The organism is Lysinibacillus capsici (genome assembly GCF_020217405.1).
Taxonomy (GTDB): domain Bacteria; phylum Bacillota; class Bacilli; order Bacillales_A; family Planococcaceae; genus Lysinibacillus; species Lysinibacillus capsici.
In genome coordinates, this window is sequence record NZ_CP084108.1 from 3,921,664 (window position 1) to 4,037,006 (window position 115,343).

Annotated in this window: 108 protein-coding genes, 16 tRNA genes, 3 rRNA genes, 1 riboswitch and 1 other annotated feature (2 of these 129 only partly in view); of the genes, 39 read left to right on the forward strand and 88 right to left on the reverse strand. The window is 37.9% G+C overall.

Going from position 1 to position 115,343, the window contains the following annotated elements; translation table 11 throughout:
• Positions 1-2,130 carry the 5' portion of an ATP-binding protein gene (locus tag LCP48_RS19420; protein WP_225340464.1) on the reverse strand. 759 nt of this gene lie to the left of the window's left edge, so 2,130 of the gene's 2,889 nt are visible here — the first part of the coding sequence; the start codon lies at positions 2,128-2,130; the stop codon falls past the left edge of the window.
• Between the two features lie 4 nt (positions 2,131-2,134).
• On the reverse strand, positions 2,135-3,349 hold the full coding sequence (locus LCP48_RS19425; protein WP_202342638.1) for a metallophosphoesterase family protein: 1,215 nt from the start codon (positions 3,347-3,349) through the stop codon (positions 2,135-2,137).
• Between the two features lie 259 nt (positions 3,350-3,608).
• Between LCP48_RS19425 and LCP48_RS19430 the strand changes: the two genes are divergently transcribed.
• Complete coding sequence (locus LCP48_RS19430) at positions 3,609-3,794, forward strand: YhzD family protein (RefSeq protein WP_004230778.1); 186 nt, start codon at positions 3,609-3,611, stop codon at positions 3,792-3,794.
• Between the two features lie 52 nt (positions 3,795-3,846).
• Here LCP48_RS19430 and LCP48_RS19435 read toward each other — a convergent pair whose 3' ends face one another.
• Positions 3,847-4,629: an enoyl-CoA hydratase gene (locus tag LCP48_RS19435; RefSeq protein ID WP_004230780.1), complete on the reverse strand. Its 783-nt coding sequence runs from the start codon at positions 4,627-4,629 to the stop codon at positions 3,847-3,849.
• A 138-nt stretch (positions 4,630-4,767) separates the two neighbouring features.
• On the opposite strand from LCP48_RS19435, the gene trhO reads away from it, so the two are divergent.
• Positions 4,768-5,739, forward strand: a complete 972-nt coding sequence (gene trhO / locus LCP48_RS19440) for an oxygen-dependent tRNA uridine(34) hydroxylase TrhO (RefSeq protein ID WP_216486857.1) — start codon at positions 4,768-4,770, stop codon at positions 5,737-5,739.
• 134 nt (positions 5,740-5,873) lie between these two features.
• Here the strand turns inward: trhO and LCP48_RS19445 are convergent, their stop codons facing one another.
• Positions 5,874-7,523 carry an FAD-binding dehydrogenase gene (locus LCP48_RS19445; protein WP_202342636.1) on the reverse strand — a complete coding sequence of 550 codons (1,650 nt, stop codon included), beginning with the start codon at positions 7,521-7,523 and terminating at the stop codon, positions 5,874-5,876.
• 395 nt (positions 7,524-7,918) lie between these two features.
• Positions 7,919-8,160 (forward strand) — a binding site (T-box leader).
• 159 nt (positions 8,161-8,319) lie between these two features.
• Here LCP48_RS19445 and serA point away from each other — a divergent pair.
• The 3 genes from serA to LCP48_RS19460 all read left to right on the forward strand — a co-directional run bounded on the left by serA (position 8,320) and on the right by LCP48_RS19460 (position 11,446).
• A complete protein-coding gene (gene serA / locus LCP48_RS19450; RefSeq protein ID WP_009373435.1) occupies positions 8,320-9,933 on the forward strand; it encodes a phosphoglycerate dehydrogenase in 1,614 nt (537 codons plus the stop codon).
• 96 nt (positions 9,934-10,029) lie between these two features.
• Positions 10,030-10,533: an RNA polymerase sigma factor gene (locus LCP48_RS19455; protein WP_225340465.1), complete on the forward strand. Its 504-nt coding sequence runs from the start codon at positions 10,030-10,032 to the stop codon at positions 10,531-10,533.
• Positions 10,523-11,446: a hypothetical protein gene (locus LCP48_RS19460; protein WP_225340466.1), complete on the forward strand. Its 924-nt coding sequence runs from the start codon at positions 10,523-10,525 to the stop codon at positions 11,444-11,446. Before LCP48_RS19455 ends, LCP48_RS19460 begins: the two co-directional genes overlap by 11 nt.
• A 43-nt stretch (positions 11,447-11,489) precedes the next feature.
• Here the strand turns inward: LCP48_RS19460 and LCP48_RS19465 are convergent, their stop codons facing one another.
• The 5 genes from LCP48_RS19465 to LCP48_RS19485 form a co-directional block, all read right to left on the reverse strand.
• The gene (locus LCP48_RS19465; protein ID WP_004230791.1) at positions 11,490-12,278 is read right to left on the reverse strand and encodes an HAD family hydrolase; all 789 of its coding nucleotides are present in this window, start codon (positions 12,276-12,278) and stop codon (positions 11,490-11,492) included.
• 132 nt (positions 12,279-12,410) lie between these two features.
• Positions 12,411-12,659 (reverse strand): DUF3006 domain-containing protein, encoded by a 249-nt coding sequence (locus LCP48_RS19470; RefSeq protein ID WP_004230793.1) that lies wholly within the window; start codon positions 12,657-12,659, stop codon positions 12,411-12,413.
• Positions 12,646-13,836, reverse strand: coding sequence for an MBL fold metallo-hydrolase (locus LCP48_RS19475; protein ID WP_225340467.1), 1,191 nt, complete (start codon positions 13,834-13,836; stop codon positions 12,646-12,648). The genes LCP48_RS19470 and LCP48_RS19475 overlap by 14 nt, the downstream gene beginning before the upstream one ends.
• 69 nt (positions 13,837-13,905) lie before the next feature.
• The gene (locus LCP48_RS19480; protein ID WP_004230795.1) at positions 13,906-15,252 is read right to left on the reverse strand and encodes a GntP family permease; all 1,347 of its coding nucleotides are present in this window, start codon (positions 15,250-15,252) and stop codon (positions 13,906-13,908) included.
• The gene (locus LCP48_RS19485) at positions 15,253-16,392 is read right to left on the reverse strand and encodes a glycerate kinase (RefSeq protein ID WP_004230796.1); all 1,140 of its coding nucleotides are present in this window, start codon (positions 16,390-16,392) and stop codon (positions 15,253-15,255) included. It abuts the gene before it with no gap.
• Positions 16,393-16,557: 165 nt separating this feature from the next.
• On the opposite strand from LCP48_RS19485, the gene LCP48_RS19490 reads away from it, so the two are divergent.
• The gene (locus LCP48_RS19490) at positions 16,558-17,655 is read left to right on the forward strand and encodes a CdaR family transcriptional regulator (protein WP_004230798.1); all 1,098 of its coding nucleotides are present in this window, start codon (positions 16,558-16,560) and stop codon (positions 17,653-17,655) included.
• Between the two features lie 20 nt (positions 17,656-17,675).
• Here the strand turns inward: LCP48_RS19490 and LCP48_RS19495 are convergent, their stop codons facing one another.
• The gene (locus tag LCP48_RS19495) at positions 17,676-19,181 is read right to left on the reverse strand and encodes a coproporphyrinogen III oxidase (RefSeq protein WP_004230799.1); all 1,506 of its coding nucleotides are present in this window, start codon (positions 19,179-19,181) and stop codon (positions 17,676-17,678) included.
• A gap of 165 nt (positions 19,182-19,346) precedes the next feature.
• Here LCP48_RS19495 and LCP48_RS19500 point away from each other — a divergent pair, with 165 nt between their 5' ends.
• Complete coding sequence (locus tag LCP48_RS19500; RefSeq protein ID WP_216486846.1) at positions 19,347-19,745, forward strand: hypothetical protein; 399 nt, start codon at positions 19,347-19,349, stop codon at positions 19,743-19,745.
• A 50-nt stretch (positions 19,746-19,795) separates the two neighbouring features.
• Here the strand turns inward: LCP48_RS19500 and LCP48_RS19505 are convergent, their stop codons facing one another.
• The 4 genes from LCP48_RS19505 to LCP48_RS19520 all read right to left on the reverse strand — a co-directional run bounded on the left by LCP48_RS19505 (position 19,796) and on the right by LCP48_RS19520 (position 23,136).
• The gene (locus LCP48_RS19505; RefSeq protein WP_009373417.1) at positions 19,796-20,707 is read right to left on the reverse strand and encodes a stalk domain-containing protein; all 912 of its coding nucleotides are present in this window, start codon (positions 20,705-20,707) and stop codon (positions 19,796-19,798) included.
• A 119-nt stretch (positions 20,708-20,826) separates the two neighbouring features.
• Complete coding sequence (locus tag LCP48_RS19510; protein ID WP_202342628.1) at positions 20,827-21,489, reverse strand: ribonuclease H family protein; 663 nt, start codon at positions 21,487-21,489, stop codon at positions 20,827-20,829.
• 141 nt (positions 21,490-21,630) lie between these two features.
• Positions 21,631-21,978, reverse strand: coding sequence for a YlbF family regulator (locus LCP48_RS19515; RefSeq protein WP_004230811.1), 348 nt, complete (start codon positions 21,976-21,978; stop codon positions 21,631-21,633).
• Positions 21,979-21,993: 15 nt separating this feature from the next.
• A complete protein-coding gene (locus LCP48_RS19520) occupies positions 21,994-23,136 on the reverse strand; it encodes a DUF445 domain-containing protein (RefSeq protein ID WP_009373414.1) in 1,143 nt (380 codons plus the stop codon).
• A 208-nt stretch (positions 23,137-23,344) separates the two neighbouring features.
• Here LCP48_RS19520 and LCP48_RS19525 point away from each other — a divergent pair, with 208 nt between their 5' ends.
• The 4 genes from LCP48_RS19525 to LCP48_RS19540 all read left to right on the forward strand — a co-directional run bounded on the left by LCP48_RS19525 (position 23,345) and on the right by LCP48_RS19540 (position 26,978).
• Entirely contained in the window at positions 23,345-23,548 is a 204-nt protein-coding gene (locus LCP48_RS19525; RefSeq protein WP_216485859.1) for a YheE family protein, read from the forward strand.
• 171 nt (positions 23,549-23,719) lie between these two features.
• Positions 23,720-24,136 (forward strand): hypothetical protein, encoded by a 417-nt coding sequence (locus tag LCP48_RS19530; RefSeq protein ID WP_004230814.1) that lies wholly within the window; start codon positions 23,720-23,722, stop codon positions 24,134-24,136.
• Between the two features lie 454 nt (positions 24,137-24,590).
• The gene (locus LCP48_RS19535) at positions 24,591-25,883 is read left to right on the forward strand and encodes a hemolysin family protein (protein WP_231595601.1); all 1,293 of its coding nucleotides are present in this window, start codon (positions 24,591-24,593) and stop codon (positions 25,881-25,883) included.
• A 192-nt stretch (positions 25,884-26,075) separates the two neighbouring features.
• Positions 26,076-26,978, forward strand: coding sequence for a cation diffusion facilitator family transporter (locus LCP48_RS19540; RefSeq protein WP_004230816.1), 903 nt, complete (start codon positions 26,076-26,078; stop codon positions 26,976-26,978).
• An 18-nt stretch (positions 26,979-26,996) separates the two neighbouring features.
• On the opposite strand, the gene LCP48_RS19545 is transcribed toward LCP48_RS19540, so the two are convergent.
• A complete protein-coding gene (locus LCP48_RS19545) occupies positions 26,997-27,734 on the reverse strand; it encodes an effector binding domain-containing protein (RefSeq protein ID WP_004230817.1) in 738 nt (245 codons plus the stop codon).
• A gap of 65 nt (positions 27,735-27,799) precedes the next feature.
• Positions 27,800-28,726, reverse strand: coding sequence for a helix-turn-helix transcriptional regulator (locus LCP48_RS19550; protein ID WP_004230819.1), 927 nt, complete (start codon positions 28,724-28,726; stop codon positions 27,800-27,802).
• Positions 28,727-29,275: 549 nt separating this feature from the next.
• Here LCP48_RS19550 and LCP48_RS19555 point away from each other — a divergent pair.
• The gene (locus LCP48_RS19555) at positions 29,276-30,397 is read left to right on the forward strand and encodes a response regulator (RefSeq protein ID WP_004230821.1); all 1,122 of its coding nucleotides are present in this window, start codon (positions 29,276-29,278) and stop codon (positions 30,395-30,397) included.
• Positions 30,398-30,444: 47 nt separating this feature from the next.
• On the opposite strand, the gene LCP48_RS19560 is transcribed toward LCP48_RS19555, so the two are convergent.
• Both LCP48_RS19560 and LCP48_RS19565 read right to left on the reverse strand, forming a co-directional pair.
• Positions 30,445-31,092 (reverse strand): response regulator, encoded by a 648-nt coding sequence (locus LCP48_RS19560; protein WP_004230823.1) that lies wholly within the window; start codon positions 31,090-31,092, stop codon positions 30,445-30,447.
• 12 nt (positions 31,093-31,104) lie between these two features.
• Positions 31,105-32,220, reverse strand: coding sequence for a GAF domain-containing sensor histidine kinase (locus LCP48_RS19565; RefSeq protein ID WP_004230825.1), 1,116 nt, complete (start codon positions 32,218-32,220; stop codon positions 31,105-31,107).
• Between the two features lie 187 nt (positions 32,221-32,407).
• Here LCP48_RS19565 and LCP48_RS19570 point away from each other — a divergent pair, with 187 nt between their 5' ends.
• Positions 32,408-32,833 carry a disulfide formation protein C gene (locus LCP48_RS19570; RefSeq protein ID WP_225340468.1) on the forward strand — a complete coding sequence of 142 codons (426 nt, stop codon included), beginning with the start codon at positions 32,408-32,410 and terminating at the stop codon, positions 32,831-32,833.
• Between the two features lie 54 nt (positions 32,834-32,887).
• Positions 32,888-33,727, forward strand: coding sequence for an RluA family pseudouridine synthase (locus LCP48_RS19575; RefSeq protein ID WP_225340469.1), 840 nt, complete (start codon positions 32,888-32,890; stop codon positions 33,725-33,727).
• 42 nt (positions 33,728-33,769) lie between these two features.
• Here the strand turns inward: LCP48_RS19575 and LCP48_RS19580 are convergent, their stop codons facing one another.
• The gene (locus LCP48_RS19580) at positions 33,770-34,600 is read right to left on the reverse strand and encodes an aldo/keto reductase (protein ID WP_318528157.1); all 831 of its coding nucleotides are present in this window, start codon (positions 34,598-34,600) and stop codon (positions 33,770-33,772) included.
• Between the two features lie 79 nt (positions 34,601-34,679).
• A complete protein-coding gene (locus tag LCP48_RS19585; RefSeq protein WP_004230831.1) occupies positions 34,680-34,850 on the reverse strand; it encodes a hypothetical protein in 171 nt (56 codons plus the stop codon).
• A gap of 391 nt (positions 34,851-35,241) precedes the next feature.
• On the opposite strand from LCP48_RS19585, the gene LCP48_RS19590 reads away from it, so the two are divergent.
• Positions 35,242-36,087, forward strand: a complete 846-nt coding sequence (locus LCP48_RS19590) for a VOC family protein (RefSeq protein WP_054548665.1) — start codon at positions 35,242-35,244, stop codon at positions 36,085-36,087.
• Positions 36,088-36,124: 37 nt separating this feature from the next.
• On the opposite strand, the gene trmL is transcribed toward LCP48_RS19590, so the two are convergent.
• Positions 36,125-36,598, reverse strand: a complete 474-nt coding sequence (gene trmL / locus LCP48_RS19595; RefSeq protein WP_004230835.1) for a tRNA (uridine(34)/cytosine(34)/5-carboxymethylaminomethyluridine(34)-2'-O)-methyltransferase TrmL — start codon at positions 36,596-36,598, stop codon at positions 36,125-36,127.
• Between the two features lie 184 nt (positions 36,599-36,782).
• Complete coding sequence (gene queG / locus LCP48_RS19600) at positions 36,783-37,913, reverse strand: tRNA epoxyqueuosine(34) reductase QueG (RefSeq protein ID WP_225340470.1); 1,131 nt, start codon at positions 37,911-37,913, stop codon at positions 36,783-36,785.
• A gap of 59 nt (positions 37,914-37,972) precedes the next feature.
• Here queG and LCP48_RS19605 point away from each other — a divergent pair, with 59 nt between their 5' ends.
• The 3 genes from LCP48_RS19605 to LCP48_RS19615 all read left to right on the forward strand — a co-directional run bounded on the left by LCP48_RS19605 (position 37,973) and on the right by LCP48_RS19615 (position 41,071).
• The gene (locus LCP48_RS19605; protein ID WP_103118817.1) at positions 37,973-38,662 is read left to right on the forward strand and encodes a B3/B4 domain-containing protein; all 690 of its coding nucleotides are present in this window, start codon (positions 37,973-37,975) and stop codon (positions 38,660-38,662) included.
• Between the two features lie 15 nt (positions 38,663-38,677).
• Complete coding sequence (locus LCP48_RS19610) at positions 38,678-39,187, forward strand: hypothetical protein (RefSeq protein WP_048391820.1); 510 nt, start codon at positions 38,678-38,680, stop codon at positions 39,185-39,187.
• Positions 39,188-39,484: 297 nt separating this feature from the next.
• Positions 39,485-41,071 (forward strand): catalase, encoded by a 1,587-nt coding sequence (locus LCP48_RS19615; protein ID WP_048391822.1) that lies wholly within the window; start codon positions 39,485-39,487, stop codon positions 41,069-41,071.
• A gap of 43 nt (positions 41,072-41,114) precedes the next feature.
• Here LCP48_RS19615 and LCP48_RS19620 read toward each other — a convergent pair whose 3' ends face one another.
• Both LCP48_RS19620 and LCP48_RS19625 read right to left on the reverse strand, forming a co-directional pair.
• Complete coding sequence (locus LCP48_RS19620) at positions 41,115-41,516, reverse strand: cytidine deaminase (protein WP_225341055.1); 402 nt, start codon at positions 41,514-41,516, stop codon at positions 41,115-41,117.
• 14 nt (positions 41,517-41,530) lie between these two features.
• Complete coding sequence (locus tag LCP48_RS19625; protein ID WP_048391824.1) at positions 41,531-42,436, reverse strand: S66 peptidase family protein; 906 nt, start codon at positions 42,434-42,436, stop codon at positions 41,531-41,533.
• A 121-nt stretch (positions 42,437-42,557) separates the two neighbouring features.
• Between LCP48_RS19625 and LCP48_RS19630 the strand changes: the two genes are divergently transcribed.
• Positions 42,558-43,457: a DMT family transporter gene (locus tag LCP48_RS19630; protein WP_048391826.1), complete on the forward strand. Its 900-nt coding sequence runs from the start codon at positions 42,558-42,560 to the stop codon at positions 43,455-43,457.
• A gap of 20 nt (positions 43,458-43,477) precedes the next feature.
• Here LCP48_RS19630 and nagB read toward each other — a convergent pair whose 3' ends face one another.
• A complete protein-coding gene (gene nagB, locus LCP48_RS19635) occupies positions 43,478-44,191 on the reverse strand; it encodes a glucosamine-6-phosphate deaminase (protein ID WP_048391828.1) in 714 nt (237 codons plus the stop codon).
• 186 nt (positions 44,192-44,377) lie between these two features.
• Here nagB and LCP48_RS19640 point away from each other — a divergent pair, with 186 nt between their 5' ends.
• A complete protein-coding gene (locus tag LCP48_RS19640; protein ID WP_225340471.1) occupies positions 44,378-45,124 on the forward strand; it encodes an arylamine N-acetyltransferase family protein in 747 nt (248 codons plus the stop codon).
• 38 nt (positions 45,125-45,162) lie between these two features.
• Here LCP48_RS19640 and LCP48_RS19645 read toward each other — a convergent pair whose 3' ends face one another.
• The 6 genes from LCP48_RS19645 to LCP48_RS19670 form a co-directional block, all read right to left on the reverse strand.
• Positions 45,163-46,251: an S-layer homology domain-containing protein gene (locus tag LCP48_RS19645; RefSeq protein ID WP_009373388.1), complete on the reverse strand. Its 1,089-nt coding sequence runs from the start codon at positions 46,249-46,251 to the stop codon at positions 45,163-45,165.
• 99 nt (positions 46,252-46,350) lie between these two features.
• Positions 46,351-47,040, reverse strand: a complete 690-nt coding sequence (locus LCP48_RS19650; protein ID WP_009373386.1) for an ABC transporter ATP-binding protein — start codon at positions 47,038-47,040, stop codon at positions 46,351-46,353.
• Positions 47,041-47,042: 2 nt separating this feature from the next.
• Complete coding sequence (locus tag LCP48_RS19655) at positions 47,043-48,074, reverse strand: ABC transporter permease (protein ID WP_009373384.1); 1,032 nt, start codon at positions 48,072-48,074, stop codon at positions 47,043-47,045.
• Positions 48,075-49,110: 1,036 nt separating this feature from the next.
• A complete protein-coding gene (locus tag LCP48_RS19660) occupies positions 49,111-49,632 on the reverse strand; it encodes a hypothetical protein (protein ID WP_152412424.1) in 522 nt (173 codons plus the stop codon).
• 140 nt (positions 49,633-49,772) lie between these two features.
• Positions 49,773-51,311: a M56 family metallopeptidase gene (locus LCP48_RS19665; RefSeq protein WP_004230880.1), complete on the reverse strand. Its 1,539-nt coding sequence runs from the start codon at positions 51,309-51,311 to the stop codon at positions 49,773-49,775.
• Between the two features lies 1 nt (position 51,312).
• Positions 51,313-51,681, reverse strand: a complete 369-nt coding sequence (locus tag LCP48_RS19670) for a BlaI/MecI/CopY family transcriptional regulator (RefSeq protein ID WP_004230882.1) — start codon at positions 51,679-51,681, stop codon at positions 51,313-51,315.
• Positions 51,682-52,307: 626 nt separating this feature from the next.
• On the opposite strand from LCP48_RS19670, the gene LCP48_RS19675 reads away from it, so the two are divergent.
• Together LCP48_RS19675 and LCP48_RS19680 are read left to right on the forward strand one after the other, a co-directional pair.
• Complete coding sequence (locus tag LCP48_RS19675; RefSeq protein ID WP_004230884.1) at positions 52,308-52,625, forward strand: DUF771 domain-containing protein; 318 nt, start codon at positions 52,308-52,310, stop codon at positions 52,623-52,625.
• Between the two features lie 187 nt (positions 52,626-52,812).
• Entirely contained in the window at positions 52,813-53,868 is a 1,056-nt protein-coding gene (locus tag LCP48_RS19680) for a tyrosine-type recombinase/integrase (RefSeq protein WP_004230886.1), read from the forward strand.
• A 287-nt stretch (positions 53,869-54,155) separates the two neighbouring features.
• Here LCP48_RS19680 and LCP48_RS19685 read toward each other — a convergent pair.
• The 20 genes from LCP48_RS19685 to LCP48_RS19780 all read right to left on the reverse strand — a co-directional run bounded on the left by LCP48_RS19685 (position 54,156) and on the right by LCP48_RS19780 (position 61,761).
• Positions 54,156-54,236, reverse strand: a tRNA-Leu gene (locus LCP48_RS19685).
• 47 nt (positions 54,237-54,283) lie between these two features.
• Positions 54,284-54,357, reverse strand: a tRNA-Cys gene (locus LCP48_RS19690).
• Between the two features lie 8 nt (positions 54,358-54,365).
• Positions 54,366-54,440 (reverse strand) — tRNA-Gly (locus LCP48_RS19695).
• Between the two features lie 5 nt (positions 54,441-54,445).
• Positions 54,446-54,520 (reverse strand) — tRNA-Gln (locus LCP48_RS19700).
• Between the two features lie 4 nt (positions 54,521-54,524).
• Positions 54,525-54,600: transfer RNA gene (locus LCP48_RS19705), tRNA-His, on the reverse strand.
• A 35-nt stretch (positions 54,601-54,635) separates the two neighbouring features.
• Positions 54,636-54,711, reverse strand: a tRNA-His gene (locus tag LCP48_RS19710).
• A gap of 12 nt (positions 54,712-54,723) precedes the next feature.
• Positions 54,724-54,797 (reverse strand) — tRNA-Trp (locus LCP48_RS19715).
• Positions 54,798-54,810: 13 nt separating this feature from the next.
• A tRNA-Tyr gene (locus LCP48_RS19720) sits at positions 54,811-54,894 on the reverse strand.
• 9 nt (positions 54,895-54,903) lie between these two features.
• A tRNA-Thr gene (locus LCP48_RS19725) sits at positions 54,904-54,979 on the reverse strand.
• A gap of 12 nt (positions 54,980-54,991) precedes the next feature.
• Positions 54,992-55,064: transfer RNA gene (locus LCP48_RS19730), tRNA-Phe, on the reverse strand.
• A 15-nt stretch (positions 55,065-55,079) separates the two neighbouring features.
• Positions 55,080-55,155 (reverse strand) — tRNA-Asp (locus LCP48_RS19735).
• A 3-nt stretch (positions 55,156-55,158) separates the two neighbouring features.
• Positions 55,159-55,233: transfer RNA gene (locus tag LCP48_RS19740), tRNA-Met, on the reverse strand.
• Positions 55,234-55,259: 26 nt separating this feature from the next.
• Positions 55,260-55,335, reverse strand: a tRNA-Val gene (locus tag LCP48_RS19745).
• Positions 55,336-55,350: 15 nt separating this feature from the next.
• Positions 55,351-55,425, reverse strand: a tRNA-Glu gene (locus tag LCP48_RS19750).
• Between the two features lie 24 nt (positions 55,426-55,449).
• A tRNA-Ser gene (locus LCP48_RS19755) sits at positions 55,450-55,541 on the reverse strand.
• A gap of 5 nt (positions 55,542-55,546) precedes the next feature.
• Positions 55,547-55,623, reverse strand: a tRNA-Asn gene (locus LCP48_RS19760).
• A gap of 16 nt (positions 55,624-55,639) precedes the next feature.
• Positions 55,640-55,755 (reverse strand): 5S ribosomal RNA (rrf, locus tag LCP48_RS19765).
• A gap of 112 nt (positions 55,756-55,867) precedes the next feature.
• Positions 55,868-58,795: ribosomal RNA gene (locus LCP48_RS19770) — 23S ribosomal RNA — on the reverse strand.
• Positions 58,796-58,975: 180 nt separating this feature from the next.
• Positions 58,976-60,528, reverse strand: a 16S ribosomal RNA gene (locus tag LCP48_RS19775).
• The 16S, 23S and 5S rRNA genes sit together here with 16 tRNA genes alongside, the layout of an rRNA operon.
• A 345-nt stretch (positions 60,529-60,873) precedes the next feature.
• Positions 60,874-61,761, reverse strand: coding sequence for a nucleotidyltransferase-like protein (locus tag LCP48_RS19780; RefSeq protein ID WP_004230510.1), 888 nt, complete (start codon positions 61,759-61,761; stop codon positions 60,874-60,876).
• Positions 61,762-61,910: 149 nt separating this feature from the next.
• Here LCP48_RS19780 and LCP48_RS19785 point away from each other — a divergent pair, with 149 nt between their 5' ends.
• Positions 61,911-62,264 (forward strand): YgzB family protein, encoded by a 354-nt coding sequence (locus LCP48_RS19785; RefSeq protein WP_004230509.1) that lies wholly within the window; start codon positions 61,911-61,913, stop codon positions 62,262-62,264.
• Positions 62,265-62,286: 22 nt separating this feature from the next.
• Here LCP48_RS19785 and perR read toward each other — a convergent pair whose 3' ends face one another.
• The 3 genes from perR to bcp all read right to left on the reverse strand — a co-directional run bounded on the left by perR (position 62,287) and on the right by bcp (position 64,269).
• Positions 62,287-62,730 carry a peroxide-responsive transcriptional repressor PerR gene (gene perR / locus LCP48_RS19790; RefSeq protein WP_004230508.1) on the reverse strand — a complete coding sequence of 148 codons (444 nt, stop codon included), beginning with the start codon at positions 62,728-62,730 and terminating at the stop codon, positions 62,287-62,289.
• A gap of 121 nt (positions 62,731-62,851) precedes the next feature.
• Positions 62,852-63,796, reverse strand: coding sequence for a D-2-hydroxyacid dehydrogenase (locus tag LCP48_RS19795; RefSeq protein ID WP_004230507.1), 945 nt, complete (start codon positions 63,794-63,796; stop codon positions 62,852-62,854).
• Positions 63,796-64,269, reverse strand: coding sequence for a thioredoxin-dependent thiol peroxidase (gene bcp / locus LCP48_RS19800; RefSeq protein ID WP_004230505.1), 474 nt, complete (start codon positions 64,267-64,269; stop codon positions 63,796-63,798). Before bcp ends, LCP48_RS19795 begins: the two co-directional genes overlap by 1 nt.
• A gap of 129 nt (positions 64,270-64,398) precedes the next feature.
• On the opposite strand from bcp, the gene LCP48_RS19805 reads away from it, so the two are divergent.
• Positions 64,399-65,685: a glutamate-1-semialdehyde 2,1-aminomutase gene (locus LCP48_RS19805; RefSeq protein ID WP_004230504.1), complete on the forward strand. Its 1,287-nt coding sequence runs from the start codon at positions 64,399-64,401 to the stop codon at positions 65,683-65,685.
• A gap of 135 nt (positions 65,686-65,820) precedes the next feature.
• Positions 65,821-66,909, forward strand: a complete 1,089-nt coding sequence (locus LCP48_RS19810; RefSeq protein WP_004230503.1) for an FUSC family protein — start codon at positions 65,821-65,823, stop codon at positions 66,907-66,909.
• A gap of 124 nt (positions 66,910-67,033) precedes the next feature.
• Here the strand turns inward: LCP48_RS19810 and LCP48_RS19815 are convergent, their stop codons facing one another.
• The 18 genes from LCP48_RS19815 to mutY all read right to left on the reverse strand — a co-directional run bounded on the left by LCP48_RS19815 (position 67,034) and on the right by mutY (position 86,857).
• A complete protein-coding gene (locus LCP48_RS19815; protein ID WP_004230502.1) occupies positions 67,034-68,068 on the reverse strand; it encodes a toxic anion resistance protein in 1,035 nt (344 codons plus the stop codon).
• Positions 68,069-68,090: 22 nt separating this feature from the next.
• On the reverse strand, positions 68,091-69,722 hold the full coding sequence (locus LCP48_RS19820) for a YceG family protein (RefSeq protein WP_004230501.1): 1,632 nt from the start codon (positions 69,720-69,722) through the stop codon (positions 68,091-68,093).
• Between the two features lie 95 nt (positions 69,723-69,817).
• Positions 69,818-70,633: an HAD family hydrolase gene (locus LCP48_RS19825; RefSeq protein ID WP_225340472.1), complete on the reverse strand. Its 816-nt coding sequence runs from the start codon at positions 70,631-70,633 to the stop codon at positions 69,818-69,820.
• A gap of 8 nt (positions 70,634-70,641) precedes the next feature.
• Complete coding sequence (locus tag LCP48_RS19830) at positions 70,642-71,742, reverse strand: cysteine protease StiP family protein (RefSeq protein ID WP_004230499.1); 1,101 nt, start codon at positions 71,740-71,742, stop codon at positions 70,642-70,644.
• Positions 71,739-73,097 carry a phosphoribosyltransferase family protein gene (locus tag LCP48_RS19835; RefSeq protein ID WP_225340473.1) on the reverse strand — a complete coding sequence of 453 codons (1,359 nt, stop codon included), beginning with the start codon at positions 73,095-73,097 and terminating at the stop codon, positions 71,739-71,741. Before LCP48_RS19835 ends, LCP48_RS19830 begins: the two co-directional genes overlap by 4 nt.
• Complete coding sequence (locus LCP48_RS19840) at positions 73,078-74,271, reverse strand: HpcH/HpaI aldolase/citrate lyase family protein (RefSeq protein ID WP_004230496.1); 1,194 nt, start codon at positions 74,269-74,271, stop codon at positions 73,078-73,080. Before LCP48_RS19840 ends, LCP48_RS19835 begins: the two co-directional genes overlap by 20 nt.
• 320 nt (positions 74,272-74,591) lie before the next feature.
• A complete protein-coding gene (locus tag LCP48_RS19845) occupies positions 74,592-75,167 on the reverse strand; it encodes a TerD family protein (protein ID WP_004230495.1) in 576 nt (191 codons plus the stop codon).
• Positions 75,168-75,201: 34 nt separating this feature from the next.
• Positions 75,202-75,783, reverse strand: a complete 582-nt coding sequence (locus LCP48_RS19850; protein ID WP_004230494.1) for a TerD family protein — start codon at positions 75,781-75,783, stop codon at positions 75,202-75,204.
• Positions 75,784-75,813: 30 nt separating this feature from the next.
• Positions 75,814-76,431, reverse strand: a complete 618-nt coding sequence (locus LCP48_RS19855; RefSeq protein WP_004230493.1) for a TerD family protein — start codon at positions 76,429-76,431, stop codon at positions 75,814-75,816.
• Between the two features lie 277 nt (positions 76,432-76,708).
• Positions 76,709-77,605 (reverse strand): nickel transporter permease, encoded by an 897-nt coding sequence (nikC, locus tag LCP48_RS19860; RefSeq protein ID WP_009371536.1) that lies wholly within the window; start codon positions 77,603-77,605, stop codon positions 76,709-76,711.
• A 12-nt stretch (positions 77,606-77,617) separates the two neighbouring features.
• Complete coding sequence (locus LCP48_RS19865; RefSeq protein ID WP_004230491.1) at positions 77,618-78,622, reverse strand: ABC transporter permease; 1,005 nt, start codon at positions 78,620-78,622, stop codon at positions 77,618-77,620.
• Positions 78,623-78,847: 225 nt separating this feature from the next.
• Positions 78,848-80,464: an ABC transporter substrate-binding protein gene (locus LCP48_RS19870; protein ID WP_009371537.1), complete on the reverse strand. Its 1,617-nt coding sequence runs from the start codon at positions 80,462-80,464 to the stop codon at positions 78,848-78,850.
• Positions 80,465-80,485: 21 nt separating this feature from the next.
• Positions 80,486-81,475 (reverse strand): ABC transporter ATP-binding protein, encoded by a 990-nt coding sequence (locus tag LCP48_RS19875; protein ID WP_009371538.1) that lies wholly within the window; start codon positions 81,473-81,475, stop codon positions 80,486-80,488.
• Positions 81,450-82,463, reverse strand: coding sequence for an ABC transporter ATP-binding protein (locus LCP48_RS19880; protein WP_009371539.1), 1,014 nt, complete (start codon positions 82,461-82,463; stop codon positions 81,450-81,452). The genes LCP48_RS19875 and LCP48_RS19880 overlap by 26 nt, the downstream gene beginning before the upstream one ends.
• Before the next feature lie 292 nt (positions 82,464-82,755).
• On the reverse strand, positions 82,756-84,501 hold the full coding sequence (locus LCP48_RS19885; RefSeq protein WP_036219259.1) for an ABC transporter ATP-binding protein: 1,746 nt from the start codon (positions 84,499-84,501) through the stop codon (positions 82,756-82,758).
• 179 nt (positions 84,502-84,680) lie between these two features.
• Positions 84,681-85,232, reverse strand: a complete 552-nt coding sequence (gene ntdP, locus LCP48_RS19890) for a nucleoside tri-diphosphate phosphatase (protein ID WP_004230486.1) — start codon at positions 85,230-85,232, stop codon at positions 84,681-84,683.
• A gap of 318 nt (positions 85,233-85,550) precedes the next feature.
• Complete coding sequence (locus LCP48_RS19895; protein WP_004230485.1) at positions 85,551-85,730, reverse strand: gamma-type small acid-soluble spore protein; 180 nt, start codon at positions 85,728-85,730, stop codon at positions 85,551-85,553.
• A gap of 77 nt (positions 85,731-85,807) precedes the next feature.
• Positions 85,808-86,857, reverse strand: coding sequence for an A/G-specific adenine glycosylase (gene mutY / locus LCP48_RS19900; protein WP_009371541.1), 1,050 nt, complete (start codon positions 86,855-86,857; stop codon positions 85,808-85,810).
• A 197-nt stretch (positions 86,858-87,054) separates the two neighbouring features.
• Here mutY and LCP48_RS19905 point away from each other — a divergent pair, with 197 nt between their 5' ends.
• Positions 87,055-88,041: a metal-dependent hydrolase gene (locus LCP48_RS19905; RefSeq protein WP_009371543.1), complete on the forward strand. Its 987-nt coding sequence runs from the start codon at positions 87,055-87,057 to the stop codon at positions 88,039-88,041.
• Between the two features lie 36 nt (positions 88,042-88,077).
• Here LCP48_RS19905 and LCP48_RS19910 read toward each other — a convergent pair whose 3' ends face one another.
• The 3 genes from LCP48_RS19910 to recX are packed head-to-tail and all read right to left on the reverse strand — an operon-like array spanning position 88,078 to position 89,477.
• Entirely contained in the window at positions 88,078-88,347 is a 270-nt protein-coding gene (locus tag LCP48_RS19910; RefSeq protein WP_009371545.1) for a YfhJ family protein, read from the reverse strand.
• Positions 88,348-88,677, reverse strand: coding sequence for a YfhH family protein (locus LCP48_RS19915; protein ID WP_036076977.1), 330 nt, complete (start codon positions 88,675-88,677; stop codon positions 88,348-88,350).
• Positions 88,674-89,477 carry a recombination regulator RecX gene (gene recX, locus LCP48_RS19920; protein WP_036219262.1) on the reverse strand — a complete coding sequence of 268 codons (804 nt, stop codon included), beginning with the start codon at positions 89,475-89,477 and terminating at the stop codon, positions 88,674-88,676. The genes LCP48_RS19915 and recX overlap by 4 nt, the downstream gene beginning before the upstream one ends.
• A gap of 205 nt (positions 89,478-89,682) precedes the next feature.
• Here recX and LCP48_RS19925 point away from each other — a divergent pair, with 205 nt between their 5' ends.
• The 3 genes from LCP48_RS19925 to rlmD all read left to right on the forward strand — a co-directional run bounded on the left by LCP48_RS19925 (position 89,683) and on the right by rlmD (position 92,900).
• The gene (locus LCP48_RS19925) at positions 89,683-90,591 is read left to right on the forward strand and encodes a TIGR01777 family oxidoreductase (protein WP_004230476.1); all 909 of its coding nucleotides are present in this window, start codon (positions 89,683-89,685) and stop codon (positions 90,589-90,591) included.
• Positions 90,592-90,658: 67 nt separating this feature from the next.
• Positions 90,659-91,483, forward strand: coding sequence for a polysaccharide deacetylase family protein (locus LCP48_RS19930; RefSeq protein ID WP_009371550.1), 825 nt, complete (start codon positions 90,659-90,661; stop codon positions 91,481-91,483).
• Positions 91,484-91,520: 37 nt separating this feature from the next.
• The gene (gene rlmD / locus LCP48_RS19935; RefSeq protein WP_004230474.1) at positions 91,521-92,900 is read left to right on the forward strand and encodes a 23S rRNA (uracil(1939)-C(5))-methyltransferase RlmD; all 1,380 of its coding nucleotides are present in this window, start codon (positions 91,521-91,523) and stop codon (positions 92,898-92,900) included.
• A 325-nt stretch (positions 92,901-93,225) separates the two neighbouring features.
• Here the strand turns inward: rlmD and LCP48_RS19940 are convergent, their stop codons facing one another.
• Positions 93,226-93,861, reverse strand: coding sequence for a hypothetical protein (locus LCP48_RS19940; protein ID WP_216487046.1), 636 nt, complete (start codon positions 93,859-93,861; stop codon positions 93,226-93,228).
• 238 nt (positions 93,862-94,099) lie between these two features.
• Positions 94,100-95,284, reverse strand: a complete 1,185-nt coding sequence (locus tag LCP48_RS19945; RefSeq protein WP_009371551.1) for an MFS transporter — start codon at positions 95,282-95,284, stop codon at positions 94,100-94,102.
• Between the two features lie 374 nt (positions 95,285-95,658).
• Between LCP48_RS19945 and LCP48_RS19950 the strand changes: the two genes are divergently transcribed.
• Positions 95,659-95,844, forward strand: coding sequence for an SE1561 family protein (locus LCP48_RS19950; RefSeq protein WP_004230471.1), 186 nt, complete (start codon positions 95,659-95,661; stop codon positions 95,842-95,844).
• A 40-nt stretch (positions 95,845-95,884) separates the two neighbouring features.
• Here the strand turns inward: LCP48_RS19950 and LCP48_RS19955 are convergent, their stop codons facing one another.
• Complete coding sequence (locus LCP48_RS19955) at positions 95,885-96,685, reverse strand: YwqG family protein (protein WP_225340474.1); 801 nt, start codon at positions 96,683-96,685, stop codon at positions 95,885-95,887.
• A gap of 189 nt (positions 96,686-96,874) precedes the next feature.
• Between LCP48_RS19955 and LCP48_RS19960 the strand changes: the two genes are divergently transcribed.
• Both LCP48_RS19960 and LCP48_RS19965 read left to right on the forward strand, forming a co-directional pair.
• A complete protein-coding gene (locus LCP48_RS19960; protein ID WP_004230469.1) occupies positions 96,875-98,413 on the forward strand; it encodes a fumarate hydratase in 1,539 nt (512 codons plus the stop codon).
• Between the two features lie 272 nt (positions 98,414-98,685).
• Entirely contained in the window at positions 98,686-100,590 is a 1,905-nt protein-coding gene (locus tag LCP48_RS19965) for a heavy metal translocating P-type ATPase (RefSeq protein ID WP_009371553.1), read from the forward strand.
• Between the two features lie 176 nt (positions 100,591-100,766).
• Here LCP48_RS19965 and LCP48_RS19970 read toward each other — a convergent pair whose 3' ends face one another.
• Together LCP48_RS19970 and LCP48_RS19975 are read right to left on the reverse strand one after the other, a co-directional pair.
• Complete coding sequence (locus LCP48_RS19970; RefSeq protein WP_004225576.1) at positions 100,767-101,684, reverse strand: YihY/virulence factor BrkB family protein; 918 nt, start codon at positions 101,682-101,684, stop codon at positions 100,767-100,769.
• 22 nt (positions 101,685-101,706) lie between these two features.
• Positions 101,707-102,033: a hypothetical protein gene (locus tag LCP48_RS19975; RefSeq protein WP_004225578.1), complete on the reverse strand. Its 327-nt coding sequence runs from the start codon at positions 102,031-102,033 to the stop codon at positions 101,707-101,709.
• 176 nt (positions 102,034-102,209) lie between these two features.
• On the opposite strand from LCP48_RS19975, the gene LCP48_RS19980 reads away from it, so the two are divergent.
• Positions 102,210-102,431 (forward strand): DUF1128 domain-containing protein, encoded by a 222-nt coding sequence (locus LCP48_RS19980; protein ID WP_004225580.1) that lies wholly within the window; start codon positions 102,210-102,212, stop codon positions 102,429-102,431.
• 66 nt (positions 102,432-102,497) lie between these two features.
• Here the strand turns inward: LCP48_RS19980 and motB are convergent, their stop codons facing one another.
• Both motB and motA read right to left on the reverse strand, forming a co-directional pair.
• Positions 102,498-103,250, reverse strand: a complete 753-nt coding sequence (motB, locus tag LCP48_RS19985; protein WP_004225581.1) for a flagellar motor protein MotB — start codon at positions 103,248-103,250, stop codon at positions 102,498-102,500.
• Entirely contained in the window at positions 103,234-104,037 is an 804-nt protein-coding gene (gene motA / locus LCP48_RS19990; RefSeq protein WP_004225583.1) for a flagellar motor stator protein MotA, read from the reverse strand. The genes motB and motA overlap by 17 nt, the downstream gene beginning before the upstream one ends.
• A 191-nt stretch (positions 104,038-104,228) precedes the next feature.
• Between motA and LCP48_RS19995 the strand changes: the two genes are divergently transcribed.
• From LCP48_RS19995 to LCP48_RS20000, 3 genes are all read left to right on the forward strand, one after another.
• On the forward strand, positions 104,229-105,470 hold the full coding sequence (locus LCP48_RS19995) for an aminopeptidase (RefSeq protein ID WP_036219266.1): 1,242 nt from the start codon (positions 104,229-104,231) through the stop codon (positions 105,468-105,470).
• 140 nt (positions 105,471-105,610) lie between these two features.
• Entirely contained in the window at positions 105,611-105,745 is a 135-nt protein-coding gene (locus LCP48_RS23385; protein WP_004225590.1) for a hypothetical protein, read from the forward strand.
• A 179-nt stretch (positions 105,746-105,924) separates the two neighbouring features.
• Positions 105,925-106,488 (forward strand): beta-class carbonic anhydrase, encoded by a 564-nt coding sequence (locus tag LCP48_RS20000; RefSeq protein WP_004225593.1) that lies wholly within the window; start codon positions 105,925-105,927, stop codon positions 106,486-106,488.
• A gap of 73 nt (positions 106,489-106,561) precedes the next feature.
• Here the strand turns inward: LCP48_RS20000 and LCP48_RS20005 are convergent, their stop codons facing one another.
• Together LCP48_RS20005 and LCP48_RS20010 are read right to left on the reverse strand one after the other, a co-directional pair.
• The gene (locus LCP48_RS20005) at positions 106,562-107,149 is read right to left on the reverse strand and encodes a GNAT family N-acetyltransferase (protein ID WP_004225594.1); all 588 of its coding nucleotides are present in this window, start codon (positions 107,147-107,149) and stop codon (positions 106,562-106,564) included.
• 147 nt (positions 107,150-107,296) lie between these two features.
• A complete protein-coding gene (locus LCP48_RS20010) occupies positions 107,297-108,121 on the reverse strand; it encodes a polyphosphate kinase 2 family protein (protein WP_004225596.1) in 825 nt (274 codons plus the stop codon).
• A 199-nt stretch (positions 108,122-108,320) separates the two neighbouring features.
• On the opposite strand from LCP48_RS20010, the gene LCP48_RS20015 reads away from it, so the two are divergent.
• Positions 108,321-109,034, forward strand: coding sequence for a hypothetical protein (locus LCP48_RS20015; protein WP_004225598.1), 714 nt, complete (start codon positions 108,321-108,323; stop codon positions 109,032-109,034).
• Between the two features lie 29 nt (positions 109,035-109,063).
• Here LCP48_RS20015 and map read toward each other — a convergent pair whose 3' ends face one another.
• Together map and thiT are read right to left on the reverse strand one after the other, a co-directional pair.
• Complete coding sequence (gene map / locus LCP48_RS20020) at positions 109,064-109,819, reverse strand: type I methionyl aminopeptidase (RefSeq protein ID WP_004225600.1); 756 nt, start codon at positions 109,817-109,819, stop codon at positions 109,064-109,066.
• 162 nt (positions 109,820-109,981) lie between these two features.
• A complete protein-coding gene (gene thiT, locus LCP48_RS20025; protein ID WP_009371558.1) occupies positions 109,982-110,542 on the reverse strand; it encodes an energy-coupled thiamine transporter ThiT in 561 nt (186 codons plus the stop codon).
• Between the two features lie 134 nt (positions 110,543-110,676).
• A riboswitch (TPP riboswitch) is annotated at positions 110,677-110,784 on the reverse strand.
• Between the two features lie 125 nt (positions 110,785-110,909).
• Here thiT and LCP48_RS20030 point away from each other — a divergent pair.
• Together LCP48_RS20030 and LCP48_RS23390 are read left to right on the forward strand one after the other, a co-directional pair.
• Complete coding sequence (locus LCP48_RS20030; protein WP_009371560.1) at positions 110,910-111,233, forward strand: magnetosome magnetite crystal formation protein family; 324 nt, start codon at positions 110,910-110,912, stop codon at positions 111,231-111,233.
• A 55-nt stretch (positions 111,234-111,288) separates the two neighbouring features.
• Positions 111,289-111,411 (forward strand): hypothetical protein, encoded by a 123-nt coding sequence (locus tag LCP48_RS23390; RefSeq protein ID WP_004225603.1) that lies wholly within the window; start codon positions 111,289-111,291, stop codon positions 111,409-111,411.
• Between the two features lie 40 nt (positions 111,412-111,451).
• Here LCP48_RS23390 and LCP48_RS20035 read toward each other — a convergent pair whose 3' ends face one another.
• The gene (locus LCP48_RS20035; protein ID WP_004225604.1) at positions 111,452-114,532 is read right to left on the reverse strand and encodes an AAA family ATPase; all 3,081 of its coding nucleotides are present in this window, start codon (positions 114,530-114,532) and stop codon (positions 111,452-111,454) included.
• Positions 114,529-115,343: the 3' portion of an exonuclease SbcCD subunit D gene (locus LCP48_RS20040; RefSeq protein ID WP_009371561.1), read on the reverse strand. 343 nt of this gene lie beyond the right edge of the window; 815 of the gene's 1,158 nt are visible here — the last part of the coding sequence; its start codon lies off the right edge, out of view — the gene reads right to left on this strand; its stop codon occupies positions 114,529-114,531. Before LCP48_RS20040 ends, LCP48_RS20035 begins: the two co-directional genes overlap by 4 nt.

A 115,343-nucleotide genomic window follows, 5' to 3' on the forward strand; every position in this document is an offset into this window, starting at 1 on the left:
TTCAAATTGCTCATGCATTTCATAATATGCCTGTTCATTTTGGATCTTTGCTTCTTTGAATAGCTCGGACATTTCAGCAGTATAACGATCCATTCTTGATTGTCCACCTTCTATTTTTATTTGGACGCTTGCTAGCTGATCTTTTGCATGCTGAGCTTGCTGCTGTTGCTGTTGTGCTTCAAGGTAGGCTGTTCGTAAATGCATATAAATTTCATGTTCATCATAGGCTCCATCTAAAACCCGCTGAAGCTGCTCATAAATGCTGTTTTTTTCTACCTGCGTTTCTTGCAACAGACTTGAGGTACTGTTTCTTTTAGCTGCTAATTCTTGTACACCACGAATACGCATAAATAATTCGGGCATTAGCGATCTGGCTATCGTTCCTTGTAAGCGATAACGCTTTAAAAAATGCTGGAGTGTTTGAGTGGCTTCTTCACTCTCCACCTCCGTTAGTTGAATTTTATATTCAAGAGAAGTATATTGCTGCTCCTTTTCTTTCTGCTGTTCATTGATGTGTAACAAGCGATCTTCATATCTTTGCTTCTTAATAAGAACTGCTTGTACTGTTAATTCCTCTTGCTCTAACTCCCGTAGGAGGATGCTGTGCTCTTTATTAGTAGGTTCATCTGCTTGCTTAACATATCGAATAAACAAAAAGGATAGCAATGATAAAACTGCTCCAATTAGGATTACAATTATGTTTTTTTCAAATACACCATAAGCAAACGACAAGAAGCCAATCAGTAGTACAAGCCAGATAAAGTCATGAGGTTTCTTCTGCTTACTTCGTTGCGATTTGGCAACACGTAATTGCTCAAGCCTCCGCTTTTGTTGAGGCCATTGTGCTAAAATATGTTCTTCCTCACTTGTTAATGACTCATGCATTAGCTGTTGCTTCTGTTTGGCTATTGCACCTAATTCTAGGTGTACTTGCTCTAGTGAACGTAGATGAAATTTTAGCTCTTCCTCCGCCTCCTCTAATTTACTTAATTGAAGCTGAAATTGTTGCTCCTGTTGGAGTGATACTGTTTCGTTCAAAAGATTTTCTTGTGCTTCTTTCTCTGTTACACCTAGTAAACGAAACTGTGCTTCAATTTCTTGTTCGAGCAAAAATAGATCATCCTGTAAATTTTGCTCTTTCACCATTAGCTGATGCCACGTTGCCTCTCTTTGCATAAGGTAAGCCATTTCATTGACCTTTTGCTCATCCACTGTTACAAGTATTTTCTCCTGTAATGTTTGATGCTGCTCCTTTAATTGCATCAATTGTTGACTTTCATGTAACAGACGATCCTTTGCTTGCTCATACCGTCTGATACCCTCTGATGGAAACTGAACATGTTGAAAATTGGTCATTGTCTGTTGCAATGTCTGTTGCTGCTTGAGAAGAGGAAGTGCTTGTTTTTGAATAGTTAATTGCTGCCATTGTTGCTGTTGCCGTTTCTGCTTACCAAATAGCTGTTCTAGCTTTTGCTCAAGTAATTGTAATTGCTGTAATTTATCCTCAAAGGTTTGAATCTTCCCCTGCTCCAGTTTAATTGTCCGCTCAAGCTGCTTTAGTTGTTCAATCTTTTGATTAATCAATGGCACTTTACCTGTTTTTTTAAACAGCTCACTAGCCTCTTTATCCATTTTCTTTTCAAGAGTGGATAAATACTGAATACCTGTTGTACCTGAGGCAAGTAGCAAATGGGTTAGCTCCTCTTCAGACATTTTTTCAATACCTTGTAGTTCATGCAGTGAAAAAGAAAAAATGGCTTCAAAGGATGCCCTAGAATAACCATATAAAAGCTTTACTAACAACTCCTCATGCCCCGTTGTTCCATCCTCTAGGTAGACAGTAACATCACCAGCAGCCTTTCCTTTCACACGTTCAACTGTACATTGACCATAAATAGGGTGTAAAAGTGTCAGCTGACCTCCATATTTCGTAGAAATTTTCGGCTCATATTTGCGCTGTATCTGCTGCCTTGTTGGGAAACCAAAAAGCATTTGTAGTATAAACTGCTGTATCGTCGTTTTTCCTGCTTCATTTAATCCATAAAAAATAGTGACACCATCATTTAACGAAATGGAGATATTTTCATGCTTACCAAAGCCATAAATTTGGATTTTCTGTATTGTCAGCATGTAATCACGCCCTTTGAATTTCTTCTGCTAATAATGTCTGTGCACGATTGGTTAAGTTCTCAATTTCCTTTTCACTAAGTGGCTCTATTAGCCTCGCGCCACCAGCATATTGGTACAAATCTTTTAGAATATCCTTCCATTCATCGCTGTCCCATTGCTCCATCAAGCTCACAACGGATTGAGTTGTTGCTGTATGCTCTAAAAATCTCGATGCCTTTTGCAACACCATTTTTTGTACCCAACACATTGGCTCAATACCTTCCTCAGCCTCTCGAATAGTCTCTAACCATGCATCTACTGTTGCATGCTCAAATAAAGCTTCCGTTTGTTCGTCAATATGTTGCAAATGAAGCTCTACTACCGCTGCGCCATACTTCTTCCTATTGGCTGTAATCGCTTCTGCACATCTCTTCAATAATTCATTGGCGTGTACCACATTCGTACAATCCACCTCTATGGTGCTATAGACGACAGCAGAAGTAGAGATAAATTCAAGCTTAGTCGATGTTTTGGATAACGTCACATCATAAAAGCCTTTCATTCCTTGTTCTTTACGATGTCGACTTTGAATATTGCCTGGATAAACAATTGGAGGGTTTTGATGTAAAAGCTGTCGTTTATGAATATGGCCAAGCGCCCAATAATGATAGTTCTTTTCAAGTAACTGTTGCTTTGTAAAAGGGGCATACACATCATGTGTCGTATTGCCTGCCTCACTGCCATGAAGCATACCAATATGAATGGCATGCTGATCATGTGCAGTTGGATAGCTTTCAATAACGGATGCCTTTAAATGACGTTCAGGATAACTAAAACCATATATATTCACTTGTTGACCCCGTATTTTTAATTGAACTACACTCGTTTCAGCTGGTAATTCATAGACATTACTTGGTAAAGCAAAACGTGTCCATGTGCCATTTAAATGATCATGATTTCCGTAGCTTACAATGACAGGGATATTGTGTTGAAAAAGCTTCTCCATTGCATCTTGAAATCTACGTTGTGCTTGCAAGCTACGATTTTCACCATCATAAATATCCCCAACAATAAGTAAAAAATCAGGTTTTTCCTGAATCGCTTTAAGGATAATTTTATCAAAAGCTTCAAAAGTGCTTGACCGTATTTTCTTTAAAATGGGTTCGGGTAGACCAAATAAGCCCTTAAATGGACTATCTAAATGTAAATCTGCCATATGGAAAAAACGAATTGCTGACATCCAATCACCTCAAATAGTAGATAATTCTCTCTTTAGTGCAAACCAAAGTAATAATATGTTGATTAATCGAAACCGAATATTTGTTCTATTTTATCATAACTCATGTTTGATGAAAAATGCTATTACAGAAAAAAACAACATCGCCTTACTTTTTCCACAATTTTCGTAATTTATCAAAAAATTCACTAGTTTTACCGTGAAGTTTATAAATCTTCTATGTATAATAGAAATATATTCAAGTAAAAAGGGTGGGGTCTTTATGGAGAATTATCGTTTTACAGCTTTTGAAAAAACAGGGGAAACATTGTTTGATGAAACTTGGACTTTTGAAAATGATGAGGCTGCTAAACTAAATGGACAACAACAAGTTGAGGAAAAAGGTGTTGCCGATAAAACTCATCGTCTTGTAAACGCTTCTGGTAAATTAATTTTATTCCATGTTTAGTGGCTAATAAAAGGCACGTAGTCAATGGTTTGCTACGCGCCTTTTATTATTTTTATTTGCCTACAAAGACAGGCGTTCTTTTCTCTACAAATGCATGAATGCCCTCGACATGATCTGTTGTTTTACGCATTGCAGACTGGCCCTCAGCCTCTAATGCTAAGATATTTTCTAGCTGTGGCATATTTTGTGCATGTAGAATTTTTTTCGTTGTAATCATGGAAGAAATCGGGGATGCAAGCATTTTCCCCACCAGCTGATCTGCCATTGCAAATACAGTGCCCTCTGGTGCAATATAATCAATTAACCCTGCATCTAATGCTTCTTTTGCTGTTAATACCTTACCCTCCCATATCATTTGTTTCGCTCTAACAGTACCTACACGCTCCTTCATGAAGAAATGACCGCCCCCATCTGGAATCAGTCCAATTCCAATGAAATTCATAGCAAGTTTACTATTTTCACAGGCTACAATAATATCTGCCCCTAGTGTTAGACTAAATCCTAAACCTGCTGATGCACCATGAACCGCTGCAATCACAATCATTGGTAGCTGATAATATGCCTTCACGATACGTGTCAGATAAACCATTGCCTCATCAATATTCAGTGGTTTGCTTTCATCTAGCATTGCTTTTATATCACCACCCGCAGAAAAGACCTTTCCTTCTCCACGAATAACAAGCACCTGAATATCTTTTTCCTGCTGTAGAGCCTCAAAGCATTCTGCAAGTTCACGCATCATGACATCATCCATTGCATTCATCGCCTGTGGACGATTCAATGTTAAGGTTGCTCGACGCTCTAATTTTTCTAATGTAATCGTTGAAAATTCCATCTCTATAACCCCCAAATATGAATAGTCATTCACTATGTATAATTCGTGTTTTTTTAGAAAACTCCTTCTCTCTAAGCAAAATTGCTCCTGTTATGCTATATTAAAGGACGAATATCGAGATAAAGGTGGTAACGTATTTTGACACAAAAAGACTATCGTGTATTACTTTATTATAAATATATTACGATTGAAGATCCTGAAGCGTTCGCAGAAGAACATTTAGCATTGTGTAAAGAGATAGGGCTTCTTGGTCGTATTTTAGTAGGTTACGAAGGTATTAACGGAACTGTATCAGGTACCATTGAGCAAACAGATGCTTACATGAACCATATGAAGGCAGATGCTCGTTTTAGTGATATTATGTGGAAAATTGATGAGGTTGAAGGGCATACCTTTAGAAAAATGCATGTACGTCCTCGTCGAGAAATTGTTCACCTCGGTTTAGAACAGGATATCAATCCGTTAGAAATCACAGGTGATTATTTAACACCTAAAGAATTTATGGAACAGATGCAAGATGACAACACAGTAATCATCGATGCCCGTAATGACTATGAATATGATCTGGGTCATTTCCGAGGTGCTGTTCGACCAGATATCGAAAACTTCCGTGACCTACCTGCTTGGATGGAGGCACATAAAGAAGAGTTTGCCGATAAAAAAATCTTAACTTATTGTACAGGTGGTATCCGCTGCGAAAAATTCTCTGGTTGGCTAAAACGCGAGGGCTATGGTCAGAGCGTAGGTCAATTACACGGCGGTATTGCTACATATGCGAAAGATCCTGAAGTAAAAGGTCAATTATGGGATGGTCAAATGTTTGTTTTTGACCGCCGTCGAAGTGTACCGATTAATCAGGTGGAACATGTCATTGTTGGGAAGGATTATTTCACTGGGGAGCCTTCTGAACGATACACAAACTGTGCAAACCCAGCGTGTCATAAGCTAATGCTTTGTGAAGAAAAACATGAGGCATTTTACATGCGAAGCTGTTCAGATGATTGTCGCCGCGCAGAATGCAACTTTTTCGTGGAGGAAAACGGTTGGACAAAGGAACAAGTTGAAGAACAAATTGCTAAGATTGCAGAGGTTCAAAAATCAAATTGTTAATCCCTTTCATAATTTAATTAAGGTAAGCATCGCTATGAGATTTCCGCTCAAAACCTCAGCATAGTAATCTTCAGCATTATCAATCCATTTAAAAAGAGCATCGTTCATCAAGACGATGCTCTTCATTATGCACTTTATCCTTGTCCTAAATAACGTCCTACCTGACGTCCACTAAATAAACAGCCACCAACAAATGTCCCTTCTAAAGCACGGTAGCCATGGACACCACCGCCACCAAAACCACTTACTTCACCAGCTGCATATAACCCAGGAATCGGCTGACCGTCCATGCCCAAAACAGCACCATTTAAATTTGTTTGCAAGCCACCTAAAGTTTTCCTTGTTAGAATGTTTAAGCGAACAGCAATTAAAGGCCAATTTTTGGTATCTAAAATTTTATGTGGCTTGGCAACACGCACCCATTTATCGCCAATATAATTTCTTGCTCCATGAATAGCGTTTACTTGCAAATCCTTCGTAAACTTATTGTCCATTTCCCGATCTCTGGCCAAGATTTGCTCTTTAATCTTCATGAAATCAAGTAGCTCATTCCCAGCAAGTTTATTCATTCCATCTACAAGTTCCTTTAGATCATGTGCAATTACAAAATCCTCTCCGTGATTTTTAAAAGCTTGGATAGGAGCAGGTGGGCCTGGTAAAATGCGTTTTAAAACATCACCAATGCTTTTGTTTGTTAAATCTGGGTTTTGCTCTGAGCCAGATAAAGCAAATTCTTTCTCAATAATTTTCTCCGTTAAAATAAACCAGGAATAGTCATAACCTGTTTTTTGAATCGCCTCTAACGTACTGAGTGTATCAAACCCTGGAAAGTTGGGTGCATGAAAACGATTCCCCTCTGCGTCAAACCACAGGGAGGAGGGCCCAGGCAATATTCGAATTCCATGGTTGGGCCATATCGGATCCCAATTTCTTAAACCCTCTGTGTAATGCCACATGCGATCACGGTTTACAATGCGTCCCCCGGCATGTTCCGTGATCTCTAGCATTCTTCCGTCAACGTAAGCTGGTACACCACATACCATATTTTTTGGAGGTGTCCCTAATCGAGCAGGCCAATTTTTTCTCACTAAATCAAAATTTGCCCCAATGCCACCACTTGCTACAATCACAGCTTTCGCTTGGTAGGAAAATTCACCGATTCCTAATCTCGAACTTTTTTCACCTCGATTAATAAAGGTTTCAGCTAGCACCGTTCCGCTAATTCCTGTAATCTCCCCTTCTTGCTGCACAAATTCATCCACACGATGTCTTGGCTTGAAGTCTATAAACCCTTCTTTCATAGCCTGTTTTACTTTATCTACAAATGGCTTTACAATGCCAGGACCTGTACCCCAGACAATGTGAAATCTAGGTACTGAATTGCCATGCCCTCCTGCCAACGAGCCTCCCCGCTCTGCCCATCCAACAACAGGGAAAAACTTTATACCTTTTGACTTTAACCAGTCGTATTTTTCACCTGCAGCAAAATCAACATATGCTCTTGCCCATTTATACGCCCAGGAATCCTCATCTTCTAAGCGATCAAAGCCTGCAGTTCCTTGCCAATCCTGCCATGCAAGCTCCTTACTATCTTTAATTCCAAGCCTTCGTTGCTCTGGAGAATTTACTAAAAATATTCCACCAAAAGACCAATATGCCTGTCCTCCGATTGAATTTTCAGGCTCTTGATCTACTAAAAGAACTTTTTTCTTTGCATCGATTAATTCACAAGCTGCGACTAATCCTGCAAGACCAGCACCAACTATTGCAACATCGTACTTCATTCTTACACCCCCAAATCAATCATCCTTAACTAACATTCTTCTCTCACAGTCTGTTTACCTTCTACTTTTTATATTTTTGTCTAAATTGTGACAAACAAAAACGTTCGCTTTCTTAGAACAAATCCATGGATAAACCCTCTATTTTATTCCATTTAATTCCCATATAATTTTTCATGCTAAAACTACACAGAAACTTGATACTATCGGACTTTGCAAATATCGTTAGCGCTTTCATTGTACTTCCCAAAAAGACGAACAATAATTAAAAATTATATACAAAATATTCGTTTTTAGTTATTTTTCAGACTTTTGAAGTCAGTATTTTTAAAGTTTTTAAGAAATATCGTTGACAAAGGTGAACAATAGGGATTATGATGTTAACAAATTTAATCACAAAAAATATAACGACGGAGACACACTAGTCGCAAGAAAATCCAAAGAGAGCTGATGGTTGGTGCAAATCAGTGATTTCTACGATAATAGTTCCACTCCTGAATAGATAGGCTGAACAACTTAAAAGTAAGCTTATCCGTCTCATGCACGTTACGCATATAGCTAAGACTGCCAGAATAAATTTTCCAGCAGTGATTAAGGGTGGTACCGCGAACCAAAGTTTATACAGCCTTTCGCCCCTTACAACACACTAATTGTGTTTGTAAGGCGTGGAAGGCTTTTTATATTGTTTTCGATTTAGAAAGGAGATTGTTTGTATGCTGTAAGATGTTCGAATTTTACAAATTTCAGACTGTCGTAGATAAAGCCATAACCAATTATGATAAAAAAGGAGCTAATTATAATGACTACTGCAACAAAAACAAGAACTATTAACGTATTTATCGCTGATCCACTAAGTGAGGATGGTATTTTCCCATTACGTCAGGAACAAGATTTAGATTTAAACATTATTGTAGACACAGGACTAGCACCAGAAGAATTAATCGCTAAAATTGCAGATGTAGATGTATTACTTGTTCGTTCTCAAACAACGGTAACACGTGAAGTAATTGAAGCAGCTAAAAGCTTAAAATTAATTGGTCGTGCGGGCGTTGGTGTCGATAATATTGACCTTGCTGCTGCTACAGAACACGGCATTATCGTGGTAAACGCACCAGATGGTAATACAAACTCAGCTGCTGAACATACAATTGCGATGATGACTTCACTTGCCCGTCATATTCCACAAGCTTTTAATACATTAAAAAATGGCAAATGGGATCGCAAATCTTATGTTGGCGTGGAGCTAAAAAATAAAACTTTAGGTGTTGTAGGTTTTGGTCGAATCGGTGTTGAAGTAGCTTATCGTGCAAAAGGTCAACGTATGAATGTTATGGCATACGACCCATTCCTAACAGATGAACGTGCTAAAGAATTAGGTGTAACAAAAGCAACAGTTGAAGAAATTTGTGTAGCTGCTGATTTCATTACAGTTCATACACCACTTCTACCTGAAACTCGCAACCTTATTAATAAAGATAAATTTGCGATGATGAAAGATGGCGTACGTATTATTAACTGTGCACGTGGCGGTATCATCAATGAAGACGATTTATACGATGCAATCGTAGCAGGAAAAGTGGCTGGAGCTGCTCTTGACGTATTTGTTTCTGAACCAGCAACAGATCATAAGCTACTGACTTTACCACAAGTTATCGCAACGCCTCACTTAGGAGCATCTACAATCGAGGCACAAGAATCTGTAGCGGTTGACGTATCAAATGACATCATTAAATTTTACAAAACAGGTACTGTAACAAATCCAGTAAACATGCCATCAATACCTAAAGAGCTTCTTGCACAAGTTGAGCCTTTCTTTGAATTAGCTGAAAAACTTGGTTCATTCCTATCACAAGTGACAACTGAGCCAGTCAAAGAAATCAACCTATCTTATGCAGGTGAAGTAGCAAACTATGATGTTCGTCCATTAACTTCAAATGCGTTAAAAGGTTTACTGTCTAAAAATCACGGTAATCATGTCAATGATGTGAATGCTCGTTACTTATCTGAACGTATTGGTATGAAAATTAATGAGCACAAAACAACAACAGCAAAAGGCTTTACAAGCTTAATTACTATTGAAATTACTACTGCTAACGAAACACATACTGTAGCGGGTACACTATTAAACGGTTTAGGTGCACGCATTGTAAAAGTAGAGGACTATGTTGTAGACGTCATTCCACAAGGCCACCTTCTTTACATTAAAAATACTGACAAACCAGGTGCAATTGGTCGTGTAGCAACAAAGCTTGCAGAAAAAGAAATTAATATCGCGACAATGCAGGTAGGTCGTGCACAGGTTGGTGGTACAGCGGTTATGATGTTAACGGTTGATAATGTTGTAACAGAAGAAGATTTAGTTTTTGTGGCACAGCTTGAAAACATTGATGAGGTAAAAGCCATTAACCTATAATTAATAATAGCAAGAAGCAGGGAGTCTCTACTCTCTGCTTTTTATTTTGGGAAAATGATACTTTTCTGTGGGTTCTTCGTCTTTAAAGAAAAGGAGGTGCACAGCTTGAACATAGAAGAAATATTTTACTTACATAATCACACCATTTTTAAATACTTATATTACTTACTAAATGACGAAAAATTAGCGGAGGATTATACACAGGAAACCTTTGTCCGTTATTTGAAACATCATCAAACAATAAAAGAAGGGGCTGATCTTGCTTGGTTACGGTGCACTGCGCGTAACCTTGCCTATGATCATTATCGTCGAAAAAGGATCATTCAGTTTGTTCCTTTTTTACAACAGCATGAAGAACAAGTATCACCTTCTCCTCATCAATGGCTGATGCAACGAGAAGATGCCAAAATACTGTATCTTGCCATTCGAAAACTAAAAATTACCTATCGTGATGTGATTATTCTGCGCAAAATAGAGGGACTATCCATTGAGGAAACCTCCAATATTCTTGGCTGGAATGAGGGGAAAGTAAAAAACACATTAAAACGAGCACTCGTCGCATTAAAAAAACAGCTAGGAGGTGAGATGGATGAAGAATGATAAGAAGACATGGCAACACTTAGATGATTTAACGTTATCTGATCAGCAGGAAAAAATAATATTACGCAATATGACAGAGCCTTCAGTAATTAATAAACAACTATCAAAAAATAAATGGAAAATTCCATCTGTAACATTGCTATTTATGGTAGTTCTTTCTTTCCTAATTTTAACTTTTGTTCAACGTCCGACTGATTCTCCTACGACAATGGATTCCTCCAAAGCCATCCAACGAGTCTACTTAAAGGAGAATCTGAACAAGGAAACCTTTATAGCAAAGGATTCTTGCCTTTATGTTCCTCAGCAATGCTATGCTCATTCAAAGGCTATTACACAGCTACAACAAAATTGGGACAACGCTTCTCCTATAACAATATCCGCTAGTCAATGGAAAAGTGGTACTAGCTATGATATTTTGATTCTCTATAATGACCATACACAAGAGAAATGGAAGGTACTCAATAACAAGATTTTCTTCAATGTTGAAACCCAGCAAGCCTTTCTGATTGAAGAATCAATTGACTCTTTACGCTATTTTTATGATGAGAAACGGTCGAAGAAACTGATTTTAGGGAACATTTTCATCCTACTTATGCATTTCATCCTATGGATTGCTAAAAAAAGAATGCCTTATACAGAACGTCGCTTTTTCGCTGCGACAGTTGAGCATGCCATTGCCAATGCCATCATGCTCGTATTGTTTGGAGGTATTTCATTTGGTATCTATCTTGTACAGCATACTATTCATGCAACAATTATTTATGGCCTTTTTTCACTCTACTCCTTTATGCAAATCTACTATCGTAAAAAGGCAGGTGAACCTCAGGGTTACTTAATAGCTAGCGCTCTTGTTCAGGTTTGTATAGGGATAGCTTTTACATGTTTATACCTTGGACTGAATGTCTATTTTTAACAAAAAATGTACTGCCTCCATGAAGGATCAGTACATTTTTTTACTATAGCTTACTTACAAGCTCCAACAACGCTGTCAAAGAGTCCACCTCATAGGTAGGTGTCACAGCCCCGTTGGCGATATTGCTTTCACGATTAATCCATACATTGCGCATTCCCACACGAGATGATCCTAAAATATCAGTATTAAGATTGTCGCCAACCATAATTGCCTCGTCCGCTGTAATACCTGCTTTCTCCATCACATACTCAAAAATAGATGCGTCCGGCTTCCCTTTACCAAAGTCACCTGAAATAATAATATGATCAAAATATGGGGCAATTTCTGGTGTGATTTCTAGCTTTAAATTTTGCAAACTTGGTGCGCCATTTGTAAGCAATACAAGCTGATATTTTCCTTTTAATTCATCTAACACTGCAAAAGTATCTTCGTATAAAAATGGCGCTACTTTACGCTCGGCTACAAAGCGCTCTCCCAGTTCCTCTCCAAACGCTGTATCTTCAATACCTAGAGCAGCTAACCCTTTTGTCCAAGCCGCTGCACGATAGCTAGGCACAATTTCTTTCATTTTTTGGAAGGAATCCGTCGAGTCGTCAAACGTTCCCCATAGACCTTCAAATGGATTGATACCAATTAATACCGTATAATCATATGTTTCATAACTCTCATATAAAGCACGTGCCTCTCGGCGAACAGCTTCCTCTAGCTCAGCAGGATTCACATTATGTACTGTTGCTGCATAGTCACATGTTTTTTCAAATGCAGTTTTGACTGATTTTTTATCCCATAGTAGTGTATCATCTAAATCAAAAATAATTGTATTTATCGACATTTTTGTCCGCTCCTAGCTCCTGATTAATACTACTATTTTAGCATATTTTCAAAATATTTAGGATAACTAATTACGTACAATTCCTCTATCTAAAAACAAGCTGTGCGTCAAATCTTCACAGCTTGTCTTCTATTAATTATGTTTATTACGCAAACGGTTCATTAAACTCTGAAGGTCTGCTCTTTTTTGTAGTGTTTCTTCTTGTAAAATTTCTATATGGTAAATACCATCTTTTTCTTCTATCTGAACACGATCACCTACTTGCACAGGCTTGTTCATGGCTGACTGTGAAATAATGAGTTGTTCCTCTTCTGCTGGAAACTTTAAAAAAACCGCATAGCCATCTTCAATACGATCCAATGTGTATTTACTCAAGCTCACTTACAAGTTCCCCTTTCTCATTGCGTAATTGCGCAGCATCTCCATCATTTAACCATATTTGTTTAGTTGTCCATTTCAAATAATTTTGCCCTTCCCGCGCATTGGTTCCACTAGTAATATAAATCGTTTTCCCTGGCTGTAAAGAAAGGTTAGGGAAATTATAAACTTGATGCCCTTCAATTGAAATAAGCTGCCAATCTTTTAAAGATACTGCGTGTTGTCCACTATTTTTAATTCCTACAATTTCAGTAACTAGATCCTTGCTAACGATTTCAATAGCTGTTGTCGGTTCTTCTTCTTTAGATCGTATATTACCAGTTGCTACACTAGAAGTTTCCTTACCGTTCACCGTATAGTTTACCCCATCTGTTGACACCGTAATCGTTCCTAAATCCGCAGTGGCATAGATTTTACTACCAATAGCCTGCAAACGGTCCACAATTTCTGCATGTGGATGTCCATACTTATTATCCTCTCCATAACTTAATATCGTGACCTCTGGTTTTACAGCCTGTATGAACTCCTCTGAGCTACTTGTGTTAGAGCCATGATGTCCCGCTTTTAAAACTGTTGCTTTCACATCATACTGCAACATTTCCTTTTCTAATGCCACTCCCGCATCTCCTGTCAATAAAAAAGAGACATTCCCATAAGTCATTTTTAAGACAATCGAGGCATCGTTATTGTCTGTAGCCTGATCATTGGCATTTAAAACTTTCACATTTACATCCTTATCAAATTCGATATCATCGCCGATTTTTGGCACATGATAAGGAATATTTTTTTCATCGATACGTGTCAGCATCTCTTCAAAGGTTTGCGATGTATGTACTTTTCCCGAATCATAAAATTGCTCAATCGTCATGTTATCTAATACAGAAATAAGCCCTCCAATATGATCAGCATCTGGATGTGTTGCTACTACAATATCAAGCTTATTTATCCCAAGCTCTTTTAAATAAGAGACAATCTGTTGCCCTGCGCCCTTCACTCCCCCATCTATTAGCATCGTTTTACCACTTGGTGATTCAATCAGTATAGAATCCCCCTGTCCTACATCAATAAAATGAACCTGCATTTCATGACCAGCTGTTACTAGGATTTTCTCTGTCTTGACTGCCTCGTTACAGCCAGCTAATAAAAAAATACAAAGGAGTAATACTATTATTTTTTTCATCTACTAACTTCCTCTCTATTTTCCTATTATACAAAAAGAGAGCTAGCCATGGGCTGCTCTCCTTTTACTTTAAACAAATATCCACCATAAAATCATCGTAATAATAATGCTCACAAGCCCTTGGAGTAATGTGGCCACCGTTTGGGCTTTATAGGCTTGTGTTACTTCCATACCACTATACTGCGTAATCACCCAAAAGAAGCTATCATTCACATGGCTAACTGTCATTGCTCCTGCACCTATTGCCATCACCACTAATGCTAATGGTACCGCTCCATCAATTCCCAATGTCACAAGCATTGGGGCTACTAAAGTAGATGTAATCACAAGAGCTGTTGTGGAAGAACCTTGAGCCGTTTTCAACGCTGCTGCTACTATAAACGGCACAAGAAGGAATAATGTACCTGAGGCAAACATACCTAAATCCATTTCTTGAAGCATTTCTCCAACACCAGCATTTTTTATAACAGTTCCAAACGAACCACCAGCCCCTGTTATAAGTAAAATTGGTGCTGCTTCTTTTAGACTTTCGCCAATCCAACCTGTTAATGTCGTTTCATTGATTTCAGGTAATAATAAAAAGGCTGCTGCTACACCTAAAAATAAGGCCACTGTTGGAGAACCTAAGAATTTAAAGATGGTATTGAAAGTCGATTCCGTATCACCAACTAATGCTGCTATAGAACCCAAACCAATTAACACAATCGGCAGAACGATTGGTAAAAATGCTTTAAATGTTGAGGGCATTTTACCAAAGGATTTAATGACTTCCTCATAATCTAATGCCTCTACCTCATCTTCAGGAACGCGAATTTTTGTCGCCACTTTTACTGACCATAGATAACCTACGAATGTCGCTGGTATCGCGACTAGTAAACCAATGACAATGACTGTTCCTAAATAATCAGCTGCGCCAATATTTCCTGCTGCTGCAATAGGCCCTGGAGTTGGTGGTACTAATACATGCGTCGCAAATAAGCCAGTTGCTAAAGCTACTGCCATAGATGCAATCGTAACATTGGCTCGCTTTGCTAATGATTTTTGCAAGCTAGATAAAATAATAAAGCCAGAATCACAAAATACTGGTATGGATACGATATAGCCAATTAAAGACATCGCTAATTGCGGACGTTTAGGTCCTACAATTCTTAACACTACTTCTGCCATTCGATAAGCAGCACCTGATTTTTCTAATATTAAGCCTATAATAGTACCAGCAATAATGACTAAACCAATACTTGTCATCAAGCCTCCAAATCCAGTATTAATACTTTCCACTACTGTCAATAATGGCATACCTGAAGCAATGCCCACGAAGAAAGCACTGATTAATAAAGCTAAAAACGGATGAAGCTTTAACTTAGCCGTTCCTAAGACAACAAATAATACCCCTATTAATATAATAATGAACAACATCTAGTCATCCCCCTTTTGTAAGTAACGCTCTATCATTCTTCTTGTTTTTAACCGAATAAAGTGAGCAGGTTCTTGCATTGCCTGCTGCATACCAATCTCTTCATCTACCAATGACTCAACAACTGTAAAATACGCTTGTAATGCTGCATTTGCCTTTGTATCAATTCCTCCAGACAGCAGCATCGACTCTACATTCGCTTGCTTTGCAGCTCTCGCTACACCTAATGGTGCCTTACCATGTAATGTTTGGAGATCCGATTTCCCTTCACCCGTTATCACTAACTGTGCTTCTGCTAAATGAGCCTGAAGCTGTACAGCGTCCAGCACAAGATCAATTCCTGCATGGAAGGTTCCTTTTAAAAAAGCGATTAATGCACCCCCCATTCCCCCAGCGGCTCCCGCACCTTTATAATCATGTAATCGTATAGTAAATTGAGCTTCAACAATATCTGCAAAATGCTTTAAACAACGATCAAATTCTGCCACCTGGTGTTTTTGAACACCCTTTTGTGGACCAAAGATGGCAGTGGCTCCTCGTTCACCAATAAGCGGATTATCCACATCACAGGCAATCGTAAATGTTGCTTCTGCTAATCTAGTATCTAGTAGACTCATATCTATGCCATCTAATTGCATAAGGTTAGAAACACCAGCCTCAAGTTCCAACCCTTCCGATGTTAAGAATCGCACACCTAATGCTTGTAACATACCAGTACCCGCATCATTTGTAGCACTTCCACCAATGCCAATAATAAATTTTCTAAAACCTTGATCAAGTGCGGCTTTAATTAATTGTCCTGTGCCATAAGATGTAGCTAGTTCAGGATTTTTCTCATTTTCTTGTAACAGCATAATACCAGATGCTTGAGCCATCTCTATTACACAGGTTACTTGATCGCCCAGTACACCATATTGAGCCTGGATAGCTCTTCCCAATGGATCAAGCACAGTTGCTGAGCAATATCGACCATCTGTAGAGGCAATAAGTGAGTGCAGTGTACCTTCACCACCATCTGCCACTGGTAGTATAATTGTTTCAATTGAATGATCCACATCTAAGATTCCTTTTTGCATTGCCTTTGCTACTTCAACTGCTGACAGAGTACCCTTGTAGGAATCTGGACTAATGATAACTTTCATGTTATACCTCCACTTATGTCGTCCATTGACATTTACGTAAATTTTCATATCCCTAAGTTAAGCGCTTACAATTTATTATAATGACAATAAATTCAGAAAACATTATAATAAGTGTACAATTTATCTGTCATATAACAGGCTGTTTTTTATGCGAGGTGTATAAACATGTTGACAAAAAAATTAGCAGAAGACATCGTCCATCAAACGATGTTGCGCTTGCGTCACAATATTAATGTTATCAGCCCAAGTGGGGTCATTTTAGCTTCTGGAGATAAAATGAGGGTGGAAAATATTCATGAAGGTGCACTATATGTAGCACAGACAAAAGAGACTCTAATTATAAATGAGGAAAATATAGCACTTTATCCAAACACAAAACCAGGCATCAATATGCCAATTATGTATCAAGATGAGGTTGTAGGTGTTATAGGTATTACAGGAGATTCAGACGATATGCTTGAAATTGCTAATCTCGTTCAACTCACAACAGAGATTATGGCCCATCAAGCGATTGTTGAATCTAAAAGCGAATGGCAACGAAAGAATAACGATTACATATTTGAAGCACTCGTTCATGGAAGTAAGCTAGACGGAACCTTAACTGAACGGATTCAGAAATTACCATTTGCTCTTTCGGGCCCTTTTCAGGTGATTTTAGTGAGCTTAAATGAAGCATCCTACGCAGAAAATACAATACCTTTCTTTTTTGAGGATCTATTTTACAAACAGCCTATTCTTGCTGGTCATAGCCAATTACAGGAATACTATATCCTACTAACAAGTTGTATGGAGCAAAATTGCCGTCCTATTATAAAAGCACTGCGTAAGCAGAAGCAGAAACTTCCCTCCCTTCAAATTGGTGTAGGGCCTGTGGTTCAGCATTTATCTCAGCTTCCCTATAGCTACCAAGGTGCCAGAACAGCTCTAAAATTTGCTGCCATCCATAATGAATTGACGTTTTTTGAAGATGTCGAGTTATATTCCCTTTTTAAACCTCGTGAATCGGAGGAGGTACAAGCATTTTACCGTCGTGTACTCAAAAATTTAGACGCTAAACAATTGGAAACATTACAATCGTTTTTTGATTGTAATTTACAGCTAAAGCATTGTGCTCAGCAATTGAATATTCATCGACATACACTTACTTATCGTTTAAATAAAATAAGGGAATTAACAGGCTATGATCCGCAATACTTTGAGGATGCTGTTCTGCTAAAAATGGCCTGTACCTTGCGAACACTACAAACAATGAAGGCAATCTGAATATCAGATTGCCTTTATCTTTAAGCCTTATATAATTCATTTAAAAATTCAATTTTCTTCCCAATAGCCTCTTCAAAGGTCATGATATAGGCAGCAGGATCTTTTGGATTATGGAATTGTGTAATTCTCCCTGTTTCGGGATGAACAAATTTTGAGGATGCCCCACAGCCAATTCCTAAGATTGTCTGCACTTCTTCCATAATAACGATATTATAAATACTTTCTTCTCCCGCTTTACTATAGCCGACATTTTCTAAATTACCTAAAATATTTTTCTGACGATATAAATAGTATGGAACATAATCATTTTCTTTTGTCCAAATTTGGGCCATTTCCATCATTTCAGCTACCGTATCACGGTCGGCTACTTTGTATTTATCCTTATTACGCGTCATCTCTGATGCACGTTTAAATGATAGGGTATGAACAGTTAAAGACTCTGGCTGCATTTTTGCCGATTCCTCTAATGAATGTTGGAATTCTTCAATCCCTTCATTCGGTAGCCCAATTATAAGATCCATATTAATATTGTTCATACCTGATTCTCTTGCCAGCCAAAACTTATCAATGGTTTCCTGAACCGTGTGATGACGACCAATTGCTTTTAATGTTTCATCAGTATAAGATTGTGGATTTACACTAATACGATCAATACCCCATTTTTTTAGTACTTCTAATTTTTCTGGTGTGATGGTATCAGGTCTTCCTGCTTCAACTGTCACCTCTCGAATTGTTTCAGGGTTAGGGAATGATTCATACATCGTTTGATATAAGGCATCCATTTCATCGGCCTCAATTGAAGTCGGTGTACCACCACCCCAATAAATGGAGGTAATTTTCATATTATTGTCCTTCAGCCATTTGCCCATTTCGCGCAATTCAATATGCAAGCCATCTAAAAAAGTCGTAACACGCCCTTGCTTACGATTGCTACCAATCGCATAGGCTGGGAAAGTGCAATATGCACATTTGGTAGGGCAGAATGGAATACCAATATAAACACTGATTTCTTGTCCAATGGCATCAAGATCAGGAATGGTCACTAGTTGTCGGTCCACAATTTCCTTTAATAGTCCAACTTTTTCCTTTGATAAGCGGAAATCTCGAATTAATAGATCAGCAATTTCTTGCTCACTTTTACCTTCTTTTCTAAATTTATGATACAGCTTTGTTGGGCGTACACCTGTTAAAATCCCCCATTGCTGATGCACTCCAGTATGCTGTTCAAGAACATCTAAAAATACATGTGACAATGCACGTTTTATACGAATATTTAGCTCACGATCTGTTGCTGGGGACTCATATTGAATACTGTACTCATTCGTGTATTGCTTACCATCTACAATCAAGTTTGCTTTTGTAGAAATGGAAAAATCGTCTCCAGTCTGATAGTCAAATGAAGCAGACATATCTGCTCCCATTGGTTCAACCTTCAGCTTGGAATCCTCAAAAAATAAATTCGCAATATGATTTAATACGCGAATCCAATCTTCAGGATATTTTTGATCTATATGAATAATTTTCATTTCGTTTCGCTCTCTTCTTTTATATATTGCAGATTTAAGTTTAACAAATTTCTATGACTATAAGCAAAATAACAATTAGAATCTATAAAATAACAGAATATTCTGTTTAAATATAGACAAACTATTTTTTTGTCATTATAATTTTCAGAAAAGGTGGTGTCGAGAATGTTTATTTTAAAAAATAACAATTATAAATCTGTTTCGAGCTTTATTCCTCAAGTAGAAGTAGCATTCCACCATTTTGATTTAGAGCGCTGTGATGAAAAAACATTATATGTCACGGTAAAACTTAAATACGGCACACATAAAGTACTTTGTGATTTTATTTATATTATTGACCAACAAGAAATCTATGGCGCTATATCAATTAACAAGCATTATGAAAAGGCAAGGGTATTTATTCATCAGCATTTTCAGCAATTTTTATTGTATTCAGATGAAATGGTATTAGCTAAAAACTTTATGAGTACAAACCCCTTTAAACAATGTCTCCAACAATTTGCGAAAAAATATCCAGCCTTTATTTCCTCAAAGAACCATTACACTCTAGCAATGGCTGAGTAACCACAAATAAAAATAGTATGCCAAGCATTGTTGGCATACTATTTTCTTAATTATTTTAAATATTCATCCACAAATTCAACAGGTACATATGTCTTTGTTTCTTTTAAGGTCGGTGCGACTGTTAGTGTACGTAATGCCTTATTATAGCCAAATGTTTTTTCACCGCGAGTAATTGTGTAAGACATATTCCCTTTTGAAAGGATTGCCCCCTTGCCTGTAGAATCGACTTTGAAGCCAAGCTTTTCAGCGATCACACGTAATGGCACCATTTTTGTACTAGCTACTTCGTAAGAATCGGATGCAATAATATTATCAATTTCTTCATGTATTGGATTCTTAGTAGTGGAGGAATCATCGTCCAGTACAATTACTTTAGATGGTGTTGTTTGAGCTGGAATACTTTTAGTAGAGGCTGTATAGAAAACAACTAGATGCTTCTCTGCTAAATCTTTAGCGTCTACCTTTACACCTTTTTCATTGAGTAGCTCTGTTTCTTTCGCAATATTTAATTTTAAAATATCATACGTATTAGTTAAATCTTCAAAGAAATAATCCACTTCTACAAAACCAACTTCTTCTGTTTCAACGATGACAACCTCTGGATCGAATTGTGGTGGATAAATATATTTTTGCGGTTTATTAGCAAATGTATAAGCTAATACTCTATCACCCTTTTGAAGCTCCACTTTCTTCCCAGTATTGTCGAACACGAGCGTATCTTTAGTAATTTCTAATACATTTGTTTGCTCGCCTTCTTTTACTGTGTAATATGTAATATTTTCCCCAACACGAACATCTTCCACTTTACCACGAGTATCATTAAAAATGTGTACGGGATCAATTTGTATTTGTGGTACCTCTGCTTCTGTAGATTGCTGCTCATTTGCTAAAGCTACCGGTACAAGGGCACTTCCAAATAATAATGCAGACATAGCTGCAGGTGCTATTTTTTTCATGTTCATAAAATCTCTCCTTATTGTTTGGATTCATAGTAGTAGTAGTTTTAAAATGGGAAAAGTTTCAGTGCAAACAGAGGATTTCATGAGAAAGAGGTGGCAGTAGATACTGCCACCTCTTATTTCTAGTCTTTAACAATCTCACTCAAACCCGTAATATCAATGCCATTTAAAGCTTGAGTAGCAAGGCGGTCCGCTTCCGAATTATCCTTACGTGTAACAAGCTGGTATTCAGCTTGAATGTGAAGTTGCTCAAGCTTAGCATCAATTTTATCTGCCCAGCTTGCAAGTTCTTTTTCCAATGCTGGCCATTCCCCATTCAGCTGATTGATGACCACTTGTGAATCTCCTATAATACGCACAGGCAAATGGTGGACATTTAAAAGTTCAAGCTCTACTAAGGCTAAATAAAGCGCTGCATACTCTGCCTCGTTATTTGATTTCAATTCAGATGAAAAGGCATTCCTTCTCAATCGTAAAGGTTTACCATTTTGTTCATAATAAATAACGCAACCTAGTCCTGCTTGTCTTGTCCCACGATCAAAACCTCCATCAAAATAGATTGTAATATTATGAGGCTCTGTATCAATTTCCTTTAAATATGCTTTTAGCTCTTTAAGTGACCAATTTGTATCTTGCCGATCCATACAATGTAGGGATTTTACCCTTCCCGTTCTTTCCATATCCTCTGCAAGTAAAAGTGCTTGAGCTGCAGGCATTTCAGCTGAACGTAAAACTGTTGTTGCTCCTTTTGGTGTTTTATAGGTCCATTCAATGATGACATGCATATTCATAACCTCCAATACTCTTTAACTGGTCCATAAAGCAAAAACGTGTACCGACCAATAGCGGATACACGTTTTCCTCTTACTTGTTATATGTGCAATTCCTAGAAAAATTATTCCTTTTTAAATTGCGATTATCACCTTTTATTGAATTCCTTCATATAAACCTTGGATAGGTTTTATTAAAATGCGATTTACTTCTTCGATTACTTTACTTACCTTCATTTCTGCCTCAAGCATCGTTGAAATTTTTTCATTTTGCTGTGCTAGCTGTGCCGCTTTTTGTGCATAGACAAGCTCATCTTCCAAAATATCCTCACCAGCTAATTGCTTTTTCTGTAATTCGATTTGGATTTTACGGAAGTTTTTAAAGACATTTAATGCCTCTTCATCATTTTTAACAACTTCAACAGCAGCTTTTAACGCTTCAAATTCTGGAATCTTACGGAAAGTTGCTTCTAGCGCATTAATGTCATTATAAATATTAATCATTCATACAATCTCCTTTTAAATAAAGTAAACAATCAAGCCTTGCACAATCCCAATCAATCCACCAAGAACTGCACCTAATACAGTAATCATTTTAAACTCACGTTTTGAAATACCTAATACAAGCTCCTCTAACTTCTCTACTGGGAATGAGTCAACCTGCTCTCGCACAACCTCTTGTAAATTTAAACGTTTTAGTACATCCTCAAGTTTTTCCTCTGCCTTCACAAAAGCCTTTTCTATAACTTGTGGAATCACGGTATACTTCGCCCAGTCATTTCCTTCTGGCCAATAATAAGAAATCGGTTGATTTAAACGTTCAGAGATTGCTAATTGTTCTTTCACGTACACTTGTAATTTCGATAAAATGGGGTCAAATTGAACATCTTGCAAAAAGTCCATAGCTGGTCGATCTTTGAATTTTTCCCATTCCTGTGAAAATATTTTTGTTAGTAATGTTGTTGTTCCTGGTGCTTGCAAAAACTTCACAAGTTCACGTTGTACTTTCCCAACTAATGAAGAGGAATCACCTAAGAACATATTGATCATGCCGCCTAGAGACCCTTTTGATGATAAAAAGTCATCAATCATTGCCTTAATCGTCATTTCACCTTCTGGAGATAAAAAATAATCCTCGCCTTTTTCTAAAATATGCTGAACTGCTACTGGAATTTTAGCATCAATTGTATTTTGGATATCATCTGATAGCAGCGTACGAATTGATTTTGTTGATAGTGTATTCTTTACCGACGAAAATTGTCCCTCAACAATTGCTTCAACCTTCTGTTCAATGGTAGTAGGTAAATGCGAAAACCCTGCCAAGTTTAGCCAATCCTGAATTGTTTTGTCGTTTGTAAAGATTGTTTCTTCAACTTTTGTTTGAACAAAGTGTTCTACTTTGTCTTGAATATCCTTAGAGAAAAACTTTTTTCTAAATGTTTCAGGCGTTAGTAAATAATTAACTACAGTAAGACCCAGCTGTTTTGCTAATTCATCACGGCGTTTGGGTATAAGGCCTGGTGTAAACGGTACTCGCCAATTTTTAATATATATCGCTTTATATGGACGAAAAAGCATTTTAATGGCTAAGTGATTTGTAACGCCCCCAATTGCAGCCCCAATGATAGCCATAAAAAGTAATGTCACTATAAAATTATCCATTAGTATCCTCTCATTTCAATTGTATTCAAGATTGGCGTATTTTGTCGCCTTCTGCACTCATTATAGCAGAGCAATGATTTTCAACGAAAGAAATACCCCTTTAGAATTTCAATTTCATCCTACTTACTTCTATGAAAAGTGAATAGTTGCAAAAATACCGTTATACTTGAATAATATGACTACATACTATAAGAAGCGAGGTTTGATGATGATTCAACATTTCAGTTTTAAACCACTATTTGAAAACACGCAACTACCTGGGTGGGCTATTTCATTTTTTTATCAAAGAGAACGATACCAAGCGGAGTATTTAAAGGACGGTACGATTGAGTGGATGGGAGCCATTCCATCAGATGAGGAGGTTGTTAAAAAAATGATACATGAGCTTATGCTGTTTCATGTATACGATTAAATTTGATAGTCAATTTTTCGTTGTGATCCCGTATAAAAATACCTATATTTACTATTAATAACACGTCATTTAAGCTAATTATGTTGAATCCTGTTGAAATTTGTATATTTTTCTTATACATTTAGGATATCAGCTTAATAGTAAATATTTTTTATGCAGGGGGCCATTTCAATGAGTAAAGTCACACTTTCGGATGACTTAAATAGCTATAATTCAAAAGCGTTAATTCGTGTAAAAGTAAAAGAATTTTTTTCAGAATTTTCCGCCAAAATATTCGAATTAGCGGATGAGGCGGGTGCTGTTAATAGTAAGAAATTCGAGGAGCTTTCTGGCTATAAAAGCGACTTTTACAATGAGTATTGCAGTCAACTAAAGGGCTTTTTTGATTCTTCTACTAGCTCTTTCGGCAAGAAATCGATTAAAACGTTCTATATAACGTATAATAATAAGAACTATGTTTTAACACAGCAAGGCATAACGGAAAAAGCACCTGTATCTATCGCACCGTTTACAGGTGAAATACCTTTAAAGGAAACGGTTCATGATGTTGAAAAAGCGTGTTTAAAATTACGCTTTCAGCAAGAATAAATAGGGCAAACATTTAGAAAGGGGGGTCTCAAATGAAGATTGAGACTCCCCCTTTACTATAAAAAATAATTCATTTAAAAAAATCCGCAAGCTAAAGCACTCTTGAGATTTTTGACGTGTCGTATTATATGAGATGCAAAATGCTTCTTTCCCTAAACAAACTATCTTTGATCTTTCTAAAGTTAGCATATCGCCATGGTAATTACAATCTTTTGGTATTTGAATCTAGTTGCATTTTTTCAAAAGATCCATGAAAAACAAGTGAAAAAGTTGTTGTCAATATTTGAGTTTTTCTTTTAAATAATTTATGATTGAAACATCCAACAATTTTTTAAATCATAGGAGGTGTACACTTTGTTTACTTCCCTCATTCGGGCGGGAACAAAGGAATTATTTGGACGGAGACATATTGGAGATAACCATTAGGTTGGCGGCATTCGCCCTACTAATTATAATGACTGGATTTTTCGTTGCAACTGAATTTGCAATCGTAAAAGTGAGATCTACCCGCATTGATCAATTGCTCGCGGAAGGGCATAAAAAAGCGAAAAATGCAAAACGTGTTGTTTCAGATTTAGATGAGTACTTATCTGCATGCCAGCTAGGTATTACCATCACTGCACTTGGTTTAGGTTGGTTAGGTGAACCTACATTTGAAATCATTTTACACCCAGTGTTTGAATTTCTAAATTTGAATGGTAGTATTACATCTATCCTTTCATTCATACTTGCATTCTCAATCGTTACGTTTATGCATGTTGTTATTGGGGAATTGGCGCCAAAAACATTAGCCATCCAAAAAGCAGAATTTGTCACATTAAACTTTTCTGGCCCATTAATTATCTTCCACAATATTACGTATCCCATCATTAAGCTATTAAATGGCTCTGCCCGTGGTTTAACAGGTCTTTTCGGCTTAAAAATGATGTCAGAATCAGAAGTGGCTCATACAGAGGAAGAGCTGCGTATGATTTTGTCGGATAGTTTAAAAGGTGGAGAAATTAATAACTCAGAATATGAATATGTTAACAGTATTTTCGAGTTCTCTGATCGTCTTGCAAAAGAAATTATGGTTCCTCGAACTGAAATTGTCGGCATAGAAAAAGAGCTAACAATTAAAGAAGTGTTTGATTTAATGGGTGTTGAGCAATATACTCGTTATCCAATTCTGGATGGAGATAAAGATCATATTATTGGCTTAGTTAACATGAAGCATTTATTAACCGCTTACATTAAAGATCCTAAAAATGGTGATAAGCCTGTCATTGATTATATGCAACCTATTATTCGAGTGATGGAAACAACGCAAATTAACGATCTATTACTAAAAATTCAACGTGAACGTATTCATATGGCCATTTTAATGGATGAATATGGCGGAACATCTGGTTTAGTGACGATTGAAGATATTATTGAGGAAATTGTCGGCGATATTCAAGATGAATTTGATGAAGACGAAATCCCGGAAGTACAAGAAATTGCAGAAAATCATTTTATTTTAGATGCTAAGATGCTTCTTGAAAATGTAAATGATATGCTTGGTACTGACATAGAAGATGATGATATTGATACTATCGGTGGTTGGTTCATGACGAAGCGTTTTGATGCGGTCGAAGGTGACAGTATTGAAGAGCAAGGTTTTGAATTTATCGCAAAAGAATTAGATGGTCACCATATTTTATACTTAGAAGTTCTGAAATTACCTAACAGTGATTTATCAAATGAATATGACGCGGTCATTGACTAAAATTGATTTGAATTGCCATACTTGTCGTGGTACTATTAGAAGCACGCTTGTATAACCCAGGCTATAAATATGGTCTTTTCTACACACCTTATATAGGTGGGAGCAACGACCGTAATAAATAGATTTAAACGACTCCCTTTTTAAAAGGGGGTCGTTTTCTAATGTCCGAAAGTTTTGCGAGGAGGAAACAAAATGGAGCTCTATACAAATTTACGTCAAGGGGAAAAAGGTGCATGGCTATCCATTGGTACATATCTAATCCTAAGCTCTGCTAAGCTTACAATAGGCTACATTGGTACATCTGAGGCCTTAAAAGCAGATGGTTTAAATAACACAACTGATATCATTGCTTCCATCGCAGTACTGGTTGGTTTACGCATTGCCCAAAGACCACCTGATTCCAACCATCAATACGGGCATTTACGAGCTGAGACAGTTGCCTCTTTAGTCGCATCTTTCATTATGCTTGTTGTCGGTCTCCAAGTATTAGTTAGTTCCTTAAAAAGCTTATGGGAGCCCACTGGTACGACACCCTCACTGTTAACTGCCTATGTAGCAATGGGGAGTGCAGTTGTCATGTATGTGGTTTACCGCTATAATTTGGCACTATCTAAAAAAATTAAAAGCGCCGCTGTTAAAGCAGCTGCCTTTGACAATCGCTCTGATGCACTTGTCAGCATCGGGACAGCCATTGGTATTTTTGGAGCCATTTTCGGCTTTCCAATCATTGATTCACTGACAGCTCTCATTGTTGCCTTTTTAATTATTAAAACAGCAGTAGAAATTTTTTGGGAAGCTGTGCAAAGTCTTACAGATGCATTTGATATTGATGAAGTTGAAACGTTATCGGTCTTAATCCGTAACGTGGACGGGGTAATAGAGCTTTTAGACTTTAAAGGACGTGCCCATGGCAATATGTACTTCATCGACGTAACTGTCACAGTAGATCCTTATTTAAATGTCTTTGAAAGTCATCGCATAACCGAAGAAATCGAGCATACCATTATGCGTGAAAATCGCTTTTGTCAGGTTCTTGTGCATATTGAGCCACATATCATTCCTCCACAAAACGAAGATAAGCCTCCTACCAATTGATTGGGTAGGAGACTTTTTTTATTTAATAGCTATATAAATATCCACTTGTGAATCATGTGGGTTAGCGCATCGTTCATCATACAGTTCAAAGTCGCCTGTATATGTTCGTTCAACTTTAGAATTTGCAAACCATGCCCAAATCTCTTGCCAAGTTTGAATGACAACTTCAGGCATCGTGCCTTTATCTGATGTAAATACTAGATACTTAGCTGCTGGAATCATTTTAACTACTAAATCTGTTGGAATGTCATCATTATTTACCTCTACTCCTAGTGTAAGAGTATAATTACCATTCACATCCGTTTCATAGTCTGAATACAAACCATAGACATGACCATTTTTTCGTTCGGCTATTTGGCCCGCAATATTTTGCTGATAAAAGTCATCCCATAATTGTGGAATTTTAGCATGCTCTGTTATTTCATTTGCATTACTTGTTTGAGTTGAAATACCAACGATGTTAAATGCGGTTAATTCAACTACTTTTGGTTCCTTCCCTTCACTTTTTCTCCATCGCTTCAAACTTGGCAAAAAGGAAGTCAGCATATTACGTGCTTCATTTTCTGGCATACCACCTTCCATAAGATGCGGTACACAAATTTCAATCATTTCTTCTACTGTTAACTGGGGTTGTTTAAACTTGCCTCCCTCGTGACAATATATACAATACTCCAGAATTTTGTCCCCATCTTTTTCAGTACCCAATAATGCCTCTTCTACTAAAGGCATACCGCAGCTTTGACAATAGCTTTGCATCGTCATTCCACCTTTCGCTTTATTTGTACTTACTATAGCAAAGGAAACCTGACAACTGTCTGTCATCAATTATCTAGATTTTTATATAATTGAACAATTTCTAAAGCTCGTTTTTGAATAATATCTCTTATATAAAGTGGTGCCATAATTTTAATGCGATGCCCAAAGCTTAACAAGAAACCATAAAGCCATTCATCTTCGGGTATAGATATATGAATCATAGATTGTTCATGGTCTATATGTTCTGCACCAAAGGATTCCTCCACCAATGTTGTAATGTCTTTATCAAAAGAAATGACCAAATCGACTACGTTTTGCCGTCGATGCCATTCTTTACCCCAAGGGAGTTCACTTAAATTCACTTCCTTACGCTCGAAGGTAGAATCAGCTTGAAACAAATGTTTCATTCTCGCAAGCTTAAATAAACGAAAGTCCTTTCTTAATGTACAATAGCCATACAAATACCATATCTTCCCTTTTTGAACAATTGTATGTGGTTCGACTATTCGGCTTGTTTGCTCACCATAAGTAGTAGAATAATGAAAGCTTATACAACGATTATTCTCTATAGCTGTCTTAAGCATCGTAATATGCTCTTTAAAGAGAGCGTTTGGTCCCCATGGACTAAGATCAACAAATAGATGGTCCATTGATTGTTTTACATGATCATCAGCAATACTCGTTATTTTCTCGAGCACTGCTTCAGCGTGGGAATCTTCATAGGTAGTCAAAGCACTTTTAATCGCAATAGAAAGCGACGTGAGCTCATCCTTCGTCAAAACTTGCTTATCAACGCGATAACCATCGATTAAACTAATGCCACCGTTTACGCCTTGCTGACTAATAACAGGTACACCAGCACAGCTCAGTGTTTCAATATCTCGATAAATGGTACGAATCGAAACATTAAATAACTCTGCTAACTCCTGTGCCTTAACCTTTTTACGGTTGATTAATATCATCGTCATGGTTAGAAGTCTCTCTAATTTCATGGTAAAATCTCCTTTCTTGTCATCCCATTATTCCTATATATACAGCTATTTTAATTAATAACCTATCTTTTTAAGTATTTTTTAAGTACTTTTTGAGTATTTTTTAAGACAAATGTACTATAATAACGCCTAATTATTGTTACAAAAATTATACTATTTTAACAATAAAAGAAAAAACAAGGCTTATGCCCATATACAACTTTCATTAACAATACTATGTTGTTTCATTTTTGTATAAGAATAGTTTGATTTTAACGCCTAAGCAATTATTTCAATTCTCTTAACACAACATAAAAAACTTTTATCTTCTATATAATGAACGGCGAAATTTTCTTTGAATGGATTTGACGCGATATGACAAACACATCGGGATTCATTGACTCTCACCCGTGAAAGAACGACAACATAAATTGCTTTTTTCTGGCATCAAATTTTTAATATTGAGTAATTTTCACTTTTCTTGCCCTTCTATATATATAGGAAGCCTTTTCACCCAAAATGAACTAGAGTTTAATGTTTTTAATTTAATTGTATAAAGGAGAGTTTGATGTGATTCGAGCCGTTTTAATAGACAATGAACCGTTAGCTTTACATTATTTTCAAAATAAACTACATGCCTTTCAACAAATTCAGGTGATTCAAACCTTTACAAGCGTAGAAGTATTTCTGAATGAACTACCAACTATGGAATTTGAGGCTATCTTTTTAGAAGTAAAACTTCAAGAATTATCAGGACTTGAAGTTGCTGATATTATCAAAACGGAACGTCCACAAGTCAGTGTAATTTTCATTACCTCCTATCATGAATTTGCATTACAAGCCTATGAAATTGGCAGTCTCGACTATGTATTAAAGCCTATCAGTCATGCCCGTTTAGAAAAAACTGTAGCCCGTATTGATCATGAATTTTCAATTCAGCAAATGCTTCAACAAGCTATACAAACTGTATTAAATGTACAATGCTTCGATCAATTTGCCGTCTATAGTAACAATAGTTTAGTGGCATTTAAAACAGAAAAGACAAAAGAATTGTTTGCTTATTTTATTTTACATCCAAATATACCGATTCATCGAGATTATTTAATTGAAATTCTATGGCCAGATTTAGATTATGTACGGGCCAAATCAAATCTTCATACAGCTCTATCTTATTTAAGGAAAACTCTAAATACAATTGGCTACGAAAACTGTATTGTCTTTTCAAATAAATACTATATCTTTGAAAAGCCAAATATCGTATGTGATTTATACGATTTCCAAAAACTTCATGAAGATTTTTCAAGACTTGAATTTCCCTCTATTTCTTTGATTAATCAATGTCTTTCTATTTATAAGAATGGCTTATTTGTTTTTGATGATTATGAATGGTCAACTGCCTATAAAGATAAATTAATGAAATCATACATAGAGCTATTAGAAAAAGGGTTTCAAACAACGGTCTTTTCAGATACTGAAAGAGCTATGGAATTTTTACATGCATTAATAGAGTATGATCCCTATAATGAACAAAAACTTGAGCACTATTTATATACGTTAATACAGGCAGGCCTTCATGAACAGGCACTCAAAATTTTCCAAACATATACACAAAAACTAGAGGAAGATTTAGCACTAACGCCAAGTTCTACATTATTAGAGATATCTAAAAAATTATTTGTTCAACATAAATAATGAAAAAACGGCGAGTGCTTCTATGTGAGTAGAAGCTCGCCGTTTATTTACATCCCACTACCTTCAGTTAGCCCGTGCTTAACAGCATACAGCGCTGCCTGTGTACGGTCTTGTACTTGAAGTTTTGTAAAAATATTCGAAATATGGGTTTTCACTGTTTTTTCCGTGACAAAGAGTGAGGATGCAATTTCCCGATTACTCTTTCCTTTTGTAAGTTCTGCTAGCACATCCTGCTCACGAGGTGTCAGCGGATTTAATAAATGGGGTGCATTCTGAGACTCCTGACGATCCATTTCAAGCGTTGTCGTTGCTTCAGGATGTAGAGTGTTTTCACCACGCATAATACGACGAATGGATAAAACCAATTCATCTGGCTCAATATCTTTTAACTGATAGCCTGCCGCTCCTGCCTCCATTGCTGGAACCACATGATCTCGATCAGAAAAGCTAGTAAGCATTAAAATTTCTATTTGTGGAAACTTCGCTTTGATGCGTTTAGTCGCCTGAATGCCATCCATTTCAGGCATGACTAAATCCATTAAGATAATATCTGGTTGAATGCTTTCTGCTAATGCAACGGCTTCGTGCCCATTTTTTGCCTCTCCAACAACCTCAATATCCTTTTGTGTCTTTAAGAAAAACAGTAGTCCTCTGCGCACCACGTGATGATCGTCTGCAATTAATACACGTATCATGTCCTCTCCCCCTTAATATGGCAAGCGGATTAGCAGCTCCGTACCTTTGCCAATTTCACTTACCCAGTCGGCAGTTCCACCCACTGATTTTGCGCGATCCTTGATAGATTGTAAGCCCATCGAAAGCAACTTTGTATTGTTGTCAATGACAAAGCCTCGTCCCTCATCACGAATAACCAACAAAATATCTGTTGATGTAACAGTAATATACAATGCTGCCTCTAATACACCTGCATGGCGACGTACATTATTTAACGCCTCTTGGGCTACGCGAAATAATGTTTCTTCAATACGTGAGGGAAATTGCAATACGCCTGAAACTGTAACATGTAGTTTTAAGCCAAGCATTTCAGCGTATACTTTCATGGCCTCAAGTAAACCATTTTCTAATCCTTTAGGTCGCAATTGCCAAATTAACGCACGCATCTCTGTAAGTGCGTCTTGTGTTAAATGCTGAATTTCTTTAAATGTTTCTTTCACTTCGTAATCATCCGTCATTTCAATGCCAGCCCTAGCTGTTAACGTAACAGAGAAGAGTAGTTGATTGACTGAATCGTGTAAATCACGGGCTAGGCGATTACGTTCCTTCACAAGTGCCATTTCCTGCTCCTGCTTTGTCAGTAAAATTCGCTTAATAGCTGAACCCATCTGAAAGGCAACCGATTCTAATAAAGCAAGCTCCTCCTCTGAAAAGCGCACTGTATCCTTAGATGCGACATTTAATACGCCAAATCGTTCTTGTCCAGATTGAAGGGGTACTGTCGCATGATGCGTGATGCCTTCATGATCCCCAACATTTGCGGCTATGGCACTTTCAATACGCTGACACTCGATAATGTTGGAGGCTTTTTTTAGCTCTTCATTACGATAACGCGATACACACCAACAACCGCCCTTTTTTAAATAATGGCAATTGTTATATTCCAATGCCTCTGGTAGATTTTCATGGACAACAAGTTCTGAACGCCCCTTTGCATCAATAAAAAAAATCCAGCCTGTTTCAAAATTGGTGCCATTTAAAAACTTGATGAGCGCACCTTTTAGCATTGTGACAATTTCAGTTTCTTCATTTAATAGTTCAGCAATTTCTTTTAAAATACTGATATTGGAATGCTCATTCTCCCTCACGAAAACACCTCTTCTTTAGCATTACTATTGTTAATGATACCATTAAGCTATTGAAAGCGTCTGCTTCCACCGTTCATACTTTAGACTGAAATTCATCATATACCTTATTTTGTGTAAGTTGATTTACATATAAAACTAGAACCACTATAATCGAACAAGGACATGGTTTATGAAGGGAAGATTGAATATGTCTAAAAAAGAAGAAAATGGCTTATTATTAATTTGGATTGTTTCTGCTATAGCAACGTTAGGTTCGTTATATTTTTCTGAGATTCGTCATTATGAACCTTGTAAATTATGTTGGATTCAACGTATTTTTATGTACCCAATTGTTATAATGACGACAGTAGCATTTATACAAAAAAATGCACGTATTGCTGTCACAACAGCTGTATTTTCTGTGGTTGGCGGCTGTATTTCACTTTACCATTACGGAATTCAAAAGCTTAGCTATTTAGCTGAAAATGCTCCTTCCTGTGGCGAAGTTTCTTGTACAGGACAATATATTAATTGGTTAGGCTTTATTACTATTCCGTTTTTAGCATTAACTGCATTTATTTTAATCGCAGGGGCAAGCTTTTATTTAATCAAAGCTTCTAAAGCTGCAAAATAATCGGAAGACCGTGTTCTACCTTTGGAATACGGTTTTTTCTACGGAGGAAGATCTATGTTTCATTATGAAATTGCTGAAGATAACTTAAGTGTGGAAGAATTGCTACGTAATCATTGGCGACTCGGTAAAAAACTCGTTCATGAATTGCGTATGGCCAAAGCCATCACATTGGCAAATGATGAGCTGGTTCAATGGAATACACTTTTACAAACTGGAAAAATAATCAAATTTACGTTTCCTGTTCCAACTTCTAGCTACAAACCAACGCCTGTATGTGCTATTGATGTAGTCTATGAGGATGACCATTGTTTAATCGTATCAAAGCCAAAAGGTATGGCAACACATCCTAATGATGCTCGTGATACACATACATGTATGAACCATGTCATGGCACATATCAAAGAACAGGGTGGCATTTATGCTGAACATGTTCATCGTCTTGATAAAGGGACACAGGGCTTATTACTAGTAGCAAAGCACCCTTTAGCAAAGTCCATTTTCGATCGAATGATTGAGGAAAAAACCATTATTCGTACGTATGCAGCAGAGGTGCAAGGTAACTTACGAACGTCTTCTGGAACGATTGCTGAACCAATTGGCAAAGACAGACACCATGCCACAAGACGTGTTGTGTCCAAAACTGGGCAGCATGCTGTAACACACTATGAAGTGGTGGCGCGTTACAAAAATTCCTGTGTCGTTCATCTCATACTTGAGACTGGGCGAACACATCAGATCCGTGTGCATTTAGCCTATATTGGCCATCCAATTATTGGGGATACAATGTATGGTGCACGAGAAACAGTAAGTGATGACTACGAACTACATGCCATTCAATTAGAATTTGACCATCCTTTTTTAAATAAACGTATTATCGTCAAGGACGAGCAATAAGAAAAATCCCGCCTCTATAGGAGTGCGGGATTTATTCTTTTTTTAAAAATCAAATTTAAAATGATCAGGATCTTGTCCAAATCGTTGGTTACGATTTAATGTTGCCATTTTCTCCATTTGATCTTTGGTTAATTCAAAATCAAAAATCTGTGCGTTTTCCTCAATTCGGCTCGGTGTTACGGATTTGGGAATAACGAGTGTATCATTTTGTAAATGCCAACGCAGTACTACCTGAGCAGGGGTTTTATCGATTTCTTTCCCAATCTCAATAATGGTAGGATCAGCAAGTACACCACCACGTCCTAGTGGAGACCATGCAGTAACAGCAATTTGGTGTTCACTACAAAATGCCCTTAATGGCTGCTGTTGTAAATATGGATGTACCTCCACTTGATTAACCATCGGTGCAGAATTTGCCTTAGCCAATATTTTTTCTAAATGATGCTCATGATGATTCGATACACCTGTTGCGCGAATTAATTTTTCATCGTAAAGGCGCTCAATAGCTCGATATGTTTCTTCAAATGTTTCAGGGACAGCCCAATGTGTTAAATATAAATCTAGGTAATCCATATTTAAATTCTTTAGCGAAACCTCAAAAGCACGTAATGTTGCATCATATCCTTGGTCATTATTCCATACTTTTGTTGTAACAAAAATATCTTCACGACGAATGCCTGAATGACGAATAGCTTCTCCTACTTCTACCTCATTCCCATATAAGGATGCTGTATCAATAGCTCGATAACCGTATTGAAGTGCTTTATCAATAGCCTGTAATGTTTCCTCACGTTCTGTCATTTTGTAAACACCTAAGCCAAAACGAGGCATTTCTACACCATTTGATAATGTTTTCGTTGATTGTAAATTCAAAAAGCACAACCCCTTTCTTATCCTCGTTCCATTATACAAAAAATTGGATTTAAGAAAAATAAAGCGGCTGGTTTATATACTACTTTTTCTTCTGTTCAACATCTTCCAATTGAATTGGATCAGCGATTCGCTCATCCTCCGCAAGCTCTAGACCATCACGTAAATGCTCCATCTGCTTGCCCAAATCTTTTAATTCTTTCATATCTCTCACCATTGTCCCGTTTTCAATATTTGGCACCTTTTTTTCCATACTAATCACCTCACTTTTAGTTTTCCCGATATCAAGCTGTTTGAACCATTTCTGACATATTTTATTCTGCTATGTCGTTTCATTTTTAAAGTAGATAGGCTATACTAAAAAGAGATTTCTTTATAACATGAGGAGGGTTACTTCCATGAAATTATTATTAATCATTGGTGTAACAGTTGCTTTCTTAACAGCTATTTTCACTGCTGGATACGAAGGCGACTACAAAGCTGACAAATAATATCTCAAGAAAATCACTAAGCTTTTCGAAAAGCTTAGTGATTTTCTTTTTTTGTGGAACAATAGAAATACTTGACTTTCCTTTATTTTTAAAATAAACTAACTTACATAAAGTAACTTAATGAAAAAAGATAACTATTTGGAGGTATTCAAAATGCATTTTCATGAAAAACCAAACACCTATGTAACGAATGTTGAAATAAAAGTGAGTGATTTACACCGCTCTTTAACCTTTTATCAAGAAATTATTGGCTTTAAAGTGTTACAACAAGATTCACATAAAGCTATGTTAACTGCCGATGGAGAAACAGCTCTATTAACTCTTGTTCAGCCTAAAACCGTAGAAGATAAGCTTAGCATGACGACAGGACTTTATCACTTCGCCCTATTATTACCTAGTCGACGTGACTTAGCTAATGTTATTTCTCATTTTCACGAAAAAGGTGTGTACCTTGGGGCTTCTGATCATGCTGTAAGTGAAGCACTCTATTTAAATGATCCTGATCATAATGGAATCGAGATTTATGCAGATCGTCCTGAAAGTGAATGGACATGGCATAACAATCAGGTGCATATGGTGACAGAACCACTCAATATTCGTTCTATTTTAGAAGAGGGCGATGGCAACTGGCTTGGTCTGCCTGCTGGCACAGTAATGGGCCATATTCATTTATCGGTCTCTAACTTGGCTGAAGCCGAGCAATTTTATACAAAGGGATTAGGTTATGATATTGTCACACGCTACGGGTCCCAAGCATTATTTATTTCTACAGGCCGTTACCATCATCATATCGGCTTAAATACTTGGCACTCAGAGAATGCACCAAAGCTTGGAAAAAATCAAGTTGGCTTAAAAACGTTCTCATTGCGTTTAGATAACGAAGAACAAGCGGCAACTATGAAAGATAATCTTCGTGGTATAGGTGCACCCGTTACGGAAATCGTCGGAGGGTTCCAAACAGAGGATCCTGCGGGGAATGTTGTGTTATTAAAGTTTTAATATTAAAAAGCAGTTCTCACAAGCGGAGAACTGCTTTTTAATGTAACCCTGGATATCCTTGTTGACGTAATGCCTCATAAATAACAATTGCAGCCGTATTGGACAAATTAAGTGATCGCACATGATCACTTTGTGGAATACGTAAACACATATCTCGGCGTTCATAAGCAAAGTCCTTCGGCAAACCTGTAGTTTCTTTTCCGAACATAAAATAAATATCTCGGTCTTGATCACTAAAATCATTTTTCGTAAACGGCTCATCACTGTATGTTTCGATTAAATAAACATCTCCATTTTTAGAGTACTCTATAAAATCCTCAAGTGAATCATGATAGACAATATTTACACTATGCCAATAATCTAAGCCCGCCCGTTTCAGCATTTTATCATCCGTTGAAAAACCTAGTGGACGAATTAAATGGAGCGATGTATTAGTACCCGCACAGGTACGTGCAATATTCCCCGTATTGGCTGGTATTTCTGGTTGATATAAAACGATATGCAATGGCATAACGACACACTTCCTTATTAAAAAATTCTTTAAGATGACTCTTTAAAAAGTTAACGAAGCCTTCCTCTTTTGGAGCGACTCTTCTCACAATTAGAGCGGATCCGCTCTCAATCATAGGAACTCCAAGCAATTGATTTCATCCCTACATTAAACTGTAGTTAGTCAATTGCTTCTACATCCAATACTACTTAAAAAACTGCAACCCTTTATAAATTTCACTTCGCACTTCTTCGTCCTGCTCTGTAGCTTCTGCTTCATGTAAGGCAGTTTGTGCAGTATCCCCGCCAATCTTACCCAAAGCCCATGCGGCTGTGCCTCGAATGACAGGACGGTCATCTTTATGAAGTAGAGCAATCAAATCTGGTATGGCGGCTTCCTCTTTAAAATGAGCAAGTGCCAAGATGGCATTACGCTGGATAGGCTTTTTTCCACGCCATGAGCCTGAAACATGACCAAATCTCCCCTTAAATTCCCGATTAGTAATCTTTAAAAGCGGTGTCAATAATGGTTTGGCTAGCTCTGGATCTGGTATAAATTCTTCATGAATCCAATTAATTTTCCCTTTATTTTTAGGACATACTGTCTGGCATGTATCACAGCCATAGAGTCGATTACCGATATGACTACGAAACTCATCTGGTAATGTACCCTTCGTTTGAGTCAGAAAAGCAATACAACGCTGTGCATCCAATTGTCCACCTTGAATTAAGGCTCCCGTTGGACAAACATCCAAGCACAGTCGACAATCTCCGCATTCATCCTCCATTGGCTTATCTGGCGCAAATGGAATATTTGTAATGAGCTCTCCTAAATACACATAGGAACCAAATTCAGGCGTTATAATCGAGCAATTTTTTCCGCTCCACCCAATGCCTGCACGTTCAGCTACCGCCCGATCTACAAGGGCTCCTGTATCAACCATTGATTCAATACGTACACCTTTGACATGTTCCTCAAGCCAAGTAGATAATAGCTTTAAACGCTCACGTAATGCTGTATGATAATCGACACCCCATGAAGCACGGCAGAAAATTCCACGTCGCGCACCCCTTTTACCAATTGGTGCATTTTGCATACGTGAAGGGTAAGCCACAGCTATCGCTACAATACTCTCTGCTTCATCTAGTAATTGAAGGGGTTCTGTACGTTTTTGAATATCACTTTCTTCAAATCCAGACTGATAGCCAAGCTCCTGCTGGCGACGCAATCTGTTTTTTAATTCTGTAAAGGGAGCTGCTGTTGTAAAACCTATTTTATCAACACCAATGGACATCGCATATGCCACAAAATCACGTTGCAGGTCGTGTATGTTCATTTTATTTCCAACTCCTTACATGGTACAATATTAGAAATAGATAAAGTAGGTGATGTTCATTGGAAATTTCCATTAACCCAACTCTATTAACACAACATCCCGAGCTAAAAATCGGCATTATTCATTATACCAAAATTGTTGTAGCAGAATCCCCTCAAATGATTAAAGGGCGTATGCAATTGTATCAGGAAAATCTTTTTCTTGAAATGCAGGAACTTCCTGTAACACAGCGTGAGGGGATCGCAGAATGGCGACAAATTTGGAAAAAGCTTGGTGCTGATCCAAATCGCTATCGTCACTCAGCAGAAAGCCTTATGCGTCGAATTAGTAAGCAAAATTATTTAACGCCAATTCATTCAGGTGTTGATTTAAATAATTTCTTTTCACTTCAATATGAAATGCCAATTGGGCTATATGATGTTGCTCAAATCAAAGGGTTTGTAACAATTGATCTTGGTCATGACGAGATTGGTTATGAAGGTTTGAATGGGCGCTTTAACACATTAGAAAATATTCTGTATAGTCGTGATGAGGTAGGAGCATTTGGCTCACCTTTTGTTGATTCTAAACGCACAGCTGTCACAGAGGAAACAACTGATGCGTTACATATTTTTTATTTCCGCCCTTCCTTAACAAATGATGCAGCGAATGAACTGCTAGCGTCAGCTGGGAAAATGTTTAATCAAATTCATGGCGGACATTATCAAATCGCAATTATATCAAATGATGTACCATCTAAAACACTATAAAAAGGACGTGTTTTCGTGATTAATCTTGCAGAAGCTGTTAAACTAAAAAGTATTTTAGGAAAGAAAACTCAAGAGCTAGTAAACGAACTACATCGCAGTGCCTTTGTAACAGTTGAAAAGGGACAAGCCCCTAAAACAAGTAATCGAGCACTCCCCCTTATTGAAGCTGACTTAGCCCAAGTTCGTCTAGATACTCGTACATTAGACCGCCTCGTTTACGAAGCAAACATCCAAAACACAGTAGACTTTAAAGGTCAAAAGCTAGCACTAGTAGAAGCCATCGAACTAGCAACACAACTTCGTGCCGAGGCTGATATGTGTAAAGATTTCAGTATGCGAGAAAAAGAGAGTGTAAGATTTGGCTATGGCGAAAATACAATGTTATATGAAATTGCTTTGTATGAGCCAGATGAATATCGAGAACGAGCTACAAAGCTTGAAAAAGATGCACATAAGCTATCTAATCTTATTAATTCAAAAAATTACAGTATTCAAATTAACTTTGACGATTCCCGTTATTTCTAGACTCGGGACGGTGAGACTCCAACCCGAGTTGGATGTGCTGTTTTCAAATCTAGCTTTTCAGCTAATTAGTTAAAAACCAATAACAAGTTACCTGTTACTGTATGACCGATGACTAATGACCAACTATAAGCAATGGCCATACTCAAAACAACTTGATTCCATTTGAAAACGCCATCCAGGGCTCTCCTACATTTATGTATGGAGAGCTTTTTTAAGTAGTTCAAAGGGATAATTTGGATGACTAGTTTGCCCCTTTCAAGGACAAAATGGAAGTATCTATAGGAAAGGGGTCATACTATGACACAGCAAGATGATGCAACACATGAGCAAGATATGACATTGACCAACAGACAGGGACATCCAATTACCAACAATCAAAATTTGCGAACAGTCGGTAATCGAGGTCCTGCAACATTGGAAAATTATGATTTTCTAGAAAAAATGAGTCATTTTGACAGAGAGCGAGTTCCAGAACGGGTTGTGCATGCTCGTGGAGCTGGAGCACATGGGTATTTTGAAACCTATGGTGTTGTTGGCAATGAACCTATCTCTAAGTATACACGTGCAAAAGTCTTTCAGGATAAAGGGAAAAAAACACCTGTCTTTGTGCGTTTTTCAACTGTTATACATGGTGGTCACTCCCCAGAAACATTGCGTGATCCCCGCGGTTTTGCAGTAAAGTTTTATACAGAGGATGGCAATTGGGATTTAGTAGGCAATAATTTAAAGATCTTCTTTATTCGTGATGCGCTCAAATTTCCAGATATGATTCATGCTTTTAAGCCTGATCCCATTACTAATATTCAAAACGTTGAACGTTTTTTTGATTTTTGTGCTAGCTCACCAGAAACCTTCCATATGGTAACATTCGTTTACTCTCCTTGGGGGATTCCAGCAAATTATCGTATGATGCAGGGCTCTGGGGTTAATACGTACAAGTGGGTGAATAGTGAAGGCAAGGCAGTCCTTGTCAAATATCATTGGGAACCGCTACAAGGTATTAAAAATTTAACACAAAAAGAAGCAGAGGAAATCCAACAGAAAAATTTCAATCATGCTACACAAGATTTATATGATGCTATCGAACGTGGAGACTTCCCCGAATGGGAGCTACATGTTCAAATTATGGAGGATGGTTCACACCCTGAGCTTGATTTTGATCCATTGGATGATACAAAGCTTTGGCCAAACGATCAATTTCCATGGTATCCAGTTGGCAAAATGGTGTTAAACAAAAACCCTGAAGACTATTTTGCTGAGGTGGAACAGGCTACTTTCGGGACAGGGGTGCTTGTTGATGGCTTAGACTTCTCTGATGATAAAATGTTGCAAGGTCGTACTTTCTCTTATTCTGATACACAACGCCATCGTGTAGGCGCCAACTACTTACAGCTTCCAATTAATGCACCAAAAAAACGTGTAGCGACCAATCAACATGGTGGGCAAATGATGTATAAGCGTGATTTGGCACCTGGACAAAATCCACATATTAATTATGAGCCATCCATGCTGAATGGATTAAAGGAAGCAACACAAGCTGGTAAAGAATATACACCATACATTGAAGGGAACCTTGTTCGTGAATCGATTGATCGTCAAAGTAATACGAAACAGGCTGGTGAAACCTATCGTAACTTTGAACAGTGGGAACGCGAAGAACTTCTTGAAAATTTAATACGTGATCTATCGGTCTGTCATGAGGATATTCAAAATGCCATGATTGCTTTGGCACAAGAAGCCGACGAAGAATATGGTCGCTTACTCAAGGAAGGTTTGCACAACGCTAAAAAAGATTCCTCTGCATCAAAACCACTTGGCAATATCCATGGTGATCAAGCACCTCAAGATGCCATGAATAAAGGACACGACGCTGAGCCATATTGACGAAGCTAAAAAAGACATTACATTTTTTGTAATGTCTTTTACTTTATTGTTCATATGCCTTATACCAATCATAAGGTTGAATTTCCTTTAATGATTTAAATACCAATTCTCCATCTGCATTCGTAATCGCTGCCTTAACATTTTCTCCCCAATAAAAAAGTCTTTCCTGACAGACTCCACAGGGTGTCAGCACTACAAATTTAGATGTTTCATCTTCCCTAGCAACACAAATCGAATGCGTAACTTTTGTATTCAATTTATGTGCCTCTAAAATAGCACCTGTTTCCATACATAATTCAGTAGCAGCATTCATTACCTCGGGAGCGACACTTGTTAAAATTTGCCCATCCGCGGTATATAAGGCTGCAGCTCCTCCCCATCCAGTGGGATATCTTTTTTCTGCTAGTGCAACCGCAGCTTCATACAGTACTTTTTCAATATCCATATTTCCTCTCGCTATCATACATGCACACCTGGTAATATTTTCAACACCTTTTCCTGTGCGTCTAAAATTGCCTCTGTTCCTAATGGAATGGCTATATTCGTTGTTTCATGTCCGAACTTAAAACCTGCCACGACTGGTATTCCTAAATCTGCAAAATACTCCTTCATTAACGAATGAAGTGCTTCTTCATCAGATCCTGTCTGTGTAAATGAACCAATGACGACTCCTGCTAATTGCTCAAATTTCCTTGCTTGTTTTAAATGCTGAAGCATTGAGTCAATAACTGGAATTGTTTCATTTACATCCTCTATTAATAAAATCCTACCTTCAGTTCTTACTTCAAATTTGGTACCTAGTGTGCTGACAAGACGATAGAGATTTCCTCCGATCATTTCACCACGTGTGATGCCCCCAGCAATCGTTGTTAGCGGAGAAATTGCCTCTGTATACTGAATTTCCATAGGGGAAAATAGCTGTAAAAACATTTTTTTTGATAAATCATCCATCTTATTAGCTGACATCAGCATTGGCCCATGAAATGTCACCATATTGGCATACTCATTAATCGCACAATGTAAATATGTAACATCAGAAAAGCCCCAGAAAATCTTAGGATTTTCTTCTATTAAAGCATAATCAATTTTATCAGCAATTCTGGCAGAGCCATAGCCTCCCTTTACACAAAAGATTGCTTTCACTTCTGGGTTTTTTACCATCTCATGAAAATCAGCTAGTCTGATTTCATCACTTCCTGCCAAATATTCATGTTTTGCATGAATCGTATCACCCAGAATATAGCGAAGACCCAATTCGTCCAAAAAAGCTACTGCTTCTCCTAGTTTTTCAGGCTCTACAAGACTTGAAAGTGCAACAACACCGACTAAATCTCCCTTTTGTAAACATGGTACGGTACTTTTCACAGTTATTCCTCCTCTTGTTGTCCTTATTTTAGCATAGCAAAACTTCAGAGGCATTGATTATTGCTATACTGACTGCCTATAATTAACTTTACTATTCAATTAATAAAGGGGTTAAAGCATCTTGAAAATTCCACCATATATATTATTAGTACTCGCAACTCTTTTATGGGGTGGTAATTTTGTTATTGGACGTGCCGTTAGTGAAGATATTCCTCCCCTAACACTTGCCTTTTTACGCTGGTGCGTCGCATTTATTATCTTTTTTCCCATTGCATTTCACCAATTAAAACGTGAATGGCGGTTACTGAAAAGACATTGGTTTATTGTCATCATTCTTTCATTAACAGGTGTTACAGCATTTAACACACTTGTTTACATTGGATTACATTACACAACGTCCATTAATGCATCTTTAATGAACTCTTCTACGCCCATAATGATTTACATACTTTCCTTTATTTTTTTGAAGGAAAAACTATCAAAATATCAGTTAATAGGGACCGTTCTATCACTGAGTGGAGTTGCCTTTATTATAATGGGTGGCTCTTTTACAAGGATTGTCGATTTTACTTTCAACAAAGGGGATTTAATTGTAATCGCAGCAGTATTATGTTGGAGCATATATTCATTACTCATTAAACAATATGCAACTCGCTTACCAGGGCAGTCTACCTTTCTAGTGACGATTGGACTTGGGGCTATGATGCTATTTCCTTTTTCTCTCTATGAAACACTGTCTAGTGCAACAGCAATTCATTGGGAATGGTCAACCTTTGCTGCTATTTTATATGTTGGTATTTTTGCCTCTATCATTGCTTTTCTCTGCTGGAACAGTGGTGTTATACAGTTGGGAGCGAACAAAGCAAGTATTTATTTAAATTTCATTCCTGTTTTTGCCTCCATTTTTGCTGTTCTTTTTCTTGATGAGAAATTGCATTCATTTCAGCTTATAGGTGGACTAGCCGTTGTAGCAGGGGTTATTTTATCAGGAAAAATAAATAAGCAAAGACTTCAATCCTAAGAAGTCTTTGCTTATTTTTGCTAATTCGTACCACCATAAATTACTGTAACATTAGGATGGTTTAATAATTGGCTTGCTGGGAACTCTTCTGTAATATGACCACTTTTCAATTTCTCAATCGCCGCGAGTTTTTTTTCACCAAAGGCAATGAGGATGATTTCCTTTGCCTTCATTATGGAGTGAATGCCCATTGTAATGGCATGTGTTGGTACTTCAGACGGATCATCAAAATAAATAGCATTTTCTGTTCTTGTTGACTCTGTTAGCTCCACAATATTCGTCTTGGCATCAAACGATGTGCCTGGTTCATTAAAAGCAATATGTCCATTTACACCGATACCTAGAAGCTGTAAATCAATGCCTCCTGCTTCTTCAATGCGCTTATCATATGCAGCACATTCTTCAGCTAAATTGGCTGCCTGTCCATTTGGCAAATGGACATTTTTCGGCTGTATATCCACAAAATTAAATAAATTCTCATGCATAAATGTAAAGTAACTTGCTGGACTTGATTGCTCAATGCCAACATACTCATCCAAGTTAAAAGTTTGTACTTCCTTAAAAGATAAATGGCCAGCTTGGTGTCGTGCCACTAATTCTTTATACATGCCTACAGGTGATCCACCAGTTGCTAAACCTAAAACACTATCAGGTTTCTCTTGTATTTGTTTTGAGAAAATAGTAGCTGCCACTTCACTCATTTCCTCATATGTATTCACTTCTATCCATTTCATTCTTTATACGATACCTACCTTACCATTAATATTATTAACTAATATGTAAAATATTTCACTTTATAGTAGCTAATATATTAATCTTACTAGTTATTTAGCTATTTTTCTATCATTTCCTACTTCAGTTTATGCGTGTAATCTAAGACTATTTCGGTTATGTTATTAATAAGGAAGTGAGGCGATTTTATGAATTTACAAATTCAGCACTATTTACAGTATATTCAATTTCAAGGAACGTTAGAGCCATCTATTCAACTACTTGGACAACTACAAACTAAACATCTATTAACCATTCCCTATGAAAATTTAGATGTTGCCTTGAATCGTGGTATCTCCTTCGCTATTCCTGATATATTTAAGAAAATAATTATTGATAAACGTGGTGGCAATTGTTTTGAATTAAATATCTTATTCAGCTGGCTTCTACGAGAGCTTGGCTTTTCTGTCACCAATCGTTATGCCCAGTTTTGGCGCAACGTAGCGGAAAATATCCCTCCACAGGAAATTCCCATGCATCAATTATTGCTAGTGAATGTGAATGGACAATACTATATCTCAGATGTAGGCGTCGGTGCATTAGCACCCTGTAAACCAGTGCCACTGATTGCTGGCTATCAACACAGTGAAGGTAAAGAGTTATATAAAATAGATTATGATGAAGCGAATGGTTGGATGCTGTTGGAACAAACTAAACATAGTTGGCGTTTGCTTTATAGTTTTCACGATGATGCCAATGATGCAAAATTTGCACCACGACTTTCCAAGCAAAAAAATAAAATTGCTATGATTCGAACCATTGGTGGCCGTCATACCATGATGAACAACGAATTTAGAATCTATGAGGGTTCTTCTTTAACAACCTATACAACACAAAATGAAAAGGAATGGTTACAAGCCCTTCAGCGATTTTTCAATATTACATTACAAGATTAAAAATAAAGCAAGCCTACTAAGAAATGTAGGCTTGCTTCCTATTTTTTCATGGTGCGATTAAGCAGTTCAAGCACGACAATATCATTGTGTAACTCTTTCACTAAACCTATTCCATCCACAAAATAATAGGTTTTCACTGTACCATTAATTATGGATTTTTCTTCTAGTATGACCACACCTGAATATTGTACCTCTCCAGCTTGAACAATACCATTGGTCGTTTTAACTGTTACTCGTTTACCTGACGTAACGCCAGCATCATCCTCATGTAAAATAACACCTATCCTAAGTGGTAGCTCCAAATATAAATCATAATGAGTGTTACCATCACGGGCAATGGCTTGACCATATATACGATCATCGCCATATATCAGTTCATTAGGAAAGGCTTGTTCTGAACTTAGATTTTCGACTACCCATACATCATTTTTACCGTCATGGTGATCGAATTGATAGTCTAATGTATAACGTTGATGATCATTTAAAGAATAATAGGCATACGTATAAATAAAAGCACGATCTTTTAGCAAATCTGGTTTAGATAGTGTCATAGCACGTGCTAAAAACGCTGAAAAGTGAGCACGTGTAACAGGTTCATCTGGTTTAAATGTACCGTCATCATAGCCCCTTACTAAATGATTATGAGCTAGGGTTAAAATTTCTTTATATCCTGATGTTTGTTCTGTTACATCTGTAAAATAAGCATTCCCAGAACCCTTCAGCTGGAAAGCCCTTTGTAGCACAATAGCCATTTGACCTCTTGTCATTGTTGCATTTGGATGAAATGTATGGACATCATCAAATATACCCGCATTTTGTACCGCTGCGATTTCTTTATAATACTTATGTGCGGTCGTTACATCCTGATAGTTTGGATTCTCTATATTGATTGTATTTAACGCTAAAGCACGAGTTAATATAACAGCTACCTGTGCCTTCGTTACATTTTCATTTGGTTTGAACAGGTTATTTGAATAGCCCTTTACAATATCCTGATCCACTAAATAATTAATTTCTGTTGATAATGTTTCATCTGCTAAATCTATAAAGCTTGCTGCTTGTGCTTCCTTAGGTAATATGGCAACCGTAATTAGGATCAAACATACTAGTTTCAATAGTTTTTTCATGTTTTCCCTCCTTCCTCGATCCTTTACCCCTCCAAACCATTTCTTACTCTTCAAACAAAAATACCACAACCATAAATTATATGATTGTGGTCATTCCTATTAGTACATAGTATTTGTTAACACGACACCGTCGCTTATTCTAATAATACGGTCTGTGTAAGTAAGCATTTCCTCATCGTGCGTCACCATTAATGTTGTAATATTTAATGTTTTAGTTAATTCTTTTAGTAGCAACATAATTTCCTTGGAGCGCCGGGAATCTAAACTAGCCGTTGGTTCATCAGCAAATAATACTTTCGGTTGATGAATAATAGCACGTGCAATTGCTACACGTTGCTTCTCTCCCCCTGACAAGGAGGAAGGGTAGGCAGTTTTACGATGTTCCATTCCGACTAACTTCAATAGCCGATTGACTTCATATTCCTGTTCATTCTTCTTTAATGGAGATTCAGCCACATCTAGCATTAATAGCAATTGTTCCTCTACTGTCAAAAATGGAACAAGATGAGCAAATTGAAAAACAAAGCCGAATTTACTTGCACGTAATTTTCGTACCTGTTCAGTTTTCATCGTCGTAAGATTCTGCTCTTCAAATAGCACTTGCCCATCTGTTGCTGGTTGTAGTCCAGCAGCAATCGTTAATAATGTACTTTTCCCAGAGCCAGAAGCACCTACCAATGCTGTAATCTCTCCTTCTTTTAAAGAAAGATTGATGCCCTTTAAGATCTCTTCCTCCACTTCACCATTCTTAAACGTTTTTCGTACTTCATCAATTGTAAATAACGTCATGATTAAGCCTCCCCTTGCTGTATTGCTTGTAACGGTTCAATTTTTTTAATTTGCATTCCTGACAAGGTTGCACCGATAAAGCCTATGAGGAGGAATACAAAGGATAACTGTGTTGTAGTCCCTATTGTTAAAGTGAATGGCATCCCCTTAGGAGCAACTATATTAAATAACTGGCTAAGGCTGACTGATACCACAAGTGAAAAGATTGTAATAATAGCCATCTGTGTCCAGATCATTTTAAATAGCTTACTTGTTTTTAATCCGATCGCTTTTAAAATGCCGTACAAGCCAATTTTTTGTACATTCATCATGTAGAAGAAAATAGCAAACAACATCCCACTAATCACAACTAAGAACCATATAATCATATTTAAAGATAATTGTTCCGCATTATAACTGGGGATAGTTTTGAGAAACTCTTTATTGCTATATGCTTGCAATCCCTTAATATCATTTGGCTCACTATTTGGTACAAAAATCAACTGTTTATCAGCTACTCGATACATCTCCTGGTAAGCCTCTTCACTAATATAAGCAACGGGAGCATGGCTATATTTTTTTTGCTCTACAAAACCTTTTACAATGAACTTTCCACTGTATTGATTATTCGTTAATATATCTCCAACTTGTATTCCTTTATCTTGTAGTGAGCTATCCAAAAGCACCTCGTCTTGATGCACATTGCTAAAAAGTGAAGATTCCGTTGATGTCACAAAGGCTACACTTTGTTGTTTATCATCCTGATCATTTAAAAAGCCCATCTGGATCGAAAAAGCTACTGCCTCTTTTTCTTTACTTATGACTTTCTGCTGCAGGTGGCTATCGATTCTTGAAAGATTAAACGTGCCATCCGCATCCTCAGCCATATAAAATTGTCCCTTCGGTAAATCCTTAATTAAAGCCGCATTATCCTGTGACAGACCATTTGCTAAACCCGAGATAATAAACGTTAAAAAACTAACTAGGAAGATAATGGAGCCCAAGATTAAAAACCGTACTTTATTCTTCTTCATTTCTTTCCAGGCAAGATTCATCACTAACCCCTCCATTTCTTTGATTACTCCTAGCTTAAAATTGTTAAATGAACAGAGCATGAACTAATCGTTAAAATGTAGAGATCCTATAAAAAGCCGCTCTATAAAGGCATTTTTATCCCATAGAGTGGCTTCTTTTGTGAATCTTATCTATCTTTACTTGCTAAAATCTTTTTTTTAACAAAATTTCTCCTCTATAAATGAATTGATATTTTTAATAACAATTATATATTTTGTAAAACTTATAGTAAGGTTTGTTTAACAGATTACATAATAAGTACGCTACCTTTGAATCCATTGATATCAAGGGCTTTAGAGTATAATCTTTCGGTTTTCCGACCATCGTAGAATACCTCGATGGACAAGTAACCGAATGTTATAATTTAAATCTGGTCAAAAAACCGAAATTTTATACTTTTATAAAATCATAAGTATCAAAGAAAGTATACGAATTCGAAAAATACAAGACACAATGTATATAGTAAAATAATGTAACTCAATAATCGAAAACAGCAGAGGTTACATAGTCAAAAATTTATTGTCTATGTAACCTCTGCTGTTTTTTAAACCTTGGTTTTCTACATTAGGCGCACCGAGATTAACCATATGTGTAACATTATTTCTTTATAGTCATCATTCATCTAAAGGTGGTGGTGAAAAATCTTTAGCGATTTACTAAATCTCTTAAAGTCTTATCGTATAATCTATAAATAACAGACATAATTTCCTCGTCTATTTCATCAACAAATTCAACTACTTGTTCGTCCTCAACGTTTTCCACATTCTTATCTTCTACTATCGAAGAACACCTCCTCTTATAAAATTAGGCCTATTTATATTTTATCATATGTGAATGCTTTTACTAAACTGACGATATATAAGTAAAGTAAAACCAACCTTTAGTTTAAGTACTAGAGGTTGGTTTTTTAACCGTATTAAAATAAAAGGCTATTCGTAATATGTAGTAGAATAAACTTATATTTTACTAAACAATCGATAATCAAGTGGCGTGAAGCCATCTTTTTAATTTGCCTTATCAGTTATAAACACCATTGGCATATACATACATCGAGATTGTTCCCCCACTGTTTGTTCCTGTTGAACCAGTATAAGATACTGTTGCATTAACGATTAGCATAGAAGTGTTATTCTTATCAACAGAAGTACCTGTTGCTTTCAAGTTAGAAGAAGATGGTTTATTGATTATCTTGGCTGAATGGCTTGTAGCCCCCACTATTTTCCCATCAGATATACATGTTGCATTAATGACTACAGAACCAAGGTTAGCGTTATTATAAAGGTCAGTCATTACAACTGTCTTGGTTGCATTTATCCCCGCTCGTGTTAATGTAGGAAGAACTCTAAATTCAATCCCGTCGATTTCGTAAACTTGCTCAGAATTGTCCGAAGCATCAATTTCGAGAAGAAAACCTTTTTCTGTGGGTTCTTCAGTTTCTGCTTCTTGTGCAAAAGCAGCTACTGGTGTTACGATACATAGAATCATTGTCAACATACTCATCATCCATTTTTTCATTGTTAAATCCCTCTCTTTTTTCATATTTTCTTGTATAACTACTGAGATTCGAAGGTGGCATCACAGCCCTTAAAGAAATTTTTCTATATGTGATAGTTCGAGAGATGCTAAGTTTCTTAATAATATAAGAGAAGCCTACATCACTCAGCTATACAACACGATTCCTATGGTGTAGACTTCATATATCTTGGTGTAGTACCTATAGAATTCTGACTTGGGAAAGGCAGATGATCATTGTTCGTTACCCAACCACCAAAACGAAATGTAAATTCCACTCGTGCGTCTGTATTCTTTGTATCAATATCTTGCATATAGTCTTTCAATCTATTTTCTAGGAAATTCGGTGTGATGAAATCTGCATATGGTATAGACTTTAACTCATGAAAAGGCAACAAATAGGCTTCAATAAGGGTATTGAGCTCATCATATTCAACAGGTGCTAGTAGCTCATAGTCATATTCAATATGAATTACCGTTGTATATTTTTGTCCATTCTGTTTATGCACAATTTCAATCGGGTATTGGTATCTTGCTTCAGTTCCAATGACACCCTCTGAAAACACATCACGATAGAGCTCTTTGTTTATAGTAGGCTCAGGTGGCACAGTTATTCTATCACTCATATTCTTTGGGTAAATAATAAATTTGTCTGTTGCAAAGTAGCCTCTTGATGCACCATTTAAAATGGATTCTTTCATAAATGTTTCGTCTAAATAGCTCAACGGCTTACTGGAAATAGCAAATGCTGAACTGACAGCCATTCCACCTGTTGTAAGTAAAATTAATAGTGCCATCACAACGATTCCTGATTTCTTCTTACTCATATCCATAATGGAGAGTATTCTCTTTTTTAGAATTTGTGTACTTCCTAGAAAATTTGTAGAAAAAACACCTTCTCCTCTTTTTAATTTCTCAGCATGTAGTATCGTCTGACTATACGTTTTTCTAAGTTGGATGTCAGTATTTTTTACTACTTCCTCATCACAAGCGTGTTCACAAAGGTTGTCCAGTTCTTTAGCGAATAGATAGAACAATGGATTGAACCAATGAATACTACTAATCAACAATACAAAAGCTTTATACCATAAATCCTTTCGTTTTAAATGAACTAACTCATGCTTCAATATCAAGCTTAGTTCTTCTTCTCGATAAGAATTATTAGATAGCCAGATAGTATTTTTAGTAAATCCCACTAACATGGGGGAATGGATAAAGCTACATTCTTTCAATGCGATTTCCTTAGTGATATTCATTTCGCTTTTAACTTTTTCAAGCAAATGAAGGGTTTTCGGTTCAGTTATCGTTTGCCCCCATCTTTTCACCATGTACATAAATCGATAATGTTTTACAAGATGAACTGCCAAAAATACAACGATTCCTAAAATCCAAATTATCATCACCATCTGCCAAACAGAAAGTGCTGTCACTGTATCTACGGATGAGGACACAAGCGTTATCTGACTACTGTTAGTTGGAACAGGTTCTTTAGATGGTATTTGCACCGATTCTGATAGATTGACAACTGGGGTCGATATATTGATTGTAAATGGTAAAATAAAGCCTACAAGGATAGCAAGCCAGCCATAATAAAGCCATCTAGCACTGTATCGTTTTAAAAGGAAAGGCGTTACAGCTATAAAAAGTAGTCCAATAAAGGACATAACTACTGATTTAAAGAATAAACCTACCATGATACTGTGCATATTAATCCCTCTTTTCTTCCACCCATTTAATTAATGATGCTAAATCTTCATTAGAAATAGTATCGGATTTATAGAGTGTACTCACTAAATTCATAAAGGAGTTTTTATGATAGAGCTTCATAAAATGCTCTGTTTCAAAACTTAGATATGCACCTTTTTCTACTATAGGGTAATAAAATCTCTCCTTACCTTTTTTCTCACTACGAAGAAATCCACGTTCAGTTAATCTTTGCATAAGGGATACTACGGTTTGGATTTTCCAACCTTTCTCATTTCCTATTTCGTGCATTATTATACCTGTAGTAATTGGAGGATTACTTTCCCAAACTATCTTCATAATCTCAAATTCTGCTTCAGGCAATTTTTTCATATTTACTCACCCCTTTTTTATTTAAGTCAATTGTCTTATATGTATAATATATCTTTTTCGAAACAGTGTCAAATTCTGTTATATATGGGCATAATGATATTAAAATACCAAAAGTTATCCCAACAGCCATTGCATTTTCTGTTCCAAGTTGCAGAAATTCTCTATTATGATGAAAGTTATTAGAAAAATTTGATATAAAACGATCAATTATATGTAGCTACGGAAAAAGAATTATGGGCAGGTATTACATAAAAAAGCAAAAGCAATAGAATTAAAAACAAACCTTTTGACCTATAAAAATATTAATATTTTGAAAGTATGATACTTATAATTGAAGGCAATGGAGAACCACTTAAAAAAGTTAATCACGTTTTAGAAAAAGTCTTCGAAAATATAAAAGAAAGTATAGTGTATTCTAATTAAGAAATTAATATCTTACTTTCTCTTAAAAAGAGAAAATATCGAAATTATTATATTTCAGAATTAACCGGTTAATTCACTAAATATAATCGAATATGCTAACAAGGGAAAAACCCAAGCAACAGATATTCCAATGGATATTTCATCACTTTGGATAACTACTGCTTGGGGTTTTTGCGTTTGTAAATACAATGGAGGAAAAGGAAATGCAACAGCTATCAGTGACATTAACAATCCCTATTCCAGCCGATTCAATAATCATTTCAAAGGTAGAATTGGAGAAACTAAAAAAGGCACAACTCGTAGGAGTTTACTGGTCTATGAAAGATCTTGAAAATAGAATTAACCGAAAGAATGAGTGGATAAAAGAAAATATTCTTTATCCATCAAAGTTCAGGAAAATGCTTGATGTTGGATCAGATGGCTTTGTCTTTTACCCAAAATCAAAAGGGCAAACATGGTCTTTTCAGGCATCTAAAATGGCCGCGTTTTTAGAAAAACATTTTAAAGATATTTTTTCTTAAAACCAATATTAAATGAATCAAATGTAAAAATTAACTTCTCTTTAAAATTTATTCCTTATAGAAAGTAAATTCATTGTTAATAATAGAAACCATATTCTTAAAATATATTTTTTTTAGAGGTGAATAGCAGTGGCAAGTATTCAAAAACGTGGAAAAACATATCAATATACAATTAGCCGTATGGTGAATGCCTATTCGAAAGGGAGGTTTTCATACAAAAAAGGAAGCAACGATTGCAGCAGCTGAAACGGAAGCTATGTTAAATAAGGGGGTTATCCCTCTTTTAAACCCAGCTCCCTTTGACGAATACTTTGAAAACTGGGTAAAGCTATACAAAAGTAACTTAGCAATAGCAACTTTAAAACATTACAACTACACATATGACCGCATTAAAGAATTTTTTAACAGTACACCTTTACAAGAAATTTCAACCCAAGATTACCAAAAGTTTTTAAACCAATTAGGATCTACACGTTCGAAGGAAACTGTAGAAAAAGTGAATGGTCATATTCGTGCGTGTGTCCTTGATGCCGTTGACGAACAAATCATACCACGTGACTTCACAAGGAAAGCTGAATTGAAATATACTGTTGATGCAAAAGAAGAATTCGAAAAGTATTTAAATTACCATGATAGTATTTTATTATTGAATGGTCTTAAAAATCGATTAGATCAAGGTTTAGATTATTATCAGCTATTATTAGGTTTAACAACCGGATTACGTTTTGAAGAATTAGTTGGCCTTGTATATAGTGATTTTGACTCCAATCATAATGAATTAAATATAGATAAAACCTGGGGATATAATAACAGAATGCCTAGAGGATTTGGACCTTTAAAAAATAAAGCGTCCAAAAGAAAAATTAAATTAGAAGGCACAACAATGGAGTTATTTAAAGACCTAATCAAAACAACTCCTGATAATGAACATCATTTAGTGTTTTATAATGAAAAATCAAAATACAAAGTGATCACGAATGAGCGAGCAAATGATGTTTTAAAGGAAGTGTTACTCGAATTAAATATTCGACCACTTATTACAATGCACGGTTTAAGGCATACTCATGGTAGTATTTTATTGCACAAGAAAGCGTCTTACCAATACGTAAGTAGACGCTTAGGTCATGAAGACATTGAAACAACAATGAGAACTTATGCACATCTTTTAAAAGAAACAATTGAAGAAAACGATCAATTGGCAATCGATACTTTTACAGAAATGTATCAGGAGAATAACAGTTAACGCCTCACAATGTACAAATTAAATCCAATTAAAAAAGCCCATGTTTATTTTTCAAACATGAGCTTTTTTAGTTTGCTCTCCTTTATCGATCACATTTTCTCGGATTGCAGCATGTGTAAAAACTTGTGTAAAATGAACCTGCCTGTGTGTAAAATGTGTGTAAAAAGATTTCGATTCTTATCGTTTCCTATCGTAACCCAAGAAATGTAAAAAGCTCACAAACCCTGTTCTATCAAGGTTTGTGAGCTTTCTAATCTTACTAAACGTAACGTATATGTACGTGATGATACCGGTGGTCGGGGTCGAACCGACACTCCAAAGGAACACGATTTTGAGTCGTGCGCGTCTGCCAATTCCGCCACACCGGCATAATGGAGATAAAAAAAATCGGATAAACCGATTAACAGTTAAAATATGGAGGCGGCAACCGGATTTGAACCGGTGATAAGGGTGTTGCAGACCCGTGCCTTACCACTTGGCTATGCCGCCGTCATACATGGAGCGGAAGACGAGGTTCGAACTCGCGACCCCCACCTTGGCAAGGTGGTGTTCTACCACTGAACTACTTCCGCAAAAATGGCTGGGGTACTAGGATTCGAACCTAGGCATGACGGAATCAAAATCCGTTGCCTTACCGCTTGGCTATACCCCAACAATGGGGCGACTGATGGGAATCGAACCCACGAATGCCGGAACCACAATCCGGTGCGTTAACCACTTCGCCACAATCGCCATTGTATTATGTTGTTTATTAATTTTATATTAGATGGGGCGACTGATGGGAATCGAACCCACGAATGCCGGAACCACAATCCGGTGCGTTAACCACTTCGCCACAATCGCCATAAAATTAATTGGCAGGGGCAGTAGGAATCGAACCCACACCAAAGGTTTTGGAGACCTCTATTCTACCGTTGAACTATGCCCCTAAAATAATAAAACTGGTGGAGGGGGACGGATTCGAACCGCCGAACCCTAAGGAGCGGATTTACAGTCCGCCGCGTTTAGCCACTTCGCTACCCCTCCGGGAAAATCTGGTGCCGGCTATAGGAATCGAACCCACGACCTACTGATTACAAGTCAGTTGCTCTACCTGCTGAGCTAAACCGGCAAAAAAACAAGATGGGTCAGGACGGAATCGAACCGCCGACACTTAGAGCTTCAATCTAATGCTCTACCAACTGAGCTACTGACCCATATTTTAAAATAAATGGCGGTCCCGACCGGGATCGAACCGGCGATCTCCTGCGTGACAGGCAGGCATGTTAACCGCTACACCACGGGACCATTTGGTTGCGGGGGCTGGATTTGAACCAACGACCTTCGGGTTATGAGCCCGACGAGCTACCACTGCTCCACCCCGCGATAATACTATAATATTGTGAAAATAATGGTGGAGGATGACGGGCTCGAACCGCCGACCCTCTGCTTGTAAGGCAGATGCTCTCCCAGCTGAGCTAATCCTCCATCTGGGTATTGAAATGGTGACCCCTACGGGATTCGAACCCGTGTTACCGCCGTGAAAGGGCGGTGTCTTAACCACTTGACCAAGGGGCCATCGTTTGGAACACATCAAAGTGCTGGCGGAGAGTAAGGGATTTGAACCCTTGAGACAGTGTTAACCGCCTACACGATTTCCAATCGTGCTCCTTCGGCCACTCGGACAACTCTCCAAGAATGGCTCCGAAGGCAGGACTCGAACCTGCGACAACCTGATTAACAGTCAGGTGCTACTACCAACTGAGCTACTTCGGAATAATTTTAGTATATAGCCTAGCGACGTCCTACTCTCACAGGGGGAAGCCCCCAACTACCATCGGCGCTAAAGAGCTTAACTTCCGTGTTCGGTATGGGAACGGGTGTGACCTCTTTGCCATCATCACTAGACTATTTGAAAGACAATACTTATTATAACATATCTTATAAAAATTACAAGTATATTCTAATATTTTATTCTTTCAAAACTGGATAAACGGTGCATTGAATGTTTCAAACTTTTTTGGTTAAGTCCTCGATCGATTAGTATTCGTCAGCTCCATGTGTCACCACACTTCCACCTCGAACCTATCTACCTCATCGTCTTTGAGGGATCTTACTTACTTGCGTAATGGGAAATCTCATCTTGAGGGGGGCTTCATGCTTAGATGCTTTCAGCACTTATCCCGTCCACACATAGCTACCCAGCGATGCCTTTGGCAAGACAACTGGTACACCAGCGGTGTGTCCATCCCGGTCCTCTCGTACTAAGGACAGCTCCTCTCAAATTTCCTACGCCCACGACGGATAGGGACCGAACTGTCTCACGACGTTCTGAACCCAGCTCGCGTACCGCTTTAATGGGCGAACAGCCCAACCCTTGGGACCGACTACAGCCCCAGGATGCGATGAGCCGACATCGAGGTGCCAAACCTCCCCGTCGATGTGGACTCTTGGGGGAGATAAGCCTGTTATCCCCGGGGTAGCTTTTATCCGTTGAGCGATGGCCCTTCCATGCGGAACCACCGGATCACTAAGCCCGTCTTTCGACCCTGCTCGACTTGTAGGTCTCGCAGTCAAGCTCCCTTGTGCCTTTACACTCTACGAATGATTTCCAACCATTCTGAGGGAACCTTTGGGCGCCTCCGTTACCTTTTAGGAGGCGACCGCCCCAGTCAAACTGTCCGCCTGACACTGTCTCCTGCCCCGCTAAGGGGCATGGGTTAGAATTTCAATACAACCAGGGTAGTATCCCACCGACGCCTCCTTCGAAGCTGGCGCTCCGAGATCTCTGGCTCCTACCTATCCTGTACAAGTTGTACCAAAATTCAATATCAGGCTACAGTAAAGCTCCACGGGGTCTTTCCGTCCTGTCGCGGGTAACCTGCATCTTCACAGGTACTATAATTTCACCGAGTCTCTCGTTGAGACAGTGCCCAGATCGTTACGCCTTTCGTGCGGGTCGGAACTTACCCGACAAGGAATTTCGCTACCTTAGGACCGTTATAGTTACGGCCGCCGTTTACTGGGGCTTCAATTCGCAGCTTCGCTTGCGCTAACCACTCCTCTTAACCTTCCAGCACCGGGCAGGCGTCAGCCCCTATACGTCACCTTACGGTTTTGCAGAGACCTGTGTTTTTGCTAAACAGTCGCCTGGGCCTATTCACTGCGGCTCTCATGCGCTTGCACGCTCAAGAGCACCCCTTCTCCCGAAGTTACGGGGTCATTTTGCCGAGTTCCTTAACGAGAGTTCTCTCGCACACCTTAGGATTCTCTCCTCGACTACCTGTGTCGGTTTGCGGTACGGGCACCTCTCACCTCGATAGAGGCTTTTCTTGGCAGTGTGAAATCAGGAACTTCGTCCATACGGACTCGCCATCACAGCTCAACGTTACAGTGTGCGGATTTGCCTACACACACGCCTTACTGCTTGGACGCGCACAACCAACGGCGCGCTTACCCTATCCTACTGCGTCCCCCCATTTCTCAAACGGTGAGGAGGTGGTACAGGAATATCAACCTGTTGTCCATCGCCTACGCCTATCGGCCTCGGCTTAGGTCCCGACTAACCCTGAGCGGACGAGCCTTCCTCAGGAAACCTTAGTCATACGGTGGACGGGATTCTCACCCGTCTTTCGCTACTCATACCGGCATTCTCACTTCTAAGCGCTCCACCAGTCCTTCCGGTCTGACTTCAACGCACTTAGAACGCTCTCCTACCACTGACATCGTAGATGTCAATCCACAGCTTCGGTGAATCGTTTAGCCCCGATACATTTTCGGCGCAGCGTCACTCGACCAGTGAGCTATTACGCACTCTTTAAATGATGGCTGCTTCTAAGCCAACATCCTGGTTGTCTGTGCAACGCCACATCCTTTTCCACTTAACGATTACTTTGGGACCTTAGCTGGTGGTCTGGGCTGTTTCCCTTTTGACTACGGATCTTATCACTCGCAGTCTGACTCCCGTGTATAAATATCTGGCATTCGGAGTTTGTCTGAATTCGGTAAACCGGGATGGCCCCCTAGTCCAAACAGTGCTCTACCTCCAGTATTCTCATCACGAGGCTAGCCCTAAAGCTATTTCGGAGAGAACCAGCTATCTCCAAGTTCGATTGGAATTTCTCCGCTACCCACACCTCATCCCCGCACTTTTCAACGTGCGTGGGTTCGGGCCTCCAGTAAGTGTTACCTCACCTTCACCCTGGACATGGGTAGATCACCTGGTTTCGGGTCTACGACCACGTACTACTTCGCCCTATTCAGACTCGCTTTCGCTGCGGCTCCGCCTTCTAAAGCTTAACCTTGCACGTAATCGTAACTCGCCGGTTCATTCTACAAAAGGCACGCTATCACCCATTAACGGGCTCTAACTACTTGTAGGCACACGGTTTCAGGATCTCTTTCACTCCCCTTCCGGGGTGCTTTTCACCTTTCCCTCACGGTACTGGTTCACTATCGGTCACTAGGTAGTATTTAGCCTTGGGAGATGGTCCTCCCGGATTCCGACGGAATTTCACGTGTTCCGCCGTACTCAGGATCCACTCAGGAGAGAACGAACTTTCGACTACAGGGCTTTTACCTGCTCTGGCGGACCTTTCCAAGTCGCTTCATCTAACTCGCTCTTTTGTAACTCCGTATTGAGTGTCCTACAACCCCAAGAGGCAAGCCTCTTGGTTTGGGCTCTTCCCGTTTCGCTCGCCGCTACTCAGGGAATCGATTTTTCTTTCTCTTCCTCCAGGTACTTAGATGTTTCAGTTCCCTGGGTCTGCCTTCAAGACGCTATGTATTCACGTCAAGATACTACGCGATTAAACGTAGTGGGTTCCCCCATTCGGAAATCTCCGGATCAAAGCTCACTTACAGCTCCCCGAAGCATATCGGTGTTAGTGCCGTCCTTCTTCGGCTCCTAGTGCCAAGGCATTCGCCGTGCGCCCTTAATAACTTAACCAAGTTATTAAGCCTATAAAAAACTTAAAAAATAAATGTGTTTGTTACAATTTCAATGTCGTTTTATCCAGTTTTCAAAGAACAAGTTTTGAAGTGTTTCATTCAGAAGAATGAACCTTCAAAACTGAACGCAAAACGTAATCTTACAAACCCAAGGTTTGTATTCCGAAAATATCCTTAGAAAGGAGGTGATCCAGCCGCACCTTCCGATACGGCTACCTTGTTACGACTTCACCCCAATCATCTATCCCACCTTCGGCGGCTGGCTCCAAAAGGTTACCTCACCGACTTCGGGTGTTACAAACTCTCGTGGTGTGACGGGCGGTGTGTACAAGGCCCGGGAACGTATTCACCGCGGCATGCTGATCCGCGATTACTAGCGATTCCGGCTTCATGTAGGCGAGTTGCAGCCTACAATCCGAACTGAGAACGACTTTATCGGATTAGCTCCCTCTCGCGAGTTGGCAACCGTTTGTATCGTCCATTGTAGCACGTGTGTAGCCCAGGTCATAAGGGGCATGATGATTTGACGTCATCCCCACCTTCCTCCGGTTTGTCACCGGCAGTCACCTTAGAGTGCCCAACTAAATGATGGCAACTAAGATCAAGGGTTGCGCTCGTTGCGGGACTTAACCCAACATCTCACGACACGAGCTGACGACAACCATGCACCACCTGTCACCGTTGCCCCCGAAGGGGAAACTATATCTCTACAGTGGTCAACGGGATGTCAAGACCTGGTAAGGTTCTTCGCGTTGCTTCGAATTAAACCACATGCTCCACCGCTTGTGCGGGCCCCCGTCAATTCCTTTGAGTTTCAGTCTTGCGACCGTACTCCCCAGGCGGAGTGCTTAATGCGTTAGCTGCAGCACTAAGGGGCGGAAACCCCCTAACACTTAGCACTCATCGTTTACGGCGTGGACTACCAGGGTATCTAATCCTGTTTGCTCCCCACGCTTTCGCGCCTCAGCGTCAGTTACAGACCAGAAAGTCGCCTTCGCCACTGGTGTTCCTCCAAATCTCTACGCATTTCACCGCTACACTTGGAATTCCACTTTCCTCTTCTGCACTCAAGTCCCCCAGTTTCCAATGACCCTCCACGGTTGAGCCGTGGGCTTTCACATCAGACTTAAAGGACCGCCTGCGCGCGCTTTACGCCCAATAATTCCGGACAACGCTTGCCACCTACGTATTACCGCGGCTGCTGGCACGTAGTTAGCCGTGGCTTTCTAATAAGGTACCGTCAAGGTACAGCCAGTTACTACTGTACTTGTTCTTCCCTTACAACAGAGTTTTACGATCCGAAAACCTTCTTCACTCACGCGGCGTTGCTCCATCAGGCTTTCGCCCATTGTGGAAGATTCCCTACTGCTGCCTCCCGTAGGAGTCTGGGCCGTGTCTCAGTCCCAGTGTGGCCGATCACCCTCTCAGGTCGGCTACGCATCGTCGCCTTGGTGAGCCGTTACCTCACCAACTAGCTAATGCGCCGCGGGCCCATCCTATAGCGACAGCGAGATGCCGTCTTTCAGTCTTTCACCATGAAGTAAAAGAGATTATTCGGTATTAGCCCCGGTTTCCCGGAGTTATCCCAAACTATAGGGTAGGTTGCCCACGTGTTACTCACCCGTCCGCCGCTAACGTCAAAGGAGCAAGCTCCTTTGACGTTCGCTCGACTTGCATGTATTAGGCACGCCGCCAGCGTTCGTCCTGAGCCAGGATCAAACTCTCCATAAAAGAAATTTGATTAGCTCAAATTGTTTTGCTGGCATCATGTTTGATGTCCAAAATTGTGTTTCGTTCACTAGCAAAGCTAGCTACTTAAAACTTTATTGATTACGTTTTGCTTGTTCAGTTTTCAAGGTTCATTATTTAAGTCGTTTTTCAGCGACTTCTTTATATTAACATCTCATTCAAAACATGTCAACAACTTTTTTAGAAAGTTTTTTGTGTTTTTCTGAGTTATTCGTTTATGTCTTAGCGACAATTAATATAATACAATACTAAGTTATTATTAGTCAACTACTTTTATAAAAAAATATCGAGGTATTTTTAGATACCTCGATTACAAGCTTACTACAGTCATTGCCCCATTTCTAGAGCATCTTTATTTACCTTGTAATGACGGTGAAATATCCTATCATTTTTCGCTGCAATTGGTTCAATTAGAATATAGCCTTTATCCACTAAGTACTCCACAAACACTTCTAAATCCACTGAGTAGTTCACAAGCTCATGATGATCGTGTAATTCCTGAATGGTCCACATTTCTTTTGTTTGCATGACTTCTAATATATGTTGTGCCCCATCTCGTGTACGAGAATGAATTAAAAACTCACTTGCTAAAAACAACAATTCTAAGCGCTTTTCTATTGGCTCATTACTTGTCACTAGCTCTTCATACAGCTTATAGATGGCTGGCTCAATTTTTTTTACCTGTGCCCAAACAGTTACTTCAGGATACAGGCCACTATCGATAATAGATAAACGACCTAGATGATGTAGGGAGTCCACAACGTGATTATAAGCATCCAAGTAACTTCCTTTATCGAAGTATTCTTTCCCTTCCAAATAGCGACGAATTAACTTTGAAAATTGAATACCTGTTTTAATTTTACGACCACTATACGGAAATTCCTGCAATTCTATTTTTAGTTTATGCAGAAATTCATTCCGATCAAATAATACTCTACCGAAGAATATCCAATCAACAACCTTTCTATTTGAACCGATGAGTAACCATTTTCGAATTAATTTCTCCGTAACAGTATGTAGAGCGATTTTATTTCCTTCATATAAGTAATGTTTTGAAAAGACTGGTTGCTCTGCTTCTTTTACGATAATGAGTAAAACCGTATCAAATGTATCTGTAACGTTACTTTGTTCTTCACGCTTTTCCACTAAAATTACGCCTAATGTATTCGACTGACTCGCACGTTCTTGATATATTGGACGCAGTACTTGCTCCATGTTCAGCCCTCCTTTATTCATATAGGTTCTTTTGTTCCGTTAAAAATTCGACATACTCTAAAAGTATTCCTTCTTTCATTCAGTTCAAAGCTAAAATACTTTGCCCTTATATGTTATAGTAGATTTTAGATTGGGAGGCAAGATGAAATATGAAACCTTATAAAAGTAAAATTAATAAAATTCGTTCATTCGCATTAGCACTAATCTTTTTTGGTTTTATTGTCATGTACGGAGGCATTTTCTTTAAAAATAGCCCGATATTAGTTTTAATTTTCATGTCACTAGGTGTTCTTTGTATTATCGGTAGCACAGTTGTATATGCGTGGATCGGACTACTGTCAACAAGAGCTATTCAAGTAGAGTGTCCTAATTGCCATAAACATACAAAGGTTTTAGGCCGAGTAGATATGTGCATGTACTGCAATGAGCCATTAACACTTGATCCTACTCTAGAAGGTAAAGAGTTCGATCAATCCTATAATAATAAAACAAAAAAATCCTAGCCCTTTTTAAGAGCTAGGATTTTTATTGTACTTTAGCAGTAGCAACTTTACACGATGGACAAGTGCCGTATATCTCTAAGCGATGCGAATGCACATCAAAGCCTGTTACCTGTGATGCAAAATGCTCTATTTCGTCGAGTCCAGGATAATGGAAATCGACGATCTTACCACAGCATTCACAAATCATATGGTAATGATCGTTTGTCACGAAATCAAAGCGACTTGAAGCATCCCCGTAAGTTAGCTCTTTCACAAGACCTACTTCACGAAATACACGCAGGTTGTTATAAACAGTCGCTACACTCATATTAGGGAACTTACCCTCAAGAGCTTTATAAATTTCATCGGCAGTAGGATGTGCCATTGATTGAATTAGATATTCCAAAATAGCATGACGCTGAGGAGTAATACGTACACCAGTTGTTTTCAACGTGTCCAGTGCATCTTGTAAATGCGTAGCAGACATCGTCATGCACCTCTTCCATAAGTATTATTAATTTATAATTGTTATAAATAGTGTATCCAATTCGTACTACTTCGTCAACAATCACACATTGCTTATCCTCAATAAATCAATGGTATTTTCCTTAATAGCCTCTTGATAAATCCATAACATTTTCTAAATCCGTGTCACCCTTTAGCCATTTTGTTAGGCTTGGCTTGAAAATTTCTAAGCTACGCTCAACATAACGAGAAGAATGACTGGATACATGAGGTGATACTATGACATTTGGTAATGTCCATAATGGATTATCAGATGTCAGAGGCTCCTCTTCAAATACATCTAAAACTACGTGTCCAATTTGCTTTGTTTCAATCGCTTGAATGAGTACCTTTTCATCAACTAAATTACCTCGACCAAAATTCATGAAAATCGCATTGTTTTTCATCGCAATAAAATGCTCTTCTTTTAATAAATGGGTCGTTTCTGTTGTTTTTGGTAGTACAGAAATAACGATATCTGCAAGAGGTAGGGCTTCTTTTAATTGGGTAAAACTAATTATCGTATTCATATAGGCCGCTTCTTTACCGGAGCGGTTACAGCCAATCGTCGTAACACCAAAAGCTTGCAATAAACGCCCAACTTCTGACCCAATGGCACCTGGCCCCAAAATAAGTGCCGTACTATCACGTAATTCCGTTTGTTGTGTTTTTTTCGACCATTCATTTTTCTTTTGCTGCTCATATATCCAAGGCAAAGCTCGTTTAATGGCTAAAATATGAGCAAGCATGGATTCAGCCATAGGCGTTTTATGAATGCCACGAACATTTGAAACTAGAATCCCACGTTCAATAATAGCCTGAGCTGGCATTTTTTCTATACCTGCCGATGCAACAAAAATCCATTTTAGCTTTGTCGCAAATTGAATACTCTCTTCTGTTAAATCTTCACCATATGTAACTAATACATCCGCTTGTTGAAGCTCTTCATTTGATAAACTCTTTTCAAAGATAAATTCAAGCTGTGGAAATTCTGCCACTAATGGTTCTCGTAAATCTGCTCTAGGTTCAAATGTAAAATAGATTCTCATTATTTTGCCTCCTGTTCTGCTAAATAAGCATATACTTCTTCAATATGATTTTTCACTCGAACTTTGCGCCAAGCTTTTACAAGCATACCCTCAGCATCAATTAAAAACGTTGAACGCTCTATGCCCATATATTCACGTCCATACATTTTCTTTAAAACCCATACACCATATACTTCAGCAATAGCATGATCCTCATCCACTAATAGTGAAAATGGCAAACCATGCTTATCAATAAATTTTGTATGCTTGCTTGCGTTATCTGGGCTAACACCCAGAACAACAGCATTTAAATGACTGAAGTCTTCAAACTTATCCCGAAAATCACATGCCTCCGTCGTGCAGCCTGGTGTCATATCCTTTGGGTAAAAGTATAAAATAACATTTTTTCCTTTAAAATCAGCTAAATGCACCATCTCGCCCTTTTCGTTCAATAGAGAAAAATCCGGCGCCTTTTGTCCTTCTAGTAATGTCATACAATCTCCTCCTCTGTAGGTCCTATTTTACTCTAAGTAACAAATCAAGTCATATCCCTTAATTTCTTTGGATTTCTTACACCGATAGGTCTACAATAGATTACGTATAAAAAGTTAGGAGGCAATTCTATGAATCATGCAAAATCTGAAGCAATACATGCAGAGGCATTACAGCATATTGTTGGTGGTGTAAACAGCCCTTCTCGTTCATATAAAGCAGTAGGTGGCGGTTCTCCTGTAGCCATGGCGCGAGGAAAAGGCGCTTATTTTTGGGATGTAGATGGCAATCGTTATATCGACTATCTAGCAGCATATGGTCCAATCGTTACTGGTCATGGCCATCCTCATATTGCAAAGGCCATAACGCATGCTGCTGAAAATGGTACATTATTTGGGACGCCGACTGAATATGAAGTTACTTTCGCAAAAATGTTAAAGGAAGCCATTCCATCTATGGATAAAGTACGTTTTAACAACTCTGGTACAGAAGCTGTTATGACAACGATTCGTGTGGCACGTGCCTATACAGGCCGTACAAAAATCATGAAATTTGCTGGCTGCTACCACGGACACTTCGATTTAGTACTAGTGGCTGCAGGATCAGGTCCAGCAACATTAGGAACACCAGACTCAGCAGGTGTAACAACTTCAACTGCTGAAGAAGTTATTACTGTACCTTTTAATAACCCTGAAGCCTTTACAGAAGCCATGAATAAATGGGGCGAGGAGATTGCAGCTATTTTAATCGAACCAATTGTAGGAAACTTTGGTATTGTTGAACCGCATCCTGGCTTCCTTGAATTAGTACACGCTACTGCTAAAGAAAAAGGGGCCTTAACGATTTACGATGAAGTCATCACGGCCTTCCGCTTCCACTACGGTGGCGCTCAAAATTTACTTGGCCTTACACCTGATCTAACTGCACTTGGTAAAGTTATTGGTGGTGGTTTACCAATCGGTGCATATGGCGGGCGTAAAGAGATTATGGATACTGTTGCACCACTCGGTCCAGCATACCAAGCGGGTACGATGGCTGGAAATCCTGCATCTATGCAAGCCGGTATTGCTTGCCTAGAAGTGCTACAAACGCCAGGCATTTATGATGAAATGGATAGATTAGGCGCAATTTTAGAAGAAGGAATTTTAGCTGCTGCTAAAAAACATGACGTAACCATCACGTTAAATCGTCTCAAAGGGGCGCTGACTATTTACTTTACAGACGTGAAAGTAGAAAACTATGAGCAAGCTGAAAACTCTGACGGTGAAATATTCGGACGCTTCTTTAAACTTATGCTTGAACAAGGCATTAATCTAGCTCCTTCTAAATATGAAGCATGGTTCTTAACAACTGAGCATACAGAAGCAGATATTCAGGAAACAATTGAAGCAGTAGATATTGCGTTTTCTCAATTGTAATCTTGACAAGAAAAAGGCGACTTGCAAGTAGAAGTCGCCTTTTTCTTATTCATCCATGCAAATCTATGTATTTTATGAGCACTTCCTTCTATAATGTAAAGAAGCTAAAAAATATTAGACAGAAAGGACATCTTTATGAAATTAGGTGCCCGTGTATTTAAAACTGGTGTAGCTATCGTATTTGCATTATTCATTGCAGAGTTGTTAAAATTACCTTCACCTGTTTTTGCTGGAATTGCAGCTATTTTTGCTATTCAGCCTTCTATTTATCGTTCTTACCAAACCATTGTAGAGCAAGTACAAGCGAATATCATAGGTGCGACAATTGCAGTCATTTTCGGCTTACTTTTTGGCCATCATGTCGTTGCCATTGGTATAGCTGTCATAATAGCTATTGGTTTAATGTTAAAGTTTAAACTGGAAAAATCACTTTCGCTAGCGTTGGTATCAGTTGTGGCTATTATGGAATTTCAAGGGGATGACTTTTTAACATTTGGTTTAATACGCTTTGTTACGATATTAGTTGGGGTATTAGCAGCGTTTGTCGTAAACCTTGTGTTCTTACCACCTAAATACGAGGTAAAACTATTTCGCAAAATTTATATTTTACAAGATGACATTATTCGTTGGACACGACTGGCTGTACGTCAAGCTTCTGAGCACACATCCACAAAGACAGCATTAAGTAAGTTTAAAAACCGTATGCTACGAGTGGATACGCTGTATGATTTATATAAGGAAGAGCGTAATTATTTTAAAAATAAAAAATATGTGAAAGCACGCAAACTAGTAGTCTATCGTCAAATGATTTTAACTTCCAAGAAAAGCTTGGAATTGCTACAGCGGTTGCATAATCACGAAAATGAATTAGCGCAGCTCCCTACACAATTTCATTTAATGATTCAGGAGCGACTTGATTCCTTGCTAACGTACCATGAGCAATTGCTCTTAAAATATACAGGAAAGCTAAAGCCTGAGCATTCGGAGTGGAGTAAAAGCATTGACTATGTCCAACGTAATGAGCTAATGGAAATTTTCATCAAGCAAATCAACTTTGCTCGTGAAGAAGGCGATACGGAGTTTTCTAGCTATCACCTACTCTATATTTTATCGCGTATTTTAGATTATGAGGAAAACTTAGAACATCTTGATACACTTATTGTTTCTTACCAAAGCTATCATGGACATGAAATCAATGTAGAATTTGAAGAGGAATTCATTTAGCTAACATTTTGGCGACAGATTACCTTGATTCAGGGGGCTTTTGATCCCTCATTGAATGAAGATAAGTCTGTCGCTTTTTTTATACAAAAAACCTCCAAGTAGTCATCTACTTAGAGGAAAGGAGCTAAGAACGCAATGTTAGCAATTGTTGCTCTGCTTGTTGGCGTTTAACCGTTTGTTCATCACGTAATTGCTGATAATTGGCAATGCCTGATATAATAGTATCCCACATTTCTTCAAGAGTCTGGGTAGTGCTGGATTGTTGAGCCATGGCAGTACTTAATTGCACCGCTTCCTTGCTAGCTCCCCCAAATTGCTTCATACGCTCTTCAAAGGCAGAGGCTGATTGACTTTGTAATTGTTGACGTCTTTCATTAACTGCATTCATCAAACCCATTTTAAAAACAGGAATGGTTTTAACAAAAGCCCCATTAATTTGTTCAATCAATTCACTGTTACCATTACGTAGCATATCGATTTGAGGGGCTGTGATAATAGCCACCATACGTGATTTTTCTAAATCATCTATTTTTTGCTGGAGCATCTCTGCAATAGCTTGCAAACGATTTAGCTCCATTTTCGCGAGCTGATTACCTGCTTCACTCTGTTTTTCATACATCGGAATCAATGTTGTTTGGACCTCATGAAGCTTCATGTCAGTTGCTACGATATACTTTTCTAGCTCAAGATAGTACATGAGGTCTTCTTGATATAAGCGTGCAAGTACTCGATTATCCTTCGCTAATTCCTCTTCCATCAGTACAAATTGATAATGAATTTTCTCAATATCTCTCCCCAGTCTATTGTATTTCGTAAATAAATCGCCATCATTTTGGGTCTTACGTGCAAATAGCTTTTTAAAAAAGCCCTTTTGTTCTGTAAAATCTTGTTTGTCGAATGTCTGCATAAGGGCTTCAAGCTGCTTAAATAATTCATTTGATTCGAAAGATGTTGACTGAGTGATGATGTCTAAAATTTGATCTGCAAATGTAGCTAATTTTGTAGACGGCTCTTTTCCCAAAGCTAATAGCTCTATCTGATTTTTTATATTGATTTGATTGGCAATTTGCCGTACCTCTGCATGATCACGTAACTGTTCTTTGAAGGCTTCTGCTGTTTCCAGTGTCAGCTGCTTCAGCGTCAAAGAATTATTTGACATTCATGCCGCCTCCTTTCTATCATCAGAAAAAACGATTAAAGAGTTTTTTTATGATTTTGTCGGGTGCAGTTTTCTGTGGCTTTGGTTCTTCATAGTGCAAGTCAAACAGCATATGCTCTAAACGATGTACATCGTAACTATCTTCTTGTAAATGTTTTTCTAAATCTAGTTGACCCGTCGGATTATAAAACACAATATCCACACCAAATCGATTTAAAAACCCTAATAATGCCATATCCTCACGTGATAAAGCTGGTTGTTGAGGTGCTTGATATAATACCATCTTCGGTACCTCTTGGGAATAGTCAAAGCTTTGTAGTAATCTTAGGATCTCCTGTGGAATCATCGACATTTGTTTAAATAAAAATAACTGTAAATCATATAAGGTCTCATTTGGCTGCTGTTTCAACATGGGCTGCTCACAGGAAGTTTTTATTGTGTGTGCAATCGCACGCTGTAGCTCCAATGTTAATTCACCGTATTGCCACCAATCACTTTGCATAATACGCTCTACTGATAGTTCTCCATTTACTAGGCAATGCTTATAGTGAAAGTGAAAATTGGCTCTACTCGTTGGTGCATAGGGGAATTTCTGGACAAAAACAGTTTGCGGATTTGCTAATAACTGATGCATATAATACCAGTATTCTTCCCGTCTGCTCGAAACCCCACTAATTTTGGCAAATATGACTGGAATGACAATCTCATCCCCAATTACTTCAAACTGTGGTCGAACCAAAGCTTTCTCTTTTGCATAAATAAATATATCATCATATGTCATCCGTAATGTTAAGGAGCGTGGCATAAAATCTTTAAACTGCCAAGGCTTATAGACACCTGATTGCTGATCATGCATTAATTGCTCAAAATGCTGACTAGATCGATATCCAACCGTTGCCTGCCGGTCACGCAACTTATCAGGAAATGGCTGTAAAGTTGTTTGGTTGGCATATGCATATGTGGTAGAGAAAGTATCATTAGGATCAATCTCAGCAAATTCATCTATTTTAGCTGGATGAAAAATTAACACATCACAACCAAGCTCCATTAATAACAATAAGAAATAGCGCTGACTTAGAGTTGCTTCCCCATACCAAACTACTTTAGGAAAATCATCTGTTGGTTTCATGGATTTTGTCCATAGAATCCAATGGTTTTTCAACCATTTCACCATATCAATTAAAAAACGGCGAAAGTCATTTGCTAGCAAACCTAACGATTGCTGTTTTTGAAAGAGCTCTACTACTTTAATGGTTGCTAACTGTAAATGACGATTCATTACACTGTCATTATGCTTGGGAATTAATTGATAACCATACATCATTGCCACTAAACGATTTATAGATAGACCTTGTGGAGTTTGTTGATGCTGCGAAAGGATTGTTTGTATTGCCTGAAAGTCTTTTGGTTCGATATGTTTATTTAATTCTTCACTTAAAATATGGATGTTAGTGTTCTGTGACAATGTAAATAATGAATTGAAATAATCATCTTCTTCGATTGGTATGCCCAATACACGAACAGCAATTCTACTAAAGCTCACTTGCTGCTCTGTTGTTTCATAAAATGCACGATCCTTTGGTGAATCTTGAAACGCCTGTAGCCAATCATCAGGATGACGCTCCAACACTGATTTAATTGTGATTGTTTGCATACAAACGCACCTCCTAAAAATCATCCTCAGCCTATGCTAAAGCATTCATATGTCATAGGATGTCTCACCTAATGACAACAAAAATATTTGAACATCTATACGATCGTTTGTTGTGATGCCATCTGTAAAACTGTTTCTAATAAATTCTTTGTAAATGCTTCACCATTGTGAGGCGAGTAAGTTGTATTTTGTAAACATTTTGGCTGTTTATCCTTTAAATCTCCATGATTTGGTGTAAAACCTAAATCAGCCATTGCAAGCATGCCATAATCCATAATAGAATCACCTGCTGCTATATGCACATCGTATGTACAGAACTCTTTTATATATTCTATAGCCGCTTCCTTTGTCAGCACCTTGGGCATAAAATACAATTTTTTCCCTTGTAGCAGAACATGCCAACCATGCATATCAAACTCTTGAATCATCGCTTGTAATTCATCGGATGGTAAAACATCAATATCTATATGATGTACATAAAAAAGCTCATCTATATACAGAGATCGTTGTAGCCATGTATCAGATTTAATCGTCTGAAAAAGCTTTAGCATATCCATACGAGGGATCGAGGAATCTTCAATACGTCTAGATAATGTTTGTGTCCATTTCTCATATGGCTGACCCTTTTCTACTATTGTACCCCCATTGCTTGTAATTGCAAAAGCAGGGCATAAATCATGAATAAAATGGATTCTTTTATATTGATGTAAGGCTCTTGTCGTAACAGGTACAAATAAAGTTTGTTGGTGTACCTGTTGCAATAGAGGTGCTGTTGCCTGTGTCATCATACTCATTGCTGTTTCGACCTTGTGTTCAACGACAATTGTCTCTGTAGCTGGCGGAAACATCTCCATCATGCGTTTAGAATAAATAAGGGTTCTATCTAAATCAGATGTAAATAATATCATCATATTCTCCTCTACAATTCTTTGATCAAACCACAACATGCATAGGACATATTCGAATACTCTTCAACCAATACATTTTTTTCCTGTGCTAATAATAAAATATGTTTCAATTCATGCATGTAATGTGGATTAATTAAAATCTTCCAAGGTATCCTTCGCAGCAAAACTCTTGTCGTTTCACCAACACCTGGCTTAATGAAATGAATATTATCAATACCAAAATCTCGTTGAATTGTTTGCACGGACTTCATACCTCCCCAAGTAATTGGAGAGATTTCTTGCTCTTGAATTTGTTGCACAATTTTATTCTGTACTTGTTCAAAACATGTGACGATACGTTCTATGTACAGCTTGGAGACATCTATGGCCTCTAATTCTTTGTAGTATTTTGCACCATGAAAATCGTTTGCATCCATAAACTGCAAATTTAATACCGTTCTACTCACTAATCCAGATACAGTCGAATTTAAACAAGCAGATGGTATTAAAAAATCCTCACGAGTTCCATAAATAGCGGCACAATGCCCCGGATCAGCCAAAACAGCTAAATCAGCACTTAACTGTTTTTGATATTGTAAATTAAATTTTTGGCAGGATTGAATTAATTCATTGGTAATTGCCCCTTTTCCTGTCCAACCATCAATAAATTGAAGACTTCCTAGAGGATGCTGTGTCAAAATATAACGAATTGCCGTTTCATCAAACCCACGACCTCTCAGTATAGAAATGGAGTAATGTGGAACATTCACATGATAATGCATAGCTATATACCGTTTGATTAAAATACCAATGGGTGTACCTGCACGAGCTAAACTCACAAGAATTAAATTTTCTAGCCCTCTATTTTCAATGATTTGCTCTGCCACTACTCCAACGGCGATTGCTATTCTTTCTGCATGAGCATCTAGCGATTTATAAAAAAGATTCATGTAGGTATCAGATGGTTGCTTCTCCACTGGCAGCATTTCCGAATAATGTATGCCCGCTTGAATGAGCTGTTCACGTTTCTCATTATCCATTTCAAGGAATGCACTTCCAATATCACGCAATAAAAAAATAACATCCTCTGGTGCATAACTCCCCATTTTATCTGGCTGCAAAGTCGATATCATCGTTCTACCTCCAATTCATGCATACTAATTACATATACTTTGGCGTTAGTGGCTTCTTGTAATGCCTTTACCACACGAGCAACTACCTCTTTACTTGCTATACGTTCCACTATGAAAAAAAGTTCCGTGTAAGACTGGCTTTGAAGATTATATAAAAAATTAGTGACCCCGTTATTTTCTGGACTTTCGAAGGCTATTTTTTCGTTAATCGTATATCCTAAATCATCCGTACAATAGATTGGACTACGAGTAGTTGACTGATAGTAAACATCATTTCCTAAATAAGAGGCAATTTGCATAGGAACATACATGAATTCACCCGTACCAATAACAAGCGCTGGCCCAGTTGTTCTTAGTTCTTGTAATTGCATAGCAATAGCTTGAATCGTTTGCTTTTGGTCAACATGCTGTTTTGATGTGAGCATAAATCTCCCTGTTGCTAGTAAATAGGGGTGCTTATTTATTAATCCATTCTCCGAAACAGATCGATAGAATTTGCGATCAACAGATACTTGAATTGGACAAATGTCCATATCTCGTGCAACCTGTGTTAGTAAGTTTGGTTGTGTATTGGTTAAGCTTGGCGTGCCTGAACAGCTAAAATTCCCACACATAATGGAGATGAATTGTATAGAGATATCCCATTGTACTTCTAATTGTTTAAAGATTGTTTGCTGCTGTTGTGAACGCCAATCTAAAATAGATAGTACCGCATATTGTCTCACTAAAGGAAATTTCTGTCTTAATGTCTCAATAATGTTAATGACCGTATTTCCAGTAGTAATTTCATCATCAATTAACACAATGCGCTTAGCTTGCAGTAAAAATTCTGGTTCCTCCGTATAAATTCTATGGCTTGTCGCATGTGAATGTTCTTCCTCAAACGTAACAAATGGCTCAAAATCTGGCAGCACTTCACGTGTTGTGTGGATATACATAGCATTCGAGTGAAAGGCATTAAATACTGCGTGTCCAAGTGCTGTTGCCGTCTCAGCAAAGCCAATAAACAATGTTTCATCCGTTAATTCTAGGGTTCCCTCTATGGATTTTTGTACTTCATCCAAATTAGCTCCGTCTTTTAAAGCTTTAACGACAGACGAAGCCATTGCCTTTTGTCCAGTAAGATGCTGCTGATACAGCATTGCTAAAAGAGTTCCTGTCAGTAAAGGGATTTGCGGACGGACAGCCAAATGTTTGCCTAGTACCGTGCTTACAAACAAAAATTGTCTCTTCTTATTAATCCGAGCCGCCATTCTAAACAAATCGGTTAGCGCAAAATTATGCGGATTGTAGGTAATTTCAATATCAATTGAATAATTCGGTAAAATGCTTAATTTACTCATTTGTTGTTGCATATACACTACCACCTATTTCAGACTGTAATAAAAGTGAGGCAAAATCGACAGATTCATGATAAACACCATAGACATGAGCCTGTTTTAAAATCCGTTGTGCCCATCTCATATGTGGCTTAATTTCATTCATTTTATTAGCATAGTGACTTTTCATAACACCTTTTTGTCCATCATTATTTTCTATAATACTTAGCGCATCTAAGTATTCCTCATACGAAATAGCATACAGGGCATGCACAACACGGATATGGCTCGGATGAATAATTGTTTTTCCCACTATACCATTTTGTTTATCCATTAAAACTTCTTTCATTAATCCATCTAAACAATCGTCTAATAACGCTTTCCTTGTATCAAGCGCGCCTTTCTCACTGAATGGTGTCACTCTAAGTGCGGGCTTTAATACACGCTGATTATTAAAATACTCCCACACAGGCCCAGAAATAATAAAACCATCTTCCTCACGACCTAAGATATTGACAATATCTGCAATACAATCTCGTATGACACTAATATCATAAATGGTAGAATCCATACGCCGACGAATTCCGTAAATACCACAAAAATCGGTAGCACCAATTCGTACATTTAATACCCGGGCTTTGTATTGATGTAGAACCGCTTTAATGTCTAATAACGCTTCCATGCGAGATTCCTTATATAGTACCTCACGACTTTCTAAAATTGGCATACCATATAAAATTAAATCATTTTCTAAAATGGTTTGTTCAAGCAACTCGAAATAACGGGCACCCTGTTCTGCTGTAAACTTCGGAAAGACATAGCCAGTTAATATTTCTTGCTTTTTTCCTAAAACAGTTGTTAACTTTTGAAATTGCTCAACATGACGTACTCGAACAAAAAGTAAAGGGAGCTCCTGAAGTAATAGCTGTTTTCGCTGATAGAGTACATATAATTCACTAATATCCTCTATCAACTTAGCTTCACAATCTACTAACTCTGCATCTCCAACTGCATCCTCCAAATCAATGACAAGTGATGTGAGTTCCTTATATTTTTGTGATCGGATTAAGCTCACAATCGTAGGCATGGAAGCTGGCATATACAAAGTCGCACCTAGGGCATATGACAAAATATCCGACGTTTCCCATTTTGTAAAAGGCTGTGGCTTCTTATAAAAAATCGTTTCTGCTTCTGTTGTAAAGTGTTGCATCTAATCCTCTCCCCAGTAACTATGCCTTTTGTGAAAAAAGCACTGTATCAGCCTGTTCCATACAGACTAATACAGTGCCTTGTTTACACTGCTGTTTTCTTTTTCAACTTGTAAACAACAAATATCAATAAGAATGCAGCTATTAAAATAATAACGAAAATTTCATGCGAAGGATGGTAGCCCCCAAATACTAACACACATTTTCGGTGCATTAAGTTAAGGCCAGTTACATCTGCTAGTTTAAAAACTGTGCATATGTATTTACTATCTCATTTAATACACCTACACCAGATGATCCACCATGCACCTATGTCCCATAGTTACTGTAGGCCATATGCATTGATTAAAGCAGCTAGTCCACCCTGGTAACCTGAACCTACTGCAGCAAATTTCCACTCACCATTATGTCGGTACAGCTCACAAAATACTACAGCTGTTTCAATGCTGAAATCTTCGCCTAGATCGTAACGCAATACCTCTGATCCCGACTCTTCGTTCGTCAATCGTACATAGGCATTTAAGACTTGCCCGAAGTTTTGATGACGTCCCTCGGCATCATAAATAGTAACCGTCACTACAATTTTTTCAATTTGAGGTGATACTTGCTTTAAGTTGACAAGAATTTTTTCATCATCCCCATCCCCTGCACCTGTACGATTATCTCCTGTATGGACAACTGACTGGTCTGGGCTCGATAGATTATTATAGAAAATAAAGTCCTGTTCATTACGACATTTACCTGAAGCATCTAGTAAAAAAACAGATGCATCCAAGTCAAAGTCTTGTCCACCATCAAATTGCTTTACATCCCAGCCTAAACCAATACCAATGCTATTTAAGCCTGGATCTTGCTTTGTTAAATCAATACGTTGCCCTTTACTTAATTGTATAGCCATTAAAAAATCTCCCTTTCTGTCCAAAGATGAAATTTTAGTTTACACTTAAGCCATAATCATTACATAAAGCAGCTAAACCACCTTGATAGCCTGCACCAATCGCATTAAATTTCCATTCTCCGTTATGACGATATAATTCCCCTACAACAATAGCTGTTTCGATACTGAAATCCTCGCCTAAATCATAGCGAATAATTTCTTCGTTGGAAGCAGCATTCATAATACGAATATAGGCATTAGACACCATACCGAAGTTTTGACTGCGAGACTCTGCATCATGAATTGTTACTGTGAAGGCTAATCGCTGAACATGAGCAGGTACTTGAGTTAATGCCACTTTCACCACTTCATCGTCACCTTCGCCTACACCTGTTAAATTATCGCCTGAATGCTCTACTGAACCATTGCCACCCTTAGTGTTGTTATAAAAAATAAAATCATTTTGATCTGCAACTTTACCAGTATCAGCAAGTAAAAATACAGAGGAGTCTAAGTCAAAATCATGACCACCATCATATTTATTTGTATCCCAGCCTAAACCTACAACAACATTTGTTAACCCCGGATTTGTTTTAGTTAAATCTACCTTTTGACCTTTTTGTAGTGAAATGCCCATAATTTTTATTCCTCCTATTTAGTCAATTATTTATTGATATCTTCGAACAACGTCGCCAAGCTTTATGTCATTTGTTCCCGTACCAACCGCAGCAAATTTCCATTCGTTATTATGACGGTAAATTTCTCCACATACTAACGTCGTTAAATTTGAATAATTATCAGTTAAATTATAGCGAATTAGTTCGCTTCCTGTCCTGTCATCATATACACGAATATATGCATTATGAATCATACCGAAGTGTTGATTGCGACCTGCCGCATCATAGATGTTTACAACAAACACAAGCTTGTTATAGTGCGAAGGTACAGACGATAGTTCAATTGTAATTACCTCATCATCACCATCGCCGTCACCTGTTAAATTATCACCTGAATGTCGAACAGAACCGCAGCTACTTGTTAATTTCCCGAAATAAACAACATCATCACCCGCTACAACCTTATCATCTTGTAACATTAATACCGAAGCATCACAGTCGATACTTCTGCCACTGCCACTATTTCTGCTAGAAAATAAACCACCTAAAAAGCCGCCACTTTTCTCTTGGCCTACAGGATCCCACCCTAAACCAACTTTAATTTTATTTAATCCTGCGTTACCCTTTGTTAAATCAACTCTTTGTCCTTTTTGTAAATTAATCCCCAATTCTAACACCCTCCTAAAATATGTATTTCAGTCGAAAGATTTTATGGTAAGCAATAATCTACTAAGCTATAAGATTTCTACTTAAAATTAAGTCTAAAATAACGTGACAAAAAATTCAATTAATGGCTCCGAAAAGGTGTTTTCACTTATTTTAGAAAGCCTCTCACGCCTTTTTCTATAACATAAAACGTTTTTGTAGTAAAAATGTTCCTTTTATATCCATTGGTCCAAGCAGCTAAAAAACCTTCTAACTTGTAGAAGGCTATGTTTCTATTTACTAACTTTTCATTTTTGGATCTAGTGCATCTCGTAGTCCATCCCCCATTAGATTAAAGCCTAATACGGTTAACATAATAGCTAAACCAGGGAAAATCATCGTCCACGGAGCATTTAATAAAAACTTCCGTGCATCCGCTAGCATTTTTCCCCATTCTGGTGCTGGAGCTTGAGCCCCTAGCCCAAGGAAGCCTAATGCTGCCGCTTCGATAATAGCTGTCGCAATTGCTAATGTCCCCTGTACAATTATTGGCGTTATGGAATTCGGCAAAATATGCGAAAATAGTATTCGGGCATCACGCATACCAATTGCTTTTGCCGCTACTATATACTCCTCTTCCTTGACACTTAAAACTTTAGAACGGATTAAGCGCCCAAAATTCGGTACGTTAATAATAGCAATGGCGATTAATGCATTTTGTAAAGATGGACCCAGCACTGATACTACTGCAATCGCTAGTAGCATACTAGGGAAAGCTAGCATAATATCAAAAATACGAGAAATTATCGTATCGACCCATCTTCCATAATAACCTGCAATGATGCCAAGTAAACTACCAATTATCACGGACAAAATAACAGAGAAAAAGCCTACCCATAGTGAAATTCTTGCACCGTGAATGATCCTCGAAAAAATATCCCGCCCAAAATCATCCGTTCCAAACCAATGATCAGCGGATGGTGCCAGTAAACGTTTCGTTAAATCTTGTTCATTGATGCCTTGTGGTGCAATGAACGGACCAATGACAGCTAGTAAGATAAAAAATATAACAATTCCTGCTCCGACAAGGGATACTTTGCTCTTTTTAAAACTACGCCAGCCTTCGAGCCATGGACCTACTGCCTTTTCTCGAACTGGTGCTACTTCTTTTTTTATATCGATTGCTCCAGTCATCATTGCAACTCCCTTCTATTTGTATTTAATCCGTGGGTCGACTACTGTATACAGTAAATCCACGATTAAGTTAATCATGATGAAAATAAACGCAACGATGAGAATACCTGATTGAATAACAGGATAATCCCTGAAGCCAATCGCATCATAAATATAACGACCAATTCCTGGCCAACTAAAAATCGTCTCTGTTAAAATGGCCCCACCTAACAGTAATCCTGTTTGTAGACCAATTACCGTTAACACAGGAATAACCGCATTCTTTAATGCATGCTTATAAACAACAATAAACATTTTTTGTCCTTTTGCTCTTGCAGTCCTTACATAATCTGAACGCATAACTTCCAGCATGGAGGACCTTGTGATTCTGGCAATGATAGCCATTGGAATCGTGGCAAGTGCTACTCCTGGTAATATTAATCGCTTTATGACTTCGATGAATTGATCAAAGCGTCCTTGGATGAGTGTATCTAGTAAATAAAAATGGGTTATGGCGGTAATTGGATTTCGTACATCTTCTCGACCAGATGTAGGTAACCAACCAAGCTTACTACTAAATGTCCACTGCTCCATCAATCCAAGCCAGAACACAGGTACAGATACACCGATTAACGCTATAATCATCGCTGTATAATCAAACCAAGAATTTTGGAACCATGCAGAAATAATGCCAGCATTCACACCAATAACGATCGCAATAATCATCGCAAATAGTGCAAGTTCGGCCGTTGCTGCTAAGTATGGGAAAATTTCTTCTGATACAGGTAGTTTCGTACGTAGGGAAACCCCTAAATCCCCCTGAAAAATACCTGCTAAGTAACTAAAATATTGTGTATACCACGGCTTATCTAATCCTAAACTTGCGTTTAACGCCTCGACCGCCTCTTTTGTTGCCTGTTGTCCTAAAATAACCTGTGCTGGATTTCCAGGGATTGCCCGTATCAACATAAAGACGATAAAAGTCATTCCAAGCAAAACTGGGATTAGTTGAAGTAAACGTCTTCCCATATAGTGAAGCATTTTCATCACCTCTCTATGATTTTCATAATCTACTGTGAAGTCTTTATATACTGTTGAAAGGTTGAGCCTTCACTAAACGGTTTTGAGTGTTTAGTTGAATTCTTTCATACAGGAAATAATCATGATCTTTAGTTGAAAAGAATCTGCGAGATTTCCACGGCTTACCCGCAGAAAAGCAAGCAGATTCTTCACATTCCTTTGTTCAATTAAAAATGATGAAAATTACTATTGAATATCTACCGCATCTAAACGGTCAGAGCCAGTAGGATGCGCAATATAATTTGTAACCTTCTTGTTGGCAGCTAAAATTGGTGTAGAGTGAGCAAGTGGAACCCATGGAGCATCCTCAGAAATAATCACCTGAGCTTGCTTATAAAGTTCATTACGCTTGTCCTCATCGATTTCAGTTTGAGCAGCTGTTAATAACTTGTGTAATTCTGGATTGTCATAGAATGTATAGTTATTGGAATGGATATTATCGCCGTCTAATAACGTGTATAGGAAGTTATCCGCATCCCCATTATCGCCTGTCCAGCCAAGTAGGAATGCATCCGCTTCACCATTTTGAGCTTTTTCTAAATACGTAGCCCATTCAAATGACACAATTTTAGATTTAATACCTACGTCTTCTAAGTTCTTTTGAATCGCTTCAGCCACTTTTTGTCCATCTGGCATGTATGGACGTGGTACTGGCATTGCCCATAGCTCAATTTCCTTACCATCGTAGCCTGCTTCAGCAAGTAATGCTTTCGCTTTTTCAGGATCATACGTATAGCCTGTCACTTCATCGTTATAACCCGAAATTACTGGTGGCATTGGGTTTTTCGCTGGCTCAGCTAGCCCTTCATAAAACGCATCCACTAATGCTTGTTTATCAATTGCATAGTTGACTGCTTGACGTACTTTTACATTATCAAAAGGTGGACGTGTAACAGTTAAACCAAGGTAGCCAACGTTCATAGATGGACGTTCGATTAACTGTAAATTTGCATCGCCTTCAATTGTTCCTTTATCAGAAGGACTTAAGCCATCAGCTACATCAATATTGCCTGCTAATAAATCATTTAAACGAGCTGAGTTTTCTGGAATAGAACGATAAATTACTTTATCTAATTTAGGATAGCCATCAATATAGTAATCTGGGTTTTTCTCAATTGTGATAGAGTCATTACGTACCCAGCTAACAAACTTGAATGGCCCTGTTCCTACAGGATTTGCAGATAAACCTTCTTCATCTGCTTCAAATGCTGTTGGAGAAGCAATTGCAAATGGAGACATTGCTAAATTTTTTAAAAATGGTGCTTGAGGTTGACTTAACTTAAAGACAACTGTGTAGTCTCCCTCTGCAGTTACTGATTCAATTACTTGCTTGTCACCAACGACAAATTGCGAACTAAAGTAAGGATGTTTATCCGCACCTGTTTTCCAACGTTCAATATTCTTAACAACAGCCTCAGCATTGAAATCTGTGCCATCATGGAATTTCACACCTTCTTGTAGCTGGAACGTATACGTTAAACCATCCTCTGATGCCTCCCATGATTTGGCTAATCCTGGTTGAATTGTTACATCTTGCTCTCCAAAGTTTACAAGTGTTTCATAAATATTAGCTGTCACCGTGAAGGATTCACCGTCTGTAACAACAGCAGGGTCAAGTGCTACAGAATCTCCACCACGACCATACACTAAAATTTTTGGTTCTCCACTGCCAGCTGTATCGCCACCAGTTGAAGTATCTTTACTACCCGTATCCTTAGTATCTGAGCCGCCACAAGCTGCTAAGATTGTCGAGAGAATAAGGAGTAGCATTACACCTAAAGTCCAAAACTTCTTTTTCTTCATCGAATTTCCCCCTATGAGTTTTTATATCATTGAATGTTGGAGTGCCTCGTAAAGATGGCAAGCAACATAATGACCTGGTTTCACTTCTTGCATTTTAGGTACTACCTGTGAGCACTGATCCTTTTTAAACGGACATCTCGTATGGAACGTACAACCGCTTGGTGGGTTTGATGCACTTGGAATATCTCCTGAAATGATGATCTGCTCACGTTCAAATGTAGGATCTGGAACAGGGACCGACGATAAAAGTGCCTGTGTATATGGATGAAGCGGTTCAGCATATAAGTCCTCACTCGCTGTCAGCTCAACTAATTTACCTAAATACATAACGCCAACTCGATTACTAATATGACGCACAACCCCTAAATCATGGGAAATGAAAATATAAGTTAGCTTTAAATCCTTTTGCAACTTTTGCAATAAATTCAAAACCTGTGCCTGAATGGACACATCAAGTGCAGATACTGGCTCGTCCGCAATAATTAAGCGAGGATTGGTCATCAGGGCTCTAGCAATGCCGATACGTTGCCTTTGCCCTCCACTAAATTGATGCGGATAGCGCTTGATATGATATTCATTCAATCCAACAATCTCAAGTAGCTCCAACACTTTCTGTTTTCGCTCTTTGGCATTACCTATCCCATGAACAATAAGAGGCTCCTCTAAAATTTTGCCGATGTTATGGCGAGGATTTAGTGAGGCATAGGGATCCTGAAAAATCATTTGAATATCTCTACGTGCCTTCCTCATTTCATTATTGGATAATTCTGAAATTATTTTACCTGCGAATTCTATCTTACCTCCAGTTGGCTCCAGTAAACGCATCAATAAGCGACCCGTTGTGGATTTACCACAGCCTGATTCGCCAACAATTCCTAATGTTTCTCCTTCAAATACTTCAAAGGAAACATCATCCACGGCCTTTACATCCCCGGCATGTGAATGAAGGACTCCTTTTCGAATCGGAAAATATTTTTTTAACCCCTCAACCTTTAATAACGCTTTCGACACGTTGCTCCACCTCCTGCTTCTCTAGTAAAAAACATCTCGATTTATGATTCTCTGCTGCTTCAAATAAAGGTGGTGTTTCCTGTAAACAACGTTCCATTGCATATTCACAGCGTGCCGCAAAACGACAGCCTACCTGAATACTTCCTGGTTTCGGTACACTTCCAGGAATGGAGTATAAATTTTCCTTTTTATAACGCATGTCAGGTACTGATTGAATGAGTCCTTGTGTATAGGGATGTTTAGGATTAGTGAAAATTTCATGAATCGGCGCCTCTTCCACTATTTGTCCTGCATACATAACAATCACTCGCTCACAAGTTTCCGCGACAACCCCCAGATCATGTGTAATTAACAACACAGCTGTATTCAATCGTTTATTTAAGTCTTTCATAAGCTGTAAAATTTGGGCTTGTATCGTAACATCCAATGCGGTTGTAGGCTCATCCGCAATCAATACTTGAGGGTCACAGACAAGTGCCATAGCAATCATCACACGTTGACGCATACCGCCAGACAGCTGATGTGGGTAGTCCTTTAGCAATTCCTCAGCACGTGGTAGACCTACCAATTTCATAATTTCAACCGCTCTTGCAAACGCTTCCTTTTTTGACCATTTTGGATTATGGATTAATATAGCTTCCTTTAACTGGTCACCAATCGTGAACAAAGGGTTTAGCGAAGTCATGGGCTCTTGGAAAATCATTGCAATGTCTTTTCCACGTATTTTTTGCATTTGTTTGTCCGTACATTTAGCAATATTTTTGCCATCTAGCAAAATTTCTCCACCCGTTATTTTACCTGGGGGTGATGGAATTAATCCCATGATGGACAGCGAAGTAACACTTTTACCACTTCCCGATTCTCCTACAATCCCTAAAATTTCTCCTTCATGGACAGAAAAATCGATATCGTCTACAGCAGGAATTTGCCCATTATCTGTAAAAAAGGTTGTTTTCAAACCTTTTATTTCTAGTAGTTTTTTCCTCATGTGTATCGCCCCAACCTACCTATATTTTACTTAAATGTATAATAACATTAGAATACTATAACTTTCGTTAAATTCCTTATTTTCAGATAATTCTAACTAAAAATCATTACTCTTTCAATAATTAATATTCTGCAAATTAAATAAAATTTCTACAATAATCGCCTTCATTAATAATAAAATCTTATAAAGAGATATTTTTTTACATTTTTCAAAAAAAAATAGCCTTCCATTTTCGAATAAATGAAAGACTTTTTTTGAAAAAATTCTTAAACCGTGTAATTTACGTAAAATTTTAATCTAAATGCTGCACTTGGAATAAATTATAATATGTCCCTTGACTGTCCATTAACTGTTCATGTGTTCCACTTTCAATTAATTGACCATGATCGATGACGAATATCTTGTCAGCATGGGTAATTGTAGAAAGACGGTGCGCAATAATAATAGTTGTTCGTTCATGAGCAAGCTTGTCTAATGATTCTTGAATCAGTGCTTCACTTTCTAGATCTAATGCAGAAGTAGCCTCGTCAAGGATTAGAATTGGTGGATTTTTTAAAAACACACGCGCAATGGCAACTCGTTGTTTTTGTCCGCCAGAGAGCTTTACTCCTCTTTCCCCAACCTTTGTGTCATAACCATTAGGTAGACTCATAATAAAGTCATGGGCATTTGCCGCTTTCGCTGCCTCGATGACCTGTGCATCTGTTGCATCTGGTTTCCCCATTAAAATATTCTCTTTGACAGAGTCACTAAAAAGTATATTATCTTGCAGGACAATACCAATTTGAGATCGTAAGGAATGTAAAGTGACATCCCGTACATCTTTTCCATCAATGGTCACTTGCCCACTTGTTGTATCATAAAAGCGAGGAATTAAACTGATAATCGTTGACTTACCACCACCACTCATCCCTACAAAGGCAACAGTCTCCCCAGGATTTATCGTTAAATCAATAGCATCTATAATAGGTGAGCCAGCTTCTTCATATTGGAAGGATACATTGTGAAAGCGAACCTGCCCATTTGCACGTGGGAGTTCACCAGCATTGTCCTTATCCTTCACTTCATAAGGCTCATCTATTAAATCGAACATTCGATCCATTGAAGCGATTGACTGTGTTAAAGTTGTGGAAGAACTAACCAGTCGACGAAGTGGGCCATACAGACGTTCAATATAAGCAATAAAAGCAACCATTGTTCCAACTGAAAGTGACCCATTTATTACTTGATAGCCCGCATAGGCTATAACTAGTAATGGCGCTACATCTGTAATGGTATTCACGACAGCAAATGATTTTGCATTCCACTTTGTTTGATCAAGCGCTTTTTCTAAAAACTCACCGTTTGCTGAATCGAACAATTTTTGTTCATGCTTTTCTAAGGTAAAGCTTTTAATAATGCTCATACCAGCTACACGTTCATGTAAATAGCTTTGTACACCTGCAAGAGCTTGAGAACGTTTCCGTGTTAAATCTCTCAATTTGCCAAAAAAGTACTTCACACTGAAAGCATAAAATGGAAATGCGATTAACGCTACTAGTGTTAGCTTCACATCCATGGTTAGCATAATGGCAATCGCAATTACAATTGTCGCTAAATCTAACCAAACATTCATTAACCCTGTCATGACAAAGGTTTTTGTTTGTTCAACATCATTAATTACCCTTGAAATAACATCCCCTGCTCGTGTATTGGCATAGTACCTTAAGCTTAAACGCTGTAAATGTGCATAAATTTCCTTACGAATATCAAATAGCACCTTGTTGCTTACGTGTTGTGCAAAATATTGTCGATAATACTCAATAGGTGGACGGATAATAAAGAACACAATAATAGTGCCACCTAGCCAATAAAATAGTTCTTTTGTTTTTTCTACATCTGTTAAGTCATCTGCTGCAATAATATCGTCTAGCACAATCTTAATGAGCAGTGGAATAAATAGTGGAATAGCAAATTTTACTATACCAATGATAATCGTTAAAATAATTTCCCATGTATATGGTTTAACAAAGCGCATGTATCGCTTAATGCTTCCCAATTTATCATCACATCCTTACAAAAAGAAACAGACATTCGAAGATGAATGCCCTAAGTATTATAGCAATATTTTGATTAAAATACAGTTATGATGACTTTATAGCGAACTATTTTACCTTTACCTTAACAACACTCTGTTCCCTCCAATAAAAAAACACCTATTAGTTTAACTAATAGGTGTCATGATTGATCATCTGACTGCATATCAAGCTGGAACTTGTAACGATTTGTCCAAACATCGATGAAATCGGGTGCAAATGGTCCTCTTTTTTGTTGAATCCAGCTTATTAATTTATCGACATTGCGCTTTAAAATCTTATCTATGACATCAGGATAAGACATTTCCTTACGATGGAGCTCATATTCATCCTCGTCTAAAAGGGTATAAGACATGTCAGGAAAAACTTTAATATCTAAATCATAGTCGATATATTTAATGGCATTATTATCGAAAACAAATGGTGAGCTTAGATTGCAATAATAATACACACCGTCTTCACGTAGCATACAGATGATGTTAAACCAGTGTTCCGCATGGAAGTAGCAAATAGAAGGCTCTCTCGTTAGCCATGTACGACCATCGGATTCTGTCACAAGTGTCCGTTCATTCGCACCGATTACGATATTTTTCGTTCCTTTTAAAACCATCGTTTCTTGCCAAACACGGTGGATGCGGCCATTGTGCTTATAACTATGTATTTGTATCGTTTCTCCTTCTACCGGTAATGCCATTTTGTTAGCCCACCTTTTCGTCTATGCTACCTAAATCTAGCAGTCTCTAGTATATTATAGCAATGTGTACGCGAAAGGTGTAGTTAGAAAACCACAAATTTCACTACGCTATTTTGAATTTGTATAAAATTTAGTCAATTATAAGCGAATTTTATTATAATGTCAGCTTTGATGGGATTTTTTAGTTAATGCTATAAAGGATTTCCTTTTATGCTGACCATTTACTTACCTAAACAATTTGAAAGGGGCTGTCTTTTTCATCTTTTCGGATTTAAGACAGCCCCTTAGAGGTAAATGCAATTATGCAGTTACAAAGTGTTACTCACCTAAATCTTGGTTAGTTTTTGAGAAACGGCCAGAAGCTGGAGCTTTCTTTTGCTCTGCTTTCGCATTTTGCTTTTGCACTTCATTTACGTCCGTTTCATAACCAAACTCTTCACTTTGACGTTGCATGTTTTTATTCGGTTGGAAATTTTGGTTGTTTTGTTTTTTCATCATTCATTCACCTCCACGCTAGTTATTGTGTACGGAGATGGTGACTTTTATGCTCATGAATCAATGATTTTAAGAAGGATTTATTTTCCTGCCGTTTGCTTTTTTACTTCATCCCAAATTTTTAGCATAGGCACAGGCATCGGTAAAAGTTCTATTTGCTCATAGTTCAGCCAATCACCTAGCTCAGTCGATTCGCATTTTATATAATAGCTATTTAAATGCCAAGTTAAATGTGAAAAAACATGTTTAAATGTAAGCAGTTCATATTTGGCCTGGACACTTACTGTATATTCCTTTGTAAAATTTTCTTCTGAAGATTGGCTTGTATCAATCATTGGAAATTGCCATAGATTAGCGAGCAAGCCTTCCTCAGGACGTTGTTGCATTAAAAATTGTCCTTTGTCATTTTCATATACGAGCACATCATATGTGAGATGCTTCATTTTTATCTTTTTTGATTTGACAGGTAATTTTTCTGGTTCTCCCTCATTAAAAGCTGTGCAATACTCTCTTACTGGGCATAATAAACATTTTGGATAGGTAGGTGTACAAATAAGTGCGCCTAGCTCCATTAAGCCCTGGTTAAACGATGAAGCATGATCAGGATCAATTAGTTCCTCAACCGCACTTTCAAAAATTTTCTTCGTTTTGGGAAGAGCAATATCTTCATGTATATCAAGCACTCTACTTAGAACACGCATAACATTACCGTCAACTGCATGTTCAGGCTTATTATAGGCAATACTTAAAATAGCACCTGCAGTATAGGGACCAACACCTTTTAATTTAGATATTTCATGGCGATTGTCAGGTACTATACCACCGTAATTTGCTAAAACCTCACGAGCACCTGCTTGTAAATTGCGAACACGAGAATAATAGCCAAGGCCTTCCCAATGCTTTAATAAGTATTCTTGGGGTGCTTCCGCAAGCAAATCTAATGTTGGAAAGCTTTCCATAAAGCGATTGTAATAAGGAATAACTGTGTCGACACGTGTCTGTTGTAGCATCACTTCAGATACCCAAATTTTATAAGGGTCTGTTGTGTGTCTCCAAGGTAAATCACGCTTCTCTGTGTTAAACCAGTCAACTAATGATTGTCGAAATTCTGTTACATATGGGTAATTCACAGTGACCTCCGTTATTTTTACGATTTAATTTATGATGAAAAGGGTATACAATGAAGAAAAGAATATTCGCGGAAGATCGACAATAATCGTCTCTTTCGCAAGAATGTTAGAATATTTCAATATACCTTTTATTATGTTTGAAATAAAGTTGTATGCACATTGTACTCGATTTTAATGCATACTAGGAGTGGATATTTTTGGATTCAGGTACACATTTCGTTATGGGTATTGCCCTTGGCGGTCTTGCATTAGCTGACCCTGTAGTAGCCAATCATTCAATGACTTTTACAGCAGTAATGGCAGGTACAATTATTGGCTCACAAGCTCCAGATGTTGACACTGTGTTAAAACTACGTAATAACGCCATTTATATCCGACATCACCGAGGAATTACACACTCACTACCAGCTGTAGCTATTTGGCCTATTTTAATTACAATTGTTTTATCACTGATTTTGCAAGATGTGAATGTGTTACATTTATGGCTTTGGACATTTTTAGCTGTCGCACTTCATGTTTTTGTCGATATTTTTAACGCGTATGGTACACAAGCAATTCGACCTTTCTCTCGAAAATGGGTTGCGTTAGGTGTCATTAATACCTTCGATCCCATTATTTTTTCCTTACATTGTCTCGGTATTGTATTATGGGCATTTGGCACAAATCCAGTATGGACATTCAGTATCATGTACGTGGTTATCGTGATTTACTATATTTTACGATTTGCTGTGCAAAAAGCGGTAAAAAACGCGGTGCATCATACTATTCAAGATGAGGAATATGTCATTGTAGCACCTACTATGCGCTTCTTCCACTGGCGAATCGCAGCCAAGTCCAAAACTCATTATTATGTTGGCCGTGCTTATGGAAGGACTGTTAATATTTACGATAAATTCGAAATTAAGCCTTTGCCTAAAACTGCGCTTGTAGATGCTGCAATGAAAGATCCTAACTTAGCTGCATTTGTGTCTTTCTCTCCTATGTATCGATGGGAGATTTCCGAGCTTGAAAACGGCTTAATAGAAGTAAGGTTAATCGATTTGCGTTACCGTAGTGACAATCGCTATCCTTTCGTTGCCGTAGCACATTTAAATGATGCGAATGACATTATTACGTCTTACACAGGCTGGATCTTTACAGAAGATAAGCTACAGAAAAAACTACAAATTGGTGCGAGTAATTAAGCAGTAAACCCTGACCAATATTGGTCAGGGTTTTTATTATTGTATCATATCATCACTAGCATCTAGTAAATGTATATACTTCGGATTGCGCCCTGCAAAAGCATGTAGTTTATCACCATAGCTAGCAATTAATTGACGAACAAGATTTTCTGTATACTCTGCCCCACGATAATCATACCCTGCTTTCGCGGCAGTTGATTCAAAGTCACTCCATAACAACTCCACCCAAACCTGTGCCCGTCCAACAGACATCTGAGGATTCTTTGCAAGTAACTCTGCTGTTAATTTCTCAATTTTTTCATCCATTTATTTGCCCACCTTTACTGGAGAAAGGATAGATACTGGTAATGCCTCTTGATATTTGTCTCCGCCTAAACGATGACCCCAAGCAAAGCGTCCCTTCAAATAATCTACTTGGAAAAATTCATTATCTGAACCATCAATACGATACATTTCTCCAGGAACGATCGTATCAAGATCCACTAAATAAGCCGCAGCCATTAAAGCTTTGCGTTCATAAACAGCAAACTCATTGATGATTCCTAGCTGTTCTGCCTTTCGAGCTTTCTCTTTTAGAAAGGCAATTTCCTCTCGCAATTCATGTTCAGACATAGCTGCATAATTTTTTTCACTCATTCTTCATTCTCCTTCTCTTCTATAAAACGATCTATTACTTCTATAGGAAAACCCTTTTGATAGAGCGCCTGTTTAACCTTCATTTTTAGCTCATAACCAGTATACTTCGATACGTACTTTTTCCAAACTTTTTCGCCTTGAGCATCAAGGAGCTGCTGCCAGTTGTCATCATCCTGCCCTATCTCAACTTGGCTAAGCACCTCTTCTACAATCGAGAAAGCATACCCTTTTCTTAATAAGTAATCCTGAATTTTGGTCTTAATTTGTGTTGGGGTCTTCTTGCTCTCCGCTCGAACAATTTTCTCTGCCAGTTGCTTCGCCAGTTTTACTTGTTCCTCAAAACTATATGTAGCAAGCACCTCATCCTGCAAGTTTTTCTCAATGCCTTTTTTGATCATGTCTTGTCTAATGGCTCTTGGTCCTTTTTTCATAGTAGCTTTCTTTGTATCAAGCAGAGCCTTTGAATAGTTTTCATCATTAATAAAACCATAGGATTTTAACTTTTGGATTGCCTCTAACACTACAGCTTCTCCAAATTCTAAGTTGAGCAGTTTTTTCTTAACCTCATGCTCACTTCGCATTTGATATGAAAGGAAGTTTAATCCCTTATTAAATGCCTTACGTATCTCATCTTCATAGGCAATCTCTTGAATTTCGAATTCATCGAGCACCTTTCCCTTTGTTAAACCAAATTGAATGAGAATGGCTTCATCAACCGGAAAAGCATATTCTTCATTTAAATAGATATTATAGCGTTCAGGATTGTTTTTTTGACGTGCAATTTTTGTAATCATACGCATAGTAAACACCTCACTATTATCATTATAGCATTTCTTTATGAGGGAACTGACAATTAGCACGGTTAATTTCCCTATGTTCGCGGGCATTCTTTTCCCTTCCACGGGTAAACTTCCTGCTCTGCAATTAAAGCCTAAAGATGTTTACTTTTTGGTTACATGATAAACTTATTAGTAAGCGTTTTATTCGAGAAAAGAGGTGCATGTTATGAAAATAGTGATTGCAGGTGGCACTGGCTTTGTTGGAAAAGCCCTTATACAGCTATTGCAGGACAACGGACATGACATTTTTGTCCTAACGCGTCATGAGTCAAGGCACGAAAATGGCGTTCACTATGTTCAATGGCTACATCAGCATGAGCAAGCTTTGACAATCTTTGAAGGTGTAGATGCCTTTGTGAATTTAGCAGGTGTTTCATTAAATAATGGTCGTTGGACAAAAAAACAAAAGAAAGCTATCTATTGGAGCAGAATGAATGCCACATCAGAGATTGTACGAATAATGGACATGCTCACGATAAAACCAAAAGTCCTTGTCAATGCTAGTGCAGTTGGTATATACCCAACTTCCACACAAGCCATATATGATGAAGATTTTATGGATTACGCAACTGATTTTTTAGGCACTACAGTCCACGATTGGGAGCGACATGCGAAACGAGCGGAAGCATTAGGTATTCGTGTGGCTCTTGCACGCTTTGGTGTCATTTTAGGTAGAAATAGTGGCGCACTTCCACCAATGCTATTGCCTTATCAAATGCATATAGGTGGAACAATAGGCTCTGGAGAGCAATGGCTTTCATGGGTACATATTGAGGATGTAGCACGTGCTATTTATTTCGCTATTACAAATGAAAATATTCATGGACCATTTAATATAACAGCACCGCATCCGATGCGAATGAAGGAATTTGGTCAAACAATTGCAGAAGTCATGGGCAGACGTCATTGGCTGCCTGTTCCTAGCTTTGCGATGCGTTTAGCTCTCGGCGAACAAAGCACACTTGTTTTAGAAGGACAACAAGTGCTACCAACCCTTTTAGAACAACAACATTTTATATTTAAATACCCTTATCTAAAGCAAGCACTTGAAAATTTGTTAAAGGCTCAAAATTAGAAAAAATTAAGTTGGATAATTTTTTTACTAATTACGCATTCTAATGAAAAAGAAAGGATGCGTTTTTATGTGGAAACAACATATTGTTGGTGCGGTAATTGCTACTTTTATTATTGCCGCAGGAATTAGCTTTAATCCATTTTTTGCTGCTGGTTCTGATGAACACCATTGGGGCTTTAAACGCGCTAAAAACGGTGAACAGGCAGAGGCAGGAGCACAGCTCGATCAATTACTCGACAAATATGGGGCGATTTATAAAGGGAAGGCAGATAAAAAAATTGCCTATTTAACATTTGATAATGGCTATGAAAACGGCTTTACTGAAAGTATTTTGGATACATTGAAAAAAGAAAATGTACCTGCTACTTTCTTTTTAACAGGCCATTACTTAGACAGTGCTAGCGATTTAGTGAAACGCATGGTGAAGGATGGTCATACTATCGGGAATCACTCCTATGGTCACCCTAATATGGCTCGACTTTCGCCAGATGGCATGCGTGCAGAATGGCAAAAGTTCGATGGCAAGTTACGTGAATTGACAGGCATCGATCGTACAACATATGCTCGTCCACCTGAAGGGATTTTTAATGCAAAAGTGCTAGAGGTGGGCAATGCAGAAGGTTATCGTCATATTTTCTGGTCTGTGGCCTTTAAGGATTGGATGAAGGATGAGCGTCGTGGTGCAGATTATGCTTATAATGCACTTATGGAACAACTGCATCCTGGTGCCGTTATTTTAATGCATACAGTAGCACAAGATAATGCTGAAGCATTACCAATGTTTATTGCAGAAGCTAAAAAGCAAGGTTATACTTTCTTATCGCTTGACGATTTAGTATTAGAATATGAAGATTTTCCTGTTGCTTTGCAATCGCCTGCTCCTTCGCTATAATGGGGAGATGACAATATAGAGCAGGGACGTGGAACGTTTGACGCAGCAAACAACAATGACCGTGGGACAAAAATTCCCACTAACAATAAAAAGGCTAGGCATTAATGGTGAAGGTGTAGGTTTTTATAAACGTAATGTGATATTTGTAAAAGGAGCCATTCCTGGTGAAGAGATCACAGCTCAAGTAACAAAAACACAACGTAATTTTGCTGAAGCAGAAATTTTAGCCATTCGTAAAGCTTCAAAATATCGTCAGGAAGCACCTTGCCCAGTTTACAATGAGTGCGGCGGCTGCCAGCTTCAGCATATGACCTATGAAAAACAGCTAATAGAAAAACGAGACATTGTTATACAAGCATTAGAGCGCTATGCCAAACCTTTACTCGAAACAATTGAAGTGCGAAAAACACTTGGTATGGATGATCCTTGGCATTATCGTAATAAAAGCCAATTCCAAGTACGTAAAGAAGGCAAGCGTGTTTACGCAGGTTTATTTGCTGAAGGAAGTAATAAACTGTTAAACATTAATGATTGCCTTGTTCAGCACCCAATTACTTCTAAAATCACAGTTGCTACTCGAAAAATTTTGCAAAAGCTAAATATCACTATTTACGATGGTCGTACGCTAAATGGTTTAGTGCGTACGATTGTTGTACGTACAGGTATTCGTACTGGGGAAACACAAGTCGTTCTTGTCACAACAAGGAAAGAAATCCCTCATTTAGCTGAATTGATTACACGTATGAAAAAAATTGATCCGAGTATTGTATCCATTGCGCAAAATATTAACCGTGAAAAAACATCATTAATCTTCGGTGATGAAACTGTTGTACTTGATGGCAAAGAAACCATTCATGAAGAGCTTGGCGAATTGGCTTTTGATTTATCTGCCCGCGCCTTCTTCCAACTAAATCCAACGCAAACAGTTCATCTATATGATGAAATTAAAAAGGCTGCCGCTTTATCAGGAAAAGAAACAGTGGTTGATGCATACTGTGGCGTTGGCACAATTGGATTATGGTTAGCGGATAAAGCGAAGGAAGTTCGTGGAATGGATGTCATTCCTGAAAGCATTCAGGATGCTCGTAAAAATGCTCGAAATCATGGCTTCAAACATACGAAATATGCAGTCGGTACAGCGGAAAGTGTCCTAGCGAAATGGTGCAAGGAAGGATTTACTCCTGATGTGATTACGGTAGATCCACCACGTACAGGACTAGCACCTGAATTTATTCGAACAGTCCTTAAACTAAAACCTAAACGTTTTGTTTATACCTCCTGTAACCCATCCACTTTGGCAAAGGACTTACAACAGTTAACGAAGCTTTATGATGTTGAATATATTCAACCCGTCGATATGTTCGCACAAACGGCGCAGGTGGAATGCGTTGCAAAACTTGTATTAAAAAACAAATAGTATGAAAAGGACGTTTCCCTAGGAGACGTCCTTTTTCTAATGCACAGCACAAGCTGCCTGGTGGATGATGGATGGTCCAGAAAAGTCGATACCTTAACCAATAACCCAGGATTTAAATGATTATTAAATGTTAAATTTTCAGCTTTTATTCAAAGAACTTTCAAACGTAAGCTTTGTACTTTCACCTTTTACCTTTGAGCTTTCAAATCAATTTAGTTGAAAGTTACCATTGGAGTAAGGCATGTTTCACGTTTTAACTCGCACACATGCCTTGAAGCGCGAGCGACTTTTCGTTTTCCATTTTCGCTAGGACATGCAAATCTTGTTAAACTTGTACTTCAATAAAGGTTGTGGCATTCGACTCTGATAAGACAGCGTCAACCTCTGATTCAAATTCTTCAATCCGATTGCTCAATTTCTCAATTTGGTGTTTAACATTTAGGGGATCAATGATTTCAAACTCATTTCTTTTCATAAATGTTTCGGTATGTAATTTGACTTCCTCTGGTGATTGTTTATCTTTATTGCCCAATATGTTAATTAAATAGGTTTCCAGCTTTGCAGGTAATGCATCATTTTCTTTTGCAACCGTATTGATAGCTGAACGATGCTGATGCTGTATAACTTCTAGCAAATTCTTTTCGTATTGAATGGATTGTTTCCGTTCAATTGCCTCCGCTACAGTCATTTCCTCTTTGCCCACCAACACCTTTGTGTTTGCATTGGACTGCACAACTAGCGCTTTTATTTTATTTCGATAGGAAATTAAACCTACCACTTTATCATAGGATGCTTGCATTTGTTTTTCATATTCAGGAATGTCTACACCATTAATTTTACGATTGCTTTTTCGATTAGCTACGACTGCGCTAACCTCATTTGTTGCTGCTTCAATTCGTAGAGTCAGCATTTTTAATTCTGTTAAAGCACGGTGGATAGATAGTTTTTTCATTTCTGTCATGATAAAAACCTCCTTTTTAAGCAAGTATTCTTTTATTATAAATAGAAAGATGGATTATGTCCAAAAATACCCATTTTCTTTTTTATTGCTTTCATTAGAACATGTCTGTATAATAACTTTCTAGGTGCCAAACCTATGTAACTTGGACGGAACATCCTTGTTACGCAAAAAACGCCATAACAGCACGGATTTGCTGGGCGTTTTTTGTTTTTTGAGCGGGAGATGAGCCCCGCTCTTTTTATTTTGCCATCGTTGGTTGTTGATGCTTGCGGCGTCCAAATATAAATAAAACGATTGCAACGGCTAGCAAAAGCATAGCCACAAGTAAAAGGAAGCTATAATTTTTTACATATTCTAAATAAACTCCACCTAAAAATGGACCTGTTAAACTACCAATACTTAAAGCAATTCCGCAAAGTAAATTCCCCGTAGGCAGTAGCTCCTTTGGTGTCAAATCAGCCATAAATGTAATCCCTAAAGAAAACATCGAGCCAACCAGCGTACCCGTTAAGAAAAATGCGACAGCCACAGCGAATTGTGAATGCTCTAAAAAGCTTGTAATCGCGAAAATAATTGCGCCACCAAATGACCCAATCATCAAAATATTCCTTCTCCCTACTTTATCTCCTAGTGCACCAAGCGGCACTTGCGTTAAAATACCACCAAATGTAAACACAGATAAAATGATAGGAATCATGCCGACTTCAAAGCCCTTGCGTAATGCATAGACAGGAAACAAGGCATTTAGTGAAGACTCCAGAAAACCATAAACAAATGGGCCTAAAAAGGCAATCCACCCAAATAAAATAGCTAGTTTATATCGTTGCCATCCTCTGGCATTTAAGTCACCTGTTAAACGCTCAGGCTTTTCATTTTGTAAGAGAAATACAAAGGACCATGCAAATAGGCACATGATTGAAGATACGATAAACGGTAGCGCTTCAGCAATTTCAATGAGCTTCACCATAAGTGGTCCGACAGCAAAACCTATGCTAAATGATAAGCCATAGATGGCCATTCCCTTTCCTAAGCTTTTATGATCTGCTGTACTAGTAATCCATGTTTGTGTCGCATAATGCAAGGCATGATCGCCTACACCAATTAATAAACGAAGGACAAACCAAAAGGTCACACTTTTCCATAGAGGAAATGCAAGTAAAGACGCAAAAACTAGTGCTCCACCAATTAAAATAATCGGTTTATAGCCCCATCTGCGTAACGGCTGCTCGATAAATGGTGAAATCAGTAGTGTTCCTATGTATAAGCCTGTTGCATTCAAGCCATTCAATGCAGAGGATACCCCATCACGTTCAAATATTATCGAAATAAGCGGTAATAGCATCCCTTGTGAAAAGCCTGATATGGATACAATTACTACTAAAATGGTAAATCTTTTTGTGCTGTAATCTGAGAAGTACGTCATTTTTCCCTCCAATAACTAGTCATTCTCCCAAAGAACAGCATACCAAAAAGCCTTAGCGCTCACCACATGTGATTTTACGCTAAGGCTTAACTAATACTTATCCTCATTTAATTGTATAAACACGATTTTCGGCTTTTGAATATTACCGATTACTTGTTTAAACTCCCTCCTTTTCGAGTTAGCATTGGTCAGATGACTTTTTTCAATCAGCTCCTTTACTTTATCTTAAAACAAATTTAACACACATCCTCAATATTGTAAATATTCTGTCTATTGTTTTTTTAAAATTAATCTCTTAGTCCTAGGTGTTTCCCTAAACATTGAAATTTAAGCTCAAATCGGCTACGATGAAAGGGATGAAATGAGGTGTACGAATGTCAAAGCCAATCACTGATAAAGAGCAACAAGTAACCTATTTAAAAGAGCGTCTTGAGATGTTTCTAGAAGTATTAGATGCCCTTGATCCTGAAACAGCTGAGTTAGAAGATATTGATCGCTTAATCCAAATGATGGATGATTTAGAGGACAAAATGGAGCAATTTCAAGCTCGTGAACAATAATGAATAAAAAACAAGCGAGCGTCGTGTGCTCGCTTGTTTTTTAATGGCAATCCCAATTATAAAGTACCTTGCTAAAATCTTTATTCATTAACTCTTCCTCTGTGATAAAGAAATTGCCAACGCCACAATCGCCCCAAAGAATATTGTCGCCAACACTATCAATCTGTAACAGCATAATGATTGAATCTTTATAATCTCCATATGCTCGAGGATCCTCTTGCGTAAAGAATGGATACCCTCCAATTTTATGACCATCACCCGTCAAAGCATCATAGAAGCTGTCTTCTAATGCTTCGTCATCCTCCAAAGCTGTTAAGATGCTAGCATACTTGTCATTGCTTCTAAAATCATCAATCGACATCGGCTCAACGCTTGTAGTAAAGGATAATGCCATTTCACGCTCAACAGGAAAATATAATTCCTCATCATCTATTTCGATAAAAGAAAAATCTTGAATAAGCTGTGCTTCATCTTGCATAACTTGTTCATGAAATATTACACGAAAGCCTTCTTGATTTTGTCCATTATCAAAATCCATTCCTAAAACATCGTCATAACCATCAATATAAAACTGCAATATTCCCTCTTCTGGGAAATTGGGTAAATGCGTAGGAACCTCTGCAAAGTTAATTTGAGCTAATAGCTTCAACGGTTGTCCCTTCATGTTTTTTGGATATTCCATACCCAATGGGAAATAAGGATCTCCTGCAAACTTACTTTGAAATAAAGTTGTTTTACTGATCTCCGTATTAACCATTACAACAGGCTTCATTGTCCCTTCTATTAATGGTCTATATTGCTCGAATGCTTCTGGTAATTCAAGTAAATTTTTAGCAGTCATGCAAGTTCCTCCTAATATTGGATTTATTCTATTTTAGAACAAACGTTCTATAAAATCAATACTCTCCTTCTATATTATTAAAATATGCTTTAATTTAGCAGTCTCAGATAAGGACTCTTTTTTTCATTAGTTGAAAAGAGTATAATGTAACGTGGAAATAATCAATTTTTCTATGGGGGGGCAATACCAATGAATCTACAAAACTTGGAGAAGAGTCTTTACGATTTAATTACTGAAACATCTACGAATTTACCTAAGGATGTACGTCGTGCTATTAAAAAAGCAAAAGAAGCTGAAAATGCTGGTACTCGTGCAGCAATGAGCTTAGACACAATCGCAAATAATATTATTATGGCAGAAGATAACGTGTCACCAATTTGTCAGGATACAGGGCTACCAACTTTCAAAATTTATACTCCTGTTGGCGTAAATCAATTAGAAATTAAAGCTGCAATCAAAAAAGCAATCAATGATACAACTGCAGATGCAAAATTACGTCCTAATGCGGTGGATTCATTATCTGGTGCAAACAGTGGTAATAATCTTGGTGATGGTTTGCCAGTAATGAAATTTGAACAATGGGAAAAAGATTACATTACAATTAAGTTAATTCTCAAAGGTGGCGGCTGTGAAAATAAAAACATTCAATACAGTCTACCATGTGAATTAGAAGGTCTTGGTCGTGCAGGGCGTGACTTAGATGGTATTCGTAAATGTATTTTACACTCTGTATACCAAGCACAAGGTCAAGGGTGTTCTGCTGGTTTCATTGGTGTAGGTATTGGTGGAGACCGTTCTTCTGGCTATGATTTAGCAAAAGAGCAATTATTCCGCCATGTTGAAGATACAAATCCAAATGCAGATCTTGCTAAATTAGAAGAGTATGTGGTTAAAACGGCTAACACATTTGGTATTGGTACAATGGGCTTCGGTGGTGAAGCAACATTATTAGGCTGTAAAATTGGCGTAATGCACCGTATTCCTGCCTCTTTCTATGTATCAGTAGCATATAATTGTTGGGCTTACCGTCGTATGGCTGTGGATATCGATCCTCAAACTGGCGAAATTATGAATTGGCACTACCAAGAAGGTGAAAAAATTACCTTCAAAGAGAATGAAGTAGCTGCTACAACAGAAGATACAACTACAGATGTAGTCGAGCTTACTGCGCCAATTACTGAAGAACAAATTCGTTCACTAAAAGTTGGTGATGTCGTTTCTATTACTGGTCGTATGTATACTGGCCGTGACGCCATCCACCACCATTTAATGAGCCACGATGCACCAGTTGATTTAAATGGCCAAGTTATTTATCACTGTGGACCTGTAATGGCAAAGGATGAAGAAGGCAATTGGACAGTAAAAGCGGCTGGTCCAACTACTTCTATTCGTGAGGAGCCTTATCAAGGCGATATCATGAAAAAATTCGGTATCCGTGCTGTCATTGGTAAAGGTGGAATGGGGCCAAAAACATTAAAAGCGCTTAATGAGCATGGTGGCGTTTACTTGAATGCAATCGGTGGAGCAGCACAATACTATGCGGACTGTATTAAAGGCGTTGATGGTGTTGATTTAATGGAATTCGGTATTCCTGAAGCTATGTGGCACTTAAATGTTGAAAAATTTACAGCAGTTGTGACAATGGATTCACATGGTAACTCACTACATGCAGATGTGGATAAATCATCATTAGAAAAACTTGCTTTGCATGCAGAAAGAGTCTTCTAATTAAATAATAGATAGCAGTAGTAACTCGTTTTATTGCACAATTTTGTAAGGCACAGAATATTCCTAGTGAATAGACTGTGCTTTTTTCAATCCTTTCGCAAATTGTTTAAAAATCTCCATCAAACTTCCTACTTTATTTTTATAAATTCCTTTGTTATAATAATTCTAAATAATAAAGATGGTAATTGAAATCCATTTTCAATTAAACAGCTCAAAATAACGCTATTTTATAAAGGTTTTGATATTGATTTTCATTATCAGGAGGGATAGAGATGGAATACTCTAATCGAGAAAACGTAAGAATAATTGAGAAAATAAAAGAACATGCCGAACTAATTGCCGCATTAATGGCTGGAATTTTCATCTTACTAGCATGGCGTTTAGACACAAATGGACAAACAACAGCTTCTGTTCTACTATATTTAATTGCCTTTTGTGTAGGTGGTTTCGCGAAAGCAAAAGAAGGCATTGAAGAGACCATAGAAGAGCGAAAGCTAAATGTTGAGCTGTTGATGGTATTAGCTGCAATTGGCTCAGCTGCAATTGGCTATTGGACAGAGGGAGCCATCCTAATATTTATTTTTTCAGTAAGTGGTGCACTTGAAACTTATGCGATGAATAAAAGTCATCGCGAAATATCTGCCCTTATGAATTTACAGCCCGAAGAAGCTTGGTTAGTGCGTGGTGGATTTGAACCTATGAAAGTATCAGTTTCCACATTACAAATCGGGGATCATTTATTGATTAAACCGGGTGAACGAATTCCAGCAGACGGCATTATTTTTAAAGGCCAATCTTCTATTGATGAGTCAGCTATTAGCGGAGAGCCACTGCCAATCTCAAAAAGCGAAGGAGACGAAGTTTTTGCAGGCACAGTCAACTTAAATGGTGCTATTACTATGGAAATGACAAAGGCGAATTCAGAGACCCTTTTCCAAAAAATTATACAGCTCGTTCAAAGTGCTCAAAGTGAAAAATCTCCATCTCAACAATTCATCGAAAAATTTGAAGGGACTTATGTAAAATTTGTTTTACTTGGTGTTGCCATTATGATGGTTCTTCCCCACTTCTTGCTCGGCTGGGACTGGACAACAACCTTTTACCGAGCAATGGTGTTATTAGTGGTTGCTTCACCTTGTGCACTCGTTGCTTCCATTATGCCTGCAACACTCGCTACGATATCAAATGGTGCAAAAAATGGTGTGCTATTTAAAGGTGGTTTACATTTAGAGCATCTTAGTGTGTTACGTGCATTGGCTGTCGATAAAACAGGTACTTTAACGCAAGGAAAACCAGTTGTTACAGATTTTATTGTCCGTGATGGAGTAGAACGTGATACGGCTTTAGCAATTCTTGCAGGAATTGAATCTCAATCCAATCATCCCCTTGCCCAAGCGATTACCTCCTATGCTAAGGCTGAAGGAATCGACATACTACCACAAGCAACAATTGAAGATATTCCTGGCTGGGGTATTAAAGGAACGATTCAAAACAAGGAGTATCAAGTAGGCAAACCAGAATTTGTTGATGTGCAACTTGCTAACATTTTTGCAAATAATGCTGTAACTAAACTTGCAGCAGAGGGAAAAACAGTTATTTTCATTCGCGATCAACACGGTATTGTTGCATTAACAGCATTAAAAGATACTGTACGCTCCGAAGCTAAGAAAGCTGTTACATTATTAAAAGAGCTTGGTATTCAAGTGGTGATGCTTACAGGCGACAACGAAAAAACAGCCAAAGTTATCGCGAAGGAGGCTGGCGTTACTGAATTCGTCGCAGAATGTTTGCCAGAAACGAAGGTAACTGAAATGAAACGCCTACTTACACAGCATCAATTTGTTGGCATGGTCGGCGACGGTATTAATGATGCCCCTGCATTGGCTACCGCAACTACTGGCATAGCGATGGGTGAAGGCACAGACGTGGCGCTTGAAACAGCGGATGTCGTGCTAATGAAAAATGACTTATCAAAAATCGCCTATGCTGTTCGTTTATCACGTAAAATGCAACGTATTGTGAAACAAAATATTTTCTTTTCTATCGGGGTTATTGTCTTATTAATCGCCTCTAACTTTTTACAAGTTGTCGACTTGCCTTTAGGCGTAATCGGGCATGAAGGTAGTACAATTCTAGTTATTCTAAATGGTTTACGCATGCTTAATAAAAATGTTTAACATCAAGTAAGCCTCAGCATTATTGCGTCCAGCTTGCTTGAAAGCTACTCTTCCTGCGACATCCGCTGAGGCTTTTATTGAGGAATTGATGGATTTAATCAGCTAAAATCAAGTAAAAATAGCCTCGCTACTCTTTAGGAGTTTAGCGAGGCTATTTTTAATGAATGATCATTTCCTTATCGACGAATTTCCTTTTGAAGTGCTCTTTTCTGCATTGTAGCATTTAATACGCCACCAAAGATTAAAATGATTCCCGTAAAATATAACCAGAGCATTAAAATAATGACGCCACCAATACTACCGTATGTAGCAGAATAATTTGCAAAATTATTAATATAAAAAGAGAAACCATATGTGACTGCTAACCAAGCAAGCGTGGCAAATAACGCTCCTGGCCATACGCCCATTATTTTCAAACGAGGACTTGTATTTGGCACAAACCAGTAGATGCCCATTAATACGATGAAAATCAATAATGGCGGGATTGACCATCTTAATCTATGCCAAACTGATTCAAATTGCTCCTCTATTCCGACGATTGAGAATAGGAAATGTCCAATTTGCTGACCAAAGACCGGTAATAAGAGCGCAACGGCAATAACAATAACGAGAGCGATTGTAAAAACAAGTGATAAACCCCTATCTAATATGCCTGCTCTCCCTTCTGTATCATAGGCTTTATTTAACGCACGAAGTAATGCATTAATGCCTTTAGATGCAGACCAAATAGTACCTAAAACCCCAATGGACAGTAAACTACTGTTGCGATTTGTTAAAATCTCATTCAGTGTATTTTCAATAAGCTTATACACTTCATCAGGTAAGATATTCACTAAAAATGAATAGACCTGAGTGGTTTCTAAGTTAAGATATGGTAATAGTGTCACTAAGAAAATAAGTAAGGGGAAGAACGATAGTAAAAAGAAATAAGCCAATTGTGCAGCAAGCGCAGATATTTCAACTCGCTTGAGCCGACCTATTAAATCTTGGATAAAGCCTTTGGATGTCATAATATCAATCGCTCCCTCCTCTGGAGAGACAAACGATTTTACAAACCCAAAAGCGTTATGCAATGTTGCTTTATTCTTTTCCATACAATTCCTCCTAAAACGACCTTTACTCCTTATGAGGCAAAGTAAAGGCTGATTTCGTATCTTCAATCATTCCCTGTATCGTGGAAGGTAAATCCTTAAATTCATCCACCTTTTCAGCAATAGTGTTGACATTATCTGACACACTCTCACAAAGCACCTTTGCCGCGAGTACCTTTTCCTCTACCAAAACCTGCAATTCTTCTCGATTTGCTGCATAATATGAGACGGCTTCCTTCATCTTTTTAGTTGAGGCAATTGTTTTTTCTCGTGTAGCGCGATCTAACATACTTAATGCTGCTCCTACTGCTGCTCCTGCTACAATAGATGCTAATAATTTACTTTGACCCATATTAAAACCCCCTGCTTGATAGTTGTATATTCCCTATTATTTCATAAATAAACAGTCTTCTGCACTTATTCTACCCAATAACAGTCTATTTTTAAAGCAATGCCCAAATACGGAGTTGACATTTTTTTTATTCAATGAAATGATATGTGCGAGGATTACGAAAGGTAGGGTAAAAAATGGATTTATCAGTTCCATCTAAAGAAAACGTTATGTATATGGTTGATCAAATGAAGGACAAGCTTCGTATGGTGAATGTCGATGCAATGAAATCAGAAAACTTCGATGAAGCAAATTATGAAGATTTAGTGTATCTATATGAAATGGTTATGAAAAGAGAAACTTTTAGTCCAAGTGAAATGCAAGCGATTGTTGCTGAATTAGGATCTTTACGAAAATAGGTAAAACGAAAAGCTATTAGCCTAAGACATTTGTCTGCTGCTAATAGCTTTTTATTACTGTGTACTCTAAGTTTCTGAACCATCCTCAGTAACTAATGGTTGAATTAATACTTCTACACGACGATTCTTCGCACGTCCTTCGGCTGTGTCATTTGGTGCAATTGCACGATACTCACCGTTTCCTTTTGCACTAAAGCGCGTAGGATCTAATTTGTCATTACTTTCAATAAGCAGTTCTAAAAATTTAGTTGCACGCATTACAGATAACTGAAAATTCGATGTAAAATTCGGACCTGCTGGCACATTATCTGTATGACCTGTGATGACAATATTTCGAGCTGGATCAGATTCCAGCATAGTTGATAGCTCTTTGGCAATAGGGACGTACTCAGGTTTAACTGTTGCCTGCCCTGGGTCAAATAAAATACTATCGCGGATTGTTACAAGCAACCCTTCATCCGTCATTTCTGTGGCAAACTGATCTTCCATTTCATTTACTGCAATAAAATTATCCACACTATCTTTTATTTCAGCTAACTCCTGTTGATCCTTTAAATAGGCAGAATTTTGCTGTGGCGTTTGGTCGCTATCTGCATTCGGAGTAGGCACTGGTGCAGGTTGCTCTAGAAAACTAGTTCCACCATCAAAGACTTGATTAAAAACTGCCGACATTCTTTCTAGCTTTTCTTGATCGACTGAACTTGAGGCAAACAAAATAATGAATACGGCTAGAAGCAAAGTTAAAATGTCTGCGTATGGCACTAACCAAGATTCATCAATATGTTCATCATGCTTTTTTTTCTTAGCTTTCTTTGCCAAGGCCACCCGCCCCGCTTTCACCAGAAATTTGACGACGTTCTTCCATCGTTAAGTATGATGATAGTTTCTGTTCAATTACACGTGGAGCCTCCCCTTCTAATACTGAAAGGATACCCTCAATCATCATTCTTTTTTGTTTTACCTCTAAAGCAGATTTACGTTTTAGCTTGTTCGCAAATGGATGCCATAAAACATACCCTGTAAAGATACCGAGTAATGTAGCCATGAAGGCAGCTGAAATAGCATGTCCTAGCTTTTCGATATCATTCATATCAGCCAATGCGGCGATTAACCCAACTACTGCACCAAGAACCCCTAAAGTAGGTGCATATGTACCTGCTTGTGTAAAAATAGCTGCTCCACTAGTATGACGTTCTTCCATCGCTTCTACTTCTTCTGTTAAGACATCACGTATGTAGTCAGCATTTTGACCATCAATTGCTAATGTAAGGCCATTTTTTAAAAATGGATCTTCAATCTCTGAGGCCTTACTTTCAAGTGCTAATAGCCCTTCACGACGAGCTAGGTCAGCCCATTGTGAAAACATTTTAATAATCTCTATATCATTTGCTAATTTTGTTTCTTTAAAAAGAATTTTAAATAGCTTCGGCACACGCTTTAACTCCTGCATAGGAAAGGCAATTGTTACTGCGGAAATAGTACCAAAAATGATAATTAGGATAGCTGCAGGGTTATAAAATGCTGATAAACTTACACCCTTCATTACCATCCCTGTTAATAGTGCTACTAAAGCAAGTATTAACCCTATAATTGACGACTTATCCATTCTAGAACCTCCAAATCTACTATCTAATGTTATTTCGTCTTTTTTTCCATATTTTAAATATATATATTCCTAGTATAAATGTATTTCATATATTTTTCGATGTAATTAATGCTTTTTATTCACATTTCGACCATTTTTGATTATATTGAATTAAGAATATTACACTTAACTGTCTTAAATTGAAAGGGGATATGATTTTGTTATTATCGTTTGACACAAAATTACTAAAATATGCCGAGTTAGCGGTGAAAGTAGGAGTAAATATCCAAAAAGATCAGTATCTTTATATAAGCTGTTCGACTGATAACCTAAAACTCGCACAAATAATTACTAAAATTGCCTATAAAAATGGTGCAAAACAAGTTTTTGTCGATATATCCGATGATGAACTTGTACGTGCTCGCTATGAAGGGGCACCAAAAGACTCATTTGATTTCTTCCCACCTTGGAAAGTGCAGGAACGTGAATGGTTAGCTGAACATGGTGCTGCTTTCTTAAGCATTAGCTCACAAAATCCTGATTTATTAAAAGGTATTGAGCGTGATAGAATCATGGCATTCCAAAAAGCATCTGGCCAAGCACTTGCCAACTATTATCAATGGTTACAAGCAGATAAGTTTAGCTGGTCTGTCATTGCTGCTCCATCTAAAGCTTGGGCAGCAAAGGTCTTTCCTCACCTTCCAGAAGAACAGCAAATGGATGCATTATGGGAAGCTATCTTTGCAGCCACACGTATAGACGTTGAAAATCCTGTTGAAGCTTGGCATGCCCATGATCAGGAATTACACAGCAAAGCTGATTATTTAAATGCAAAGCAATTTAAGTCACTACACTATACTGCGCCAGGCACAGATTTAACAATTGAGCTGCCTCCACACCATGTGTGGACAGGGGGTAGTAGCATAAGTACACAAGGCCAAACATTTATGGCCAATATGCCAACTGAAGAAATTTTTACAGCACCGCTAAAAACAGGTGTGAATGGTTATGTATCAAGCACTAAGCCTTTAAGCTATGGCGGCAATATTATAGATAATTTCACATTAACATTTAAAGATGGTCGAATCATTGACGTCAAGGCGGAGCAAGGCCAAGAAATTTTAGCTTCTCTTATTGAAACAGATGAAGGTGCTCATTACCTTGGTGAAATAGCATTAGTACCACATCAATCACCTATTTCACAATCCGACCTATTATTTTACAATACATTGTTTGATGAAAATGCATCCAATCATTTTGCCATTGGTAGTGCCTATGCTTTTTGCATTGAGGGCGGCAAAGAAATGACTTCTGAGGAACTAAGTGCGTATGGTCTCAATCAAAGCTTGACACATGTAGACTTTATGATTGGCTCTACCGAAATGAATATAGATGGAATAACACATGATGATCAAATAGACCCAATATTCCGTGATGGAAATTGGGCATTCTAAATAATCCATTCCTACTAATAGTATTCTAGGCTAAGTATGTTAAGGTTGTCATAAATTATCCTTAGATTTTCCTAGTAACCTATTGTATAATTGTTTTAGGGAATTTTAGTAGATCATTTAAGTAGAGAGGAGCTCTAATAATGTTCATTACAACTGTTCTTGGCTTTTCAGCAGTTTTATTAATTTCAACGGGATTCTTCATCCACTACCTACAAGTTGGTTTAGATAGCAAGTCTTCAGTAACTGTAGATCCAAAGCCAAACGAAAAATTTTAATGTGTAAAAAACAGCTACTATTATAGGTAGCTGTTTTTTTATAGCTTACAAGTTATTTCATCTACTAAAGCGTATGAAACTGCTCCTTTATTGTAAAAATTATCTGAATAAAGTCTTTATTGTTTGCATATTGAAAATTTTGCTCTACAATATTTTTTGTAAGGAAGGGAGCAATATTCATGACAATGTTACAAGATATTCTAGAATTTAACAAAGAGTTTGTACAAGAAAAAAAATATGAGCCATTCATCACTACGAAATATCCTGATAAACGTATTGTTGTTTTATCTTGTATGGATACTCGTCTTGTAGAGCTTTTACCAAAAGCGATGAATTTGCGTAATGGCGATGTAAAAATAGTGAAAAGTGCTGGTGCGTTAGTGAGCCATCCTTTCGGTGCAGTTATGCGTAGTTTATTAGTTGCTGTCTATGGCCTACAAGCTGATGAAGTATATGTTGTTGGTCATTATGACTGTGGTATGAGCGCGGTTGATCCTGATGCCATGCTTAGCGAAATGGTACAACGAGGCATCGATCCAGAAACAATTAAAATGTTGGAATATTCTGGTTTTGATTTAAAGGAATTTTTACGAGGTTTCGGTGATGTAGCAACAAGTGTTAAGAAAAGTGTCGATACAATTCGTAATCACCCCTTAATGGTAAAAGACGTACCTGTTCATGGTTTAATAATTGATCCAAATACAGGTCATCTAGATTTAATTGAAGATGGAAATAAACAATAAAAATTATTTCTTGATACATTAATAAAAGAACAAGTGCCTATCCTCACTATGTGGAAGATAGGCACTTATTATTCTATTCATCCTCTAAACGTGCATACATATAGTGATCTATCCAATGACCATTGATATACAGTAGCTTTCTTAGCAGACCCTCCTGCTGGAATCCAGCCTTCTCTAATACACGCATGGAGGCAGTATTTTGTGTCGATACATAGGCCTCTACACGATGTAGACCAATTTGTTCAAATGCAAATCGGACCACCATATTCACAGCTTCTGTGACAATGCCCTTTCCAACATAAATCTCATCCATCGCATAGCCAACAAATGCACTCGAGTACGGTAAGCGTTTGACAGCATAAAGTGCAATATGCCCTATTAGATTATTTGTACCATGCTCAAAAATACCAAAAGTAAATTCACGCTTTGACTCCATTAAATAGAGACTTTCTTGAATTTTTTTGTATTGAGCATCGACTGTATAGTATTCAGGTCTTTGCAGTGGCTCATAAATAGACCAAAAGTATTTATTACGGCTTACGAGGCCCATTAAACTTCGTGCATCTTTTTCTTGGAATGTGCGGATGTAGCATTTTTCCCCCTTTATTGTTACCACATTCCCACCCTTTTTTCTTAATAGATTCCAAATTTTAAGCACCATTTCTCCACACTAGCCTTCCAATAAAAATCAATACATTTCTCTTTGTTACATTGGCTATAAACCCTATTTATATTTCATTGTATGTAAAAAAACAGGCTGCTACAACCAAAACAGCTTATGTCTTATTGTCATAGCAGCACAATTTAATTATTTAGTTTTTTGTTCTTTCTTTTTCTCGTTTACTATTTCTAAGCTGGAAGAATCAGCATCTTCTAGTTGTGTATTGTCTAACACATTTGTTAAATGAAGACCACGTCTTTGAGCCTCTCGTTCAATGTGTGCAATAGTTTCCTGTAGCACCTGAACACGTGCATACTTTTTGTCATCTCCAGCGACTAAGATCCATGGTGCATCTTTTTTATCTGTCTTTTCAAACATCGCATTTGCTGCATCAATATACTGAGGTGTTTTATCTCGATTGCGCCAATCCTCGGCTGTTAACTTCCAAGATTTGTAAGGGTTTTGTTCACGTTCTTTAAAGCGTTTTAATTGCTCCTCATCTGAAACATGAAGCCAGAACTTAATAATTATGTAATCTCCTGCAGTTAAAATCTTCTCGAAATTATTAATTTCTTCATAAGCACGAGACCATTCATCCTTTGTTGCGAATCCTTCGATGCGTTCTACTAATACGCGACCATACCACGAGCGATCAAAAATAGCGATTTGCCCATGTTGAGGCAATTTTCTCCAAAACCGTTGTAAATAATTGTAGCGTAATTCATGAGCTTGAGGGGCAGAAATAGGATGTACAACATAACCGCGGGGATCGACACGTTCGATTAATCGTTTTATAGCGCCACCTTTACCAGCCGCATCCATTCCTTCGAATACCAAGATCAAGCCAATCTTGTTTTTTAATAAAAATTGTTGTGCATTCAACATTTCATATTGGAGTACTTTTAATTTCTTTTTATACATCTTTTTGTCTAGTTCAACAGTTAGATCTAGATTCTTCAAATTTTGTGTCATGAAACTTCACTCCTTTTATTTGGCTATTCTTATTGTACTAAAGAAATATATGGATGCCTATCAGACATGGTAAATTGTAGGTATTATTAGTAAAACAACACGATACATTGTTGGAAATTTCCGTTATAATAAAAAAAGTGACAGTACTATACTTATTTGTCTTTTCCCTATACAATCTAACACGAAGGGAGAGGAAAACATGCCTCGGTTTATCATGATGACAATCTCTTATATTGTCTCAATCATCCTAACCTTTTCATCCTTTTTCGTGAACATCAACGGTCAATCTTCGCTAGAAATCGCTAATCGTTTTTCTGTAGTATTTGCACCAGTTAGTGTAAGTCATGTAATTTGGATTATCATTTATTTTTTACTCGGTTATTGGTTAGTTATGAACATAAAAAAGACAACTTTGAAACAGTCTGCGCTTTTTAGTTGCATAAATATATTACAAGCATTAATGATATATGTCTGGCACCATGAGTTATTTATTGTTTCTCTTGGCATTACATTACTCTTAGTCTTGTATTTGTTTATGTTGTATAATACGTACCCTCTTCAGAACAAATCCTTGTTTGGTCGTATTCCTTTCTCTATTTATTTAGCATGGATGACATTTATTTTTATCACAAATACAAGCTTTACGTTAACGGCTTATGGTTGGAACGGCTTTGGTCTTAGTACGCCTCTTTGGGCAGTGATTTTACTTACTTTAGGAGGAGCCATTGCGCTACATATCCGTTTCCATCACTTTGATGTTATGTATCCAAGTGTTTTTATTTGGGCTTATATTGGAATCGCCATACATAATGGTTTTGATGAGCTACTTGTCACTACAGCCGCTTTATTTTTATGCGGTGTTCTCTTTGTTGGCATTTTATTTATTAAAAAAAATCCTGCCTACCAAAAATAATTTGGTTAGCAGGATTTTTTCATTGCATCCTATTCTTCGTCTAATGACGTTAAGATAATTGGTTTATCTTTTGTTACAATGACTGAATGTTCGATTTGAGCTACAAGTGATTTATCAGGCGTCACGAATGTCCAACCATCACCTGCTTCTACGATATGCTCTGCATTTGCTGAGATAAATGGCTCAACCGCAAGGACCATACCTTCTTTCATAATAGTAGAATCCCATGCATCGTAATAATTTAAAATATGGTTTGGTTCATCATGTAAAGATTGACCTAAGCCATGACCTGTTAAATTCATAATAACAGTTAACCCATTAGCATTTGCCTCGCGTTCAACAGCTTTACCAATTTGATTTAATTTAGATCCAGCCTTTACTTTTGTCATTGCTCGATCAAAGGCACTTTTAGCAACACGGCAAAGCTTTTCTTTGTCCTCATAGCCATCACCCACAACAAATGAAATACCTGTGTCAGCAAAATAGCCATTTAAAGAGCCAGAAACATCAATATTTACGATATCTCCTTCTTGAATAACACGCTTTCCTGGAATACCATGTGCTACTTCTTCATTGACACTAATACATGTATACCCTGGAAAATCATATTCTCCCTTTGGTCCTGAAATAGCGCCAGCCTCTGCAAACATGCGACCAGCAATTTCATCAAGCTCAAGTGTTGTAACTCCTGGCTTTGTTGCAGCTTTCATCGCTTCACGAATTTCAGCACAAATGCGTCCTATTTTTTTAAAAGCTTCAATCTCTTCTTGCGTTTTTACAATCATGTATAACGTCCCTTTCATCTATTATCTATTCTTTAATATAACATAACTTTTTATGGGTATAACGATAAACGCTTTAAATATTGTATGCTTTCCTACTTTGCAAAGTGCTAAAAGAGCTATTCACGATAAAAAAGTCCCTCCACTCACGTGAAGGGACTAGCATTAAGCTTTTCTTTGCATTAATTGTGGAGCGGCTGTGAATAAAAGAACACCAACGATCGCCGTTAAAATGGTTGCTGGTAGCATATATGTACCATTGTAGATGATGGAATAGATCCATGCATTTTGGTCACCCGCATATTCGGCAAAAAATACCGCACCAGCAATTGTATGTGCTGTGTATCGTAAGAAGCCTGCGAAAACGGTACCTATGATTATATAAAGTGCCATTTTTGTTTTGTTCATATGTTTAGCAGCGTCTAACACTGGTCCACGTACAACCGCCGCTAATCCTACAACAGTAAAAGCAACGCCATAATCCAGGAATCCTTGTAGCCAATGCACAATCGTAGCACCAAACATGGTTTGCATTACACCTACGAGTAATCCAGTTGTTAGCCCAGCTACTAAGCCCCAGCGAAATGCTATTAACATAATTGGTACCATAACAAGACTAACTGAGCCGCCTTGTGCCCATACTTTAAAGGAAACCTGATCCAGTACGAGACCAATCGCTGCAAAAATCGCAATCTCCACTAGCATTAATAGTCTTTTTTTGTCCATACATATTCTCTCCTTTGTTCCGATGTAGGATACAAGAGCAGGAATAGAAAAGCGCTGATATGTCTCTTTCTGACACCTTTTTTCCTTTAAGGACGAAAAAACGATGTCAGGACAGAGCCTCACATCGTACAAGTGTCGGTTTCTATCCACATCCCTACGCAAGCATTAACTTACAGGTTCGAAGAGTCAAGGCATTACGTGCCCAGTCTCAGCTGACATCATCAGCTCCCCTTGTGGTCGTTACATCTGAATTTATTTGAACAATCTCATTGTACGCAAAGGATTGAAGGATTACAACCTTCCATACATCATTTTTTTGAAACTTTGCTGTTTTTCATGCGTAAATATTTAAAAAGGAGGTACAACTATGGAGAATCAAAAAATTTTAGCTGCCTTTAGTTATCTTAGTATTTTCTTCGCCCCTTTTATCGTTCCATTAATTGTATATTTCGTGACAAAAGACAGTGATGTAAAAAGCCATTCGATTCGTGCACTTGTCTCTCATTTAATACCTTTTGTTTTTGGCATTCTATTCTTTATTGTCTTTGTTTTTTCTACATTTAGTTTAGATCCAACCTCCAATAACAAGACGGTGATGATTATTTGGTTTGCTTCATTCGCCATCTATGCCCTCGTCTCACTCGGTATTGTGATTTGGAATATAATTCAGGCTGTTCGTGTTATCCGTTAATGTTTTATTTTTAAGAGAAACAGGTAGTAGTAATTGTAAAAGGAGCTGTTTTGGGATGAAAGTATCAAACGTTGTAAAAACTGCCGTTAAGTTAGCACCTATTGTTATTCCTATCGTAAAAAAAGTAATGGCTGCAAAAAAGGGCACAACGCCTACAACCACAACCCGAAAAAAATAAAACGAAGGCGTATTCCTTTTAGAGGAAATACGCCTTCGTTTTATTTCACTTCAAAATGGGTTTGACTATGGCCATTTAATGTTTTTTCCACATGTAAAACTGCTGGCATCGCGGATTTCAATTCAGGCACATGCGAAATAACGCCAATCATACGACCAGAATCCTGCAAATCAATTAATGTATCGATTGCTTTATTTAGTGATTCCTCATCGAGCGAGCCAAAGCCCTCATCAATAAACATCGTTTCAATATGAATATTACCTTGGTAGCTTTGAATCACATCTGCCATCCCCAATGCAAGGCTCAACGAAGCATTAAATTTTTCGCCACCTGATAAAGTTTTGACATCTCGTAATTGATCTGTAAAAGCATCATAAACATCAAGACCAAGGCCACTTTGCTTCGCATGCTTTTCTAATCTATCTGAACGTCTAAGCTCAAATTGACCGTTTGATAAATGATACAGACGTATATTGGCAGCTTCTGTAATTTGATCTAAGTAGTTAATTTGTATATAACGCTCAAAGGATAGCTTTTTCGAGTTTTGTCCATTTAATAATCCATAGAGCTCCTTTACTCGCCCTGCTTCTTGTTCAAGTAAATGAAGCTCTTTCGCTATTTCTTCCACCTTTTCACTAAAGCCTTGGCATGCTTGTATAAAGCCATTCATCTGTTGCAAACGTTTAAATGCTTCCTCATAGGAAACTCGATGCTGTTCTACTCTTGCTTCCATTGCCTCTAAATCTTGCTTCTCTTTCCCTTGAAGATAGGTAGCCCCTTCGGTAATCTGGATTTGCAACGTGTGCACTTGTAAAGTATAGTCACTGCATGCTTTTCGAAGTGCATCTAATTGTATGGCACTCCGTTTAGCAGTAGCATAAGCCTCATAGCTTTCGAACCCTAATTCTTGCATATTTGCTGTAAATTGCTGAAGCTTTTCATTCATTTTAAGCTGTAATTCCTCAAAGGACTGTTTGGCAATTTCTACAGTTAGTGTTGCATTGCTAGCCGTTTCCTTTGCTGCATGCAAATTTTCTTGACTCACTTGCCAACTTTTTTGAAGCTCTTCTTTCTGTTTGCTAACTTCATTAAGTTGTTGCTTTAATTGCTGTAAAGTTGGTAAATTAGGGGGCATCTGCTTAAGTTGTTCGTCTACAACCGCTTGTAATTTTGTCCATTCTTTTATCTGTTCTGCTAAATATTGCTCTAGCTTCATATGTTTATTTCGTAGCTGTTCTATTCGATCATGCTGATGCTTTATTTTCAATCGCACATCAGCTAATTGATGTTGAATAATTTTTAATGCAGCAATCTCTTGTTCCACTTCATGTAAAGTAGCGGTGATCTGTGATTGGTCTTCTTGTTTAATATGCTGCGCCTCAAGTTGTTGCCATGTATCTTGAAGAAGTTGCTGCGCTGATGCTAAAAATGCCTCTTTCTCTAAATACTTACGCTCGTCTGATGATGCCTTCGCTCTTAATGCTTCCACTTGAGCAAGCTCAATAACTTCCAGTTGCTCATTGTGTGCTTTCTGATGTGTCATACTACCACAAACAGGACAGGGTTCTCCTTCCTTCAGTTGTTCTGCTAAAATACTAGCTTGACTCGTCAGCCATCGTTGCTGCAAAAGTTGAAGAGCCTCTTTACTTTCTTGATAGAGACTGTCTAAAGCAACTACATCCTGCTTAGCTAACTCTACGGCATGTTCATATTTCTCCGCTTGCTTGATTAAAGCAACTTGTTCCCGTAGTTTCGGTAATTGGTCTAAATAGCTTTCATAGGGTTCAACCTGTTTTTCATAGCCTTCTAACGATCGAGAAAAATGCTGGAATTGCTCTTGTTCATTTTCCAAAAGTTTGAGGTTATCATTTACTGCTCGTTTTGCATTTTCAGCATATTGCTCTGCTATTTGCAGCTGTTGTATATTGTTTTCATAGGCTTCAAATTTCGGCAATAGCGCTAGCATCTGCATTTCCTGCTGTAAGATTTGCTGTCGTTCAGATTCTTTAGCCTGCTCCATCTCATATTTTTCTTGTGCTTCTTGCAACTTTTCTTGTGACTGCTGTTGCTTAACCTTTGCTTGTTGAAAAGCTAGTTTCTTTACATTCAGTTCAGCACGTAAATCCTTGCATTGTTGTTCGAGCAGCACAAGTCGCTCTGCTTGTTCTGCTAAAGCAATCTCCTTCTCCTTTGCTTGGTATAAATCCTGCTGCTGTAAAAGCATTTGCAGCCGTTGCTGTCGATTAGCTTGTTCATCAAATTGCTCATTTAGCGTTTTTGCTAAGCGATAATATTCCTGCTCTTTTTGATGAAGGCTATATGCTTCTTCATAGTATGACTGTTCATCTTCTCCACATTTCTTATAGTAACTAAGCTCCTCATCAAGTGCCTCTGTTAGTTGATGTAAATTTTCCGTATTATCAGCAATCAATGTGAATAAAGCGGAAGAACGCTGTGGTAAGGCGCCCACAATTTGACCAAGTAAATGTTCTTTTAATTGTTTGGCACGTTCAAGATCACTTTCTGCTTCTTTACGCTTGGCATCAAGCTTTTTTGCCATGACACCGAAACGATCAGTTTTAAAGATTTTCCGTAAAATTACTTCTTTATTTGTTGAATCAGAGGTTAATAGTTTTCTAAATTCACCTTGAGGTAACATGACAATTTGGCTAAATTGATCTTTTGTGAGACCTATAATTTCCTGCAATTTCTTATCGACTTCAAGCGTTTGCTGTTTCTCTACAATGCTATAATCCAGCTTTCCCTCTTTTACTTCTGCTAACTCTATTTTCTTTCCAGTAACCGTTTTATTTTTTTCTTTAATATGACCTGGCTGTCGTACTATTTGATAGACTTTTCCATGCATTTCAAAGACGAGTTCTACAGCTGTATAAACTTCATCATGTGCAAAACCGCTTCTTAGTAAAGCTGTATCCTGTCGATCCTCCCCACTACCTGATCCGTAAAGAGCATAGCAAATAGCATCGAAAATGGTTGTTTTACCTGCACCCGTTTTTCCAGAAATGGCAAACAATCGATGCTCCCCTAGCTCTTGAAAATCAATTACTTCCGTGTCTTTATAGGGACCAAACGCAGTAATTGTTAACTTTAATGGCTTCATTTTACAGTCTCTCGCTCCTCATCTAATAACTCCTGTAACATCTCTGTGAATAGGCGTTCCGTATCTTCATCAGGCTGAATGCCAATAATATCAGTGAAGAATGAACGGAATAAATCAATATCCTCTAGTTTTTCAGCTTCTACTACTTGTAGTTCACGTGGCATATCTTGTCTTAGTACCTTCCGCTCCACATGCATAGCGTGCGGAAATACACTACGAATGCGTTCCATTGGTGAAGTCACAGATATTTTATCCGTCAATCTAACAAATACATAATCCTCACTTGGTGTGAAGGTTAATAACTCCTCTAATTGACCTTCTATTACTCGTAGATCTCTTCTTGGCACAAGCTTTCTTTTACTTACTGTGGTGTTACCTTGCTCGTCTAATTCGATGATTAAAAAACCTTTCTCATGTAAATGCTCAGATAACGAGTATTTTAAGATAGAGCCTGCATAGCGTATGGTTTCGTTTAAAACAAAATGTGCCTTATGTAAGTGCCCAAGAGCCGTGTAGTGAAAAGGTTTGAATAAAGCTGCATTCACACAATCTGAGCCTCCAATGGAAAGGGGTCGCTCGGAATCACTAGTATTTGCTTCCTCCTCACCATACTTCGTCACAAAGGCATGTCCAACAAAAACATGACGCTTACTTGTGTCCATGTCTTCTGTGATATGCTCAATAATTTTTCGCATGGCGTCTTGATGAGAACGGATTGACTCATCTTCAAAGATGTTGCGAATAGTAGCTGGCTCTGCATAGGGCACTAAATGAAAATGTACTTCTCCATGTTGATCATTCAAAACAATAG

What these genes read in the sequence shown, in the direction of transcription:
- LCP48_RS20015 (WP_004225598.1), top strand. Translation starts at nt 108,321, where the DNA reads ATGCCTCGGTTTATCATGATGACAATCTCTTATATTGTCTCAATCATC.
- LCP48_RS19940 (WP_216487046.1), bottom strand. Translation starts at nt 93,861, where the DNA reads ATGACAGAAATGAAAAAACTATCTATCCACCGTGCTTTAACAGAATTA.
- LCP48_RS19505 (WP_009373417.1), bottom strand. Translation starts at nt 20,707, where the DNA reads ATGAACATGAAAAAAATAGCACCTGCAGCTATGTCTGCATTATTATTT.
- LCP48_RS19550 (WP_004230819.1), bottom strand. Translation starts at nt 28,726, where the DNA reads ATGAAATTAGAGAGACTTCTAACCATGACGATGATATTAATCAACCGT.
- LCP48_RS19430 (WP_004230778.1), top strand. Translation starts at nt 3,609, where the DNA reads ATGGAGAATTATCGTTTTACAGCTTTTGAAAAAACAGGGGAAACATTG.
- LCP48_RS19795 (WP_004230507.1), bottom strand. Translation starts at nt 63,796, where the DNA reads ATGAGAATCTATTTTACATTTGAACCTAGAGCAGATTTACGAGAACCA.
- perR (WP_004230508.1), bottom strand. Translation starts at nt 62,730, where the DNA reads ATGTCTGCTACGCATTTACAAGATGCACTGGACACGTTGAAAACAACT.
- LCP48_RS19980 (WP_004225580.1), top strand. Translation starts at nt 102,210, where the DNA reads ATGGATTTATCAGTTCCATCTAAAGAAAACGTTATGTATATGGTTGAT.
- LCP48_RS19425 (WP_202342638.1), bottom strand. Translation starts at nt 3,349, where the DNA reads ATGTCAGCAATTCGTTTTTTCCATATGGCAGATTTACATTTAGATAGT.
- recX (WP_036219262.1), bottom strand. Translation starts at nt 89,477, where the DNA reads ATGCGTATGATTACAAAAATTGCACGTCAAAAAAACAATCCTGAACGC.
- LCP48_RS19780 (WP_004230510.1), bottom strand. Translation starts at nt 61,761, where the DNA reads ATGGAGCAAGTACTGCGTCCAATATATCAAGAACGTGCGAGTCAGTCG.
- LCP48_RS19490 (WP_004230798.1), top strand. Translation starts at nt 16,558, where the DNA reads ATGTTGACAAAAAAATTAGCAGAAGACATCGTCCATCAAACGATGTTG.
- LCP48_RS19670 (WP_004230882.1), bottom strand. Translation starts at nt 51,681, where the DNA reads ATGAAAAAATTGCCTGAAGCAGAATTTGAGATTATGAAGATAGTTTGG.
- LCP48_RS19570 (WP_225340468.1), top strand. Translation starts at nt 32,408, where the DNA reads ATGTCTAAAAAAGAAGAAAATGGCTTATTATTAATTTGGATTGTTTCT.
- LCP48_RS19545 (WP_004230817.1), bottom strand. Translation starts at nt 27,734, where the DNA reads ATGCAAAGCTATTGTCAAAGCTGCGGTATGCCTTTAGTAGAAGAGGCA.
- LCP48_RS19945 (WP_009371551.1), bottom strand. Translation starts at nt 95,284, where the DNA reads ATGACGTACTTCTCAGATTACAGCACAAAAAGATTTACCATTTTAGTA.
- LCP48_RS19930 (WP_009371550.1), top strand. Translation starts at nt 90,659, where the DNA reads ATGTGGAAACAACATATTGTTGGTGCGGTAATTGCTACTTTTATTATT.
- LCP48_RS19620 (WP_225341055.1), bottom strand. Translation starts at nt 41,516, where the DNA reads ATGGATATTGAAAAAGTACTGTATGAAGCTGCGGTTGCACTAGCAGAA.
- LCP48_RS19870 (WP_009371537.1), bottom strand. Translation starts at nt 80,464, where the DNA reads ATGAAGAAAAAGAAGTTTTGGACTTTAGGTGTAATGCTACTCCTTATT.
- trmL (WP_004230835.1), bottom strand. Translation starts at nt 36,598, where the DNA reads ATGCCATTGCATATCGTTTTATATCAACCAGAAATACCAGCCAATACG.
- LCP48_RS19435 (WP_004230780.1), bottom strand. Translation starts at nt 4,629, where the DNA reads ATGGAATTTTCAACGATTACATTAGAAAAATTAGAGCGTCGAGCAACC.
- LCP48_RS19475 (WP_225340467.1), bottom strand. Translation starts at nt 13,836, where the DNA reads ATGAAAAAAATAATAGTATTACTCCTTTGTATTTTTTTATTAGCTGGC.
- LCP48_RS19880 (WP_009371539.1), bottom strand. Translation starts at nt 82,463, where the DNA reads ATGAGGAAAAAACTACTAGAAATAAAAGGTTTGAAAACAACCTTTTTT.
- LCP48_RS19840 (WP_004230496.1), bottom strand. Translation starts at nt 74,271, where the DNA reads ATGCAACACTTTACAACAGAAGCAGAAACGATTTTTTATAAGAAGCCA.
- bcp (WP_004230505.1), bottom strand. Translation starts at nt 64,269, where the DNA reads ATGACATTACTAGAAGGACAAAAGGCGCCGGATTTTTCTCTATTGAAC.
- LCP48_RS19520 (WP_009373414.1), bottom strand. Translation starts at nt 23,136, where the DNA reads ATGGATAATTTTATAGTGACATTACTTTTTATGGCTATCATTGGGGCT.
- LCP48_RS19965 (WP_009371553.1), top strand. Translation starts at nt 98,686, where the DNA reads ATGGAATACTCTAATCGAGAAAACGTAAGAATAATTGAGAAAATAAAA.
- LCP48_RS19805 (WP_004230504.1), top strand. Translation starts at nt 64,399, where the DNA reads ATGAATCATGCAAAATCTGAAGCAATACATGCAGAGGCATTACAGCAT.
- LCP48_RS19560 (WP_004230823.1), bottom strand. Translation starts at nt 31,092, where the DNA reads ATGATACGTGTATTAATTGCAGACGATCATCACGTGGTGCGCAGAGGA.
- LCP48_RS19680 (WP_004230886.1), top strand. Translation starts at nt 52,813, where the DNA reads ATGCCTATTCGAAAGGGAGGTTTTCATACAAAAAAGGAAGCAACGATT.
- LCP48_RS19640 (WP_225340471.1), top strand. Translation starts at nt 44,378, where the DNA reads ATGAATTTACAAATTCAGCACTATTTACAGTATATTCAATTTCAAGGA.
- motA (WP_004225583.1), bottom strand. Translation starts at nt 104,037, where the DNA reads ATGGATAAGTCGTCAATTATAGGGTTAATACTTGCTTTAGTAGCACTA.
- LCP48_RS20005 (WP_004225594.1), bottom strand. Translation starts at nt 107,149, where the DNA reads ATGGTGCTTAAAATTTGGAATCTATTAAGAAAAAAGGGTGGGAATGTG.
- LCP48_RS19445 (WP_202342636.1), bottom strand. Translation starts at nt 7,523, where the DNA reads ATGAAGTACGATGTTGCAATAGTTGGTGCTGGTCTTGCAGGATTAGTC.
- thiT (WP_009371558.1), bottom strand. Translation starts at nt 110,542, where the DNA reads ATGGACAAAAAAAGACTATTAATGCTAGTGGAGATTGCGATTTTTGCA.
- LCP48_RS20010 (WP_004225596.1), bottom strand. Translation starts at nt 108,121, where the DNA reads ATGACACAAAATTTGAAGAATCTAGATCTAACTGTTGAACTAGACAAA.
- ntdP (WP_004230486.1), bottom strand. Translation starts at nt 85,232, where the DNA reads ATGGCATTACCGGTAGAAGGAGAAACGATACAAATACATAGTTATAAG.
- LCP48_RS19845 (WP_004230495.1), bottom strand. Translation starts at nt 75,167, where the DNA reads ATGGCTATACAATTAAGTAAAGGGCAACGTATTGATTTAACAAAGCAA.
- LCP48_RS19515 (WP_004230811.1), bottom strand. Translation starts at nt 21,978, where the DNA reads ATGATTAATATTTATAATGACATTAATGCGCTAGAAGCAACTTTCCGT.
- LCP48_RS19895 (WP_004230485.1), bottom strand. Translation starts at nt 85,730, where the DNA reads ATGATGAAAAAACAAAACAACCAAAATTTCCAACCGAATAAAAACATG.
- LCP48_RS19865 (WP_004230491.1), bottom strand. Translation starts at nt 78,622, where the DNA reads ATGCTTCACTATATGGGAAGACGTTTACTTCAACTAATCCCAGTTTTG.
- LCP48_RS19785 (WP_004230509.1), top strand. Translation starts at nt 61,911, where the DNA reads ATGAAACCTTATAAAAGTAAAATTAATAAAATTCGTTCATTCGCATTA.
- LCP48_RS19960 (WP_004230469.1), top strand. Translation starts at nt 96,875, where the DNA reads ATGAATCTACAAAACTTGGAGAAGAGTCTTTACGATTTAATTACTGAA.
- LCP48_RS19910 (WP_009371545.1), bottom strand. Translation starts at nt 88,347, where the DNA reads ATGGATGAAAAAATTGAGAAATTAACAGCAGAGTTACTTGCAAAGAAT.
- LCP48_RS23385 (WP_004225590.1), top strand. Translation starts at nt 105,611, where the DNA reads ATGTTCATTACAACTGTTCTTGGCTTTTCAGCAGTTTTATTAATTTCA.
- LCP48_RS19530 (WP_004230814.1), top strand. Translation starts at nt 23,720, where the DNA reads ATGAGTAAAGTCACACTTTCGGATGACTTAAATAGCTATAATTCAAAA.
- LCP48_RS19615 (WP_048391822.1), top strand. Translation starts at nt 39,485, where the DNA reads ATGACACAGCAAGATGATGCAACACATGAGCAAGATATGACATTGACC.
- LCP48_RS19500 (WP_216486846.1), top strand. Translation starts at nt 19,347, where the DNA reads ATGTTTATTTTAAAAAATAACAATTATAAATCTGTTTCGAGCTTTATT.
- LCP48_RS23390 (WP_004225603.1), top strand. Translation starts at nt 111,289, where the DNA reads ATGAAAGTATCAAACGTTGTAAAAACTGCCGTTAAGTTAGCACCTATT.
- LCP48_RS19660 (WP_152412424.1), bottom strand. Translation starts at nt 49,632, where the DNA reads ATGAAAAAAGAGAGGGATTTAACAATGAAAAAATGGATGATGAGTATG.
- LCP48_RS19465 (WP_004230791.1), bottom strand. Translation starts at nt 12,278, where the DNA reads ATGTCGATAAATACAATTATTTTTGATTTAGATGATACACTACTATGG.
- LCP48_RS19925 (WP_004230476.1), top strand. Translation starts at nt 89,683, where the DNA reads ATGAAAATAGTGATTGCAGGTGGCACTGGCTTTGTTGGAAAAGCCCTT.
- map (WP_004225600.1), bottom strand. Translation starts at nt 109,819, where the DNA reads ATGATTGTAAAAACGCAAGAAGAGATTGAAGCTTTTAAAAAAATAGGA.
- LCP48_RS19950 (WP_004230471.1), top strand. Translation starts at nt 95,659, where the DNA reads ATGTCAAAGCCAATCACTGATAAAGAGCAACAAGTAACCTATTTAAAA.
- LCP48_RS19495 (WP_004230799.1), bottom strand. Translation starts at nt 19,181, where the DNA reads ATGAAAATTATTCATATAGATCAAAAATATCCTGAAGATTGGATTCGC.
- LCP48_RS19675 (WP_004230884.1), top strand. Translation starts at nt 52,308, where the DNA reads ATGCAACAGCTATCAGTGACATTAACAATCCCTATTCCAGCCGATTCA.
- LCP48_RS19460 (WP_225340466.1), top strand. Translation starts at nt 10,523, where the DNA reads ATGAAGAATGATAAGAAGACATGGCAACACTTAGATGATTTAACGTTA.
- LCP48_RS19535 (WP_231595601.1), top strand. Translation starts at nt 24,591, where the DNA reads ATGACTGGATTTTTCGTTGCAACTGAATTTGCAATCGTAAAAGTGAGA.
- LCP48_RS19590 (WP_054548665.1), top strand. Translation starts at nt 35,242, where the DNA reads ATGCATTTTCATGAAAAACCAAACACCTATGTAACGAATGTTGAAATA.
- LCP48_RS19525 (WP_216485859.1), top strand. Translation starts at nt 23,345, where the DNA reads ATGATTCAACATTTCAGTTTTAAACCACTATTTGAAAACACGCAACTA.
- LCP48_RS19540 (WP_004230816.1), top strand. Translation starts at nt 26,076, where the DNA reads ATGGAGCTCTATACAAATTTACGTCAAGGGGAAAAAGGTGCATGGCTA.
- LCP48_RS19825 (WP_225340472.1), bottom strand. Translation starts at nt 70,633, where the DNA reads ATGATGATATTATTTACATCTGATTTAGATAGAACCCTTATTTATTCT.
- LCP48_RS19480 (WP_004230795.1), bottom strand. Translation starts at nt 15,252, where the DNA reads ATGTTGTTCATTATTATATTAATAGGGGTATTATTTGTTGTCTTAGGA.
- LCP48_RS19665 (WP_004230880.1), bottom strand. Translation starts at nt 51,311, where the DNA reads ATGCACAGTATCATGGTAGGTTTATTCTTTAAATCAGTAGTTATGTCC.
- LCP48_RS19830 (WP_004230499.1), bottom strand. Translation starts at nt 71,742, where the DNA reads ATGATATCGACTTTGCAGCCAGATAAAATGGGGAGTTATGCACCAGAG.
- LCP48_RS20000 (WP_004225593.1), top strand. Translation starts at nt 105,925, where the DNA reads ATGACAATGTTACAAGATATTCTAGAATTTAACAAAGAGTTTGTACAA.
- LCP48_RS19850 (WP_004230494.1), bottom strand. Translation starts at nt 75,783, where the DNA reads ATGGGCATTTCACTACAAAAAGGTCAAAAGGTAGATTTAACTAAAACA.
- LCP48_RS19650 (WP_009373386.1), bottom strand. Translation starts at nt 47,040, where the DNA reads ATGACGTTATTTACAATTGATGAAGTACGAAAAACGTTTAAGAATGGT.
- LCP48_RS20035 (WP_004225604.1), bottom strand. Translation starts at nt 114,532, where the DNA reads ATGAAGCCATTAAAGTTAACAATTACTGCGTTTGGTCCCTATAAAGAC.
- LCP48_RS19955 (WP_225340474.1), bottom strand. Translation starts at nt 96,685, where the DNA reads ATGACTGCTAAAAATTTACTTGAATTACCAGAAGCATTCGAGCAATAT.
- queG (WP_225340470.1), bottom strand. Translation starts at nt 37,913, where the DNA reads ATGAACATACACGACCTGCAACGTGATTTTGTGGCATATGCGATGTCC.
- LCP48_RS19835 (WP_225340473.1), bottom strand. Translation starts at nt 73,097, where the DNA reads ATGCAACAACAAATGAGTAAATTAAGCATTTTACCGAATTATTCAATT.
- LCP48_RS19815 (WP_004230502.1), bottom strand. Translation starts at nt 68,068, where the DNA reads ATGTCAAATAATTCTTTGACGCTGAAGCAGCTGACACTGGAAACAGCA.
- nagB (WP_048391828.1), bottom strand. Translation starts at nt 44,191, where the DNA reads ATGAAATGGATAGAAGTGAATACATATGAGGAAATGAGTGAAGTGGCA.
- LCP48_RS20030 (WP_009371560.1), top strand. Translation starts at nt 110,910, where the DNA reads ATGGAGAATCAAAAAATTTTAGCTGCCTTTAGTTATCTTAGTATTTTC.
- LCP48_RS19645 (WP_009373388.1), bottom strand. Translation starts at nt 46,251, where the DNA reads ATGAAAAAACTATTGAAACTAGTATGTTTGATCCTAATTACGGTTGCC.
- LCP48_RS19915 (WP_036076977.1), bottom strand. Translation starts at nt 88,677, where the DNA reads ATGAGTGAAAAAAATTATGCAGCTATGTCTGAACATGAATTGCGAGAG.
- LCP48_RS19975 (WP_004225578.1), bottom strand. Translation starts at nt 102,033, where the DNA reads ATGGGTCAAAGTAAATTATTAGCATCTATTGTAGCAGGAGCAGCAGTA.
- LCP48_RS19655 (WP_009373384.1), bottom strand. Translation starts at nt 48,074, where the DNA reads ATGAATCTTGCCTGGAAAGAAATGAAGAAGAATAAAGTACGGTTTTTA.
- LCP48_RS19810 (WP_004230503.1), top strand. Translation starts at nt 65,821, where the DNA reads ATGAAATTAGGTGCCCGTGTATTTAAAACTGGTGTAGCTATCGTATTT.
- LCP48_RS19585 (WP_004230831.1), bottom strand. Translation starts at nt 34,850, where the DNA reads ATGGAAAAAAAGGTGCCAAATATTGAAAACGGGACAATGGTGAGAGAT.
- LCP48_RS19510 (WP_202342628.1), bottom strand. Translation starts at nt 21,489, where the DNA reads ATGCATGTCATCATTGAATGGACCTATAAAACACCAAAAGGAGCAACA.
- LCP48_RS19575 (WP_225340469.1), top strand. Translation starts at nt 32,888, where the DNA reads ATGTTTCATTATGAAATTGCTGAAGATAACTTAAGTGTGGAAGAATTG.
- LCP48_RS19970 (WP_004225576.1), bottom strand. Translation starts at nt 101,684, where the DNA reads ATGGAAAAGAATAAAGCAACATTGCATAACGCTTTTGGGTTTGTAAAA.
- LCP48_RS19995 (WP_036219266.1), top strand. Translation starts at nt 104,229, where the DNA reads ATGATTTTGTTATTATCGTTTGACACAAAATTACTAAAATATGCCGAG.
- serA (WP_009373435.1), top strand. Translation starts at nt 8,320, where the DNA reads ATGACTACTGCAACAAAAACAAGAACTATTAACGTATTTATCGCTGAT.
- LCP48_RS19820 (WP_004230501.1), bottom strand. Translation starts at nt 69,722, where the DNA reads ATGCAAACAATCACAATTAAATCAGTGTTGGAGCGTCATCCTGATGAT.
- nikC (WP_009371536.1), bottom strand. Translation starts at nt 77,605, where the DNA reads ATGATGACTGGAGCAATCGATATAAAAAAAGAAGTAGCACCAGTTCGA.
- LCP48_RS19485 (WP_004230796.1), bottom strand. Translation starts at nt 16,392, where the DNA reads ATGAAAGTTATCATTAGTCCAGATTCCTACAAGGGTACTCTGTCAGCA.